A 115,343-nucleotide genomic window follows, 5' to 3' on the forward strand; every position below is an offset into this window, starting at 1 on the left:
GGCTTGGGATGGCCCTCACCCTAGCCCTCTCCCGGAGGGAGAGGGGACTGACCGAGTTGATGGTTCGAGTTACATCGACCTGAACTACCGAGTCGAACTCAGGTTTTGAAAAGCCCCGATTTGCTCCCTTTCCCCCTCGCCCCCGTGGGGGAGAGGGCTGGGGTGAGGGGGTGGCTCTTGATCTGCCGGTCAAGTAACCTGTGCGCCAATCAATCAGGTCGCCCCCATGATTTTCCTCATCGCCTACATCAGCAGCGTTGTGCTGATCAACTTCGCCTTCTCCACCGCGCCGCATCTGGACATCATCTGGTCGGCCTGGGGTGGTCTGGTGTTCGTGCTGCGCGACATGGTGCAAACCCGCTTCGGCCATGGCGCGATCGTGGCGATGCTGGCGTCGCTGGTGCTGTCTTACGTCACCTCCGATCCTTCCATTGCCCTGGCCAGCGCCACGGCGTTCGCGGTCTCCGAGTGCATCGACTGGCTGGTGTTCAGCATCACCAAGCGCCCGTTGCGCGACCGCTTGTGGATCAGTTCGGCGCTGAGCATTCCCCTCGATACCTTCATCTTCTTCGGCATGATCGACTTGCTGACGCCGCCGGTGATCATCACTGCACTGGCCTCGAAATTTGCCGGCGTTACTGCTGTCTGGCTGATCATGGCCTGGCGCGAGCGCAAACAGGCCGTCGCCGGCTGAAGCCAAAGCCTCAGGTTCATGTAAAATGCCGCGCTTTCTCCCCATGGAAAGCGCGTCAGGCGTTGCTTTCCTCGATGATCCGCTTCTTTGAGGACCTGAGATGACCCGTATCGGAACTCCATTGTCGCCAACCGCGACCCGCGTATTGCTGTGTGGCTGTGGTGAGTTGGGCAAGGAAGTGGTGATCGAACTGCAACGCCTGGGCGTTGAAGTGATCGCCGTTGACCGTTACGCCAACGCGCCGGCCATGCAAGTTGCGCATCGCAGCCACGTGATCAACATGCTCGACGGCGCCGCCCTGCGTGCGGTGATCGAAGCCGAGAAGCCGCATTTCATCGTGCCGGAAATCGAAGCCATCGCCACCGCCACCCTGGTCGAGCTGGAAGCCGAAGGCTTCACCGTGATCCCGACCGCGCGCGCGGCGCAGCTGACCATGAACCGCGAAGGCATCCGTCGTCTGGCCGCCGAAGAGCTGGACCTGCCGACCTCGCCGTACCACTTTGCCGACACCTTCGAGGACTACAGCAAAGCCGTCCTCGATCTGGGCTTCCCATGTGTCGTCAAACCGGTAATGAGCTCGTCGGGCAAGGGTCAGAGTCTGCTGCGCAGTGCCGATGATGTGCAGAAAGCCTGGGACTACGCACAAGAGGGTGGCCGCGCCGGCAAAGGTCGGGTGATCATCGAAGGTTTCATCGATTTCGACTACGAAATCACCCTGCTGACCGTGCGCCACATTGGTGGCACCACGTTCTGCGCGCCGGTCGGTCACCGTCAGGAGAAGGGCGACTATCAGGAATCCTGGCAGCCACAAGCCATGAGTCCGATTGCTCTGGCTGAATCCGAGCGCGTTGCCAAAGCGGTGACTGAAGCGCTGGGTGGCCGTGGTCTGTTCGGCGTTGAGCTGTTCATCAAAGGTGATCAGGTGTGGTTCAGCGAAGTCTCGCCGCGTCCGCATGACACCGGTCTGGTGACCTTGATTTCGCAGGATCTGTCGCAATTCGCCCTGCACGCTCGAGCAATTCTGGGTCTGCCAGTGCCGCTGATTCGCCAGTTCGGGCCTTCGGCTTCGGCGGTGATTCTGGTGGAAGGGCAGTCGACCCAGACCGCATTCGCCAATCTGGGAGCTGCGTTGAGCGAGCCGGACACGGCGTTGCGTCTGTTCGGCAAGCCGCAAGTGAATGGCCAGCGCCGCATGGGCGTGGCGCTGGCGCGGGATGAGTCGATCGAGGCTGCTCGAGCCAAGGCGACCCGTGCTGCTCAGGCTGTTGTCGTAGAACTGTAAACCGAGTCGCGACATTCGCGAGCAGGCTCGCTCCCACAGGGAAATGCATTCCAATGTGGGAGCGAGCCTGCTCGCGAAGCTTTTGATCTTCTGTCAGGCAATCTGATTCAGATCGTTATTGCGCGTTTCCTTCAGGCACAGCACCGCAATCACACTCAGCACCGCCGCCGCCGACACATACCCGCCGACATAACTCAAACCACCCATCGCTACCAGTTTCTGCGCAAAGAACGGCGCCGCCGAGGCTCCGACGATGCCGCCGAGGTTATACGCCGCCGAAGCACCGGTATAACGCACGTGGGTCGGAAACAGCTCTGGCAACAACGCGCCCATCGGCGCGAACGTCACGCCCATCAAAAACAGCTCGATGCATAGAAACAGCGCTACGCCCCAGGTGGAGCCCTGAGTCAGCAACGGCTCCATCAGAAATCCTGAGAGAATCGCGAGCACACCGCCGATGATCAGCACCGGTTTACGTCCGTAACGGTCGCTGGCCCAAGCCGACAGCGGCGTCGCAGCAGCCATGAACAGCACGGCAAAACACAGCAGGCCAAGAAACGTTTCACGGCTATAGCCGAGCGTGGAAACCCCGTAGCTCAGGGAGAACACCGTCGAGATATAGAACAGTGCATAACACACCACCATGGCCGCCGCGCCCAGCAGGGTTGGCGCCCAATACTGACTGAACAGCTCGACCAGCGGCACTTTCACCCGCTCCTGGCGGGCGATGGCGTTGGCGAACACCGGGGTTTCATGCAGTTTCAATCGCACGTACAGACCGACCATCACCAGCGCTGCACTGAGCAGAAACGGGATCCGCCAGCCCCAACTGCGGAACTGCTCGTCAGTGAGCGTCATGGCCAGCGTCAGAAACAAACCGTTGGCGGCGAGAAAACCAATCGAAGGCCCAAGCTGCGGGAACATGCCGAACCAGGCACGTTTGCCTTTTGGCGCGTTTTCCGTGGCGAGCAGGGCGGCACCGCCCCATTCACCACCCAATCCCAAACCTTGGCCGAAACGCAGCACACACAGCAGGATCGGTGCCCAGGCGCCAATGCTGGCATAACCCGGCAGCACGCCGATCAACGTCGTACACACGCCCATCAATAGCAGGGATGCGACCAGCGTCGATTTACGCCCGATGCGGTCACCGAAGTGGCCGAACAACGCTGAGCCCAGCGGTCTCGCCAGAAATGCGATACCAAAGGTAAGGAACGCCGACAACATCTGCGCGGTGCCGGAGGTCTGCGGGAAAAACACCGGCCCGATCACCAGCGCAGCCGCGGTGGCGTAAACATAGAAGTCGTAGAACTCGATCGCGGTGCCGATAAAGCTCGCCGTGGCAACGCGGGTCGCGGAGTTGGTCGGTTGGGCAGGGGTGGTGTCGCTGATAGCGGTACTGGTTGTCATGCGGTGATCCCTGACAGTCATGAGCTCCGTTGGAGCGAATTATTATGGTCGAACACCCAGGGATGTGGGATGAGGCGCGGTCGCTGTTTCAGGTAGGAACAGTCGCCGGAGTGCAGCGGAAATAGCCGAAGCCTGTCGGGTGCGGGGTAAGCACGAGGTTCGGCGGCGCTTGGGTAAGCGTCTCGATTATAGGAAGGGGGCTAACAATCAAACAAGAGCAAAAGATCGTCTATCGAGCAGGCACCACAGCAGGCACAGAAGAGGTATGCCAGATCAACACCTTGCTCACGCGGTTCTCCTCAGTCTCGAGAATCTCCAGTCGATAACGGCCGATCTTCAGGCAAACCGCGCTTTCCGGAATGGTTTCCAGCGCCTCAGTGACCAGACCATTGAGGGTCTTCGGTCCGTCGCTCGGCAAATGCCAGCCCAGGCACTTGTTCAATTCGCGGATCGACGCGGCGCCGTCAATCACCATGCGGCCATCAGACTGCGGATGAATGTGCGGATTATCGATGCTGTGCTCGCTTTCGAATTCGCCGACAATTTCTTCGAGAATATCTTCCAGCGTGACAATACCGAGCACTTCGCCGTATTCGTCGACCACCATGCCGAGACGCCGCTGCTGCTTGTGGAAATTCAGCAGTTGCAGTTGCAGCGGTGTGCTTTCCGGCACGAAGTAAGGCTCGTAACTGGCCGCCAGCAACGCCTCGCGGGTCAGATCGCCATTGTTCAGCAAATGTCGGATCTGCCGGGTGTTGAGCACTGCTTCAACCTGATTGATGTCGCTGTGGAACACCGGCAGGCGCGTGCGCTTGTTGTGGCGCAGCTGTTCGATGATCTCGTCGATCGAATCGTCGAGGTTGATACCGTCGACGTCACTGCGCGGCACCAGAATGTCATTGACCGTAATGTTGTCCAGCGCATGAATCCCCGAAACCGGGTGCGCGTGAACCGGGTGCTCCGGATCGTCGTAACGGTCAGCAGGTGAGTCATCTTCGCTTTGCTGTACGACTTGAACCTTGCGCACAAACGGCCGCATCAGCAGGCCACTGATGCGGCTGAACAACCAGGCAAACGGATAAACAATCTTCAGCGGCACCGCCAGCAAGGTATTGCCGAACGCCAGCACCGCATCGGGATAGCGTTGGGCGACGGTACGTGGAAAGTAATCGGCAAACACCAGCAGGATGGCGCCAGCACCGAGGCACGCCGCCCAAGGGCCGTTTTCTTCGCAGAGGAAAATCGCCAGCAACGTCGCGATCACTACCGCGAGTGCTCGGCACAGGGTGTTGCAGAGGATCAGGCTGTCGAGCGGGAAGCTCAGCTTCGCCAGCGGTTTGTCGCTGGCGCGCGAGGCGGTGCGTTGCGCGAGCAAATGTTGCTGCGCGATTTCGACGGCAGTAAACAGCCCTGACCACAAAATCAGCAGGACAAATACCGCGAGCATCGGCCCTAGGGGCAAACCGTCCATTTATGCCGCCCGTCAGATGTGCAGGATGTATTCACGAACCAGTTTGCTGCCGAAATACGCCAACATCAGCAGGCAGAAACCGGCGAGGGTCCAGCGAATCGCCTTGTGACCGCGCCAGCCGAGACGATTGCGGCCCCACAGCAGCACGCTGAACACGATCCACGCCAGGCACGCCAGCAAGGTCTTGTGCACCAGATGCTGGGCGAACAGGTTCTCGACGAACAGCCAGCCGGAGATCAGCGACAGCGACAGCAGTGTCCAGCCAGCCCAGAGGAAACCGAACAGCAGGCTTTCCATGGTTTGCAGCGGCGGGAAATTCTTGATCAGCCCGGACGGATGCTTGTGCTTGAGTTGGTGGTCTTGCACCAGCAGCAACAAGGCCTGGAACACGGCGATGGTGAACATACCGTAGGCGAGGATCGACAACAGAATGTGCGCGAGGATGCCCGGCTCTTCATCGATGATCTGCACCGTGCCGGCCGGCGCGAACTGCGCCAGCAACACGGTGATCGCGCCCAACGGGAACAGCAGCACCAGCAGGTTTTCCACCGGAATGCGCGAGCAGGCGATCAGCGTCAGGGCGATCACCGCCGCCGCGATCAGGCTGGAGGCGCTGAAGAAGTCCAGGCCCAGACCGATCGGTGTCAGCAAGTGAGTGAGCAGGCTGGCGGCGTGGGCCACCACGGCGAGCGCGCCGAGGCTAACCAGCAGGCGCTTGTTCGCCTTGGCGCCGGTGGCCAAGCGGGTGCTCTGATAAAGGGTCGCAGCGGCATAAAGAAGGGCGGCGGCGAGGGTGGTCAGCAAACTGGGTGACAAGGGGAGCATAAATCCTGTTAGGCAAGCCCGAAAGGCGCTGAGTTTGGCATAGAACCGCCATGGCACGAAAGACTCAGGAAGCTGACAGCGAGGTGTCCGCCAGCCGCAGTCTTCGCTATAATCCGCGACCTGCCCACGCCGCAGGCTCGCCGAGCACATGTTGATTCCGGTCTGGGCCGCCATTATCCCGGTCTACACAGGGCCTGAAAGGATCGCGCAATGTTTGAAAACTTAACCGACCGTCTCTCGCAGACGCTGCGCCATGTCACCGGCAAGGCGAAGCTGACCGAGGACAACATCAAAGACACCCTGCGTGAAGTGCGCATGGCGTTGCTCGAAGCCGACGTCGCCCTGCCGGTGGTCAAGGACTTCGTCAATTCGGTCAAGGAACGCGCTGTCGGCACCGAGGTGTCGCGCAGCCTGACGCCGGGCCAGGCATTCGTGAAGATCGTCCAGGCCGAACTCGAAAGCCTGATGGGCGCGGCCAACGAAGATCTGAACCTGAGCGCCGTACCGCCAGCCGTCATTCTGATGGCCGGTCTGCAGGGCGCCGGTAAAACCACCACCGCCGGCAAACTCGCGCGCTTCCTTAAAGAGCGCAAGAAGAAGTCGGTCATGGTTGTTTCGGCGGACGTTTATCGTCCCGCTGCTATTAAACAGCTGGAAACCCTGGCCAACGACATCGGCGTGACGTTCTTCCCGTCCGACCTGAGCCAGAAGCCGGTCGACATCGCCACCGCAGCTATTAAAGAAGCCAAACTGAAATTCATCGACGTGGTCATCGTCGATACCGCCGGTCGTCTGCACATCGACGAAGAGATGATGGGCGAGATCAAGGCGTTGCACGCCGCGATCAACCCGGTCGAAACCCTGTTCGTGGTTGACGCCATGACCGGTCAGGATGCCGCCAACACGGCCAAGGCCTTCGGTGATGCATTGCCGCTGACCGGTGTGATCCTGACCAAGGTCGACGGCGACGCCCGTGGCGGTGCCGCTCTGTCGGTACGCGCCATCACCGGCAAGCCGATCAAGTTCATCGGTATGGGCGAGAAGAGCGAAGCGCTCGATCCGTTCCACCCTGAGCGTATCGCCTCGCGCATTCTCGGCATGGGCGACGTGCTCAGTCTGATCGAACAGGCCGAAGCGACCCTCGATAAAGACAAGGCCGACAAACTGGCCAAGAAGCTGAAGAAGGGCAAAGGCTTCGACCTCGAAGACTTCCGCGATCAGCTGCAACAGATGAAAAACATGGGCGGCCTCGGCGGCCTCATGGACAAACTGCCGAGCATCGGTGGCGTCAACCTCTCGCAAATGGGCAATGCCCAGAACGCTGCAGAGAAACAATTCAAGCAGATGGAAGCCATCATCAATTCCATGACCCCGGCCGAGCGCCGCGACCCTGAGCTGATCAGCGGTTCGCGCAAACGCCGGATCGCCATGGGTTCCGGCACTCAGGTGCAGGACATCGGTCGCTTGATCAAGCAGCACAAGCAGATGCAGAAGATGATGAAGAAATTCACCGCCAAAGGCGGAATGGCGAAAATGATGCGCGGCATGGGCGGAATGTTGCCCGGCGGCGGCATGCCAAAGATGTGAGGTGCCCCGTCTCACCCAGTCTGCTCACTTTTGACGAGTGAAATGGGTGAGACAGGACACTAAGACTTCGCCGGTCGTCGCACCGGCGCAGACCCTGCAAGGACGCAGGATCAACAGCAAACCCGCACTCGGCGGGAGCTGACTGGCCGTTTTCATCGACGGCTCTATATGCAGATCTGCACGGCATGCCATAGGCGCCGGAAAAAGTCATTTGCAAAAGTCCGGATATTCCTTAGAATATGCGGCCTTTCGGGCACCCATGCCCGCTGTGCATTTAGATTTGCAGCACCGACTACAGGAACGATGTTCACATGCTAACAATCCGTCTTGCCCTTGGCGGCTCCAAAAAGCGCCCGTTTTACCACCTGACCGTAACCGACTCGCGTAACCCGCGTGACGGCTCCCACAAAGAACAGGTTGGTTTCTTCAACCCTGTTGCCCGTGGTCAGGAAATCCGTCTGTCCGTGAACCAAGAGCGCGTAGCCTACTGGCTGAGCGTTGGTGCACAGCCTTCTGAGCGTGTTGCTCAGTTGCTGAAGGAATCTGCAAAGGCTGCGGCCTGAGCAATATGAACGCGACGCCTGCTGTTGCCGATGATTTGATCGTTATTGGCAAAATTTATTCTGTTCATGGCGTTCGCGGCGAAGTGAAGGTTTATTCCTTTACTGATCCGACTGAAAACCTGTTGCAGTACAAAACCTGGACGCTCAAGCGCGAAGGTAATGTGAAACAGGTCGAGCTGGTCAGTGGACGCGGGAGCGACAAGTTCCTGGTCGCGAAGCTCAAGGGTCTTGATGATCGTGAAGAAGCTCGTCTTCTGGCCGGTTACGAGATCTGCGTGCCGCGCAATCTGTTCGCTGAATTGACCGACGGTGAGTACTACTGGTACCAACTGGAAGGTCTGAAGGTCATCGACACCCTTGGGCAATTGCTCGGGAAAATCGATCATCTTCTGGAAACCGGCGCCAATGATGTAATGGTCGTCAAGCCTTGCGCTGGCAGCCTGGATGATCGCGAACGCCTGTTGCCCTATACGGAACAATGCGTGTTGGCCATCGACCTGGCAGCGGGCGAGATGAAGGTGGATTGGGACGCGGACTTCTAAGCGTGGCTAACTTGCGCGTAGAAGTGATCAGTTTGTTTCCCGAGATGTTTTCCGCCATCGGCGACTACGGCATCACCAGTCGTGCGGTCAAACAGGGGCTCTTGCAGCTGACCTGTTGGAATCCGCGAGATTACACGACGGATCGGCATCACACTGTGGACGATCGCCCGTTTGGCGGTGGTCCGGGCATGGTGATGAAGATCAAGCCCCTGGAAGATGCTCTGGTTCAGGCCAAGGCAGCAGCCGGGGAGGCGGCGAAGGTGATTTACCTGTCCCCCCAAGGCCGTCAACTGACTCAGTCGGCGGTACGCGAGTTGGCACAATCGGATGCATTGATCCTGATTGCCGGCCGCTATGAAGGCATTGACGAGCGTTTCATTGAAGCTCATGTCGATGAAGAGTGGTCGATTGGCGACTATGTACTGTCTGGCGGCGAGCTGCCGGCCATGGTCCTGATCGATGCGGTTACACGACTGCTGCCTGGAGCTTTAGGGCATGCGGACTCCGCCGAGGAAGATTCCTTTACGGATGGTCTGCTGGATTGCCCGCACTACACCCGACCTGAGGTGTATGCGGATCAGCGTGTACCCGACGTGTTGCTGAGTGGCAACCACGCGCATATCCGGCGTTGGCGTTTACAGCAGTCCCTTGGTAGGACCTTTGAACGACGCGCCGATCTTCTGGAAAGCCGCTCGCTTTCTGGAGAAGAGAAGAAGCTGCTCGAGGAATACATCCGCGAGCGGGACGATAGTTAACAACGTATCGATGGTAGATCGAACGATTTACCTTAGGAGCACAGCATGACCAACAAAATCATCCTTGCACTCGAAGCAGAGCAGATGACCAAAGAAATCCCTACCTTCGCCCCAGGCGACACTATTGTCGTTCAGGTGAAAGTGAAGGAAGGCGATCGTTCCCGTCTGCAAGCGTTCGAAGGCGTTGTAATCGCCAAGCGTAACCGCGGCGTGAACAGTGCGTTCACCGTTCGTAAAATCTCCAACGGTGTTGGCGTAGAACGTACTTTCCAGACCTACTCCCCGCAGATCGACAGCATGGCTGTCAAACGTCGCGGTGACGTACGTAAAGCCAAGCTGTACTACCTGCGCGACCTGTCGGGTAAAGCAGCTCGCATCAAGGAAAAACTGGCTTAAGTCCAGCTTCCGATGCAGAAAAAAGCAGCCTACGGGCTGCTTTTTTGTTGCCTGCAATTTATTCACCGTACCTTCGTTTCAGGCCAGAACCATGACCACCCGCGACCAGGAAATCGAACGCCGCACCGAACTCTCGGTGACCCGCGTAACCAAAGCCGTCTTTCCTCCAACCACCAACCACCACAACACCTTGTTCGGCGGCACTGCGCTGGCATGGATGGACGAAGTGTCGTTCATCACTGCCACGCGATTCTGCCGCTTGTCGCTGGTGACCGTGTCTACTGATCGCATCGACTTCAACCACGCGATCCCGGCGGGCTCGATCGTTGAGTTGGTGGGGAAGGTGATCAAAGTCGGCAACACCAGCCTCAAGGTCGAGGTGGAAGTGTTTGTCGAAAGCATGAGCTGTGATGGCCGCGAGAAGGCGATTCATGGGCAGTTCAGCTTTGTTGCCATTGATGATGACAAGCGGCCTGTGCCGGTGCTGCCGGGTTTTTCGGCTTGATCTGATATCGGGTCGCGCCATTCGCGAGCAGGCTCGCTCCCACAGTGATCGGGTGAACACAACATTTGTGTCCGGCACAGAACCTGTGGGAGCGAGCCTGCTCGCGAAGGCGTCAGTTCAGGCGCTGGAAGTCTCAGGCTGAATCAACGCCAGCAGCGTCCATCCCGCCCCCGGCTTCACCGCCGTCTCCGGCGTCACCACATGCACCCAACCGCTGTCATCGCGCATGAACAGCAAGGTCGCACGATTACCATGCAGCGCCCGGTAATCCTCCCAGCCAAAGCCATCGGTCAATGTCGTGCTGTACAGTTCGGCACCCTGGCCCATCTGGCTGGCCAGTTTCGCGTAGGTATACGCCTCGCTGCCCAACTGATTGCCGCGATGCTCAAGGCTGGCGCGGTGTTTGTCGCTGCGTCGGCTCTCATGACCACTGGCCAGACCAAACAAGCGCTGATGACCAAAATCATGACGAAAGCGCATCGCCGCCAAGGTATTCAGCTCACCCGACGGCGACAGCGCGAGCAAATGCCCAAGTCCGACCAGATCCAGATGCGCATCGGCATGTTGCGAAGCCGGGTTGCCGAAGTAGGTCGGCAAACCCTCCATGCGCGCTGCACGAATGTTTTCCCAGCTTGAATCGGTCAGCAGCACGCGACTGCCCAGTTGCTGCAGCGACTTGCCCAGCTCCCGCGCCGGGCCGTTGGCACCGACGATCAGGAAGCCACTCGGCGCTGGCTCCGCAACTTTGAGCAGTCGTGCCAGTGGCCGCGCAGTCGCACTTTGCAGCACCACAGTGCCGATGATCACGGCAAATGTCAGCGGCACCAGCAGCAATGCGCCCTCGTGTCCCGCTTCATGCAGACGAATCGCGAAAATCGCCGATACCGCCGCCGCGACGATCCCGCGTGGCGCGATCCAGCACAACAACGCACGCTCACGCCAACTCAGACTGGAACCGGCCGTGCTGAGCAGCACGTTCAATGGTCGGGCGATCAACTGAATCACCAGCAGCAGAATCAGCACCAACGGCCCCAGACCGATCAAGGCGTACAAGTCCAGTCGCGCCGCCAGCAAGATGAACAACCCGGAAATCAGCAGCACGCTGAGGTTTTCCTTGAAGTGCAGGATGTGCCGCACATCCACACCCTTCATGTTCGCCAGCCACATGCCCATCAGCGTTACCGCCAGCAGGCCTGACTCGTGCATCACTTCGTTGGAGGCAATGAAAATCCCCAGCACCGCCGCCAGCGAGGCGAGGTTGTGCAAATATTCTGGCAACCATTGTCGACGGATCACCGTGCCGAGCAGCCAGCCACCGACAATGCCGAACACCGCACCGCACAGGATCACGCCACCAAAGGTGAACAGGCTCTGCTTGAGGCCATGACCTTCGGCGCTGGCAATGATGAAGCTGTAAACCACAACGGCGAGGAGGGCGCCGATCGGGTCGATAACGATGCCTTCCCAGCGCAGAATATTGGCGATCGAGGCTTTCGGCCGCACGACTCTCAGCATCGGCACGATCACGGTTGGACCGGTGACCAGCGTCAGGCTGCCGAACAGGATAGCCAGCATCCAGTCGAAACCCAGTAGAAAGTGAGTCGCCACCGCGATCACAACCCAAGTCGAAATCGCTCCGATGGTCACCAAACGATGGACGACGCTACCGATCTCCTTCCACTCCGACAGGTGCAGCGTCAGGCTGCCCTCGAACAGAATCAGCGCCACCGCCAGCGATACCAGCGGCATCAGCAGCGGCCCGAACATTTCCTGCGGATCGAGCCAGCCCAGCACCGGGCCGACCAGAATGCCGGTCAACAACAGAAACAGAATCGCCGGCAGCTTCAGGCGCCAGGCCAGCCATTGGCAGCCCAGCGCCGCGGCGCCAATCCCGCCAAATGCCAAGAGAATTTGCTGCTCGTTCATTGATGCTCCCTGTTCCTTGAAATTGCGGGCTATGAAAGACTAGCGCCCATTCCTACAGTTCACTCTACATTTGCGCACAGTCCTTGAGGCTGTGTGACTTGAGCGCCCATGCCTGCCATCGATCATCCCCTCATTGACCAATTCCTCGACGCGTTATGGCTGGAGAAAGGCCTGTCCGACAACACCCGTGGCGCTTATCGCAGTGATCTGGCGTTGTTCAATGGCTGGTTGCAGGAGAAGAACCTGGAGCTGATCAATGCCGGTCGTGAATTGATCCTCGATCACTTGTCCTGGCGACTGGAGCAGAACTACAAACCACGTTCCACGGCGAGATTTCTCTCTGGGGTGCGTGGCTTTTATCGCTATCTGCTGCGGGAAAAACTGATCAGCGTCGACCCGACCTTGCGCGTCGACATGCCACAACTGGGCAGGCCGTTGCCCAAATCCCTGTCGGAAGCCGACGTCGAGGCGCTACTCAAAGCGCCGGATCTGAGCGAAGCCATCGGCCAGCGTGACCGCGCCATGCTTGAAGTGCTGTACGCCTGCGGTTTGCGCGTGACTGAACTGGTCAGCCTGACACTGGAGCAGGTCAACTTGCGCCAAGGCGTGCTGCGGGTGATGGGCAAGGGCAGCAAGGAACGGCTGGTGCCGATGGGCGAGGAGGCGATCGTCTGGGTCGAGCGCTACATGCGCGACGGTCGCGGCGAGCTGCTCGGTGGCCGGCCCAGTGATGTGCTGTTTCCCAGTCAGCGCGGCGAACAGATGACCCGCCAGACCTTTTGGCACCGGATCAAGCATCAGGCCAAAGTTGCCGGGATCGGCAAGTCGCTGTCACCGCATACCCTGCGTCACGCGTTTGCCACGCACCTGCTCAACCATGGTGCGGATTTGCGTGTGGTGCAGATGTTGCTCGGCCACAGCGACCTTTCCACCACGCAGATCTACACCCACGTCGCCCGCGCGCGCTTGCAGGACCTGCACGCCAAACATCACCCGCGCGGCTGAACAAAAATTCCTGTGGGAGCGAGCCTGCTCGCGAAGAGGGAGTGTCAGTCAGCGTTCATTTAGCTGACACACCGCTTTCGCGAGCAGGCTCGCTCCCACAAGGATCTGTGCAGTCCTGAAAGTGTGGCGACAGGCGCATTCGGCCACCGTGGCCTTATGTGTTAGGCTTTGCCGGTTTGCACGATGGACGGTTATGACCCGGTGTTCCGGCACGGGCGTTCTGATCGTTCCATTTGTCCGCCTTCAGGAGTTCTCATGCGTCTGACCCAGATTTTCGCCGCCGCAGCCATTGCGTTGGTCAGCACCTTTGCCGTCGCCGATGACGCGGCCGACAAAGCCATTCGTCAAAGCCTGGAAAAACTCGAACTCGAGGTTCCGGTCGAAAGCATCAGCGCCAGCCCGTTGCCGGGCATGTACGAAGTCAAGCTCAAGGGCAGCCGCGTGCTCTACGCCAGCGCCGATGGCCAGTACATCGTGCAGGGCTACCTGTTCCAGCTCAAGGACGGCAAACCGGTCAACCTGACCGAGAAGACCGAACGCCTGGGCATCTCCAAGCTGATCAATGCCATCCCGGTTGCCGAAACCGTGGTGTACCCGGCCGTGGGCGAGACCAAATCGCACATCACCGTGTTCACCGATACCACCTGCCCGTACTGCCACAAGCTGCACGCCGAAGTGCCTGAGCTGAACAAGCGCGGCATCGAAGTTCGTTACGTAGCGTTCCCGCGCCAGGGTTTGAACTCGCCGGGTGACGAGCAACTGCAAGCCGTGTGGTGCTCGAAAGACAAGAAAGCCGCCATGGACAAAATGGTCGACGGCAAGGAAATCAAGGCCGCCAAGTGCGATAACCCGGTTTCCAAACAGTTTGCCCTCGGTCAGTCGATCGGCGTGAACGGCACACCGGCCATCGTTTTGGCCGACGGGCAAGTGATTCCGGGCTACCAGCCTGCGCCACAAGTCGCCAAACTGGCGCTGGGCGCGAAGTAAATTCGCATCGTCACGGTCAGCCGTGACGATCATGGTCCGGCAGCCACATCGCCGGGCCATTAATAGAGAGCCGCGAGCACGCGGTTGTTTTCCGGCCGACTCCGTGTCGGCCGTTTTATGGGGAGTTCACAGTGAATCCGGTCAAAGTAGGCATCTGTGGGTTAGGGACCGTCGGTGGCGGTACCTTCAACGTACTTCAGCGCAACGCCGAGGAAATTGCTCGTCGTGCCGGGCGTGGGATCGAAGTGGCACAAATTGCCATGCGCACGCCAAAGCCTCAGTTCCAGACGACCGGTATTGCGATTACCAACGATGTCTTCGAAGTGGCCACGAACCCTGAGATCGACATCGTCATAGAGCTGATGGGCGGCTACACCGTTGCCCGCGAGCTGGTACTCAAGGCCATCGAGAATGGCAAGCATGTGGTCACCGCGAACAAGGCTCTGATTGCCGTTCACGGTAATGAAATTTTCGCCAAGGCTCGCGAGAAAGGCGTGATCGTGGCGTTCGAAGCGGCCGTGGCCGGTGGCATTCCGGTGATCAAGGCGATCCGTGAAGGCCTGTCCGCCAACCGCATCAACTGGGTCGCCGGGATCATCAACGGCACCGGCAACTTCATCCTCACCGAAATGCGCGAGAAGGGCCGTACCTTCGAAGACGTGCTGGCCGAAGCGCAGGCACTGGGTTACGCCGAAGCCGATCCGACCTTCGACGTTGAAGGCATCGACGCCGCGCACAAGCTGACGATTCTGGCCTCGATCGCCTTCGGCATTCCGCTGCAATTCGACAAGGCTTACACCGAAGGCATCACCAAGCTGACCACCGCCGACGTGAACTACGCCGAAGCGCTGGGTTACCGCATCAAGCACCTCGGCGTGGCGCGCAGCACTGCCGCTGGCATCGAGTTGCGCGTACATCCGACGCTGATCCCGGCCGATCGTCTGATCGCCAACGTCAACGGCGTGATGAACGCAGTGATGGTCAACGGTGACGCCGCCGGTTCGACGCTGTTCTACGGTGCTGGCGCCGGCATGGAGCCAACCGCTTCGTCGGTGATCGCCGATCTGGTCGACGTGGTTCGCGCCATGACTTCCGATCCGGAAAACCGTGTACCGCACCTGGCCTTCCAGCCAGACTCGCTGTCGGCCCATCCGATCCTGCCGATCGAAGCCTGCGAAAGCGCTTACTACCTGCGCATTCAGGCCAAGGATCATCCGGGTGTGTTGGCTCAGGTGGCGAGCATCCTCTCGGAGCGCGGCATCAACATCGAGTCGATCATGCAGAAGGAAGTCGAGGAACACGACGGTCTGGTGCCGATGATCCTGCTGACCCACCGTGTCGTGGAACAGCGCATCAACGATGCGATCGCCGCCCTCGAAGCGCTGGCCGGCGTCAATGGTCCGGTTGTACGGATCCGCGTCGAGCACCTGAACTAAGTCGTTGTCCTGCAGTGGCCCCGTGCGCGGGGCCGTTGTTGTGAACACTCTCCATTGGAGTCAGTCATGCGTTACATCAGTACCCGCGGCCAGGCACCGGCCCTGAATTTCGAAGAGGTCCTGCTGGCCGGTCTTGCTACCGACGGCGGTTTGTACGTCCCGGAAAACCTGCCACGTTTCACTCAGGAAGAAATCGCTTCCTGGGCCGGCCTGCCGTATCACGAGCTGGCCTTCCGGGTGATGCGTCCGTTCGTCACCGGCAGCATTCCCGATGCCGATTTCAAAAAGATTCTTGAAGAAACCTACGGTGTGTTCGCCCACAGCGCCGTCGCGCCGCTGCGTCAGCTGAACGGCAACGAATGGGTGCTGGAGCTGTTTCACGGCCCGACCCTGGCGTTCAAGGACTTCGCCCTGCAACTGCTCGGTCGTCTGCTCGACTACGTGCTGGAAAAGCGCGGCGAGCGCGTAGTAATCGTCGGCGCCACCTCCGGTGATACCGGTTCGGCCGCCATCGAAGGCTGCAAGCACTGCGAAAACGTCGACATCTTCATTCTGCACCCGCACAACCGTGTGTCCGAAGTGCAGCGTCGCCAGATGACCACGATTTTCGGCGAGAACATTCACAACATCGCCATCGAAGGCAACTTCGATGACTGCCAGGAAATGGTCAAGGCGAGCTTCGCCGACCAGAGCTTCCTCAAAGGCACGCGACTGGTGGCGGTGAACTCGATCAACTGGGCGCGGATCATGGCCCAGATCGTTTACTACTTCCACGCAGCCCTGCAGTTGGGCGGCCCGGCGCGTTCAGTGTCGTTCTCGGTACCGACCGGCAACTTCGGCGACATCTTCGCCGGTTACCTGGCACGCAACATGGGCCTGCCGATCAATCAGTTGATCGTCGCCACCAACCGCAACGACATCCTGCACCGCTTCATGAGCGGCAATCAGTACGTCAAGGACACCCTGCACGCCACGCTGTCGCCGTCGATGGACATCATGGTCTCGTCGAACTTCGAACGCCTGCTGTTCGACCTGCACGGTCGCAACGGTGCGGCGATCGCCGGCCTGATGGATTCGTTCAAGCAGGGTGGCGGTTTCAGCGTTGAGCAAGAGCGCTGGACCGAAGCGCGCAAACTGTTCGACTCGCTGGCCGTGGATGACGCGCAGACCTGCGAAACCATCGCTGAAGTGTACGAGCAGACCGGCGAAGTGCTGGATCCGCACACGGCCATCGGCGTTAAAGCCGCGCGCGAATGCCGCCGCAGCCTGGACATCCCGATGGTCATTCTGGGTACCGCTCACCCAGTGAAGTTCCCAGAGGCTGTAGAGAAGGCCGGTGTAGGAAAAGCGCTCGAACTACCTGCACATCTTTCTGATTTGTTTGAGCGAAACGAGCGCTGCACCGTTCTGCCAAATGAGCTGAAAGCCGTGCAAGCCTTTGTCAGCCAGCATGGCAACCGCGGCAAGCCGCTTTAAGCCTGCAAAAGCTGTCACATTTTGAAGCCCGTCTCCTGACGGGCTTTTTTGTTTCTGCTGCCACACTGCTCGGGTTTTCACCCACGAAGGACGGGTGAGTCGATCACGAAGGAAGTGGCAATGCTGTTTTATAGAGGTTTGATACCGGCACTGAGTGGGCTGTTCTTGTTCGGATTGCTGGCTTTGACGCGCAGCAGTGTGGCGGCGCAAATGGCGATGCACGACGATGCCGTGGCGTTCAAGGTCCAGCCGATCGAGCTGGCCGCGCACGAGCGTCAATGGATTCGCGACAATCCCAAGGTAACGGTGACGTCGGTGCAGTACCCGTTGTATCTGTTTCAGGATGAGCATGGGCAGTGGAGCGGTTTGAACAACGATGTGCTCAAGCGTGTAGCGGCAATGACCGGGTTGCAGTTCGTGCATCAGGAGTCGTTTTCCACCGATCACATGCTCGAACGCCTCGAGAGTGGGGCGGCGGATATCAGTACGACCCTGGCCATGAGCGAAGAGCGCAAGGCGTTTCTGGATTACAGCCACGCATTCGGTGGCGCGGGCTGGGTGTTCGTCGGTCGTGCTGACGCGCCCCGGCTGGAGTCGTTCGAGCAATTGAGTCAACGGGTGCTGGTGCTGCCGGCGCGGCATGCACTGGAAGACATGATCAGGCGTGATTTTCCCTCGATCGAGATCCGCTCGGTCAAGACCTATGCCGAGGCACGGGCACTGGTCGAAAGCGGAGAGGCTTACGCCACCATCGAAAACGAAATCGGTGCGCAGCTTTATCCCTTGGGCTTGCTCAAGGTAGGCGGGGTGGTCGAAGGCAAATGGGAGGCGGATAACCTGGCTGTACGCAAAGGCATGCCAGTGCTGCTGAGTATTCTCAACAAGGCCCTTGAGGCGTTTCCTGCGGCGGAATTACGGGCGATCCGCCTGAAATGGCTGGAAGGTATTGCGCCTGCGCCGGTGCCATCAGTCTGGCAACAGCTGCTCGAATGGGGTTGCTGGGGCATGGGCGGACTTGGCGTGTTCGGTCTGCTGTCGCTGATATGGAATCGGCGTCTGACAGCGGTGATCAAACTGCGGCGCGCGGCGGAAAAGGATCTGGGCGATCAACTCGCATTCCAGCATGCATTGATCGACTCCATGCCGGATCCGGTGTTCGTCCGTGATCTGCAAGGGCGGCTGATCATGTGCAATCGCAGCTATGAGGAGGCGTTGTCGGTGCGACTGGATCAGGTGCTGGGCCGCTTGCTGATCGAAGTCGATGCGTTGCCCGAGGCGACGGCGCGGATGCTGCACGACGAGTTCATGGTGCAATTGCGCACGCGCAAATCACGTTTCAGCAAACGGCGATTGCAATTCAAGAGCGGCCCCCGTGAGGTGTATCAGTGGACGGTGCCGTTCTACAGCGCCGACGGCAAACTGCGCGGGCTTTTGGGTGGCTGGACGGACATCACTCAGCGTCGCACAGAGAGCGGGTGTCGATGTCCGCATTGAAGATGGGAAATGTCCTATACGACGCGGCTACTTTTCCGATGGGAGGCTTAAGACGGCTGCCCTAGAGTGACAACAACTGCGGTGAGAGTCCGCGATTGTCGCTTCAGAGGTCGCTTATGCGCTCGCTTAAAGTCCTGATACTTGAACCCAATCCGTTCCAGCTGATGGCGTTGCATCAAATGCTCAATGCCATCGGCATCTATGACGTACTGACGGCGCCGTCGCTGGCATCGGCCTTGTCTTCGCTGAGTCATCGTGGCGTGGTCGACATAGCGATTTGCGACCCGCAACTCAAGGGTGGCGATGGCCTGGCGCTGATTCATCATCTGGCGGTTGAGCATGAGGCGCGTGCGCTGATCCTGCTGGGAACGGTCGCGCCGAGCCTGCTTAACGACCTCGAACCAATGCTGTGCGAGCACCACCTGCGGCTGCTGGGGCGTCTGCAAACCCCGGTGTCGGCGGTGCTCATGCGCGGTTTGCTCGACAGTTACCTGATGGCTGCATCGCCACCGCTCGGGATTTGACGAGGGCAGTTATTTTACTGTCATCTTCGCCGTGCATGCTCTGACAGACCGGTGACGCTCCAGGGTGGGGGCGATCGGTATGCAGAACTTTCTTCTCGGGCCGGTGGTCATTTATTGTGAACACGCCCCAGGCACACAGTTTTCGGACTATTGAGTGGAGATCGAGATGGAAAGTATCAGTCTATTGCTCGGTGAGGCTCTGAGCCCGTATCAGGTTTCGTTGTCTCCGTGCGGTACCCATGGCGAATGCCTGGTGACCTTGAAGAACAGCCAAGGCGCCATTGTCGTGGAACGCGAATTCAATCAGGCACAATTGGCCGACAAGCGTCAGTTGACCGATGTCGTTGACGGCCTGCACCGCGATGTCCTGATTGCCGAAGGACGGCTGGAGCCCTGTGTGATCGCGGCGTTGCGCAATGCAGCCCTGGACAAACGTCCGGCGCTGTAAAGATGAAATATTTTTTGTGGGAACCTTCCTGCATCCCTGTCAGTCAGACCTCGTAACAGCAGGATCAAGCATTGTGCTCCGGTGCTTGTCGCTTGCTGCTACGGGTCTTTATGTAGACCACGTTTAACCCCGAGTCGTCTCCCCACTTCTCGGGGTTTCTTTTGTCTGCGATTTGCCTACTGCGCGGCCTGACGTTCGAAGAATGTGCGGGCCTGTTGCAGATAATCCGCCTGTCGCTCGGGGTCCAGCCACGCGGCGTAGAGCTGATTGAGATGTTCGTGGGGCAGGGTGCGCAGCAGTTGGTTGATTTCGCTGATGGCCTGGCGTCCCAGGGTGGTGTCGGAACACGCCACGTAGCCTGAGAGATATTTTCCGGTGCCGCGAATCGGATAAAACTCCAGTTCATCCTCGGCGATCTGCGCCTGTCTGGCCTGATAGCGGATTTCCGGCCAGTAACCCAGCACCACCTGCAAGCGGCCCAGACGCTGCATCGACAAAAGATTGGTCAGTGCATCGTTACCGTAATGGGGCGTCAGTGCGCCGCTGGGTGCCTGATGCAGAATGTTGTCGATAAATTCGCCATAACTGCGCTCAGCGACCACGCCGACTTTTCTGTCGGTGGCGGCCAGCAATGCCGACAGGTCGACTTCGCCGTTCACCAGATAAGGTTCAAGGACCGAGCGATCTTGCTGGCGCACCACCAGACCATTGCTCACGGCGCGGATCGCCGGAATCGAATACGCGACCCACTGCGCGCGCTCCTTGTTCCACAGCAGCGCAGGATCACAGGCAAACGGGTTTTCATGGAGCATCTGCAGACCACGGGCGCGATTGACCCGCATCAGCGTGTGTTCGTATTGCGGCATGCCGGCGATCAGCAACGGCATCAGTTGGTCAATCACCCCCTGACCCTTTTTCGGACCTTCGAAAATGGTCAGTGGCGGCAAGTCGCGCAGCAGCCAGATCAACTTCGGTTTGGCCTGTGCTCCCGTCGACAGAGCGAGCAAGAACAACAGGCCGAACAGCCGCCACGTCCACCAGTGATGGGCGCGGTTGGCGTGCGATGGCGGCCGACGCTTCAGCTTAAATGGCTCCGTCTTCGCGCAGCTTGGCGATCTGTTGCTCGTCGTAGCCAAGGTCGTGAAGTACCTGCGCATTGTGTTCACCCAGTTGCGGCCCGACCCATTCTGAACTGCCCGGTGTGTCAGAGAGTTTCGGCACGATGCCCGGCATCTTGAAATCTTTGCCGTCGGGCAGTTTGGCATGCAGGAACATTTCCCGGGCCAGGTACTGCGGATCGTTGAACATGTCCTCGGCGCTGAAGATCCGGCTAGCCGGCACACCGGCCTGATTGAGCCGGTCGAGTACGGCTTGCAGTGGCAGCGAGTTGACCCAGCGATCGATCACCCCATACAACTCGTCGCGGCGACTGTCGCGCCCGTCATTGCTGGCCAGTACCGGATCGTTGGCGAGGTCTTCGCGGCCGATGATCAGCATGAAGCGCTTGAAGATCGCATCGCCGTTGGCGCCGATCTGCACGTGCTTGCCGTCGGCGCTGGTGTGGATAGAGGAGGGCGTGATGCCGGGCATGATGTTGCCGGTGCGCTCGCGGATAAAACCGAACACATCGAATTCCGGCACCATGCTTTCCATCATTGCGAAAATCGCTTCGTACAACGCCACATCGACAACCTGGCCTGTACCGCCGTTGACTTCGCGATGACGCAGCGCCATCAGCGCACCAATCACGCCCCACAGCGCGGCAATCGAATCGCCGATGGAAATCCCGGTGCGCACCGGCGGCCGGTCTTCGAAACCGGTGATGTAGCGCAGACCGCCCATGGACTCGCCGACCGCGCCGAAGCCCGGTTGATCTTTCATCGGCCCGGTCTGACCGAAGCCGGACAGGCGCACCATCACCAGTTTCGGGTTCAGCGCGTGCAGGGTTTCCCAACTGAGGCCGAGTTTTTCCAGGACGCCGGGGCGGAAGTTCTCGATAAGGATGTCCGCTTCACTGAGCAATTTTTTCAGGATCGCCAGGCCATCGGGATGCTTGAGGTTCAGGGTCAGCGACTTTTTGTTGCGCGCCTGAACGAACCACCATAAGGATGTGCCTTCGTACAATTTGCGCCATTTGCGCAGCGGATCACCGCCGTCCGGTGACTCGATCTTGATCACTTCGGCGCCGAACTCGCCGCAGATGCGCGAGGCAAAGGGCCCGGCAATCAATGTACCCAATTCAATGACTTTCAGACCCGAGAGCGGTTTGCTGGTGAACGGCATGCGAAATCCTGTAGGACAAGGCTGAGCGGATACAGCGTTTTAACATAGCCGGCTGTCAGACGCCGCAGGTTGATCGCCATCAATTCGATGATTGCCTACCGCATCGGTTAGACTTGCCGACTTTCCTCGTATCAAGAAGCCCGTTCATGGCCCAGCCGTCCACTACCTACAAGTTTGAACTGAACCTCACCGACCTCGACCGCAGCGTCTACGAGAGCGTCAAGCAGACCATCGCCCGTCACCCTTCGGAAACCGAAGAGCGCATGACCGTGCGCCTGCTGGCCTACGCGCTCTGGTACAACGAGCAGTTGTCGTTCGGTCGTGGTCTGTCAGACGTGGACGAACCTGCGTTGTGGGAAAAGAGCCTGGATGACCGTGTTCTGCACTGGATCGAAGTCGGCCAGCCAGACGCCGATCGTCTGACCTGGTGCTCGCGTCGCACCGAGCGCACCAGCCTGCTGGCCTATGGCAGCCTGCGCGTCTGGGAAACCAAAGTGATCCCGGCGATCAAGAACCTGAAAAACGTCAACATCGCTGCCGTCCCGCAAGAAGTGCTGGAAACACTGGCCAAGGACATGCCCCGCGTCATCAAGTGGGACGTGATGATCAGCGAAGGGACGATCTTCGTCACCGACGACCGTGGTCAGCACGAAGTCCAGTTGCAATGGCTGCAAGGTGAGCGCGGCTGATCCCGCGCCTTCAACTGATTAATCCCACGTATTAAAGAGAAGTCTCCGTCACCCCATGCGTATCGAACCTCGTCAACTGCCCGAAACTCTGCCTTTTCTCGGTGATATTCCGCCGCTTCTGACCCGCTTGTATGCGGCGCGGGGCGTGCAGTCCGAGGCGGAGCTGGACAAGAGTCTGGCGCGGTTGATCCCGTTCCAGCAGCTCAAGGGCATCGACGCCGCGGTGGACTTGCTGGTGACGGCGCTGGAGCAACGCCAGCGCATCCTCATCGTCGGCGACTTCGATGCGGACGGTGCAACGGCCAGTACGGTCGGCATGCTCGGCTTGCGTTTGCTCGGTGCGGCGCACGTCGATTATCTGGTGCCGAACCGCTTTGAATATGGCTACGGCCTGACCCCGGAAATCGTCGAAGTCGCTTTGACTCGCGAGCCGCATTTGCTGGTCACCGTCGACAACGGCATCTCCAGCGTCGAAGGTGTGGCGGCGGCGAAAAAGGCCGGGCTCAAAGTGCTGATCACCGACCACCATTTGCCCGGCGATGAACTGCCGCAGGCCGATGCGCTGGTCAACCCGAACCAGCCTGGCTGCGAATTCCCGAGCAAGGCGCTGGCCGGCGTCGGGGTGATTTTCTATGTGTTGATGGCGTTGCGCGCGCGTTTGCGCGGTCTCGGCTGGTACGAGAACAAGCCGCAGCCGAACATCGGTGAACTGCTTGATCTGGTGGCGCTGGGCAGCGTCGCCGACGTGGTACCGCTGGACGCCAACAACCGGATTCTGGTGCACCAAGGCCTTGAACGCATTCGCGCCGGTCGCGCACGGCCGGGGATCAAAGCGATCCTTGAAGTGGCCAAACGTGACGCCACGCGCATCACTTCCACCGATCTCGGTTTTATCGTCGGCCCGCGCCTCAACGCTGCCGGTCGTCTGGATGATATGAGCCTGGGCATCGAATGCCTGCTCACCGCCGACACCAACCTGGCCCGGGAAATGGCCGCGCAACTGGACGGCATGAACCAGGATCGCAAATCCATCGAGCAGGGCATGCAGCGTGAAGCGCTGGCGCAGCTCAAGGACTTGCCGGTGGAGTCGATGCCGTTTGGTCTGTGCCTGTTCGATCCGGAATGGCACCAGGGTGTGATCGGCATTCTCGCGTCGCGGATGAAGGAGCGTTATTTTCGTCCGACCATTGCCTTCGCCGATGCCGGTGATGGCTTGCTCAAGGGCTCGGGCCGCTCTGTTCAGGGCTTCCATATCCGTGATGCCCTGAGTGTGGTCGCGGCGCAGCATCCGACCCTGATCGCCAAGTACGGTGGCCACGCGATGGCCGCCGGTCTGACCCTGCCGCAGGAGAATTTTCCGCTATTCGCCGAGGCCTTTGACGCTGAGGTGCGTAGGCAACTTCGCGAGGAAGACCTGACCGGGCGCATGCTCTCGGACGGCACGCTGGCGGTCGAAGAATTCCACCTCGAACTGGCTCGTGCCCTGCGCCATGCCGGGCCTTGGGGGCAGCATTTCCCGGAGCCGCTGTTCCATGGCGTGTTTCAGTTGGTTGAGCAGCGCGTAGTCGGTGAACGACACCTGAAAGTGGTGCTGAAAAGCGAGTGCGGTTCGGTGAAGCTGGACGGTATTGCCTTTGGGATTGACCGGGATATCTGGCCGAACCCGACAATCAAGTGGGTTGAACTGGCTTACAAGCTCGACGTTAACGAGTTTCGGGGGAATGAGACCGTTCAGTTGATGATTGCCCATATCGAACCGCGATAGTCCTTTCACACACTGAATCACTCTGAACCCTCCCTCATCCCCGGTTGTCGACTAGGCTCTAAGCACTGCTTGATTGGCCTTGTGACGTCTTGTCGAATTTTTTGCCCGCGGGGGCGGGTGCTGCACCTTTTTCCTGTCACTCGTCGACTATTCAAACAGAACCCTGGAGCCTGCCCACTGATTTGAGAGGTGCCCCATGAGTCTGCTGCTTGAACCCTTCACCCTGCGCCAACTGACACTCCCGAACCGCATCGCAGTATCGCCGATGTGCCAATACTCCAGCGTCGACGGCCTGGCCAACGACTGGCATCTGGTGCACCTCGGCAGCCGTGCGGTGGGTGGTGCCGGTCTGGTCTTCACCGAAGCCACAGCGGTCACGGCCGACGGGCGGATCACCGCCGAAGACCTCGGCCTGTGGAACGACGAACAGATCGAACCGCTGCAACGCATCACCCGTTTCATCACCTCTCAGGGCGCCGTCGCCGGCATTCAACTGGCCCACGCCGGGCGCAAGGCCAGCACTCATCGGCCGTGGATCGGCAAACATGGCAGCGTCAAACCCGATGACGGCGGCTGGACCCCGGTCGGGCCGTCGCCGATTGCCTTTGACCCACAACACACGCAACCGAAACAGCTGGATGAAGGGCAGATCGCCGACGTTATTCAGGCCTTTGTCGATGCCGCCAAACGCGCGTTGAAGGCGGGTTTCAGTGTGGTTGAGGTGCACGCGGCGCATGGTTATCTGCTGCATCAGTTTCTCTCGCCGCTGAGCAATCAGCGCCGCGATCAGTACGGTGGTTCGTTTGAAAATCGTATTCGTCTGGTGCTGCAAGTGACTGAAGCGGTGCGGGCTGTCTGGCCTGAGGAGTTGCCGCTGTTTGTCCGTGTGTCGGCCACAGACTGGGTTGAAGATGGCTGGAACCCGGATGAAACCGTCGAGCTGGCGCGCCGTCTGCACACCCTTGGCGCCGATCTGATCGACGTGTCGTCGGGCGGAACCGCAGCCAACGCCGAGATTCCGGTGGGGCCGGGTTATCAGACGCGCTTCGCCGAGCGTGTACGCAAGGAGTCAGGCATCGCCACCGGCACTGTGGGAATGATTACCGAGCCGGCGCAGGCCGAGCACATCCTGCGCACCTGTCAGGCCGACATCATCTTCCTTGCTCGCGAGCTGCTGCGTGATCCGTACTGGCCGCTGCATGCTGACGATGATCTGGGCGGCCGCCAAGCGGTGTGGCCAGCGCAGTATCAGCGCGCGACGCATCGGGATCAGCCGATTCACGAGTCTGATTTGCGCGATTGAGTGGGTAGCGGTAAAGCAAAAAGCCCCGGTCAGTGATGGCCGAGGCTTTGTTTTTTGTCTGCTGAATGTTGTTTTGCCTGGACCGCCTTCGCGAGCAGGCTCGCTCCCACAGGGGAATGCATTCCAAGTGTGGGAGTGAGCCTGCTCGCGATGAGGCCCAATCAGACGCTAGAGAACCATTAAGGGTATTTGCGTTTGTCCGGCGCCGGCGGGAAGTACTGGTACAACCACGTCTCGCTCAACGTGCGGTCATTGGTGCGGATAAACAACCGCAGCTCCACCGGCTCAACGCTGTCGCTGGTCGGGTACCAGTCAAACAGGATCCGGTAACCCTTGATGTCATCCAGCACCAAGACGCTGAAATCCTGCACCTTGCCGTTCGAGCACGTCACCACCGGCTCAATCCCGGTGCCCTGCGGCAGTCGATCCAGACCGCCACCGGTGAAGTCCACAGCAAAACGACGTGCCCATACCGGCGGGTAATGCTCGCCCGGTGCCCAGCCTTCGACGAAACCGCCCATGCCGGAACGAGTCGCCTGCACCCGCGCCAATGGCGTGCTCACCGGGGGCAGCGCGCTCCAGTAAAGCTTGTAGCCATAGTTCAGCGAATCCCCGGCAGCCACCGGTTTTTTCGGGGTCCAGAACGCGACGATGTTGTCGAGCGTTTCGCCGGTGGTAGGAATTTCCAGCAGATCGATAGACCCTTCGCCCCACGCGGTGGTCGGTTCGACCCACAGGCTCGGGCGCTTGCTGTACCAGTCCACGGTGTCCTGATAGTTGGCGAATTCGTGGTCGGTTTGCACCAGACCGAAACCTTTCGGATCGGTGTCGGCAAACGCATTGAATTGCAGGGTCGCCGGGTTGTTCAGCGGACGGCAGATCCACTCACCGTTGCCGCGCCACATGGCCAGACGATCCGAGTCGTGGATCTGCGGGTGAATGGTGTCGCACATGCGGCGTTCGTGGTTGCCGCAGCTGAACATGCTGGTCATCGGCGAGATGCCCAGTTGCTCGATGGCGGTGCGCGCATTGATGTGCGCGTCGATCTCCATCACCACGCGCTCGGCCTGGCAATCGATATCAAAGCGATAGGCGCCGGTCGCGCTCGGCGAGTCGAGCAGGGCGTAGACCACAAAACGCGTGGCGTTCTGATCCGGGGTCTCGAACCAGAACTTGGTGAAGTCAGGGAATTCTTCGCGCTTCTTGGCGTAAGTGTCGATCGCCAGACCGCGCGCGGAGAGGCCATATTGGCCAGTCGCATCGACCGCACGGAAATAACTGGCGCCGAGGAAGGACACCACGTCGTGGCGATCGAGTTCCGGTGCCTTGAACAGTTTGAAGCCGGCAAAACCCAGGTCGCCTTTCAACTGTTGAGTGTCGACCGAGGTGTTTTCATAGTTGAACAGCGCCGGACGGAAATGCACCTCGCGCGCGGTACGAGTCTTCGGATCGACGCTGTACATGCGCACCGGCTGGCGGAAACCCATGCCGACGTGGAAGAACTGCACGTCCAGTTGGCCCTTGTTTTCCTTCCACAGCGAATGCTCGCCGTCGTAACGGATCGCGTTGAAGTTTTGCGGGGTCATGGTCGCCAGCGTCGGCGGCAGCACCTGTTTGGTGTCCTGGTAGGCGCTGCCAGCCAGTTGCTTGGCCTGGCGCTTGAGCGCCTCGAAATCAAACGCCTGCGCCTCGCCATCGGCGGCACCACCATTGGCCGCCCATGCGCGGGTAGCCAGCAGGCCAGTGGCCGAAAGACCGGTGTAAGCCGCAATGGCCATGGACGCTTTGAGCAAATTCCTGCGGTGCATAAATACAACCTGTCGTGTGCAATCCCGCGCCGTTCCTGGCACGTGCTGGATCAGAAATAACGGTTCGGACAAGCCTTCGGCCAAACGCAACGGACTATAAACAGATGCCGGCTAGCTTAAACGGTTCGCTCGCATTGCAAAATTCGTTGATTCACAGCGCCAGTGTGTCAATGAAACAAGACATGTCGGTTAAAAGTCTTACGGGACTTTCTGATTTACACGGCATATCTGCTTTTCTCGACTAATTACTCTAAAAACCGCTTTTCAGCGCCGAATTAATTTCTATTCTATGGGCATGACCGGTGCGACCCATCTGACCGGTAGGGCACACGGCGCTGCTGTAAGGGGCAGGGCGATGTGGTGTTTAAGCAATTCTTTGCAGTATTAGAGAAGGACATCGTCCATGGCAAAAATCCAAGGTATCACCGACATGCTGGGCATCTTTCCGTGCTTGGGCAGCGGCCGCAAAAGGCGCCGGCTCAGCTCCGACGAACTGAAACTGGTGGAGCGTTATCGAGAGCTTTCAGAAGGGGACCGGATTGCGATGAGGTATCTGGTGGATGCGATGCGGAGTGTTTCGCGGTTTTGAGTGAGGTGTGAAGTAACCAGCCGTCCTTTACGGCTGGTTCACCAATCCCGCGATCGTTCTGCCCGCTGGTGCAGAACACGAAGTATTTGAATGCGACCGTGCATCAACCGGTAGGGGGCAATGAATGGATAGCGAGTCATCACCAACTCTCGAATATCGGGGGCGACCGACGGCCTCCCTGATCCAGGAAATTGTTCAAGTTGACGAAACGTTTTAAGAATCGAATTGATGATTTCTAAGGAGCCCTCTGAACCTAAAAGGCCTTGGTAGTACTCATGGATAACATCGAGATCATTTTCAGCCCTTTTTGTCAGTACTACGTTCGGCACGTTTTGCCCACTTAGCCTTCACGGCATCCAGATCGGTGAGATTTCCAGCATCGGCATCTGCGATACCTTCGCTGATAGCTTGTAGATGCCATGATTCGGCTTCTACGTATCGAACCAGTGCACGCTTGAGATGGTATTGACGGTCTCTGTCCGTTGCCGCAGCCAGTTCATCCAGCTGCTGTGCCAACAATTCTTCGACGCGGAAAGATAGAACTGGCGAGGCCATGTCAGAATTCCTATGTATACGTTGTAAACGACGTAAACACCCTAGGCTGCTGTCAGAGCTTCGTCAACCAGTGAGCGTGCGACAGTCCAAGAAAACTGTAGCGGGCCAGAGCGGAACGAAGCGTCGAGATGTGTTGCGAAATGCTTGGCGTAACACTCTGACGTCAGAATCAACGCCAGAGATAGACCAGTTTTGACGAGGAATTAGTTACAAGTCCCCTGAACTGGGAATGGCCGCTGTCCGTTTATTAACTCCGGCACATCTCGCCACTTGACCCACGCCTGCTGTTGCCAGTGCAGCAGTGGCACGGTAACGCCTGCCCAATGCATTGAACTCAGGCTCGGGTGGTTTTCCACAGGGCTTGATTGGGTTTCGCGCAGCATCGGGATGACTTCATGACTCAGCCATTGGCGCAGGTGTCGGTTTTCCGGGACGAAGTGATGGACGAGCAGGGCGAACAGGCCGGACTCGCTGACCATCGCGCAATCGATGATTTCGCCGTCCCGACGTAGGAGGACATGGCGACGCTGGTCGGGATCGAGTTTCAGGGTGAGGCGTTCGTTTAGCGGATAGCCCATCAAGCGACCGAGATCTTGAACACAGAACCAAGCCTCGTGATCTTGCATGAAGGCGTGGAGGAAGCGGTTGTGGCGAGTGAAGATGGTGGGGGTGAAGAAAGCGGAGGTTTCAGAAGGAATTTGTACGTGGTTAGGCATTTGTCGACTCCAATATCGAGAATAGAGCCGCCACTCAAATGAGCGCGGTTGCGCCATGTTGATTTTGTTCCGGCTTCGACACCGGGCTGCTGATGTCACAGCCGGAAAGAAGACTATCTGCCGTGTGCTCTACGCACCAAGTCTGTTCTATCGACAATAACTGTAGGAAACGGGGCTTTTTCAGGAAGGCTGTGTATGTAGGAAATGCCTGTTTTTGCACTCGCTGCAGTCCGTCTGCATCTGAAGCCTGTTTTTTCGTTTATTCATGAAAACCCAAGCAATGAACTGCAGGTTTTCTTCATGTTGATCGAATTCTCGGTATCCAATTACCGCTCATTTCGGGACAGGCAAACCCTGTCCATGGCGGCGAGCCCTCGTCTTGGCAAAACACGCAATACGTTCAAAGCCTCCACGAGCGCAGAAAAGCTTCCGGAGCTGCTGAAGGTTGCAGCTATTTACGGTCCGAACGCCTCCGGAAAGTCTTCACTGATCCGCGCAATGGGCATCGTCGGACGCTTGCTAGCGACACCACATGGTTCAAATGACGAAGCGCTACCCGTTTCACCCTTCCGATTTGATTGCACTCTGAGCGATGCGCCCAGTGTCTTTGAGTACGACTTTATTCAGGGCGGACTGCGCTATCGGTTTGTCCTCGGGCTGACCGCGCAGAGGATTGTTCAGGAACAACTGACTGCTTACCCGAAAGGTAAGGAAACACTGCTTTATGACCGCCGGTTTGATGCTGAAGGTGAGCATTACCTGTTTGGTAAAACCCTTGAGGGCGGCAAGGAAGTGCATTGCGCCTGGCGCCGATTGACCAGTCCGACGATGCTGTTTATTGCACAAGCCGTCACTCATAGCAGCGAAGAGTTGAGTCAACTGCGCACTCCATTTAGTTGGTTTCAAACCGGTCTGCTAGTCATTGAACAAAACAACATGCTTGGCTTGTCCACAGCCTCGATTCGCTTTCTGCAAATGGTGAAAAATCATACGAGAAACCTGCGCGATTTTCTCAGTGCGCTGGATATTCCTGTGTCTGCGATACAGCTCGACCCGGATGACGCCTCTGCAGACTTGAGCAACGGAAAACTGACCTTGAAGGAGTTCTTCGCGGCGGCTCAAAGGGACAAACTGACCCTCACGCATTCCAGCATTTCAGGCGATGCGCAGTTCGACTTCTCGGAGGAGTCTTGCGGAACCAAGAACCTGATTGGCTTCTGGTTGCCCTGGTTCATGATGAATCAGGCCGGTGGCAGTGGGATCCTCTGCGTCGACGAACTGAATAGCAGTCTTCATCCCGAAATCGTCGCTGACTTGATCGCAAAGCATCTGAACAGTGGGTTGGATACCCAACTGATTTTCACGACACACGATACCCATCTGATGAATGAAAAGATTCTGCGGCGTGACCAGTTCTGGATTACAGAACGCGATGCTCATGGCGCCACGAGCTTGTTTTCCGTACACGATTTTGGAGGCCGGGAAAGCGAGGATGTCGAGAAGCGTTACTTCGAAGGGCGTTATCGCGGGCTGCCGCTGATAAGGCAGGGGTGAGGGTAGTGAGTTCGTTCAAATCGTTTGATCGCAAGGCTTCCCGCTTCAAACCGCAGCCTAAGGTGCTGGTGTTGTGTGAAGACAGTAAGTCAGGGAAACGTTATCTGGAGGAAGCCGCGTTTTATTTTCGGGCCAAGGCCCAGGTTGAGATCGTCCACTGCGGTGTTACACATCCAAGCGGCATTGTTGAGCGAGCAGTCGTAAGGCAAAAAAGCTTCGATAAGGTGTTCTGTGTTTTGGATCGAGACACCCACATGTGCTTCAAGCGAGCGTTGAATGTGGCGAAGTCTTATCCAAAAATCCAAGTCATCGCATCTTATCCGTGCTTCGAGTTTTGGCTACTACTGCACTTTGGCTACAGTCGAAAACCGTTCAGCACAGCCGGGAAGAACTCTCCGGCTGATTTGGTGACCAAGAGCCTCAGAGCAAAACCCAGCATGGCTGACTATCAGAAAGGCAAAGACGTCAGCTACTTCGCTCAGCTACTCGGAAAGCCATTTCAGCAGGCAAGAGCGCTGGCCCCCAAAGTTCTTGAGGATGTCGCCCTCAGTGGTGAACACAACCCAAGCACTGAAATTCACCTATTGATGGATGAGTTCGAAGCCCTCTCAAAGCCCCAGCCGATTGACACATAAGCCCTCTCCGAGCCCCCCATTGGACTGGCTCAGTAGCTGAGAGGAGACGTTGCTGGCAGGCGCTGGCTGAAACAAGGCCATTCAGTCCTCATCCGCTGTAGGAAACAAGATTTTTTCTTGAAGGTCACGCCTGTAGGAAATGCCTGTTTTTGCATTGGCGCCAGCGAGACCGCCCCTAACCAGTGTTTTTTCCGTTATTTGTTTGAATCTTGCGCATCGCTGCAGATGCTCGGCCCTTGGTTTCAGGGTTCAAAGATTGTTACGAATAACGGAGAAATCACTACCGATGGATGCTGAAATGTTTTAGTTGTAGATGATTTGTTTGATAGCGGGGCGTCCATGGACGCGGCCTGCGCTGTTCTGCGTAAATATCTCAAGGTAGGGAAAATTTACGTCGCAGCGCTAACTTGGAAGTGAATTCAATGACCACTGTATTTATTGCTGGCTCTATCAACATCAAGAACCTTGATCCGAAGGTTAAAGAGCGCATCAATAATATCGTCGCGTCAGATTTTGAGGTGGTGGTTGGGGATGCAGGTGGCGCCGATACCTCCATTCAGGAGTACCTGCTGAGTCTCGAACGATCCAAAACCACAGTGTTCTGCAGCGGTTCTGCTCCGAGGAATAACCTTGGACAGTGGCCCACCAGAACAGTCGACTCCAAGCATTCCAAGGGGTCGAGAGCCTTCTTCACCGAGAAAGACGTCGTCATGGCCGAAGCAGCCGACTTCGGCTTGATGATCTGGGATGCAAAGAGCACCGGTACGCTCAGCAACGTCATTGAATTGTTGTCGAGAAAGAAGAAGTCGCTTGTTTTCGTCAACAAGGAAAAGGAATTCAAGGTGGTCGGAGACGTCAGTCAGCTCGAAGAATTGATTGCATTCATGTCCGATCACGCCAAGCAAAAAGCTAATGAAAAAATCAAATTGTTCGATCGTATTTCCTTGCTGAAACACGATCAGGCAGAGCTTTCCTTTTGATGGTTTTTCTCGGTTTCCCTGAACCCCGGCACCTTGTCGGTGCCGGGATCGCAGGCTCTTAGCGACTCACCTTCCACGCATCCCCAGCCGGCGCCTTGCCATGGTCATACGGCTTGCCAATCCACATATAAACCAAGCCCAAGCCAATCACGATCGCCGTGCTCAACACCATCGCATAGTTCACATACCACGCCGCATCCGGCGTGCGTGGCCAGGCCATGTTGATGATTGCGCCAACGCCGTACACCAGCGCGCCGATGTTCACCGGCCAGCCCCACGCGCCGAGGGTGAATTTGCCGCTCGGTTTCCAGCCTTTGCTGCGGGCGTATAGGGCGGCCAGGACGATCATCTGGAACGCGAGGTAGATGCCGATCGCGGCGAAGCTGACGATGGTCGCCACGGCGTCTTGCAGGAAGAAGCCGAGGGCGATGATCAGCGCCGGCAGGACGCCGGACACGAACAGCGCGGCAACCGGCACTTGGGTGGTAGGAGAAATCTTTTTCAGCAGTCGGCTGCCGATGACCATTTCATCACGAGCGTAGGAATACAGCAGACGGCTCGCCGCTGCTTGTAGGCTGATGACGCAGGAGATGAAGGAAATCATCACCACGCCCATCACCACTTTCGAGCCGACCGGACCGAAGGCGTTGTTGAGGATGGTGGTGACCGGGTCTTTGTCGGTGCCGTTGATCACCGCTTGCATGTCTGGCACGGCGAGGATCAGCGCCAGGCAGGCGAACATTGCCGCGATGCCGCCGATGTAGATGGTCATGCGCATGGCCACCGGGATTTTGGCGCTCGGGTTCGGGGTTTCTTCGGCGACGTCGCCGCAGGCCTCGAAGCCGTAGTAGAGGAACATCCCCGCCAACGATGCGGTGAGGAACGCCGGCAGGTACGAGCCGTCGACGCTGATGTCGAAGGTGTTGAACAGCACGCTGAGCGGCTGATGACGTTCGAACACCAGCAGGTAAACGCCGACGATCACCGCGCCGACCAGTTCGCAGAGGAAGCCGAACATGGCGATGCGTGCCAGCACTTTGGTGCCGCTGAGGTTGACCAGTGTGGCGAACAGGGTCAGCACCAGGGCGATGACGATGTTGGTGTTGTTACTTGGCTCGAAGCCGAGCATGGCGGCCAGGTACGGGCCAGCGCCGACCGCAACTGCAGCGATGGTGACGCAGAGGGCGATGGAGTAGATCCAGCCGACCATCCACGCCCATTTCTTACCGACCAAGCGACGTGCCCACGGGTAGACGCCGCCGGAAATCGGGAACTGCGAAACCACTTCGCCGAAGATCAGGCACACCAGCAATTGGCCGCATCCAACCAGCAAATAGGCCCAGAACATCGGTGGCCCGCCGGCGGCGAGGCACAGGCCGAAGAGGGTATAAACCCCTACGACCGGTGACAGATAAGTGAAGCCTAAAGCGAAGTTTTCCCACAGGCTCATGCTGCGGTTGAAGTTCGAGGTATAGCCCAGTTTGCGCAGTTGTTCGGCATCGCTGTCGGCAACGGCGGCGGCGAGATCGGGTGAGGAACTCATGTGTGTTTGCTCCGTGAAATCGGCAGATTTCGGATGGCCGAGGCCGTGGCGGGGCTTTGTGGGCGCCGCCCGGTTCGGTGGTTATTGTTTTGGGATCCTGGTGGTGCGTAATGCCGGTTTCTTTCCTGATACCGGGGTGACGCCTTCGCGAGCAGGCTCGCTCCCACAGGGAACCGCATTCCAAACTATGGGAGCGACGGTGCGACGATTCGACCTGCTCGCGAAGCTTTTAAAGGCTTAGTGCTTGAACATCACATGCCGAACCGTGGTGTAGTCCTCCAGCCCATACATGGACATGTCCTTGCCGTAACCGGACAATTTCTGACCGCCATGGGGCATTTCGCTGACGAGCATGAAGTGCGTGTTCACCCACGTGCAGCCGTACTGCAAGCGTGCCGACATGCGATGCGCGCGTCCTACATCCGCTGTCCACACCGAGGAGGCGAGGCCGTAGTCCGAATCGTTGGCCCATTCCAGCGCCTGCGCTTCATCGGTGAATTTGGTCACTGAAACCACCGGCCCAAACACTTCGCGGCGGACGATTTCGTCGTCCTGCTGGGCATCGGCCAACACCGTCGGTTCAAAGAAGAAGCCGTTACCGTCAACAGCCTTGCCGCCAGTGATCAAACGGATGTGCGACTGCGCCACAGCACGCTCGACAAACCCGGCAACACGGTCGCGATGTTGCGCAGTGATCAACGGCCCCAGTTCTGTCGACGGATCATCCTGCAAGCCGTACTTGATGCTGCTGACCGCGGCGCCGAGCTTCTCGACAAACTTGTCGTAGATACCCTGTTGCGCGTAGATCCGGCACGCGGCGGTGCAGTCTTGTCCGGCGTTGTAGAAACCAAAGGTACGAATGCCTTCCACCGCTGCATCGATATCAGCGTCATCGAAGATGATCACCGGCGCCTTGCCGCCGAGTTCCATGTGCATGCGTTTGACGCTGTCGGCGGTGCTGGAAATGATGTTGGCGCCTGTGGCGATGGAGCCAGTCAGTGAAACCATGCGCACTTTCGAGTGGGTAACCAAAGGGCTGCCAACGGTAGGCCCACGGCCAAACACCAGATTGAGTACGCCAGCCGGGAAGATTTCCGACGCCAGTTCGGCCAGACGCAACGCAGTCAGCGGGGTTTGTTCCGACGGCTTGAGCACCACGGTATTACCGGCCGCCAGAGCCGGGGCGATTTTCCAGGCGACCATCATCAGCGGGTAGTTCCACGGCGCGATGGAGGCGATGACGCCGACCGGGTCGCGGCGGATCATCGAGGTGTGGCCGGGCAGGTATTCGCCACCGGCCGAACCGCTCATGCAACGGCTGGCGCCGGCGAAGAAACGGAACACGTCGGCAATCGCCGGAATCTCGTCGTTGAGTGCGGCGCTGTAGGGTTTGCCGCAGTTGGCGGATTCCAGTTTGGCCAGTTCTTCGCCGTGGGCCTCGATGGCGTCGGCGAGTTTGAGCAGCAACAGCGAGCGGTCTTTCGGCGCGGTTTGCGACCAGTCGGCGAAGGCGTTGTCGGCAGCGCGCACGGCGGCGTCGACCTGGGCCTCAGTGGCTTCGTTGATCTCTACCAGCACTTCGCCAAGCGACGGGTTGAGCACCGGTTGCGCCGGGCCTTCGCCGATGACCAGTTGGCCGTTGATCAAGAGTTTGGTTTGCATCGTTCTGTCCTCTTCGAATCTATTATTTTTCTGCCGAAACCGGATTAAAAACTGTGGGAGCGAGCCTGCTCGCGAAAGCGGTGTTTCAGTCGACATCAATGTCGGATGTGACGGCCTGTTCGCGAGCAGGCTCGCTCCCAAAGGGGATGGTGGTGTCTGTCAGGGATTCATTTGCCGCCGCTGCCGGCAACGCTTTCGCCACCGCGCGTCAGGTAATACGCGCCCAAAATCGGCAGCATCGTCACCATCATCACCAGCATCGCGACGACGTTGGTCACCGGCACATCCCGTGGCCGGCTCAACTGGTTAAGCAGCCACAACGGCAACGTGCGCTCATGCCCGGCGGTAAACGTGGTAACGATGATTTCATCGAACGACAGCGCAAACGCCAACATGCCGCCGGCCAGCAAAGCCGAACCGAGGTTCGGCAGGATGATGTAGCGAAAGGTCTGCCAGCCATCGGCGCCGAGGTCCATCGAGGCCTCGATCAAACTGTGCGAAGTACGGCGCAAGCGGGCGATAACATTGTTGTAGACGATCACCACGCAGAAGGTCGCGTGGCCGACGATGATGGTGAACATCCCCGGCTCGATCCCCAGCGTCTTGAACGTCGCCAGCAGCGCGATCCCGGTGATGATCCCCGGCAACGCAATCGGCAAAATCAACATCAGCGAAATGCCCTGTTTGCCGAAGAAATCGCGGCGGTACAACGCGGCCGATGCAAGCGTGCCGAGCACCATCGCAATCAACGTGGCGATGGCTGCGATCTGCAATGAAAGCTTGATCGACTCCAGAACATCCGGCCGCGAAAACGCCACGCTGAACCAGTGCAGCGTGAAGCCCTTCGGCGGGAAACTGAACGCAGCCTCTTCGGTGTTGAAGGCGTAAAGAAAGATGATCAGGATCGGGAAGTGCAGAAACACCAACCCGCCCCAGGCTGCGATCTTCAAGCCTAATGATGCTTTCTCCCCCTGCTTTTCTGAATTAGAGCGCATCGAAAGCCCCCAGTCGTTTGACGATGGACAGGTAAACCGCGATCAACACAATCGGCACCAGCGTGAACGCCGCCGCCATCGGCATATTGCCGATCGCACCTTGCTGCGCGTACACCATGCTGCCGACAAAGTAGCCCGGCGGCCCGACCAATTGCGGCACGATGAAGTCGCCCAGGGTCAGCGAAAACGTGAAGATCGAACCGGCGGCGATGCCCGGAATCGACAGCGGCAAAATCACCTGCATAAAGGTCTGACGCGGCTTCGCACCAAGGTCGGCAGAAGCCTGCAACAGCGACGGTGGCAGACGCTCCAGCGAGGCCTGAATCGGCAGAATCATGAACGGCAGCCAGATGTATACAAACACCATGAACCGCCCCAGATGTGAGGTCGACAGGGTGCTGCCGCCGACGCCGGGAATCCCCAGAATGAACTGCAACACCGGCTCCAATCCCAGGTGCTGCACGAACCATTGCGCTACGCCGCCCTTGGCCAGCAGCAACGTCCATGCGTAGGCCTTGACGATGTAACTGGCCCACATCGGCATCATCACCGCGATGTAGAAAAACGCCTTGGTCTTGCCCGTGGTGTAGCGCGCCATGTAGTAGGCAATCGGGAACGCGACGATGGCACTGGCGATCGACACGACGATGGCCATGCTCAGCGTGCGCAGGATGATGTCGAAGTTCGATGGCTGAAACAGCGCGGCAAAATTGGCCAGGGTCAGGTCAGGAGTGACCGCCATGGTGAAGTCGTCGAAGGTGTAGAAGCCCTGCCACAGCAGCACCAGCAACGAGCCGAGATAAATCGCGCCAAACCACAGCAGCGGCGGCACCAGCAGCATCGACAGATATAGATTCGGCTTGCGGTAGAGCAGGTTGGAAAACCGGCGCAACGGCGGCGATGCAGTCATCGCGAGCGTGCTCATGTCAAACCCCGCTCGACACGGTGTCGTGCAGCGCAATCATCGCTTCCCGCGCCCAACGTGCGCTCAGGCGCTGACCGGTCTGATGCTGCGCGCTGCTGTCGATCCACTGATTGTTGGCGTGACTGATGCTGAGGGTCTGGCCGTTTTCCAGCTTCAGTTCATAACGGGTTGCGCTGCCCTGGTACTGAATGTCATGGAGCAGACCGCTGACTTCGATTTCGTGGCTGGCGAGTGGGCCTTCGGCGAAACGCACGTGTTCCGGGCGAATCGAAAACGGCTGCGGATGGCCGCTGATTTCACGGGCCAGATCGCCGCGAATCACGTTCGAGGTGCCGACGAATTCAGCGACGAACGTGGTGGTCGGTTTCATGTACAGATTGCGCGGGGTGTCGACCTGTTCGATGCGGCCCTTGTTGAACACGGCGACGCGATCGGACATCGACAGCGCTTCGGTTTGATCGTGGGTGACGAAGATGAACGTGATGCCGAGCTGGCGTTGCAGCTTCTTCAGTTCGCTTTGCATTTGTTCGCGAAGTTTCAGGTCGAGCGCACCCAAAGGCTCATCGAGCAACAGCACGCGCGGACGATTGACCAGGGCACGGGCGAGGGCCACACGCTGGCGCTGACCGCCGGACAACTGCACCGGTTTGCGCGCGCCGTAACCGCCGAGGGCGACCATGTCCAAGGCTTCTTCGGCGCGTTTATGCCGTTCGGTTTTGCCGACGCCTTTGACCTTCAAGCCGTAGGCGACGTTGTCGAGGACGTTCATGTGCGGGAACAGCGCGTAATCCTGAAACACCGTGTTGACGTCGCGTTGATACGGCGGCAGACCGGCCGCTTCAGCACCGTGAATGCGGATCGAGCCGGCGCTCGGTTGTTCGAACCCGGCGATCAGGCGCAGGCAGGTGGTTTTGCCCGAGCCGGAAGGGCCGAGCATGGAAAAAAACTCGCCGTCCTGGATATCGATGGAAACCCGGTCAACGGCTTTTACGTCGCCGAACTGCCGGGAAACGTTGGTGAACTGGACTGCAAGCGTCATGGTGCGGTGCTCCAAAAAGGCGAAGGCCGTCGCAGCGGCCCTGCCTGGACTTCTGAAAAATCTGAATCGTTTTACGGTTTGCTTGGCTCACACATTCGGCGGACGAGATGCGATCCGCTTTTAGCTCCCTCTCCCTCCGGGAGAGGGCGGGGGGTGAGGGCAGCGGTTTCGGCCATTGCTCTGAGATCAAGAGCAAGGTCAAAAGCTACCCCCTCACCCCAGCCCTCTCCCCCAGGGGGGCGAGGGGGAAAGGGAGCTCGACCGAGTCGCTCCCGGACTTAACGACCGCCCATGATCGCAATGTAGTCCTGAGTCCAGCGGCTATACGGCACAAACTTGCCGCCCTCAGCCTGCGGGGTTTTCCAGAAGGCGATCTTGTCGAACTGGTCGAAACCGTTGGTCTTGCAACCTTCAGCGCCAAGCAACTCGCTCTCCTTGCACGCCGCCGGAACCGCCGGCAAAGAGCCAAACCACGCCGCCACATCGCCCTGGACTTTCGGTTTCAGCGACCAGTCCATCCACTTGTACGCGCAGTTCGGGTGCTTGGCCTCGGCGTGCAACATGGTGGTATCCGCCCAGCCCGTAGCGCCTTCTTTCGGAATGGTCGAAGCGATCGGCTGCTTCTCGTTCATCAAACCATTGACCTGATACGGCCAGGCGCTCGACGCCACTACGCCTTCGTTTTTGAAGTCGCTCATCTGCACCGTGGTGTCGTGCCAGTAGCGGTGGATCAACGGCTGCTGCGCACGCAACAGATCGAGCACGGCTTTGTACTGATCTTCGGTCAGTTGATACGGATCCTTGATACCCAGTTCAGGCTTGGTCGACTTCAGATACAGCGCCGCATCTGCGATGTAGATAGGGCCGTCATAGGCCTGCACGCGGCCCTTGTTCGGCTTGCCGTCGGGCAGCTCCTGCGCGGCGAACACCACGTTCCAACTGGTCGGCGCGGTCTTGAACACGTTGGTGTTGTACATCAGCACGTTCGGGCCCCACTGATACGGGGTGCCGTAAGTCTGCTTGTTGACCACGTACCACGGCGCATCTTTGAGGCGCGGGTCGAGGGTGTTCCAGTTCGGGATCAACGCGGTGTTGATCGGTTGCACACGCTTGCCGACGATCAACCGCAACGAGGCATCGCCCGATGCGGTGACCAGGTCGTAACCGCCCTTGGCCATCAGGCTGACCATTTCGTCAGAGGTGGCGGCTGTTTTCACATTGACCTTGCAGCCGGTTTCCTGCTCGAAACCGCTCACCCAGTCGTAGGCCTTGTCGCTCTCGCCACGTTCGATGTAACCCGGCCACGCAACGATATCCAGCTGACCTTCGCCAGCACCGACAGCCTTCAACGGCTCGGCGGCCTGCAGGCTGGCGCTGGCCAGCAGGGCCGTGGTGATTGCACTGAGCAGTGCGGTCTTGTGCACGAACATGGTTGAACCCTCTTCTTTAAATTATGGTCGGGGCAGTTGTGAACGCGGTGAAGCATGCCGTTAACGGCTTGTTATTAGCGTAGTCAGAGATGCTGGCCGTGGCGGGCCATGATGTGCCGCACCACGCTGTAGTCCTGCAGCGAATCACTGGATAAGTCTTTGCCGTAGCCGGAGCGTTTCAGCCCGCCGTGGGGCATTTCGCTGACCAGCATGAAATGGCTGTTGATCCACGTGCAGCCGTACTGCAAGCGCGCGGCGACCTGCATCGCCTTGTCCAGATTCTGCGTCCACACCGACGAGGCGAGGCCGTATTCCGAGTCGTTGGCCCAGTCGACGGCCTGCGCGAGTTCGTCGAAACGGGTCACCGTGACCACCGGGCCGAACACTTCGCGCTGGACGATTTCGTCGCTCTGTTTGCAACCGGCGAGCAGGGTCGGTTGATAGTAGAAACCGGCGCCGGAATGCACTGCCGCACCGGTCACGCGCTCAATATGCGGCTGACCGAGGGCGCGCTCGACGAAACTGGCGACGCGGTCACGTTGACGGGTGCTGATCAGCGGGCCGATCTCATTGTCGGCGTCACGTTTGCCGGCGAAGCGCAGGCTGCTGACGGCGGCGCCGAGTTCGGCGACCAGTTTGTCGTGAATCCCGGCCTGCGCGTAGATCCGGCACGCGGCGGTGCAATCCTGCCCGGCGTTGTAGTAGCCGTAAGTGCGCACGCCTTCGACCACGGACTGGATGTCGGCGTCGTTGCAGACGATTACCGGGGCTTTGCCGCCGAGTTCGAGGTGCGTGCGTTTCAGGGTTTTCGCGGCGGCCTGAAGGATTTTCTGGCCGGTGACGATATCGCCGGTCAGCGAGACCATGCGCACCTTGGCGTGGCCGACCAAATGGCTGCCGACGCCTTCGCCGCCACCGCAGATGATGTTGATCACCCCGCGCGGGAGGATTTCAGCCAGCGCTGGCGCCAGTGCGAGAATCGACAGCGGTGTGTGCTCGGAGGGTTTGAACACCAGCGTGTTGCCGGCGGCGAGGGCTGGGGCGATTTTCCACGCGGCCATCATGATCGGGTAGTTCCACGGAGCAATCGAGGCAACCACGCCAATCGGATCGCGCCGCACCATGCTGGTGTAGCCCGGCAAGTATTCGCCGCTGAGCTGACCGGTCTGGCAGCGTACGGCGCCGGCAAAGAAACGGAAGACATCGACGGTCGCCGTCAGATCGTCCTGACGCGCAAGGTGCAACGGCTTGCCGCAGTTCAGCGATTCGAGGCGGGCGAGGTGGTCGGCGTGTTTTTCGACGGCGTTGGCGATGTCCAGCAGCATGTTTGAGCGCTGCTGCGGCGTGGTCCGTGACCATTCGGCGAAGGCGCGGTGGGCAGCGAGGATCGCGGCTTCGACCTGCTCGGTGCTAGCCTCGGCGATGTGCGTGAGGATTTCGCCGGTGGCCGGGTTGAGGATCGGCTCGACGAAACCTTCCCCGGCGACCAGTTCGCCGTCGATCAACAACGCGGTACACATCGGGGTTTGCGCGCCAGCCATTTTCCGCGATCTCTTTTCTTGTGTGGCCATTGTTGCTCCCTGATATCGGGAGCCGGCCGTCTTATAGATGCAGCAAGACTAGTGCGCGGCTCCGAGGTCGACAAATTCTAAATACTGAAGGCTGCGTTCGATTAAATAGATGGCTTGCGTCCGCCGTGGGGTTGCTCGCGGGCGACGGTGAGAAATGGATCGACCAGCGCCGGACGCGCGGTGCCACGGCGCCAGGCCAGGCCGACGTCGAGGGTCTGGTTGAGGTCGGCGATGGGCCGCGCTTCGATGATGTCGCCCTCCAGTGACCATGGGCGATAAGTCATGTCCGGCTGAATCGACACGCCCAAACCGGCGGCGACCAGACTTCGCACCGCTTCGGTGGACGCGGTTCTCAGAGTGATCTTCGGTTGCAGCCCGGAACCGCGCCAGAAACGCTGGGCGTTGCGATCCATTTCATCGACGTTGAGTTGAATCAACGGCTCGCGGGCGACATCGGCGAGGTTGATGCTGTCGTGTTCCAGCAATGGGTGCTGCGCTGGCAGCCACAAACGGTGCGGCGAGTGGGTCAGTACTTCAGTCTGCAAGGCGTGGCGATCTTCCAGGTTGGAGAGGATCAATACGCCGACATCGATCTCGCCGCTGACCAGCAAATGCTCGATGTAGGGCCGCTCGTCTTCCATCACGCGGATTTCGACGTTGGGATAGGCGCGTTGAAAACGCGTGAGCAGATCTGCCAGGTAATAACCGGCAACCAGACTGGTCACACCGACGATCAACTGCCCGGCGACTTGGTCGGTACTCTGTTGCAGGCTGCGTTTGGCGTTATCCACAGTCGCCAGAATCAGGTGCGCCTGGCGTAGGAATTGATGGCCCTGGTGCGTAAGGGTCATGCCCTTGGCATGGCGGCTGAACAGGCTGACGCCGATCTCCTCTTCCAGTTGCTGGATCGCCAGAGTCAGGGTTGATTGGGAAATAAACGCGGTTTGCGCGGCGGCGGAAATCGAGCCGGTCTCGGCCACGGCGATGAAATGACGGATCTGACGCAGGGTCATCATGAAGAGGGTACCCAGTGGGCGGTTTTTATAGATTGGCCTGAGTGTATATCTATTTTCGCGAACGGCTTAAGCGTACCGAGCAACATCTGGAAGCACACTCGCAAGCAGTGCAGGGGCACTTTCGAACTAGGCTGAGGGCCTTATAGATCCGGATAACCCCTGTTTGGAGGCGGAACATGAACACCCGTGGATTGCTCGATCAACTGCTCAAGTCCGGTCAGGATCTGTTGCAGAACAAGGCCGGTGGCACGCAGAACAAACAGGCTACCGGTGGCCTGGGCGGTTTGCTTGGCGGCGCTTCTGGCTCCGGCGGTCTCGGCAGTCTGCTGTCAGGCGCAGGTGGCGGTGCGTTAGCGGCTGGCGCGATGGGCTTGTTGCTCGGTAACAAGAAAGTGCGCAAGGTCGGCGGCAAAGTCGCGATTTATGGCGGCCTCGCGGCGCTGGGCGTGCTGGCTTACAAGGCTTATGGCAACTACAACGCGCAAAAAGGCACCGCCCCACAAAGTGAACCGCAGACCCTCGATCGTTTGCCACCGGCTCAGGCCGAACAGCACAGCCAGGCCATTCTCAAGGCGCTGGTCGCTGCCGCGAAGGCCGACGGCCACATTGATGACCGCGAACGCCAATTGATCGAAGGCGAATTCACCAAACTCGATAACGACCAGGAACTGCAGCATTGGCTCCATGCCGAACTCAACAAGCCCCTCGACCCGACCGACGTCGCCCGCGCCGCGAGCACGCCGGAGATGGCAGCGGAGATGTACATCGCCAGTGTGATGTTGGTGGATGAGGAGAACTTCATGGAGAAAAGCTATCTGGATGAACTGGCGCGGCAACTGAAGCTGGAGCCGGGGTTGAAGGTGGAGTTGGAGAAGCAGGTGCGCATCGCGTCGGCTTAAACCCGGCTGACCCCCTTCGCGAGCAAGCTCGCTCCCACAGGGTATTGCGTTCCAATGTGGGAGCGAGCTTGCTCGCGAAGGCATTATCCGCCGCACAGCGACGGCAATGACCATTCCATCGCCCCTTTTTGCCATTACCCCACTGGCACGCCAGCCCCGAATTGTCGGACAGTCCCACCCCAGAGCCTTCCCGCCAACCCCGCCGGACAGGCACGAGGGTCAAAAGCGTCTTATAAATGAAACAGCGCCCTCGGCTATACTCCCCGCATTTCGATCAGGCACGAGGAATCACTGTGAAGAACTGGACGTTGCGCCAACGCATTTTGGCGAGCTTTGCGGTGATTATCGCCATCATGTTGCTGATGGTCGTCGTTTCATATTCACGGCTGTTGAAGATTGAGGCCGGCGAGCAGAGCGTGCGTCAGGACGCTGTGCCCGGGGTGTATTTCAGCTCGATGATTCGTAGTGCCTGGGTCGACAGTTACCTGCAGACTCAGGAATTGCTGGGTCTGAAAAAAGGCCAGGGCATCAGCGCCGAAGACGCGGCGGACTTCAAGGCCTTCGAAGCACGCCTTGCCGAGCAGATGGGCAACTACCAAAGCACCGTGACCACTGACGAGGACAAGGCCGAGTTCGCCGTGTTCAAGCAGGACGTGGTCAACTACAACAAGATTCAGACGCAGGTGCTTGATCTGCACCAGAGCAATCTTGACGATGCAGCGACGAAGATGTTCAACGAGCAACTGACCCCCGCCTGGATTGCCGGCCGGATGAAGCTCAACGACATCATCCGCGAGAACAAAGCTGTCGCCGATGAAGCCATGAACAATATCGACGATGCCGTGGCCGCCGCCAAAGTCAGCATGGCCATTTCCCTGTTGGTCGCCGTTCTGGCCGCCGGCCTGTGCGGCCTGTTGTTGATGCGCGCAATCATGGCGCCGATGAACCGCATTGTGGAGATCCTCGAGACCATGCGCACTGGCGACCTCAGTTCGCGCCTGAACCTTGAGCGCAAGGACGAATTTGGTGCCGTCGAAACCGGCTTCAACGACATGATGACCGAGCTGACTGCACTGGTATCACAAGCCCAGCGCTCCTCGGTGCAGGTGACCACCTCGGTGACCGAAATCGCTGCCACTTCCAAGCAACAGCAAGCCACCGCTACCGAAACCGCAGCGACCACCACCGAGATCGGCGCAACGTCGCGTGAGATCGCCGCCACTTCGCGCGATCTGGTGCGCACCATGACCGAAGTCTCCACCGCCGCCGATCAGGCCTCGGTGCTCGCCGGCTCCGGCCAGCAAGGCTTGGCGCGGATGGAAGACACCATGCACTCGGTGATGGGCGCGGCCGATCTGGTCAACGCCAAACTGGCGATCCTCAATGAGAAGGCCGGCAACATCAACCAAGTGGTGGTGACCATCGTCAAGGTTGCCGACCAGACCAACCTGCTGTCGCTCAACGCGGCGATCGAAGCCGAGAAGGCCGGTGAATACGGTCGCGGTTTTGCCGTGGTCGCCACCGAAGTGCGACGTCTGGCGGATCAGACCGCTGTCGCCACTTACGATATCGAGCAAATGGTTCGCGAGATCCAGTCGGCGGTGTCTGCCGGGGTGATGGGCATGGACAAGTTCTCCGAAGAAGTACGCCGTGGCATGTCCGAAGTGCAGCAGGTCGGCGAACAGCTGTCGCAGATCATCCATCAGGTGCAGGCGCTGGCGCCGCGGGTGTTGATGGTCAACGAAGGCATGCAGGCGCAGGCCACTGGTGCGGAGCAGATCAACCATGCGCTGGTGCAGTTGGGCGATGCCAGCAGCCAGACCGTCGAGTCGCTGCGTCAGGCCAGTTTCGCCATCGACGAACTGAGCCAGGTGGCCGTCGGGCTGCGCAGCGGCGTTTCGCGATTCAAAGTCTGATGAGCGAAATCATCGCCAAACGCGGCGCTGCACCAGTGGCGAAGCCGGCGTTGTTCCTGCTGTTCCGCATCGGCAGCGAGCGTTACGCCTTGCGCGCAACCGAAGTGGCGGAGGTGCTGCCGCGCCTGCCGTTGAAGCCGATCGCGCGGGCGCCACAGTGGGTGGCCGGCGTATTCGCCTATCGCGGTGCGGTAGTGCCGGTGATCGACCTTAGCGCATTGACCTTTGGCCATGCCGCCCAGGCGCGCACCAGTACGCGTCTTGTGCTGGTCAATTACCAGCCTGATGAGTCGCAGCCAGTGCAATGGCTCGGACTGATTCTCGAACAGGCCACCGACACCCTGCGTTGCCATCCGCAGGAGTTTGCGCCCTACGGCCTCGATAACCGCGAGGCGCCTTACCTCGGCCCGGTGCGCGAAGACGCTCAGGGCTTGGTGCAGTGGGTGCGGGTCAATGATTTGCTCGATGACGCCGTGCGCCGTTTGCTGTTCCCCGATCCGCCGTTGAATCCGGCGCAGCTTGAGGCGCAGCCATGAGCAGCGATCAGCGTTTTTTCGACTTTCTCAAGGAACGCATCGGCCTCGATGTCACCTCGGTTGGCCCGGCGATCATCGAGCGCGCCGTGCGTCAGCGCACCACACTCTCGCAAGCGGCACATGCCGATGAGTACTGGCAATTGCTGCAAGGCTCGCGGGACGAGCAGCAGGCGCTGATCGAAGCGGTGATCGTTCCCGAAACGTGGTTTTTCCGTTACCCGGAGTCCTTCGCCACGCTGGGCAAGCTGGCACGCAAACGTCTTGGCGAACTGAACAACATGCGTGCCTTGCGCATTCTCAGCCTGCCATGTTCCACCGGCGAAGAACCCTATTCGATCGCCATGGCCTTGCTTGACGCCGGGCTCAAGCCGCATCAGTTCAAGGTCGATGGTATGGACGTCAGCCCGCTCTCGGTGGAGAAGGCGCGGCGCGCGCTGTACGGCAAGAATTCGTTTCGCGGTCAGGATCTGGATTTTCGCGACCGGCATTTCACGGCTGAGCAGGAAGGCCATCGAGTCAGTGACGATGTGCGTGAGCAGGTGCGTCTGCAGGTCGGCAATGTGCTCGATCCGACGCTGCTGGCCAGCGAGCCAGCGTTCGATTTCGTGTTCTGCCGCAACCTGCTGATCTATTTCGACCAGCCGACGCAGAAGCAGGTGTTCGAGGTGCTCAAGCGCCTGACCCATTTCGATGGCGTGCTGTTTATCGGGCCGGCCGAGGGCAGCCTGCTCGGGCGTTTGGGCATGCGTTCGATCGGTATCCCGCAATCCTTTGCCTTCAGCCGCCACAGCGACCCGCACCCCGAACCGCTGCCGACACCCAAACCGGTCGCGGTGCCAATCAGCCAACCACAGCGCAGCACGCCGCCAGCACCGGTGCGCAATCGACCGTTTGCCGCGGTAACGCCACTGCCGATCGCCAGCAAAAGCGCGAACCCGGACGCAGCAACGTTGTTGGCCAATATCGCCGCGCTGGCCAACGAAGGTAAAAGCGCCGAAGCCCGGGCTGCCTGCGAACAGTATTTGCGCAGCCACGAACCGGTGGCTCAGGTGTTTTACTGGCTTGGCTTGCTCAGTGATGTCGCCGGTCTGACTCTTGAAGCTCAAGGCTTCTATCGCAAGGCGTTGTACCTCGAACCGCAACATCCCGAAGCGTTGATGCACCTGGCCGCGTTGCTGCAGGCCCAGGGCGACACGGCGGGTGCCAGACGATTGCAGGAGCGTGCCGCCCGCAGCGGCCGCACCGCCGACAGTGAGCGTAAACGATGATCCCGTCCGACACCTTGAACGTCACCCACGAAGACGCCCGGGCCATCGATGATTGCTGGAACCGCATCGGCATCCATGGCGACAAGTCCTGTCCGCTGCTGGACGAGCACATTCATTGCCGCAATTGCTCGGTGTATTCCGCCGCTGCCACACGCCTGCTCGACCGTTATGCGTTGCAGCAGGACGAGCGCGATCCGGTGGCCAGCGCCGTTGAAACGGACGTTAAAACCCGTTCGCTGCTGATGTTCCGACTCGGCGAAGAATGGCTGGGGCTGGCGACGCGCAGCCTCGTTGAAGTGGCGCCGCTGCAGGCGATTCACTCGTTGCCGCACCAGCGCTCGCGGGCCTTGCTTGGCGTGGCGAATGTGCGCGGCGCGCTGGTGGCGTGCCTGTCGCTGGTCGAATTGCTCGATCTGGATGGCAGCGTTACTCCGGCCACCAGCGGGCGCATCATGCCGCGCATGCTGATCATCGCCGCCCATGGCGGGCCAGTCGTGGTGCCGGTGGACGAGGTCGACGGCATTCATGCCATCGACGAGCGGATCCTCGACGCGGCATCGCAATCCGGCGCCCAGGCCAGTGCCAGATACACCCGTGGCGTATTGCAATTCCGCGGGCGCAGCCTGCGCTGGCTGGATGAAGAACAGCTGCTGTCCGCCGTGACCCGGAGCCTCACATGACCCCCGAGCAAATGCGCGACGCCTCCTTGCTGGAGCTGTTCAGCCTCGAAGCTGAAGCCCAGACCCAGGTGCTCAGCGCCGGGCTGTTGGCGCTGGAGCGTAATCCGACCCAGGCCGATCAACTGGAATCGTGCATGCGTGCGGCGCACTCGCTCAAAGGTGCGGCGCGAATCGTCGGCATCGACAGCGGCGTCAGCGTTGCTCATGTGATGGAAGATTGCCTGGTCAGCGCGCAGGAAGGCCGCTTGTTGCTGCGTCCCGAACACATCGATGCGCTGTTGCAGGGCACCGATTTGCTGATGCGCGTTGCCACGCCAACTAATGCGCCACAGCCGAGTGATATCGAAGCTTACGTGGCGTTGATGGCGGGTTTGCTCGATCCATCGACGCCATCAGCACTTGCTGTGCCGCCGATGGCCGAGTTGCAACTTGAAGCGCCGCCCGTGTTTGAACCCGCGCCAGCGCCGATCATCGAAGCCCCGGTCGAAACCTCTGAACCGGCGCCACGCAAGAACAAACGCACCACCGAAGGTGGCGAACGGGTACTGCGGGTCACCGCTGAACGTCTGAATAGCCTGCTCGATCTGTCGAGCAAATCACTCGTCGAAACCCAGCGCCTCAAGCCGCATCTGGCGACCATGCAACGCCTTAAACGCATGCAGAACAACGGCCTGCGCGCGCTGGAAAACCTCAATGTGCACCTCAAGGAGCACGCGTTGAGTCTTGAGGCGCTCGAAGCCCTGGAAGACGCCCGCCGTTTGCTCGCCGAATCGCAACAACTGCTGAGCGAGAAAAACGCCGAACTCGACGAATTCGCCTGGCAGGCCAGTCAACGTGCACAAGTGCTCTACGACACCGCGTTGGCCTGCCGTATGCGCCCATTTGCGGACGTGCTCACCGGTCAGGTGCGCATGGTTCGCGATCTGGGCCGCAGCCTCGGCAAACAGGTACGGCTGGAGATCGAAGGCGAAAAAACCCAGGTCGACCGCGACGTGCTGGAGAAACTCGAAGCGCCGCTGACACATTTGCTGCGCAACGCGGTCGATCACGGCATCGAAAGCCCGGAGCAACGCCTGCTGAAAGGCAAATCAGAAGAAGGCCTGATCCGCCTGCGCGCCTCGCATCAGGCCGGTCTGCTGGTGCTGGAACTGAGCGATGACGGCAACGGCGTCGATCTGGAAAAAGTCCGCCGCAGCATCGTCGAACGGCAGTTATCCCCAGCTGAAACCGCCGCGCAGTTGAGCGAGGAGGAATTGCTGACGTTCCTGTTCCTGCCCGGCTTCAGCCTGCGCGATACGGTCACCGAAGTCTCCGGCCGGGGCGTGGGCCTCGATGCCGTTCAGCACATGGTTCGCCAGTTGCGCGGGGCGGTGGTGCTGGAGCAGACAGCGGGTGAGGGCAGTCGCTTTCACCTTGAAGTGCCGTTGACCTTGTCGGTGGTGCGCAGTCTGGTCGTCGAAGTCGGCGAAGAGGCGTATGCCTTCCCGCTGGCGCACATCGAGCGCATGTGCGATCTGGCCCCTGAAGACATCGTGCAGGTCGAAGGCCGTCAGCATTTCTGGCACGAAGGCCAGCATGTCGGGCTGGTTGCGGCCAGCCAGTTGCTCAACCGCCCGGCCAGTCAGAACAGCGGTGAAACCCTTAAAGTCGTGGTGATTCGCGAGCGCGACGCAGTTTATGGTGTTGCCGTCGAACGCTTCATTGGCGAACGTACCTTGGTGGTCTTGCCACTCGACGAGCGTCTGGGCAAAGTGCAGGACATCTCCGCCGGGGCGTTGCTCGACGATGGTTCGGTGGTGCTGATCGTCGATGTCGAAGACATGCTGCGTTCGGTGGACAAACTGCTCAATACCGGACGCCTGGAGCGCATCGCCCGCCACGGCAACCAAGCGGCGGAAGCGGCGCGCAAACGGGTGCTGGTGGTCGACGACTCGCTGACCGTGCGCGAGCTGCAACGCAAGCTGTTGCTCAATCGCGGCTACGACGTCGCGGTGGCGGTGGACGGTATGGACGGCTGGAACGCGCTGCGTTCGGAGGACTTCGATTTGCTGATCACCGACATCGATATGCCGCGCATGGACGGCATCGAACTGGTCACGCTGCTGCGTCGCGACAACCGTCTGCAATCGCTGCCGGTGATGGTCGTGTCGTACAAGGATCGCGAAGAGGATCGGCGCCGTGGCCTCGATGCCGGCGCCGACTATTATTTAGCCAAAGCCAGTTTTCATGACGACGCCCTGCTCGACGCAGTGGTCGAGCTCATCGGAGGAGCGCGGGCATGAAGATCGCAATCGTCAACGATATGCCCATGGCGGTGGAGGCATTGCGCCGTGCGCTGGCTTTCGAGCCGGCCCATCAGGTGGTCTGGGTCGCCCGCAACGGCGCCGAGGCGGTGCAACTGTGCGCCGAAAACACCCCGGACCTGATTCTGATGGACCTGATCATGCCGGTGATGGATGGCGTCGAAGCGACGCGGCGGATCATGGCTGAAACCCCATGCGCCATCGTCATCGTCACTGTCGATCGTCAGCAAAACGTGCACCGGGTCTTCGAGGCCATGGGGCACGGCGCGCTGGACGTGGTCGATACCCCGGCCCTCGGCGTCGGTGATGCTCGGGAAGCGGCAGCGCCGTTGTTGCGCAAAATCCTGAACATCGGCTGGCTGATCGGCGAGAAACCGCAACGCTCACGCCCGGTACCGACTGCCCAGCGCAGCTCCGCTTCGCCCCAGCGATTGGTGGCGATCGGCTCATCGGCAGGTGGGCCGGCGGCGCTGGAGGTGTTGCTCAAAGGCTTGCCGAAGGATTTCTCGGCAGCCATCGTGCTGGTGCAGCATGTCGATCAGGTATTCGCCGCCGGCATGGCCGAATGGCTGGCCAGCGCCAGCGGCCTCGATGTACGGCTCGCCCGCGAAGGTGAACCGCCACAGGCCGGCGCCGTACTGCTGGCCGGCACCAATCACCATATTCGCTTGTTGAAAAACGGCACGCTGGCCTACACCGCCGAGCCGGTCAACGAAATCTACCGACCTTCGATCGACGTGTTTTTCGAAAGCGTCGCCAGCTTTTGGAACGGTGATGCGGTCGGGGTTTTATTGACCGGGATGGGACGCGACGGGGCGCAAGGGCTTAAGCTCATGCGCCAACAGGGTTATCTGACCATCGCGCAGGATCAGCAAAGCAGTGCGGTGTACGGCATGCCCAAAGCCGCTGCGGCCATTGATGCCGCCGTAGAAATACGTCCGCTGGAAAGAATAGCGCCACGATTGCAGGAGATTTTCCCCAAATGATCAGGTCAATCCGCAATCCTGGCCCCCGCAGTACTCAGGTGACCGCCCATGAATGACTTACAGATCGACGACATTAAAACCGACGAAAACGCCGCCATGGTGTTGTTGGTAGACGATCAGGCCATGATCGGCGAAGCCGTGCGCCGTGGGCTGTCGAACGAAGAGAATATCGACTTCCACTTCTGCTCGGACCCGCATCAGGCCATTGCGCAAGCGGTGCGGATCAAGCCGACGGTGATTCTGCAGGATCTGGTCATGCCCGGCCTCGACGGCCTGAGCCTGGTGCGCGAATACCGTAATCACCCGGCGACCAAAGACATCCCGATTATTGTGCTGTCGACCAAGGAGGACCCGCTGATCAAGAGCGCGGCGTTCTCGGCCGGGGCCAACGACTATCTGGTGAAGCTGCCGGACACCATCGAACTGGTCGCGCGCATCCGTTATCACTCGCGCTCCTACATGACGTTGTTGCAGCGCGACGCGGCGTACCGCGCGCTACGGGTCAGCCAGCAGCAATTGCTCGACACCAATCTGGTGTTGCAACGCTTGATGAACTCCGATGGCCTGACCGGGCTGTCCAATCGCCGCCATTTCGACGAGTACCTGGAGCTGGAGTGGCGTCGCTCGCTGCGTGATCAGAGCCAGTTGTCGTTGCTGATGATCGACGTTGATTACTTCAAATCCTACAACGACAGCTTTGGCCACGTTGAAGGCGACGAGGCGCTGCGCAAGGTCGCCACGGCGATTCGTGATGCCAGCGCGCGACCGTCGGACCTGCCGGCGCGTTACGGCGGTGAGGAATTTGTGCTGGTGCTGCCGAACACCTCGCCGGGCGGCGCGCGACTGGTCGCGGAAAAGCTGCGGCAGACTGTGGTTTCGCTGAAGATTCCGCACAACACCCCGGCGGAAGGGGCGAGTCTGACCATCAGTATTGGTCTGGCGACGATGGTGCCGCAGTCGGGCAGCGATTGTCGGTTGCTGATTTCGGCGGCGGATCGTGGGTTGTATCTGGCCAAGAACAATGGGCGTAATCAGGTTGGGATCGAGTAAACGCTTACCCTCACCCCAGCCCTCTCCCCGAGGGAGAGGGGGCCGACCGAGGTGTCTGGCGCTGTACATCGACCTGATCGACCGAGTCGATTATGGATCTGCAAGCTTGGCGACTATGGATTCGGCAAAGCCCTTTCAAGTCGGCGTACCTCCCGAATATCCCCCAATCGGTCCCCTCTACCTCTGGGAGAGGGCTAGGGTGAGGGCAGGCCCATACGCCAATTTCCGCCTGAAAGCCTTGACGATCATGGATTCGGCAAAGCCCTTTCACGTCGGCGTAACTCCCGAGTATCCCCCAATCGGTCCCCTCTCCCTCTGGGAGAGGGTTAGGGTGAGGGCAAAGGCTTTAATGATCCCCACACCCGCCAGACGGGCTGCCGTCACAGCCTGATTACGTTATACTCGCCGGCTTTCAAAAGTTCGCCAACGAGTGCTGCCCGTCATGGAAATCAACCCGATCCTGAACACCATCAAGGACCTGTCCGAGCGCTCCGAAACTATTCGGGGGTATCTTTGACTACGATCAAAAGCATGAGCGTCTGACCGAAGTCAATCGCGAGCTTGAAGATCCGAGTGTCTGGAACAAACCTGAATACGCCCAGGAACTGGGCCGCGAGCGCGCCGCGCTGGCACAGATCGTCGATACTCTCGACGAACTGAACGGCGGTCTGGCCGATTGCCGCGACCTGCTGGACATGGCCGTCGAAGAAAACGACGAAGGCGCAGTGGGCGATGTCGTCGCCGAGCTGGCCCGTCTCGAGGAAAATCTGGCCAAGCTGGAATTCCGCCGCATGTTCAGCCATGAAATGGATCCGAACAACGCGTACCTGGACATCCAGGCCGGTTCCGGCGGCACCGAAGCCCAGGATTGGGCCAACATCCTCCTGCGCATGTACCTGCGCTGGGCGGATAAACGCGGTTTCGACGCGACCATCATGGAGCTGTCGGCCGGTGAAGTCGCCGGTATCAAAGGTGCGACCGTGCACATCAAGGGCGAATACGCCTTTGGCTGGCTGCGGACCGAGATCGGCGTACACCGTCTGGTGCGCAAGAGCCCGTTCGACTCCGGCAACCGTCGTCACACCTCGTTCTCCGCGGTTTTCGTCTCGCCAGAGATCGACGACAAGGTCGAAATCGAAATCAACCCGGCAGACCTGCGGATCGACACCTATCGTTCCTCCGGTGCCGGTGGTCAGCACGTAAACACCACCGACTCGGCCGTACGTATCACCCACGTACCGACCAACACCGTGGTCAGCTGCCAGAACGAACGTTCCCAGCACGCCAACAAAGACACCGCCATGAAAATGCTGCGGGCCAAGTTGTACGAGCAGGAAATGCAGAAACGCAACGCCGCGTCGCAAGCGCTGGAAGACACCAAGTCCGACATCGGCTGGGGTCACCAGATTCGCTCGTACGTGCTCGATGCGTCGCGGATCAAGGATCTGCGCACCAACATCGAACGCAGCGACTGCGACAAGGTACTCGACGGCGATATCGACGAATACCTGTATGCCAGCCTGAAATCGGGGCTGTAAAAGACGCAATACAGGATCGGCTGATTCAACCCGATCCCTGTAGGAGCCAGCCTGCTGGCGATCCCCGGGCCGCAAGGTCCGGGGGCAACGAACCTGATGGAATATCTAAAGACATGAGCGACCAACAACTCGACCCGCAAGCCCTGCAACAGGAAGAAAACTCCCTGATCGCCCTGCGCAAGGAAAAGCTGGCTGCCGAGCGCGCCAAGGGCAACGCCTTCCCGAACGACTTCCGCCGCGAAAACTACTGCGAAGATCTGCAGAAGAAATATGCGGACAAGACCAAGGAAGAGCTGGCAGAGGCTGCAATCCCGGTCAAGGTTGCCGGTCGCATCATGCTCAACCGTGGCTCGTTCATGGTGATCCAGGACATGACCGGTCGCATCCAGGTCTACGTCAACCGTAAAACCCTGTCGGAAGACACCCTGGCCGCGGTGAAAACCTGGGACATGGGCGACATCATTGCCGCCGAAGGCACCCTGGCGCGTTCCGGCAAGGGCGACCTGTACGTTGAAATGACCAGCGTGCGTCTGCTGACCAAATCGCTGCGTCCGCTGCCGGACAAGCATCACGGCCTGACCGACACCGAACAGCGTTACCGTCAGCGCTACGTTGACCTGATCGTCAACGAAGAAGTGCGTCAGACCTTCCGCGTCCGTTCGCAAGTGATCGCGCACATCCGCAGCTTCCTGATGAAGCGCGACTTCCTCGAAGTCGAAACGCCGATGCTGCAGACCATTCCGGGCGGCGCCGCAGCCAAACCGTTCGAAACCCACCACAATGCGCTGGACATGGAAATGTTCCTGCGTATCGCGCCTGAGCTGTACCTCAAGCGTCTGGTGGTTGGTGGCTTTGAAAAGGTTTTCGAGATCAACCGCAACTTCCGTAACGAAGGCGTTTCGACTCGTCACAACCCAGAATTCACCATGTTGGAGTTCTATCAGGCGTACGCCGATTACGAAGACAACATGGACCTGACCGAAGAGTTGTTCCGTGAACTGGCGCAGCTGGTTCTGGGCAGCACCGACGTGCCGTACGGCGACAAGGTGTTCCACTTCGGCGAGCCGTTCGTACGCCTGTCGGTGTTCGACTCGATCCTCAAGTACAACCCTGAGCTGACCGCCGATGATCTGAACGACATCGACAAGGCTCGCGCCATCGCCAAGAAGGCCGGCGCCAAGGTGCTGGGCTTCGAAGGTCTGGGCAAGCTGCAGGTGATGATTTTCGAAGAACTGGTCGAGCACAAGCTGGAGCAGCCGCACTTCATTACTCAGTACCCGTTCGAAGTGTCGCCGCTGGCCCGTCGCAACGACGACAACCCGAACGTCACTGACCGTTTCGAGCTGTTCATCGGTGGCCGTGAAATCGCCAACGCCTACTCCGAGTTGAACGACGCGGAAGACCAGGCCGAGCGCTTCATGGCGCAGGTGGCCGACAAGGACGCCGGCGACGACGAAGCCATGCACTACGACGCCGACTTCGTGCGCGCGCTGGAGTACGGCATGCCACCAACGGCCGGTGAAGGTATCGGCATCGACCGTCTGGTGATGTTGTTGACCAACTCGCCGTCGATCCGCGATGTGATCCTGTTCCCGCACATGCGACCGCAAGCGTAAACGTTTCAGTTGAAAAGCCGCCTAAAACAGGCGGCTTTTTATTGCCTGTCTGGTACAAATGTATCAATTGGTTACTTTGGAATTGCAGAGGAAGTTCTGTCGTGATGGGTGCAATAGCTCAAGAAGGTGCAGCGGGTATCGCCACTGCGGTCGCTGAAAGTGTTCAGTACCAGGGTCGCAAGGCCAGCCGACAGGGCAGTGAGCAGCGTCGACAGGACATTCTCGACGCGGCGATGCGCATTGTCGTGCGTGACGGCGTGCGCGCCGTGCGCCACCGTGCCGTCGCGGCCGAAGCCGGTGTGCCGTTGTCGGCGACCACCTATTACTTCAAGGATATCGACGACCTGCTCACCGATACCTTCGCTCAATACGTCGAGCGCAGTGCGGCGTACATGGCCAAGCTGTGGGTCAATAACGAAGGCTTGTTGCGTGACATGGTCGTCAGTGGCGACGGCAGTCCGGAGTCGCGCTCGCAACTGGCCGACGACATTGCGCGGTTGATGGCCGACTACGTGCACCGTCAATTGGTTAATCGGCGTGAGCACTTGATGGCTGAGCAGGCGTTCCGTCAGGAGGCGTTGCTCAACCCGCGTCTGGCGATTCTGGTGCGCTCGCATCAGCAGATTCTGCTGCAGGGCACTTGCCAGTTGTTTCAGGTATTGGGCTCGCGTGAACCGCAACAGGATGCCAAGGTGTTGACGGCGATTATCGGACGGATGGAATATCAGGGCCTGCTCAACGACGCCGAGCCTTTGGCCGAAGAGGACATGCTCGGCATTCTGACGCGCTACATGCACCTGGTGCTCGCGTCGGTGTAATCCGCTGTTGCTTCACCCTGTGGGAGCGAGCCTGCTCGCGAATGCGGTCTGACATTCAACATCTTTGTTGCCTGACACACCGCTTTCGCGAGCAGGCTCGCTCCCACAGGGTAATGTGGCGATGTTCAGGGCCGTGTGTTCATAGGGAGTGTTGAATGAAAGCCTGGCGTGGCGTGCTGATCGCCTTGTCGTTCCTGCTGCTCAGTGGCTGTCTGGTGACCTTCAAGGAACCGCTGGCCGCCAGTGACCCGGCGCCCAAAGGCTTGCTCGGCAAATGGTCGAGCACCAACGCCTGGGGCGAACCGATGAACCTTGAGCTGACCCGGCTGGGCAACGACCGCTATCAGGCTGTCACCTACTTCAAGGCCAAACCCCACGAACGCGAAGCCTATCCGTTCACCGTGTCGCGCCACGGCAGCCGCTGGTATCTGTCGGCGAAAGTCCCGGCGCAGTACGGCGGCCATTTCACCATCGCCGGTTTCGAGCTCACCGACAAACACGAACTGGTGGTCTACAACCTCGATCTCGAGCAGATCAATCAAGCCATTAAACAGAAAGCCCTCGACGGTCAGGCCTTCCAGACCGACGATGGCGACGGCGTGCAGATCGACAGCAGCCTCGACAAGGTCTTTGCTTACCTCGACGATCCGGCCAATTCCGATGTCTTCGTTGAAGCCGTGCGCTATCAACGCCAGGCCCGCGCCAAATAATTCAGACCGTCAGGTTTCCTACAGGAGTTTCGGGTGGACGATTACCAGCAGACGATACGCATGTTGTCCGACCGCATTGTGCTGGCGCAGACGCCGATCCGTGTGCTCGACGCGGTCAAGTGGGACGACAACATCCGCAAGGGCTTCCTCAAGGCCAAAGGCAAGGAAATGCCGGCGGTGGATCGCGACTATTACCTCAATCGGCCGCTGAGTTTCGATTCGAGCAAGGTCAAACTGGAATTCCAGAACATCGAGCGCGACATCACCCGCCAACTCGGCCAGTTCAACCCGGTCGGGCAGATCATGCGGCGCATGTGCAAGGAATACCGCATGGTGGTGCGCATGCTCGAAGCGCGCGGGACCGAGGATTTCGGCCTGATCTCGCAAGAGCTGTACGGCGCCGCATCCGATGCTTTCCACGCGGGTGACCCGACGCTGGCCGATCTCGGCCTGATGATGTCCGACTACCTCAACAACATCGACGGCCGTGGCGACCTGAAGGACGAGCCGAAAATCCTCACCGCCAAGGACGCCGTACACCTGCTGCAAACCCGCCTGAACAAGGTGTTTGGCGAGGCCGAGGAAACCATTCGCGTGTTCGAGTCCGACGGTATCGTTGCCGACGCGGCGGCGGGCGCGGATTACATCAAGATCCGCACCGACGCGATGTTCAACGACCGCGACGTGCGCGCGCTGGAGGTTCACGAAGGTCTGGTGCATGTCGGCACCACACTCAACGGTCTCAATCAGCCGATCTGCACCTTCCTGTCCAAAGGCCCACCGTCGTCAACGGTGACCCAGGAAGGCCTGGCGATCCTGATGGAAATCATCACCTTCGCCTCCTACCCAAGCCGTCTGCGCAAACTGACCAACCGCACCCGCGCCATTCACATGGTCGAGGAGGGCGCGGACTTCCTGCAGGTGTTCGAGTTCTTCCGCGAGCAGGGTTTTGAAATGGCGGAAAGTTACGGCAACGCCAGTCGCGTTTTCCGTGGATCGACGCCGACCGGTCTGCCATTTACCAAAGACTTGTCCTACCTCAAGGGCTTTATCATGGTTTACAACTACATTCAGTTGGCCGTGCGTAAGGGCAAGCTTGAGCAGATCCCGCTGTTGTTCTGCGGCAAGACCACGCTGGAAGACATGCGTACCTTGCGCCAGTTGGTGGATGAAGGGCTGGTGGTGCCGCCGAAGTATCTGCCGGACCAGTTCCGCGATTTGAATGCGTTGTCGGCGTGGATGTGCTTCTCCAACTTCCTCAATCACTTGAGCCTGGACCGGATCGAAGCGGATTACTCCAACATCCTGTAATGCCACACCGATCGTTCCCATGCTCTGCGTGGGAATGCCGCCATGGACGCTCTGCGTCCACTGTGACGCAGAGCGTCACGGTATGCATTCCCACGCGGAGCGTGGGAACGATCTCACTGTATTCCAACCTGATTTCTGCGAGGTTTCACCGGATGAGAATCCTCGGCATCTTCTGCCTGCTCCTGACCCTCAGCGGTTGCAGCTCTTTGTTGTTCTACCCCGAACCGGGCCAGATCTTCACCCCGGAAAAAGCCAGACTCGAATACCGCACCGTCACGCTGGTCACGGCCGACGGCCTCAAACTCAACGCCTGGTGGCTGCCGGCCAAACCCGGTGTCGAAGTCAAAGGCACCGTCCTGCACCTGCACGGTAACGGCGGCAATCTGCCGATGCATTTGGGCGGTAGTTGGTGGCTGCCGAAAAATGGCTATCAAGTGCTGCTGGTGGACTATCGCGGTTATGGCTTGTCCGAGGGCGAGCCGAGTTTGCCGGCGATCTATCAGGACATCGACGCCGCATTCGCCTGGCTCGACAAGGCGTCAGAGGTCAAAGGCAAACCGCTGATCCTGCTCGGCCAAAGCCTCGGCGGTTCGATGGCGGTGCATTGGCTGGTGCAGCATCCCGAGCGGCAAAAACAGCTGAAAGCGCTGGTCCTCGACGGCGTGCCCGCGAGCTATCGCAGCGTCGGCCAATACGCGCTCAGCACTTCGTGGCTGACCTGGCCATTTCAGGTGCCGTTGTCGTGGCTGGTGCCGGACAGCGACAGCGCGATCAACTCGATGCCGCAACTCAACGGCGTGCCGAAACTGATTTTCCACAGCATCGATGATCCGCTGGTACCGCTTTCCAACGGCATCCGTCTGTATCAAGCTGCGCCGCCACCGCGCGTGCTGCAACTTACTCGCGGCGGTCATGTGCAGACCTTTGGCGACCCGGTGTGGCGCCAGGTAATGCTGCGCTACCTCGACGATCCCGAGCATTTCAACGGCCTGCGCCGCCTCGGTGAAATCCCCAATTACCCGACACCCCCGAATTCTGAAGACGAGAGTCCGCAATGAGTGAAGAACGTAACGCCATCCCGCTGATCATCACCGGTATCTGCAGCATCCTCGGCACCGTCGGGGCGCTGTGGTACTACGGCTACCTGCATTTCGCCAAACCCGAGGATGCGTTGCTGCTCAACGAATTCACCATGCTCAAGACCGTGCCGGGTGAGGATTACAAAGTCTCGCTGGACCCCGCGCCGCAAGTGGCGCAATGCATTGATGGCGTGCTGGTGTTGTTCGATACCGAGCAGAAAGGTTTGACCGGTGTACTGATCAACGCACAGAAAAAGGCTGTGCGCTGCATGGGCGAAGAGACCCCGCAGAAGCTTGAGCAGTGATTCTGCAGGACCAGCCCTCACCCTAACCCTCTCCCAGAGGGAGAGGGGACTGACCGAGTTGTCTTTCGCTATACACCGACTTGATCCATTGAGTCGAAAACAAATTCTGAAAGCACCATAAATCGGCCCCCTCTCCCTTGGGAGAGGGCCGGGGTGAGGGGGGACTGACCGAGGTGTTCTTTCGAGTTGCGCCGACCTGATCCATCGCGTCGAGCACAAATTCTGAAAGCGCCATAAATCGGCTCCCTCTCCCTCGGGAGAGGGCTGGGGTGAGGGGCTGCGGTTTCAGCCGTCATGAAAAAGCCCCGCCTGATCACTCAGGCGGGGCTTTTGCGTTACAGCGTGCGGCTTAGTTCGAGCTCATCGCCGAACGTGGCATCACTGGCTGGTTGTCGTTGGAAATGGTCACTTCCACACGACGGTTCATCGCACGGCCGGAGACGCTGCCGTTCTCGGCAACCGGGTACTCCTTGCCGTAGCCCTGAGTGACGATGCGCGCTGGGTCAACGCCCATTTTCACCAGTGCGGTGCGCACGGAGTTGGCGCGGCGCTCGGACAGCGACTGGTTGTGGCTGGCAGAACCGGTGCTGTCGGTGTAACCCTCGACGATCACTTTGCGATCCGGGTTTTCCTGGAGGAATTGCGCCAGTTTGTTGATGTTCACCAGGCCGCTGGATTTCAGGTCGGCACGGTCGGTGGCGAACAGCACGTCGCCGAAGGTCACCAGCGTACCGCGATCGGTCTGCTTGGCGTTCAGGCTGTCCTGCAGCTGTTTGATCTGCTGATCACGGGCATCCAGACGCGCCTGGGCACGTTGTGCTGCAGCGTTCTTCAGATTGTTTTCAGCGGTGCGCAGGGCGATGGTCTGCTTGGCCACTTCGACACGCTGGTTGGTCAGGTACGCCAGTTGGTCAACCTTGGCCGCGTCTTGCTTGTCCAGATAAGCCTTGTCGGCCTTGTCCAGGTAATCACTGGCGTCTTTGGTTTCCAGTGCCGCGACTTTGCTTGCCTGTGGGTTGGCCTGCAGGCCGGCGTAGTTGGTGCGCGCGTTTTCCAGGTTCGGGTTAGGCGGGGTGGAGCAGGCAGCCAGAGCGACGCTTGCGGCCAGAAGAGCTGGGATCATCAGTTGCTTACGCATAATTTGTCGTCCTTTCTATCTATAAAAGTTTCAGCTTTGCGATCGGGATGCGCGCTTACTGCACGGTGCGCTGACTTTCCTGACGCAGTTCCTGAACACCTTTCTGGGAATCCTTCACGGCTTGTTCAGCCTTGGCGGCCTGGGCTTTGCGTTCGGCGACGCGAGCGTCCCACTCGGCTTGCTCGGACAGGGTGCGCGCTTCGTCATACTTCTTGTCGTGCATGGCGATTTCGGCTTGTTTCAGTTTGTCCTGCGCTTGCTTCATCTCAACGGCAGCGAATTCGGTACCGCCGGCGCTGACTGCGCTGTTCACTGCCGATTGAGTCACGGCGTATTGCTCGGTCGGCGGGTTACCGGCGCAACCGGCCAGTACGAAGCTGGTGCCGATGGCCAGAGCGGCCAGTTTCAGACCGCGCAAGTGTGCAAATGTGGTTTGGTTTTTCATGGTCTTCAACTCCATTAGGCATCTCCTGAAAACAACTGAATCCATCCTGGTCGAGGAGCCGCAAGCGACGTGTGAAAGCGCGTTTTTGAAACGCTCGTTCCAGGCGTGGTTACAGGTTCCGACCGGCGGGATTTTTCAAAAGTTCAGAAAAGATGGCCTATCGCCAAAAAAAACTTTGACCGAATGGACAAGGCTCTAAAGCGGGAACTTTGGCGGGATGGAGCGGTACGCGCGGGCGTTCTCAATACTGGAAAAACGTCGATCTGGAGGCAGAAATGCAGTCAATGTGGGAGCGAGCCTGCTCGCGAAAGCGGTGTGCCAGTCACCATCAATGTCGACTGATATACCGCTTTCGCGAGCAGGCTCGCTCCCACAGTTTTGGACTAGGTTGTGTCAGTGTTTTTGTTTGCCGGCAGCCGCCGACAGGTCATGCAAATGCCGCCGCGACAACGCCAGAAAGCGTGGCGTCGGCCCGACATCCTCATACAACGGATCTCCCTCCTCATCGGTCGCCACCACCGTCGAACCCTTCACATACGGCAGGCTCGCTTCGAATTCCTCAAGCGCCGCGCCGATCAGTTCGCCGAGCAGCTCTTCGGCATGCCGCTTGGGATACATCTCGGCAATCGCTGCCAGACGCGCAGCGGCTTCAACGTCCAGGTGAATCGTGTAGCCAGTGTCGGTCAGGCGACCCTTGGCGTTTTCTTCCCAATGCTGGGCGAGTTCACGAATTTTCATGATGACCTCATTTCGCGCCTGCTCATGGCAGGCCTGGGTGAGTGTCCGGCAGCGCCGGCGGCAAGCCGTTGTACGGCTTACTGTTGAGACTAGCTTTCGCCCGCAAGGTTTAACGTCCCTTCGTCGGCTGCTTGTAAGAAGCGTCGTAGAGCGGCACTCTCTAGGTCATGCACTCGTTTCTAAGCCGTCCGGATTACTGCTGGGGAATTGCTGATGACCGATATTGATGCACGCTTGCGCGAAGACGTTCACCTGCTCGGAGAGCTGTTGGGCAACACCATTCGAGACCAGTACGGCGAGGCTTTCCTCGACAAGATCGAGCAGATTCGCAAGGGCGCCAAGGCCGATCGCCGTGGCTCGATGGACGCCGAACTGAGCGCCAGCCTCAATCAATTGAGCGAAGACGAATTGCTCCCGGTGGCGCGGGCGTTCAACCAGTTTCTCAACCTGGCGAACATCGCCGAGCAGTATCAGTTGATTCACCGGCGCGAAGAGTCGCAGCCGGCGCCGTTCGAATCCCGTGTGCTGCCGGAATTGCTCGCGCGTTTGCGCAACGAAGGCCACAGCGCCGAATCGCTGGCGCGGCAACTGGCGCGGCTGGAAATCGAGCTGGTGCTGACCGCGCACCCGACCGAAGTGGCGCGGCGCACGCTGATCCAGAAATACGATGCGATCGCCGGGCAGCTCGCCGCGCAGGATCATCGCGACCTGACCAGCGCCGAACGTGAACAGATTCAGAACACCCTGCAACGGCTGATCGCCGAAGCTTGGCACACCGAAGAAATCCGCCGCACACGACCGACGCCGGTCGATGAAGCCAAGTGGGGTTTCGCGGTGATTGAACACTCGCTGTGGCAGGCGATTCCCAACCATATGCGCAAGGCCGACAAGGCGTTGCATGAAGCGACCGGCCTGCGTCTGCCACTGGAAGCGGCGCCAATTCGCTTCGCGTCGTGGATGGGCGGCGACCGTGACGGCAACCCCAACGTCACCGCTGCGGTGACCCGCGAAGTGCTGCTGCTGGCGCGCTGGATGGCTGCCGATCTGTACCTGCGCGATGTCGATCACCTCGCCGCCGAACTGTCGATGCAGCAGGCCAGCGATGCGCTCAAGGCCAAGGCTGGCGACAGCGCTGAACCATACCGTGCGGTGCTCAAGCAATTGCGCGAACGTCTGCGCGCGACGCGCAACTGGGCACACGCCGCGCTGACTGCGCCAACCCCGGCGCCGGCCGATGTGCTGCACAACAACCGCGATCTGCTCGATCCGCTGGAGTTGTGTTTCAACTCGCTGCACGAATGCGGCATGGGCGTGATTGCTGACGGCCCATTGCTCGATTGCCTGCGGCGCGCGGTGACCTTCGGCCTGTTCCTCGTGCGCCTCGATGTGCGTCAGGACTCCTCGCGCCACAGCTCGGCGATGACCGAAATCACCGATTACCTCGGTCTTGGTCGCTACGAAGACTGGGACGAAGAGCAACGCATCAGCTTCCTGACCCGCGAACTGAGCAATCGCCGACCACTGCTGCCGGCGCATTTCAAACCGTCGGCCGACACCGCCGAAGTGCTCAACACCTGCAAGGAAATCGCCGCCGCACCGGGCGCTTCGCTTGGTTCCTACGTGATCTCCATGGCCGGTGCTGCTTCCGATGTGCTCGCCGTGCAACTGCTGCTCAAAGAGTCCGGCGTGCTGCGGCCTATGCGCGTGGTGCCGCTGTTCGAAACCCTCGCCGACCTCGACAACGCCGGGCCGGTGATGGAGCGGCTGTTACTGTTGCCGGGTTACCGCGCACGGCTGCAAGGCCCGCAGGAAGTGATGATCGGCTATTCCGATTCGGCCAAGGACGCCGGCACCACGGCGGCGGCCTGGGCGCAATATCGTGCGCAGGAACGCTTGGTGGAAATCTGCCGCGAGCAGCAAGTCGAACTGCTGCTATTCCACGGCCGCGGCGGCACTGTGGGCCGTGGCGGTGGCCCGGCGCACGCGGCGATTCTGTCGCAGCCACCGGGTTCGGTGGCGGGGCGCTTCCGCACCACCGAGCAGGGGGAAATGATTCGCTTCAAATTCGGTCTGCCGGACATCGCCGAGCAAAACCTCAATCTGTATCTGGCGGCGGTGCTTGAGGCGACATTGCTGCCGCCTCCACCGCCAACGCCCGAATGGCGTCACCTGATGGATGAATTGGCGGCTGATGGTGTCAGCGCTTATCGCCAGGTGGTGCGGGAAAACCCGCAATTCGTCGAGTATTTCCGTCAGTCCACGCCCGAACAGGAATTGGGTCGTTTGCCGCTCGGTAGTCGCCCGGCCAAACGCCGCGCCGGCGGCATCGAAAGTCTGCGGGCGATTCCGTGGATCTTCGGCTGGACGCAAACGCGATTGATGTTGCCAGCGTGGCTCGGATGGGAATCGGCGCTGAGCAAAGCATTGGAACGCGGCGAAGGCGAACTGCTCGGGCAGATGCGTGAGCAATGGCCGTTCTTCCGCACCCGTATCGACATGCTGGAAATGGTCCTGGCCAAGGCTGACGCGGATATCGCCCTGTCCTACGATCAGCGTCTGGTCGAGCCGGACTTGCTGCCGTTGGGCGCGCAGTTACGCGACCTATTGTCGCAGGCGTGCACGGTGGTGCTCGGCCTGACTGGCCAGTCGCAGCTGCTGGCACATAGCCCGGACACCCTTGAATTCATCCGCTTGCGCAACACCTACCTCGACCCGCTGCATCTATTGCAGGCCGAACTGCTGGCCCGCTCGCGGCAGCAGGATGTCGAGCAGGGCAGCCCGGTGGAACAGGCGTTGCTGGTGTCTGTGGCGGGGATTGCCGCCGGTTTGCGAAATACCGGCTAACGTTTTTGTCGTGTCGCGCGGCACCGGCAATAAACGCCGGATGCCGCTTTGCCTGACGGCGCAATGTGCCGCCAGGCGACAGTTAATGATGGGGTTGCGACTTGGGTTACCGCGTCGCAAGGTCGCGGGGGGCGTCGGTTTCTCCGACTTTTGGCGTCTTGTGTGGGCGCAGCCTGCTGTGTATCTTGATCAGCCTTTGGCCGTTTGTGCGGCCACGACCCGTATTTTCAGGATTCGTCCCAAGAGGCGAATCCTTTGTTTTGTAAAAGCTTTTTATAAAAAAATTGAGGAGCACATCTAATGCGCGTCATTCTGCTGGGAGCTCCCGGGGCCGGTAAAGGTACTCAGGCTAAGTTCATCACCGAAAAATTCGGCATTCCACAAATTTCGACCGGCGACATGCTGCGTGCAGCGGTCAAGGCCGGTACACCACTGGGCGTTCAAGCCAAGAGCATCATGGATGCCGGCGGCCTGGTGTCGGATGACCTGATCATCGCACTGGTTCAGGATCGTATCGCTCAGCCAGACTGCGCCAACGGTTTCCTGTTCGACGGCTTCCCGCGCACTATTCCGCAGGCTGAAGCACTGGTTACCGCCGGTGTTGAGCTGGATGCTGTGGTTGAAATCGCTGTTGAAGACGAAGAAATCGTGCAACGCATCGCCGGTCGTCGTGTTCACGAAGCCAGCGGCCGCGTTTACCACATCGTCTACAACCCGCCGAAAATTGCTGGTAAAGACGATATCACCGGCGAAGAGCTGGTACAGCGCAAGGACGACACCGAAGAAACCGTGCGTCATCGCCTGTCGGTCTACCATTCGCAGACCAAGCCGCTGGTGGAGTTCTACCAGAAGCTGTCCGCTGCCAACGGCAAGCCGAAGTACAGCCACATCCCGGGCGTCGGCTCGGTTGATGCGATCACCACCAAGGTGCTGGCCGCGCTGAGCTGAAAAGTCTGATCGGCTGCATCATCCACGGCCCGCTTGCGGGCCGTAGTTGTTTATACTGGCGCACTTTTCCCCACCCCTGTTTTGGAAACATCGATGAGCACCTTGCTGGCCCTGGACACCGCGACTGAAGCTTGCTCCGTTGCCTTGCTGCATGACGGCAAGGTCACGAGCCATTACGAGGTGATCCCGCGCCTGCACGCGCAGAAGCTGCTGCCGATGATCCAGCAACTGCTGGCCGACGCTGGCACCACGTTGCAAGCGGTCGATGCGATTGCCTTCGGTCGCGGACCGGGCGCATTTACCGGTGTGCGGATTGCCATTGGTGTGGTGCAGGGGCTGGCGTTCGCGCTGGATCGTCCAGTGCTGCCGGTGTCCAACCTGGCGGTGCTGGCGCAGCGAGCCTTTCGTGAACACGGCGTGAGCCAGGTCGCAGCGGCCATCGATGCGCGGATGGATGAAGTGTATTGGGGCTGCTACCGAGAAACGGCAGGGGAGATGCGACTGGTCGGTGCCGAAGCGGTGTTGCCGCCGGAAGTCGCGGCGCTGCCGGCTGATGCCAGTGGCGAGTGGTTCGGTGCTGGCACCGGTTGGGGCTATGCCGAGCGCATCGCGGTCAATCTCAGCGGCTCCGACGCCGGCATGCTGCCCCACGCCGAAGACCTGCTGACCCTGGCGCGTTTTGCCTGGGAGCGCGGCGAGTCGATCCCGGCGGATGATGCACAACCGGTTTACCTGCGCGATAAAGTCGCCACCCCGAAAGCCCGCTGATTCACTCGATACCGAGTTGCTCCCTTCGCGAGCAGGCTCGCTCCCACAGGTACAGCGCTGTACTTGTGGGAGCGAGCCTGCTCGCGAATAGCTTTCTGCCGACAACACCAATCGTCAGTTTGTAACCCCTCGCTTTAAACCTTTTGCGCTTTATGTGTTCTAGTTATCACTCGGCGGTTTGCTAAGTCGGTCAAGTGCCGCTAAATTGCCATCATCGATACCGAGCATGAAATTATGCGTATAGACGGCCTTTCCTCTCAGTCCTACCCCATCAAGCGCAAGCCTCGCAAAGGCAACGTGGCGCTGGATGAATCCGTCGACGATATCGACGGCGAGCTGGAATTCCCGACTGAAGAGCAATTGGCCGCCCGCGCTGCCAAAGCCTCGGCCCAACGCCTGAGCAATCTGCCCGCCCGTCAACAAGACATGATTTACCACCGTGCGATGAAAAAAAGCGTAGCCATGGCCCTGGCCAGCTACCTGAGCACTGCCGGTTTTGTCGATTGGGATGCAGACGTGCTGGGCCTCGATCTGTACATCTGATGGATCTGCCTTACTACCTCGGTTGCCCGTCCTGGAGCGAAAACGCCTGGCGCGAGTATCTGTACCCGGTAGACGCCAAAACCTCCGATTTCCTCGGTCTTTATTCGCAAGTATTCAATGCCGTTGAAGGCAACACGACCTTCTACGCCAGCCCGTCACCGGCCACGGTGCAGCGTTGGGCCGAGGTGATGCCCGAACACTTTCGCTTCACCGCCAAATTCCCCGGCGACATCAGCCACAGCGGTGACCTGCGCGATCAACTGACCGCCGCCGAGACCTTCCTGCAATTGCTCAAACCGCTGGGTAATCGCGTCTCGCCGCTGTGGCTGCAACTGTCGAAAAGCTTCACGCCGCAGCGACTGCCGGAACTGGCGGCGTTCATCGATGCGCTGGATTGCCCGCTGGCGGTCGAAGTGCGGCATGAACAGTTCTTCGCCAAGGGCGAGAGCGAACGCCTGCTCAATCGCTTGCTGCTCGACCGTGGCGTCGAGCGCATTTGCCTTGATCCGCGTGCGCTGTTCAGCTGCCTGTCGACCGAATCTTCGGTCATCCACGCGCAATCGAAAAAGCCGCGAGTGCCGACGCGTCCGGCAGCCTTCACTCAATTCCCGCAAGTACGCTTCATTGGCCATCCGGTGCTTGAGGCCAACGATCCGTTCCTGCTGCCGTGGGTGGCGAAAATCGCCGAGTGGATTGAAGAGGGCCGTACGCCGTACATCTTCCTGCACACCGCCGACAATCTCCTCGCAGCGAAGCTGGCGCAACGTTTTCACGCACAACTGATGCAACGTTTGCCTGGCCTGCCAGCGCTGCCTGAGCTATACAGAGAACCCGCCGCCGAGCAGCTTGACCTGCTCTGAGACGGAATTTTTCCTGCCCGGGAGCCTGCCGATGGACGCCTCAGCCCTTCAAGAACAAACCCGTAAGGCCCACGCCTTCAAAGCCCTGCATGAAAGTTCGGGGATTTTCGTCATTCCCAATCCGTGGGACGCCGGCTCGGCAAAAATGCTTGCGAGTCTCGGCTATCAGGCCTTGGCGACCACCAGCGCCGGCTATGCGTTTTCCCAGGGCAAGGCTGACGGTGCCTTGAGTCTTGATGAGACCCTGGCCAATGTCCGCGCGATTGTTGCTGCGACGGATCTGCCGGTGGCGGTGGATCTGGAAAACGGTTTTTCCGATGACCCGGTCGAGTCTGCGCAAAGCCTGTTGCGTGCCGCCGAAGCGGGCGCGGTCGGCGGTTCAATCGAAGACGCGACGGGCCGCCCGGATGCACCGATCTATTGTTTCGAACACGCCGTGGCGCGCATCGAAGCGGCGGTCGCTGCCGTGCGCACGCTGCCATTTCCCTTCATCCTCACCGCGCGGGCGGAAAACTATTTGCACGGCAACCCCGATATCAACGACACCATTCGCCGGTTAAAGGCTTTCGCCGATGCAGGTGCGGACGTGCTGTATGCGCCGGGTTTGCGCAGCGCCGAAGAAGTGCTGGCGGTGGTACGCGCGGTGGCGCCGAAACCGGTCAATGTGCTGATGTCCGGTGGTTTGAAACTGACTGTGCAGGAACTCCAGGAAATGGGCGTGCGCCGCATCAGCACCGGTTCGGCACTGGCCTTGGCGGCGTTCGGCGAGTTTTTCCGCGCCGCTGAAGAGATCCAGCAATCCGGCACCTTCGGCTTTACTTCGCAGTCGATGCCGTACGCCAAGGCCAATCAGTTCTTCAAAGGCTGAGCATGGGGCGATGGATTGCGCTAACGGTGCTGCTGATCACCGGCGGCGGCTTGATCAGTGTCTGGCGCGGTTGGCTTGAAGTCCCGCCGCAGTGGAATCCGTGGGCACCGCTGGACGTGCAAGCCGCGCCTAATTGGCTGACCGGCTACAAGCTGATGCGTTTGCGCAGTGATCCTGAGCTCTGCGCCCAGGCGTTAAGCAGCTCCGATCTGCGTGTCACGCGGCAGTCCGACAGCCCTGACGCCAAGTGCCCACTGATCGGCGCGTTGCGCGTACAGGGCGGCGAGGTGGCACTGAGCAGCAGTTTCCTCGCCAGTTGTCCGTTGGCGGTGGCCTACGCGATGTTCGAACACCATTCGCTGCAACCCGCCGCTCAGTCTGTGTACGGCCAGAAGGTCGCACGCCTCGATCACCTCGGCAGCTTCGCTTGTCGCAATGTCTACAACCGCGAGAGCGGTGCGCTCAGCCGTCATGCCAGTGCGGATGCGCTGGACATCGCCGGGTTTCGGCTGGCCGACGGCCGCAGCATCAGCGTACTCAAGGACTGGCCCAAGGAAAATCGGGACGCACATTTTCTCCGTCAGGTGCGCGACGGCGCCTGCGAGGCGTTCAGTGTGGTGTTGAGTCCGGATTACAACGCCGCCCATCGCAATCACTTTCATGTCGATGTCGGGCGCTGGAGCGTGTGTCGCTGAGGGTTAAGCGGCGAGGCGCAGGTTCTGCAGAACGATCGGACGTGCCCAGCCGTTATCGAAGTCCAGCGCTTTCTGTTGCTCGACGATTTCTTCCGGCGGGAACGGCGGGTAAGGCTTTTGCAGCAGGTCCAGATCGAATTCGGCAATCGGCAGGTACAGCGGCTTCTTCTGCGGTGCCGGGCCAGGCTCTGGAACGGGTTGACCATTGTTGATCACCACCGGACGCACCCAGCTGCTGTCGAAATCCTGTTGCTCTTGCTGAGCTTTCAGTTCTTCAGGCGGGAACGGTGGGAATGGCTTGTCGAGCAAGTCCATTTCGAATTCGGCGATTGGCAGGAACAATGGCTCCGGCGGACGCACTTCGGTTTCGACTACATCGCACTCGCGCTGACTGACGATGTGCGCGTGCAACTCGCTGCCGATGGTCGGCTCTTCCGGGCTGCTCAGGTCAACCGGCGGAAACGTGCCGCAGGGAGGCACCACTTCACTCGTCTGCTCAGCCAGCGCCTGGGCAAAGAAATCCTGCCACAGGTGACTGACGCCGCTCAGTGCTTGAGTGTTGTGACGGCTAAAGTCGCCATGGGGCGAGATGTAGCCAATCGATGTGGGAAGAATGCCTGACATTTTTTTCGGTTGACGCTCAGCTCTGGCAAAATGCGCGTTGAATGAGTTATCGGCGGTTTTTGTCGGTCCTTGAATTTTTGAGCGTGTTTTCCATGATTGAGCAACCTGCGGCCTGCCGCATCCATGTTCAGGCCCTCGGCCCGACGTTTGAAGCGCAAGCCGAGCAGTGGGCCGAGCGTCTGGGCCTGCCGCTTGAAGTGGCCGACGGCGAGTTTGCCTTGCAGGTCGGCGAGCAGGGTTTGCAACTGCAGCAGCTCGGCGCGGACGCACCGGGGCCGGTACGCGTCGACTTCGTTGAAGGTGGCGCGGCGCATCGGCGCTTGTACGGTGGCGGCAGCGGGCAGATGATCGCCAAGGCTGTCGGCATTGCTCAAGGCGTGCGCCCGCGCGTGCTGGATGCCACGGCGGGGCTGGGCAAGGATGCGTTTGTGCTGGCCAGTCTCGGTTGCGAGATGAGCCTGATCGAGCGCCAGCCGCTGATCGGCGCCTTGCTGGAGGACGGTCTGGCGCGGGCTGCGGAAGATTTCGATGTGGCGCCGATTGTGGCGCGGATGAAATTGCTCAAGGGCAACTCCATTGAGGTCATGCAGAACTGGGAGGGTGAGGCGCCGCAGGTGATTTATCTCGACCCGATGTTTCCGCATCGCGAGAAGACTGCGCTGGTGAAGAAGGAGATGCGTCTGTTCCGGCCGCTGGTGGGCGATGATCCGGATGCGCCGGCGCTGCTCGAAGCCGCGTTGGCGCTGGCGACGCACCGGGTGGTGGTCAAGCGGCCGCGCAAGGCGCCGTGCATTGCGGGGCAGAAGCCGAGTCATGCGCTGGATGGCAAATCGAGTCGCTATGACATCTACCCGAAGAAAGCGCTCAAGCCTTAAAACCGAGTCGCCCCCATTCGCGAGCAAGCTCGCTCCCACATTTGAAATGCATTCCAATGTGGGAGCGAGCTTGCTCGCGAAGGCGTCCGCTCAGACACCTTAAAAGTCAGGGCCTATAAGCACGCATAAACAACGCTACAACTTCCTGCACATGGCTTTCCGAAGCCTCTTCGCTCAACGGCTCCCCACAGCCATACAACAGCCGAAAATTCCCCGCACCCTTGATCAGGCAAAAGAAATGCTCGGCCGCATTACGCGGCAGGTCGATGCTTAACGCACCCGTCGCATGGATGCGCGTCAACAACCGCTCCATGCCCTGCACCATGCGCTGCGGGCCGGCCTCGAAGAAGATCAGCGACAGCTTCGGATCCTGACTGCCAAGCGCCATGATCAAACGGTGCAGATTCACCGATTCATCGCTGTTGATCAGGTGATGAAAGCCTCGCGCAATGTTCAGCAACACATTTTCCACGGCGATGCCTTCGGGCAATTCGAAGAACAGCGGCGGTAATTGTTCTTCGCATTTGGCCACCACGGCAGCGGAGAACAGCGTCTCCTTGTCGTTGAAGTGGCTGTAGACCGTCAGCTTCGACACGCCGGCCTCGCTGGCGACCGCGTCCATGCTGGTGTTGGCATAGCCATGACTCAGAAACAGAATTTTCGCCGCGTCGAGGATTGCCTGGCGCTTGGCTAGATCCTTGGGGCGGCCCGGGCCGTTTGGAGCTGAAAGATTGTTCGACATTCTTCGCTTTTAATACTGGACTGGTGAGTTTGCTATTAATAACATACCCGCCAGTATAATTATTCCAAGCACCATTAGCGAAAGGTCCGTCACCATGTTCCGCCATGCGTTGTCCCTCGCGTTGCCAGTGAGTCTGGCGTTCCTTTTGTCAGCATGCGGTCAGGAAGAGGCGACGCAAGTCACCGTGCGACCGGCCATGGTGGTGCAGCCAGAGCCTTCGGCACAGGCAATGGAAAGTTACCCGGGCGAGGTGCGCGCTCGCTACGAACCCGATCTGGCGTTCCGTATTGGCGGCAAAGTCAGCCGACGACTGGTCGATGAAGGCCAACGCGTGAAGGCCGATCAACCACTCGCTGAACTCGATCCACAGGACGTGCGCCTGCAACTGGAAGCCACCCGCGCCCAGGTTGCCGCCGCCGAAGCCAATCTCAATCTGGTCCGCGCCGAGCGTGACCGCTACAAAACCCTGATGGATCGGCAGATGGTCAGCCGCTCGGCCTACGACAACGCCGAAAACCTTTACCGTTCCGGTGAAGCCCGCCTTAAACAAATCAAAGCCGAATTCAACGTATCGACCAATCAGGCCAGTTACGCGGTGCTGCGTGCGCCGCAGGATGGCGTGGTGGCCAAACGTTCGGTCGAGGTGGGGCAAGTAGTCGCCGCCGGGCAAACCGTGTTTACCCTTGCCACCGATGGCGAGCGCGAAGTGCTGATCAGCCTGCCGGAACAGAGCTTCGGCCGCTTCAAGGTCGGTCAGCCAGTGACAGTCGAACTGTGGACGCAGCAGAACCAGCGCTTCGCCGGGCAGATCCGCGAACTGTCGCCCGCCGCCGATCCACGCTCACGCACCTTTGCTGCGCGTATTTCCTTCACCGGCGGCAAAGTCCCGGCCGAACTGGGTCAGAGCGCCCGTGTGTTCGTGCAGTCGGCCGACAGCGTTTCCCTGTCGGTGCCGCTCTCGGCACTCACCGCCGAAAACGGTGCGACCTACGTCTGGGTCGTCAACGGCAACAACACCTTGAAGAAAACCCCGGTGCGCATCGGCCCGTTCGGCGAGAAAAGCGTTCCGGTGCTTGAGGGCTTGAACGCCAGCGACTGGGTGGTGGCTGCCGGCGTGCATGTGTTGCTCGAAGGGCAGCAGGTGCGTCCGGTGGATCGCTCCAACCGTGTGGTCAATCTGGCGGACAAGGAGTAAGCCCCGATGCGCTTCAACCTTTCCGAATGGGCGCTGCGTAATCGCCAGATCGTACTGTTCCTGATGCTTTTGCTGGCCATCGTCGGCGCCTTGTCCTACACCAAACTCGGCCAGAGTGAAGACCCGCCGTTTACCTTCAAGGCCATGGTGATTCAGACCCGCTGGCCGGGGGCGACCGCGCAGGAAGTCTCGCGGCAGGTCACCGAACGCATTGAAAAGAAACTGATGGAAACCGGTGAGTACGAACGCATCGTGTCGTTCTCGCGCCCCGGTGAATCGCAAGTGACGTTCATCGCCCGTGACTCGATGCACTCCAAGGAAATTCCCGACCTCTGGTATCAGGTGCGCAAGAAGGTCAGTGATATTCGCCAGACCTTGCCGCCGGATATTCAGGGGCCGTTTTTCAACGATGAATTCGGCACCACGTTCGGCAATATCTATGCGCTGACCGGTGACGGTTTCGATTATGCGGTGCTCAAGGATTACGCCGATCGCATCCAGATCCAGCTGCAACGGGTCAAGGATGTCGGCAAGGTCGACTTGCTCGGTTTGCAGGACGAGAAAATCTGGGTCGAACTGTCCAACGTCAAACTGGCGACCCTCGGCTTGCCATTGGCGGCGGTGCAACAAGCGCTGCAAGAACAGAACGCGGTGTCGACCGCCGGATTCTTTGAAACCGGTAGCGAGCGCTTGCAGCTACGGGTCTCGGGGAATTTTCAGACGGTCGATGAGATAAAGAATTTCCCGATCCGCGTCGGTGATCGTACGTTCCGGATCTCCGATGTCGCCGATGTGCGTCGCGGTTTCAACGACCCACCGGCGCCGCGCATGCGCTTCATGGGCGAAGACGCGATCGGTCTGGCCGTGGCGATGAAGGACGGCGGCGACATTCTGGTGCTCGGCAAGGCGCTGGAAGGCGAGTTCTCGCGCATCCAGAAAAACCTCCCGGCCGGCATGCAATTACGCAAGGTTTCCGACCAACCGGCAGCGGTGAAAACCGGGGTCGGCGAGTTTGTTCAGGTACTGGTGGAAGCGCTGGCGATCGTCTTGCTGGTGAGCTTCTTCTCCCTCGGCGTGCGCACCGGCATGGTCGTGGCGCTGACCATTCCGCTGGTGCTGGCGATGACCTTCGCCTGCATGTATTACCTGGGCATCGGCCTGCACAAGATCTCCCTCGGGGCACTGGTGCTGGCGCTGGGTTTGCTGGTGGACGACGCGATCATCGCCGTGGAAATGATGGCGATCAAAATGGAGCAGGGCTTCGACCGCATCCGTGCGGCGAGTTATGCCTGGACCAGCACCGCGTTCCCGATGCTCACCGGTACGTTGATCACCGCAGCGGGCTTTCTGCCGATTGCCACGGCGCAGTCCGGCACTGGCGAGTACACCCGTTCGATCTTCCAGGTGGTGACCATCGCGTTGCTCGCGTCCTGGGTGGCGGCGGTGATGTTCGTGCCGTATCTGGGGGAAAAACTCCTGCCGGATCTGGCGAAAATTCATGCGGCCAAACATGGTACTGGCGATGGTCAGCCGGATCCTTACGGCACGCCGTTTTATCAGCGGGTCCGGCGTCTGGTGGAGTGGTGCGTGATGCATCGCAAGACCGTGATTGTGCTGACGGTCGGGCTGTTTATCGCCTCGGTGATGTTGTTCCGCTTCGTGCCACAGCAGTTTTTCCCGGCTTCCAATCGACTGGAGTTGATGGTCGATCTGAAGCTGGCGGAAGGCGCGTCGCTGGCCAATACCACCGGTGAGGTGAAACGGCTGGAGGCGATGCTCAAGGATCACGCCGGCATCGATAATTACGTGGCGTATGTCGGCACCGGTTCGCCGCGTTTTTATCTGCCGCTGGATCAGCAATTGCCGGCGGCCAGCTTCGCGCAGTTTGTGGTGTTGGCGAAAACCATCGAGGAGCGGGAAGCGCTGCGCACCTGGTTGATTGAAACGCTTAACGAGCAGTTCCCAGCCTTGCGTTCGCGGGTTACGCGTCTGGAAAACGGTCCGCCGGTCGGCTATCCGGTGCAGTTCCGCGTCACTGGTGAACACATTGAAGAAGTCCGTGCGTTGGCGCGCAAGGTGGCGGCCAAGGTTCGTGAGAATCCGCATGTGGTCAATGTGCATCTGGATTGGGAAGAGCCGAGCAAGGTGGTCTATCTGAACATCGACCAGGATCGCGCTCGGGCGTTGGGTGTGAGCACGGCCAATCTGGCGAAATTCCTGCAGAGTTCGTTGACCGGGTCGAGTGTCAGTCAGTATCGCGAAGACAATGAGTTGATCGAGATTCTGCTGCGCGGCACGGTGCATGAGCGTACTGAATTGTCGTTGTTGCCGAGCCTGGCAGTGCCGACGGACAACGGCCGCAGTGTGGCGCTGTCGCAGATTGCCACGCTGGAATACGGCTTCGAGGAGGGGATTATCTGGCACCGCAATCGCCTGCCGAACGTGACCGTGCGCGCCGATATTTATGGCAAGGAGCAGCCGGCGACGCTGGTGAAGCAGATCATGCCGACGCTGGATTCGATTCGTGCAGAGTTGCCCGATGGTTATCTGTTGGATGTCGGCGGCACGGTGGAGGATTCCGAGCGAGGGCAGAAGTCGGTGAATGCCGGGGTGCCGATGTTCATTGTCGTGGTGCTGACGTTGCTGATGGTGCAGTTGCGCAGTTTTTCGCGCACGGCGATGGTGTTTTTGACGGCGCCGCTGGGGTTGATCGGGGTGACGTTGTTCTTGATGGTGTTTCGTCAGCCGTTCGGGTTTGTGGCGATGTTGGGGACCATCGCGTTGTCCGGGATGATCATGCGTAATTCGGTGATTCTGGTGGATCAGATCGAGCAGGATATTGCTTCGGGGCTTAGGCCTTGGCAGGCGATTATCGAGGCTACGGTTCGACGCTTCAGGCCGATTGTGTTGACGGCTTTGGCGGCGGTTTTGGCGATGATTCCGTTGTCACGGAGTGTGTTTTTTGGGCCGATGGCGGTGGCGATCATGGGGGGGTTGATTGTTGCGACGGCGTTGACGCTTTTGTTTTTGCCGGCGTTGTATGCGGCTTGGTTCAGGGTTCGTCGGGAGGGTTGATGTGCGTTTGACGTGGCGGCCTTCGGGCCGACCATGCTCTGGTTGTTTTTTGTGAATATCCGTTTTTTTGGGGGCTGCGGCTGGCGGTTTCGCCCTTACGGCGAGTCACCTTTTCCAAACGCCGAAAAGGTAACCGAAAAGGCTTTGCCCTGACGTTCGGCCCGTTCGCTGGGGCTCGGGGTTCCTTCGCTCCGGGATCGATCCGGGGGCATCGCCTACGGTTTGCTTCGCTGCACCTCCTCTCGATGTGTTCGACTTCGTCGAACGGTCGCTGCGCTCCCACCCCCGGATCAATCCCTCCACTCAGCCTGCCGACGGGCCTTCAGATCAAAAGCTGCACTCGAGCTAACGCTCATTGTGTTGAGTGGTGAGGAGCAGAAGCGATCTGCTCTGGCTCTTCTGTGGGAGCGAGCCTGCTCGCGAAGGCGACCCGACAGCCGACCTGTTTTTTGCAAATGTACTCAATCCAACTGTGGGAGCGAGCCTGCTCGCGAAGGCGGCCTGACAGCCGACCTGTTTTCCGCAGGTGTACTCAATCCAACTGTAGGAGTGAGCCTGCTCGCGAAGGCGACCTGACAGCCGACCTGTTTTCCGCTGGTGTACTCAATTCAACTGTGGGAGCGAACCTGCTCGCGAAGGCGACCTGACAGCCGACCTGTTTTCCGCAGATGTACTCAATTCAACTGTGGGAGCGAGCTTGCTCGCGAAGGCGGCCCGACAGCCGACCTGTTTTCCGCAGGTGTACTCAATCCAACTGTGGGAGCGAGCCTGCTCGCGAAGGCGACCTGACAGCCGACCTGTTTTTTGCAGGTGTACTCAATTCAACTGTGGGAGCGAGCCTGCTCGCGAAGGCGGCCTGACAGCCGACCAGTCTCTAGCTGACGACCCATAGCCCGCTCTGCCTCCGCCACTTCCTACATCTTTTTCAGAAACCTCCGATATTGAGCCTGGGTGCCGCGAGTGCTGTACTCAAGCCTCTGCTTTTCCAGAGTCCTTGAGTCCGCCTTGATGAAAAAGCCTCCACCCTTGAAGGGCCGATCTGACCCGGTGTTTGACTTATTGGTGCGCCCGCCCCACAAGCATCGTTTGGCGGATTATCTTGCTTTGCTCAAGCCGCTCGATGACCAAGGTCGTTATCTGCCATTTGAAGCGTTGCGTTATCGCTGGGCGCCGGGGCTGGACGCCAAACTTTGTTGGGCCTTGGTCAAGAAGGCGCGGGCGGCCCAGTACATCAACCTTCTGCCGCTGGGTGAGCCGGTGCAGTGGGGCAAACTCCTGCTGACGCCGCTGGCACAGAAAACCATTTCCATCGTCGATCGGCAGGCCAGTACCGCGGCGCTGGAATACATGACCAGCCAGATTGGCGAGCGGGCGCATTTCAGTTATCTGCTCAATGACTTGATCGAAGACGAGGCCATCGCCAGTAGCCAGCTGGAGGGCGCTGCGACTACCACGCGCGTGGCCAAGGACATGCTCAAGCAGCAGCGTTTGCCTCGTACTCCGGATGAACGCATGGTGATGGGTAATTACCGAATGATGAATTTTGCCTGGGAGAGGCGTTACGACCCCATGAGTGTGGAGTTGATTGCGGCGATTCATCGGGTGGGTGTCGAGGGTATCGATGACGAGCAGTATTCCCCCGGAGTGTTCAGGGCCAATGACGAAGTGGTCGTTCAGGACGGGGCGGGCAACACCGTGCACCGGCCACCGCCTGCTGCAGGATTGGTTTCGCGGTTGGAGCGACTGTCGCACTGGATCAACCTGCCCGAAGGCTCACCGCAAGAGACGAGCTACCTGCATCCACTGATCAAGGCAATCACGCTGCACTTTGCTTTGGGCTACGAACATCCCTTTCGCGACGGCAACGGGCGGGTCGCCAGGGCGTTGTTTTACTGGTTCATGTTCAAGAACGAGTTTGCGGCGTTTCGCTACATTGCGATCAGTTTGTTACTGCGTAATGCACCGGTGAAATATGGACGCTCATACCTGCACACAGAGGCGGATGAGCTGGATCTGACTTATTTCATCGAGTTCCAGTGTTCGGTGATCCAGCGAGCGGTGCTCGGGTTTACCGATGTTTACCGCAAGAGCATGGTCTACACCGAATCGTTCGAGCGCTGGCTGGCGAATTCTGGCTACTTCGATCAGATGACGGAAAAACAGCGCGCGGTGTATCAGGCTGCAAAAAGCGGGGAGGCGAAAGAGTTCACAGCGAGCAATGTGGCTGAGAATTTTGCTTGCTCGTATAGCGAGGCGATGTCGGCACTAGACGGATTAGACGAGTTGCGGGTTTTTGAACGAAGGAAGATGGGGCGGGAGTGGGTATTCTTTTTACGTAATCCTGTAGGTGGATGGAAGCATGGAGCGAATTCCTTCGCCCCCATGTTGTGACCGCTTAAAGCGTGCCGAACACCTTCTTCGCCAGACTGGTCGCCGCAGCGGCCGGGTTCTGGCGGATGGTTTCTTCCTGTTTGCCGATCATTTCGAACAAGCCATTCAGCGCTTGTTCGGTGACGTAGTTTTCAACATTGGCGCTCTTCGCATCAACAACGCCAAACGCAGCAGCCTGACCAGCAAACGAGTTGTACTTCTGCGCTACGCCAACCTTGTCGGTCGCTTGCTTGACGATCGGCAGGAACTTGGCGCGGATCTGTTCGCGGCTGGATTTGTCGAGGTATTGCGTGGCCGAATCCTTGCCGCCGCTGAGGATGCCTTTGGCGTCTTCCACGCTCATTTTCTTCACGGCGTCGACGAGGATTGGCTGGGCCTGGGTCACGGCGGATTCGGCGGCCTTGTTCATGGCGGTTTCCAGTTCTTCAACCTGAGCGCCCATGCCGAAGGCTTTCATTTTGCTCGCGGCTTTGCCGAGTTTGCCCGGCAGCTCGATCTTCACGTCGGGGTTGTTGCTGAAACCGCCGGGGGTGCCGAGTTGTTTGACGGCGATTTGCGCGCCTTGGGTCAGGGCATCCTTGAGGCCGCCGGTGGCGTCTTTTTGCGACAGGTCACTCAGCGACAGGGCCAGCGCGCTGGCGGAGATCATCAGGCCCGCGCACAGGCCGGCGAAGCGAAGGGTAGGGCGGAACATGGCGGCTTCCTTGTTGCGGAAAAGGGTTGCGGAAAATGAATTAACGAACGGCGTCGACGCGGATTTTCAGCGGCTGCGGGTCGTTGCCGTCGAGTTGCACGGCGTGGTTTTCGGTGGTGATGAACATCAGTTCGCCGTTGACTTCAATGCGCGCGCTGACCGAGTAACGATGGCCGGGTTTGACCTGCGCCGGATCGTAGCTCAAGTGGAAGGGCAGCGGCACCTGGCCTTTGACCGGGCCTTTTTGCTCGTCCAGTACGACGGCAGGCGCATCGGCCAGCGAGACGTCTTGCAGGCTGACGCTGAGGGTCGCGCTCGGTGGCAGGGCGATGCGCTGCAGGTAGAACACTTCACCGTCGAGGCCGACCTTGCCGGCAGGTGTGGTCGACTGGCAGGCGCTGAGCAGAGTAGCGGCGGCGAGTAGGGTGAGTTTTTTCATCGGAAGTTCTCCTTTTCAATGTGGGAGCGACGGTGCGACGATTCGACCTGCTCGCGAAGGCGTTGTTTCAGTCGCTGAGAGGTCGACTGGCACTCCGTCTTCGCGAGCAAGCTCACTCCCACCTGGTTTGCATCAGGTCTCGGGTGGTGCGACGACCTGATCGGCAGCATCCTCAATGCGATGCAGCGCGACCTGACGTATCGACAGGCGAATCTCCGCCGGCAACACGCGTTTGGCCGCACCTTCGGCGAGCTCGCCGAGCAGTTCGTGATAACTCAGTTTGCCGGCCTCGTCGCGGCGCAGCACGTCGAGGTCGAGCATCGTCTGGATGAAGTGACGGAACAGGCTCTTGTCGAAGAACTCCGGGGCATTCAAGCCATGGAGGATCGACAGACGCTGGGCCATGACCGTGCAGAGGTCTTCCAGCTCTTCGGCGCTGACGGTGTTCTGGCCGCTGTTGAGCAGTAAGGACACGGTCATGTAGAAACGCTGCAGGGTCTGCGCGATGCTCTTCGACAGCAGCGTCAGCAGCACGAAATGCCGCGAACTTGGCGCCGGGCGCAGGTACACATCCTTCTCGAAACGCAGCAGGCCTTGCTCGACGAACGCTTCGAGCCACTGATCAACCACACCGTCCAGTTCGTCCAGCGTCCAGCGAATGAACAGCTCTGACTGCAAGTACGGATACAGCGCGCGGGTGTAGCGCAGGATCTGTTCGCGGCTCATGCGCGAAGCGCTCTGGAAGAAGCTCGCCAGCAGCGCTGGCAGGGCAAAGATGTGCAGCACGTTGTTGCGGTAGTAGGTCATCAGGACGGCATTTTGCTCATCCAGATAGAGAATCTTGCCCAGCGCATCGTTCTGCTCGGCGAGCAGATCCATGTCCTTCACATGCTCGATCAGCGCGCGGCCGTCGCCTTCTGGCAGCGTTGTGTGCGGCGAGTACGGAACCTTGCGCAGCAGTGCCAGATACAGATCGAGCACCCGTGCCATGGCGCGATCATCCAGCGCCAGACGCGTGGTCGACAGCAGTGCCAGCGCCACCAGGTTGACCGGGTTGATCGCGGCGGCTTCGTTCAAGTGCTGCGCGACTTTCTCGCCGAGGCGGTTGGTGGTTTCGTTAAGCCACGCCGGTTTGTACTGCGGGCCGAGGTCCTGCTGGCGCCAGTCCGGTTGTTCGGCGTCGAGGAATTCCGCCAGTTTGATCGGCTCACCGAAGTTGACGGCGACCTGACCGAAACGCTGCTTGAGCGCACCGATGACTTTGAAGATGTCGAAGATCGATTCTTTCTTCTTGCTCGCGCCGCGCAGCTCGCCAAGGTAGGTGCGACCTTCCAGTACGCGCTCGTAACCGATGTACACCGGCACAAACACGATCGGCATGCGCGACGAACGCAGGAAACTGCGCATCGTAATCGCGAGCATGCCGGTTTTCGGTTGCAGCATACGCCCGGTGCGCGAGCGGCCGCCCTCGACAAAGTACTCGACCGGGAAACCTTTGGTGAACAGGGTGTGCAGGTATTCGTTGAACACCGAGGTGTACAGCGGATTGCCCTTGAACGTGCGACGCATGAAGAACGCACCGCCGCGACGCAGCAGGCTGCCGATCACCGGCATGTTCAGGTTGATCCCGGCGGCAATGTGCGGCGGGGTCAGGCCGTTGCGGAACAGCAGATACGAGAGCAGCAGGTAGTCGATGTGGCTGCGGTGGCACGGCACGTAGATCACTTCGTGACCCTGAGCGACTTTCTGCACGCCTTCGATGTGGTTGACCTTGATGCCGTCGTAGATCTTGTTCCAGAACCAGCTCAGCACCACTTCGAGGAAGCGGATCGCCGTGTAGGTGTAGTCCGAGGCGATCTCGTTACCATAGCGCAGGGCCTGAGCCTTGGCTTTTTCCGCGGAGATGTTTTCGCGCTCGGCTTCGTCGAGGATCGCTTGCTTGACCAGCGGCTGGTTGAGCAGGCCTTTGACCAGATTACGCCGGTGGGAAATGTCCGGGCCGATCACCGCCGCTTTCAGATTGCGGAAGTGCACGCGCAGGATGCGCTGGGCCATGCGCACGGTGCGCTCGTGGCCCTTGTTGTGCTCGATCAATTCGCGCAGATGAATCGGCGCGGAGAACTGCACGCGGGTTTTACGCCCGAGAACAATGATGCTCAGCAGGCGACGCAGGCGCCCGGTAACCGCCCAACTGTCGGCGAACAGCAGTTTCCACGGACTGTTTTCGCTGTCGGGCGACTGGCCCCAAAACACGCTGACCGGAATGATTTGCGCATCTTCGGCAGCGTTCTGCGTGAGCGCACTGACCAAGCGGGTCAAGGTCGGCGGTGCACCGCGTTTGTCCTGACGACCGAGCCAGTCCGGATCCGGCGTCAGATAGAAAAACGCCGCCGGCTCGATCAACGAACCCACCGACACCGGCAGCACCGGACGCGGCAGGCCGGCCTTGGTGCATTCGGTGTCAAGCACCGCCAGGTCGGTCAGCGATGGGTTTTGCAGGACGTAGAACACCGGACGACTGCGGTCGAGGTTAAGGGTGAACGACGACTGGTTGATCGTCTCCGAGCGAACCCAGAGGTACAACAGTCGGCGCAAGGTGCCAAACACAAGACGGCGGAACGGGGAACGGGTCATACGGCTTCTGCGTGAGTGAATAAACCGAGCGGCTGCTCGGGAGGGCGATAGTGTGCCGTATTAGCTGAAAATCGGCAAAAAAGCGGCGAAGTAATCTCCTGTTGAGAGTTATCGCGCCTGTCATATACTCGGCGGTCTGTCGCCGGGGCCCTTTTATGGACGTCGGACGCAGGCTGACGTTCCTCAAAGGCTTTCCTGCGAAAAGCCTGTTCAATAATAAAAAAGGAGTATGAACAGATGGCAACACGTGAAACCGGCAACGTGAAGTGGTTCAACGACGCCAAAGGCTACGGCTTTATCCAGCGCGAAGACGGGGTGGACGTGTTCGTACATTACCGCGCGATTCGTGGCGAAGGGCACCGGTCGCTGACCGAAGGCCAGCAGGTTGAATACGCGGTGATTACTGGCGAGAAGGGTTTGCAGGCTGAGGATGTGGTAGGCCTGTAAGTCCCTGAAAACCATTGTGGGAGCGAGCCTGCTCGCGAATGCATAGTGTCAGTCGATGTGAATGGTGACTGATCCACCGCATTCGCGAGCAGGCTCGCTCCCACATTTGTATCCGCGTTGCCTGTTGTTACGCGGTTTTCCAGGTGATTTCTTCTTCACCATCGGCGCTGATGCGCATCCAGCGATCCGCCGTCTCTTCACCTTCTTCCTCGACCCACGTCCCCGGTGCGCAGCGCACTTCGACGTTCAGCGCAGCAAATGCGGCGCGGGCGCAGGCGATGTCGTCGTCCCACGGGGTCTGGTCGCTTTCCAGGTACAGGCTGTTCCATTTGCCCACGGCTTTCGGCAGCCAGGTCACCGGCACGTTGCCGGCCTTGCATTTGTAGGTCTGGCCTTTCTGTACCCAGTCACTGCATGGGCCCAACGCGGCGCCCAGCCAGGCTGAAATGGCCTTGTGGTCGACGTCGGCGTCTTTCAGGTAAATCTCGATGTCCGGTTGGCGCATGGATGTCCTCACTGCGGGTCTGAAAAATCCATTCGCGGATTTAGCCGGCCCCGGGCACTCGCCCGAGACCAAAAGTTATTGAAGAACGAAATAATCGTAGCGCATCGACACGGTGGTCTCGAACGGCTCGGCCTGTTCGATCACCGCCGCACGACGCTCGGCACTGGCGCGCCAGCCGTGGGGCGTCATCGCCAAAAGGTTGGCGCGATCCTCGGGCTTGTCCAGCGTCAGCTTGAATTCCAGAGTTTCACTGTGCGCCAGCGCCATGCCTTCCGGTACCAGGGCCAGATGCTTGTCGTCGGTGTATTCGCGAACTTCGTCGTACAGGCGTTCGCGCAGTTCCATCAGATGGCCGCTGGTCGGGCCGACTTTCATCAAACCGCCGCCGACACTGAGCAGACGCTTGGCTTCTTCCCAGTCCAGAGGACTGAAAACACTGGCGAGAAACTGGCAACTGCCCGACGCCAACGGCACACGGGCCATGCTGGCGATCAACCAGCTAATCGCCGGATTACGTTTGCAGGCGCGTTTGACCGCCTCGCGGGAGATGTCCAGCGCATAGCCATCCGCGTTCGGCAAAGCCTCGGCGATCTGCGCAGTGTAATAACCCTCGCCACAGCCGATGTCGACCCAGCGATCCGGCGCATAACTCGCCGCCAGCTCGGCCAGGCGCTTGGCCACCGGCGCGTAATGGCCGGCGTTCAAGAAGTCACGGCGCGCTTCGACCATGGCCTGGTTATCGCCAGGGTCGCGGCTGTTTTTGTGCTGCACGGGCAACAGGTTCAGATAACCCTGCCGCGCACGATCGAAGCGATGGCCTGCCGGGCAGACCACACCGTTGTCCACTGTGTTCAGCGGTTCACCGCAAATGGGGCAAGCCAGCATCAGGCGAGCAACTTGATCAGGGTCTGATAGTAGATCTCGGTCAATACGTCGAGATCGGCTGCCAGTACACGTTCGTTTACCTGGTGGATGGTCGCGTTGACCGGCCCCAGTTCAACCACTTGCGTGCCCATGGTCGCGATGAAGCGGCCATCGGAAGTCCCACCGCTGGTCGACGCCTTGGTCTCGCGACCGGTGATGGTCTTGATGCTTGCCGACACCGCGTCGAGCAGAGCGCCCGGTTCGGTAAGGAATGGCAGACCGGAGAGCGCCCAGTCGATATGCCAGTCCAGATCGTGCTTGTCGAGAATATCGGCCACGCGTTTCTGCAGGCCTTCGACGGTCGATTCGGTGGAGAAACGGAAGTTGAACACCGCCACCAGATCGCCCGGAATCACGTTGGTCGCGCCGGTGCCGGAGTTGACGTTGGAAATCTGGAAACTGGTCGGCGGGAAGAAATCGTTGCCGTGGTCCCAGTGCTCGGCGGCCAGTTCGGCCAGCGCCGGCGCGGCGAGATGGATCGGATTCTTCGCCAGGTGTGGATAGGCGACGTGACCCTGAATACCTTTGACGGTGAGCTTGGCGCCCAGCGAGCCGCGACGGCCGTTTTTCACGACGTCGCCGACCAATGTGGTGCTCGACGGCTCGCCGACAATGCACCAGTCCAGACGCTCGTTACGCGCGGCCAAACGTTCGACCACAGCCTTGGTGCCGTGGTGGGCCGGGCCTTCTTCGTCGCTGGTGATCAGGAACGCGACCTTGCCTTTGTGGTTCGGGTAATCGGCGACGAAGCGCTCGGCAGCGACGGTCATCGACGCCAGACTGCCTTTCATGTCCGCTGCGCCACGTCCGCAAAGCATGCCGTGCTCATCGATCACGGCGTTGAACGGGTCGATCTGCCACGCGGTCACCGGACCGGTCGGCACCACGTCGGTGTGGCCGGCGAAGCACAGCACCGGGCCGTCGTTGTTGCCGTGGGTCGCCCAGAAGTTATCCACATCTTCGATGCGCATCGGCTCGAGGCTGAAACCGGCATCGCCCAGGCGCTGCATCATCTGCTTCTGGCAATCGGCGTCGACCGGCGTCACGGACGGACGGCGGATCAGGTCGATGGCGAGTTGGAGGGTCGGCGAAAGGTCGGCGTGGGCCGTCATGGAAAACTCCGGGATCATGAATTTGAGCGAGGGCCAATGTGGGAGCGAGCCTGCTCGCGAATGCGGCGTATCAGGCAACATAAGGGTTGAATGTTACAAAGCCTTCGCGAGCAAGCTCGCTCCCACAGGGATTGGGTTCGGTCGGTTACACCGCGTATCACGCCAAGCCCCGCAAAATGGCGGATATCTTAAAGCAAAACGGCGACCATTGGCCGCCGTTTAGTGCATCGATGAGGATTTAGACGACCGGCGCCGGCTCAGGCGCAGCGGCAGGTTTGGGCAGCGACGACAGGAACGCCATGATCAGCGCCGCCAGATACGGCAGCGACTGCACCAGCAACATCACCACCCAGAAGCGCATGTCGTTGCTCGGCATGCCGTTGACCAGATAGATCCCCAGCGCCGCGCCCCACAACAGCAGCATGATGAACACTTCTTCGCGCGCTTCGGAAATCGCCACCCAGAAACCATGGTTGTCGGCGTTTTTCGGCGTGCGGAAGAACGGAATGCTGCTGGTGAAGAAGCCGTACAGCACCGCTTTGGCGATGGTGTGCGACAACGCCAGCCCGGCCAGCGCCGCGCAGAAGGCATCTTTCAGGTTCACGCCGACGGCGCGACGGTAGAGGAAGATGATCTTGCCGACCTTGAACACGAACAGCGCCAGTGGCGGGATTGCGAAGATCAGCAACGGCGGATCAACCCGCTGCGGCACGATGATCATCGCCGCCGACCACAACAGCGCGCCGACGGTGAAGAAAATGTTCATGCCGTCCGCGACCCACGGCAACCATCCCGCGAGGAAGTGGTAACGCTGGCCGCGCGTCAGCTCGGTGTCCTTGCCGCGCAGCAGGCTGCCGGTGTGACGCTTGATGATCTGGATCGCACCGTAGGCCCAGCGGAAACGCTGCTTCTTGAAGTCGATGAAGGTGTCCGGCATCAGACCCTTGCCGTAGCTGTCGTGGTAATACGCCGCCGACAGGCCTTTTTCGAACACGCGCAGACCGAGTTCGGCGTCTTCACAGATGCACCAGTCAGCCCAGCCCAACTCTTCCAGCACCGAACGACGGGTCATGGTCATGGTGCCGTGCTGAATGATCGCGTCACGGTCGTTACGGGTAACCATGCCGATGTGGAAAAAGCCTTTGTATTCCGCGTAGCAAAGCTTCTTGAAGGTGCTTTCGTTCTGATCGCGATAGTCCTGCGGCGATTGCACCACAGCGATTTTCGGGTCGGCGAAGTGCGGCACCATGTGCTTGAGCCAGTTCGGGTGTACGCAGTAATCGGAGTCGATCACCGCGATCACTTCGGCGTCCTTGGCGGTGTGCGGAATCAGGTAGTTCAGCGCGCCACCCTTGAACCCGGCCAGGGGCGAAACGTGGAAGAACTTGAAGCGCGGGCCGAGGGTTTCGCAGTAGTCGCGCACCGGTTCCCAGACCGCCGGATCTTTGGTGTTGTTGTCGATGATCAGGACTTCGTAGTCCGGATAATCGAGCGCGGCCAAGGCATCGAGGGTCTGTTTGACCATCTCCGGCGGCTCGTTGTAGCACGGCACGTGGATCGACACTTTCGGGCGATAGCTGGAGTCGCCCTCCACCGGCAGGAACTCGCGCCGACGCTTGTGAATCCACACCGCTTCGGCCAGTTCATGCGCCTCGGTCAGCAAGACGATGAACACGCCGAGCGCACCCAGCGCCAAGAGAATGCCGACCGTCAAACTGAACCACGTGCTGTATTGCAGGCTGTAGTCGTAACCGATCCACACCAGCACCGAACCGCAGAGGAAGGCGATAAAGGTCAGGAAGATCCGTCCACGCTGACGCAGCGCCGAGCCGTCGATCATCAGCAGGGTGAGCGACAATAGCGCCAGCACCACCGAACCGATCGCCAGTACGCGCCATTGCGGGATCGCGACCACCGGGCCTTCGAAGTTGAATTTCTGCTGCCGCGCGGCGTTGAACACGCCCCAGTACGCGCCCACCGAACCTTCATCGCTGGCTTTCCACGGCTGATCAAACGCTTCGATCACGAAGTAGTTGAAGCCTTGGCGGTTGAGCTTGTTGACCAGGTTACGCAAATAGATCGCTTGATCCGCCGGCGACGCATCGGCACCGCCACGCATGCGGCCGTTGCTCGGCCAGCCGACCTCGGAAAGCAGCAGCGGTTTTTTCGGGAACATTTTTTTCAGATCGCGAGCGCGATCAAAAACGAACTGGCCAGCCTTGTCGACCGGAATGAATTCCCAGTACGGCAGAACGTGCGCAGCAATCAGGTCAACGTGCTTGGCCAGTTCCGGGTGTTCTTCCCAGACGTGCCATTGCTCGGAGGTGGTCACCGGTACTTTCACCGCTGCGCGCACGCGATCGAGCAGCACGCTCAGCTCTTGGGCGGTGATTTCCTTGCGGAAGATCGCTTCGTTACCGACCACCACGCGAACCACGCTGCGCGAAGTGTTGGCGAGTTCGATGGCGCGGGTGATTTCCCGTTCGTTGCGCTCCTGATCGGGGCTGATCCAGATCCCCAGCGTCACGCGCAGGCCGAATTCTTCAGCCAGTTTCGGGATGTCTTGCAGCGAGCCGTCGACCGAGTAGATGCGGATGTTATCCGTCAGCTTGCTCATGATCTCCAGGTCGCGGCGCATCTCGTCGTCAGTCGGGTACTGATCCTTTTGCGGATATTGTCCCTGCTGGAACGGCGAATAGGAGAAACCGGAGATCTGCTCCGGCCAGTTCGGCGCGGAAACCGGGCGATTGATCAGCGCCCAGAAACCGGTGAACAGGGCGGCGATTGCCAGAACCACCACCAGGTTGAGTCCAAATTTACGCGATGACATAGCTATTTCGGGTTCCAAAGGCTGTGGAACGAAGGATCGGTCGGCTAGACGCCCGAGGGGCGCGCATCCTACACCGGCAGTTCGCAAGTCGTACATCAGACAGGGAAATGCCCGACATTGGGCAGCCGACTTTGACTTAAGTTCTTACACTTGTAGCTGATGTTTAGAACTTGTCGCCGCGTAGCCCTATAATGCGCGCCGGTTTTTGGGGTAATGGTCATGAGTACAGAAGATCCGCGGTTTGCAGGCATCGCCCGTTTGTATGGCATTGAAGGCCTGGAACGCCTGCGCGCGGCCCATGTGGCGATTGTCGGCGTCGGTGGCGTCGGTTCCTGGGCGGCGGAAGCCATGGCCCGTTGTGGCGTCGGCGAGATTTCGCTGTTCGACCTCGATGATGTCTGCGTCAGCAACGCCAACCGCCAGTTGCACGCACTGGACAGCACCGTCGGCAAACCCAAGGTCGAGGTGATGGCCGAGCGTCTGCGCGGGATCAACCCGGATTGCACGGTGCACGCGGTGGCGGATTTCGTCACCCGCGAGACCATGGCCGAATACATCACGCCGAACATCGACTGCGTGATCGACTGCATCGACGCGGTCAACGCCAAGGCTGCACTGATCGCCTGGTGCAAGCGCCGCAAGATCCAGATCATCACCACCGGCGGCGCGGGTGGGCAGATTGATCCGACGCTGATTCAGGTGTGCGATCTAAACCGCACGTTCAACGATCCGTTGGCCTCGAAAGTGCGCTCGACGTTGCGTCGCGATTACGGTTTTTCGCGCACCGTGACCCGGCATTACAGCGTGCCGTGTGTGTTTTCCACGGAACAACTGCGTTATCCGAAGCCGGATGGCAGCATTTGCTTGCAGAAGAGTTTTGTCGGTGACGGTGTGAAGCTCGACTGCGCGGGTGGGTTTGGTGCGGTGATGATGGTCACGGCGACGTTTGGGATGGTCGCGGCGACCAAGGCTGTGGACAAGATTGTCGCGGGTGTGCGGCGCCCTTCAGATAGGGTCAAACCTCAGGTTTGATGCTGGGGCTTTGATCGTTCCCACGCTCCGCGTGGTAATGCAGCCCGGGACGCTCCGCGTCCCATCCAGAGCCGAACGCGGAGCGTCCGTTGAGGCATTCCCACGCAGAGCGTGGGAACGATCAGTCAGCGAGCCAACTCATTCATCCGCTGGAGCACGGCATTCAGGCCATTGCTGCGCGATGGCGATAGCTGGCGGGACAGGCCGAGCTGATTAAACCAATCAGGCAAGTCGATTTGCTTTAAATCAGACGCCGACAACCCGTTGACCCGCAACAGCAACAACGCCACCAACCCGCGAATCATCCGCGCATCGCTGCTCGCCGTGAACTGCCAATGACCGTCGCGCAACGATCCCACCAGCCACACCTGGCTCTCACAGCCATGCACCCGGTTAGCCTCGCACTTGTCCGCATCACTGAGCGCAGGCAGACGATCACCAAACTGCATCAGCAACCGCGCCCGCTGTTCCCAGCCGGCTGCGTTCTGAAAAATTTGCAGCGCTTCAGCCGCTTCAACGGGCAAACTCATCGCAACAACTCCAGCGCCTGATCCAGTGCTTCAAAAAAGCGCTCCAGATCTTCGGAGTCGTTGTACAGCGCCAGCGACACCCGAATTGCCCCGGCCAGTTCAAAGCTTTTCAGTAACGGCATGGCGCAATGGTGCCCGGCGCGCACGGCAATACCTTGCTCAGTCAGCAAGTGCGCCAGATCGGCGTTATGCACACCTTCGACGACAAAACTCGCCAACGCCAATTGCGGCTTGCCGAGCAATCGAATGCCGTTACGCGCTGCGAGGCCGCGCAGCAAATAGTCATGCAGCGCCGCTTCATGGGCCGACACCGCGTCCTGATCCAGCCCCGCCAGATAATCGAGCGTCGCGCCGAGGCCGATCACACTGGCAATCGGCGGCGTACCCGCTTCAAAACCCAGCGGAGCAGGGCGGAAGCGCGAGTCGTGATAGTTGGCTTCCAGCACCATTTCGCCGCCAAACTGCCAAGGCTTCAATTGCTCAAGCGCCGTGTTGCGCCCGAATAACACACCGAGGCCATCCGGGCCATACAGCTTGTGGCTGGAAAACACATAAAAGTCGCAACCCAGCGCCTGCACGTCATGCCGACCATGCACCACGCCTTGCGCGCCATCGACCACGGTCAATGCGTTTTGCGCCTTGGCCATGCCCAGCAACGCCGGCAATGGCTGCCACGCACCGAGCACGTTGGACAGCTGACTGACCGCCAGCAAGCGCGTGCGCGGGCCGATCAGGTGCACAGCGGCAGCAAGGTCGATCAGGCCGTCGGCATCCAGCGGCAGGATCACCAGCTTCAGATTGCGACGTTGCGCCAGTTGCTGCCACGGCAGCAGGTTGGCGTGATGCTCCAGAGCGCTGATGACAATTTCATCGCCCGGGTGGAAAAGATGTTCCAGGCCATAAGCCAGGAGATTCAGCGCACTGGTGGCGCCGTGGGTAAAGATGATCTGCCCGCTGTCACCGACGTTCAGCCATTGCGCGACCTTCAGCCGACTGTCCTCGAACGCCTGCGTCGCGTGAGAGCCGGGCAGGTGTTGCGCACGGTGCACATTGGCTGCGCCGTTGGCGTAGTAATGCGTCAGTGCGTCGAGCAGGGCTTGGGGTTTTTGCGTGGTGGCGGCGTTGTCCAGATAGGTCTGGTCTTGCCGTTGCAGCGCGGCGATAGCCGGGAAATCGGCACGCCACGGGGAGGGAATCATCATGTGGTATACGCCTGACCCTGTGGGAGCGAGCCTGCTCGCGAAGGCGTCCTTGAGGACGCTAAAAGCTTCGCGAGCAGGCTCGCTCCCACAGGTTATCAATGTGCTGCTTAGTTGTGAGCGTGCAGCGCTTCGTTCAGTTCGATCGCCGATTTGTGGGTTTTGCATTCCACAGCGCCGGTTTCCGAATTGCGACGGAACAGCAGGTCATTCTGACCGGCCAGCTCACGCGCTTTCACGACTTTAACCAGGTTGTTGTTTTCGTCCAGCAGCGCAACCTTGGTGCCAGCCGTCACGTACAGGCCCGACTCAACGGTGTTGCGGTCGCCCAACGGGAAACCGATACCGGCGTTGGCGCCGATCAGGCAGCCTTCGCCGACCTTGATCACGATGTTGCCGCCACCCGACAGGGTGCCCATGGTCGAGCAACCGCCGCCCAGGTCCGAACCCTTGCCGACGAACACGCCAGCGGAAACGCGGCCTTCGATCATGCCCGGGCCTTCGGTGCCGGCGTTGAAGTTGATGAAACCTTCGTGCATGACGGTGGTGCCTTCACCGACGTAGGCGCCCAGACGCAGACGTGCCGCGTCAGCGATACGTACGCCAACCGGTACCACGTAGTCGGTCATTTTCGGGAACTTGTCCACCGAGAACACTTCCAGCAGATCGCCGCGCAGACGGGCTTCCAGTTGCAGCTCAGCCAGTTCGCTCAGGTCGATTGCACCCTGGCTGGTCCACGCAACATTCGGCAGCAGCGGGAAGATCCCGGCCAGGCTCACGCCGTGTGGCTTGACCAGACGGTGCGACAACAGGTGCAGCTTGAGGTAGGCCTCAGGCGTCGAGGTCAGCTGTGCGTCTTCGGCCAGCAAAGTGGCGACCAGCGGCTTGTGGCTTTCCGCCAGACGAGTCAACAGTTTGCCTTGCACGGCGTCGATGGCTTTCACGGCTTCAGCCAGTTGTGCGGCCTGGGCGGTGGTGAAAGCGACGGCCTGGTTGCCTTCGGTGTAACCGAGGATCGGCGCAACCGCGGCGACCAGTTCGGCCGAAGGATTGAGCAATGGCTGTGCGTAGAACACTTCCAGCCACGCGCCTTGACGGTTCTGAGTGCCGACACCAAAGGCGATGCTGAACAGGGAATTGGACATGTAAATACACCTCTACAAAGAGTGACGGGCTGCTTACTTCAGAGCGGCCGCGTAGATATCTGGCTTGAAGCCAATCAGGGTTCGGTCACCGAGATCGAGCACCGGGCGCTTGATCATCGAGGGTTGAGCGAGCATCAGTTCGATGGCTTTCGATTGGTCGAGATCGGCTTTGCGTTCGTCGTCGAGTTTGCGAAAGGTCGTGCCTGCGCGGTTCAACACCGTTTGCCAGCCGTGTTCGTCACACCATTGGGTCAGGTGTTCACGGTCGATGCCGGCGCTTTTGTAATCGTGAAAGTCGTAGCTGACAGCGTGTTCATCGAGCCAGGTGCGCGCCTTTTTCATGGTGTCGCAGGCTTTGATGCCGAAAAGGTGCAACGTTTTACTTGAAACGGTCAAGGAATTGCCCCCTTTACAGGTGCTGGAAAAAAATGGTCTTGGATTATGCCATGAGCCTTCGGTTAAAGCGCAAAACCTGTGGGCGCGAGCTTGCTCGCGAGGGGGCCGTCGCAGTCAACATCATTGTTGAATGACCTGGGGCATTCGTGAGCAAGCCCGTTTCCACAAGGGAAATGCAGTTCCCGTGGCTTTGTACAAATGATGGCAAATGGCTATAAAGTTGTCTTGTTGCGATGTGGGTGAAGGCGTAGCATGCGCGTCCTCGATCAGCCTGCTGAATCGATTATTGCAATTTGACACGGATAGTTATGACTGCGCCCTCCCGTTTTTTTGTCTCGCTGCTGACCCTCTCTTTCACGACATTCGTACCCTTGGCCGCTGCCAGTGCCGAACGTGCTGACCTACTTGGGGTGTATCGGCAAGCGGTTGAACACGACTCTCAACTGTCCGCCGCCCGTCATGATTATCTGGCTCGCCGCGAAAGCGTGCCGCAAGCTCGCGCCGGGTTGCTGCCCACCCTCAGCGCTGGAAGTACAGTGGAATCGGTGCGCCTGCAACGTGACGAGCCGGGCCTGACTCGCACCCGCAGTACTTCGGTGTTTCAGGCCAACCTCAATCAACCACTGTTTCGTGTCGACCGCTGGTTTCAACTCGAAGCGGCGCAGGCCAGCGGCTCGCAGGCCGAACTTGAACTGGGCGCCAAGGAACAGGGGCTGGTTCTGACCGCAGCCCAAGCCTATTTTGAAACCTTGCGTGCGCTGGATTTGCTCGCAGCTTCCAAAGCCGAGGAAGCCGCGCTCAAGCGGCAACAGCAGCAAGCGCAGGCGCGTCTTGAAAATGGTGCGTCAAGCATCACCGACGTGCTTGACGCCCAAGCTGCGTACGACAACGCCAACGCCAACCGCAAGCTTGCCGAGCGCAAGGTCGATGATGCATACGAAGGGCTGTCCCGCCTGACGAGTCAGGACTATTCGTCGATCGACGGTATCGAGCATCAACTCCCGGTGGAGCTTCCGGCCCCCAACGACGCCAACGCCTGGGTCAGCCGTGCAGTGCAGCAAAACCTGGCGTTGCAGGCCAGCAGTTACGCAGTGATTGCCGCCGAGCAGACCAACCGCCAGCGCAAGGCGGGTTATGCGCCGACCATCGATGCGGTGGCGTCCTGGCGCAAGGGTGACAACGACAGTTTCGGCTACAGCAATCCCACCGATTTCGGCCGCGATGGCTACCGCGACAATGTCGCCCAAGGCAGCATCGGGGTGGAGTTGAACATCCCGTTATACAGCGGCGGCATGACCCGCTCGCAGGTGCGCGAAGCCACCGAGCGTCTGGCGCAAAGTGAGGATGAGCGCGAGGACCGCCGCCGCGAAGTGGTGCAGAACACGCGCAATTTCTATCGTGCGGTTAATTCCGATATCGAGCAGGTGACTGCCCGCCGGCAAACCATTCGTTCGAGCCTGGCGTCGGTCAAGGCCAATCAGGCAGGCCGGAATCTGGGCTCGCGCAATACCGCCGACGTACTCAATGCCGAGCGCCAGTTGTATGGCGCGGTGCGTGAGTACAACAACGCTCGTTACGACTACATCATCGATACGCTCAAGCTGAAGCAGGCGGCCGGGACCTTGAGTCCCGCCGACCTGAACGATCTGGCGATGTACCTGAACAAGGACTATGACGCGGATCGCGATTTCCTGCCGCCAGAGGAGCGCAAGTCGCTCTAACGGGCGCGTCATACACCAGAGTGAGATCAACCTTAGAGAAGTGATGTCGTTTTGATGCCAGTTGTTTCAAGGCTGATATAACCTATTGAAAGATTTATGAATTTATTGTCGCTAAGCGGCATTCATGGAAGCTTATGAGTGATCAAGGAAGGGGCGCTGAGTCGTCCACGCCAGACACCGGTCTCGTGTGTCTGGTAATGCTTGCCCGTTTTCATTCGGTGGCAGCATCCGCCGAGCAATTGGCACATGAGTTCACTCCGGCCAATCAGCCTTTCACGCAACGTGAGCTGCTGCTCGCAGCCCGCAAGCTGGGCCTGAAGGCCAAGTCGGTGAACACCACCGTCGCCCGTCTGGACCGCACGCCTTTACCAGCGATTGCCGTCGCAAACGACGGCACGTTTTTCATCATCGCCAAGCTTGATCAAGGTCAGGCACTGATTCAGGACCCGCGTGCCGCGCGACCGGAAGTGATTACGCTCCAGGAACTGGCCGCACGCTGGAGCGGTGAACTGCTGCTGGTGCGTTCGGAGTCGACGCTGGCCGGCGAAACTTCGCGCTTCGATTTCACCTGGTTCATTCCCGCCATCGTTAAATACCGCAAGCTGCTCGGCGAAGTGCTGCTGGTGTCCTTTGCCTTGCAGCTGTTTGCGCTGGTCACGCCGCTGTTTTTCCAGGTAGTGATGGACAAGGTGCTGGTGCATCACGGCCTGACTACCCTCGACGTAATCGCCGCCGGGCTGCTGGGCATCATGCTGTTCGAGTCGGCCCTGAGCGGTTTGCGCAGCTACGTGTTTGCCCACACCGCGAGTCGCATCGATGTGGAGTTGGGCTCGCGCTTGTTCCGCCACCTGATCAACCTGCCGCTGGCCTATTTCCAGGCGCGCAGGGTCGGTGATTCGGTGGCCCGGGTGCGCGAGCTGGAGAACATCCGCAGCTTCCTCACCGGTAACGCGATCACTTTGTTGCTGGACGTGCTGTTCTCCGTGGTGTTCGTGCTGGTGATGTTCTATTACAGCGGCTGGCTGACCCTGATCGTGTTGCTGTCGTTGCCGTTGTACGTTCTGGTGTCGCTGTTCATCACGCCGTTGCTGCGGGCCAGGTTGGAGGACAGCTTCACGCGTGGCGCCGAGAATCAGGCGTTTCTGGTGGAGACCGTCAACGGCATCGACACGGTGAAATCCATGGCTGTCGAGCCGCAGGCCATCCGCAAGTGGGACAACCAGATGGCCGCATACGTCGCCGCTGGTTTCAAGACCCAGACCCTGTCCACCATCGCCAATGAAAGCGTGTCGCTGATCGGTAAACTGGTCACGGTCGCGACCTTGTGGCTGGGCGCTCGCTTGGTGATCGACGGGCAATTGTCGGTGGGCGAGCTGATCGCCTTTAACATGCTCGCCGGTCGCGTCAGCGGGCCGATCATGCGTCTTGCGCAACTGTGGACGAGCTTCCAGCAGACCGGTGTTTCGGTGCAGCGTCTGGGCGACATTCTCAATACCCGAACCGAATTATCCCAGGCCACACGCAGTGCGTTGCCGCCGCTCAAGGGCCAGATCGAATTCGACCAGGTGCACTTCCGCTATCGCGCCGACGGTTCGGAAGTTCTGCGTGGCGTCAGCCTGCAAATTGCTGCAGGCGAAGTGATCGGCGTGGTCGGGCGCTCCGGCTCCGGCAAGAGTACTCTGACGCGATTGCTGCAACGTTTGTACGTGCCAGAACGCGGCCGGGTGCTGGTCGATGGCATGGACCTGGCCCTGGCGGACGTCTCCTCCCTGCGTCGACAGATCGGCGTGGTCTTGCAGGACAACATGCTGTTCAACCGCAGCATCCGCGAGAACATTGCCCTGAGCGATCCGGGCGCGCCACTCGAAGCGGTGATGCACGCGGCCACCATGGCCGGCGCACATGAGTTCATTCTGGAACTGCCCGAAGGCTACGACACCATGGTCGGCGAGCACGGCACCTCGCTTTCCGGCGGCCAACGGCAACGGGTGGCCATCGCCCGTGCCTTGATCGGCAATCCGCGAATCCTGATTTTCGACGAGGCCACCAGTGCGCTGGACTACGAGTCCGAGCGGATCATCCAGCAAAACATGCAAAGCATCTGCGCGGGGCGCACGGTGATCATCATCGCGCATCGATTGTCGGCGGTACGCGAGGCCAATCGCATCCTCGTAGTCGATCGCGGACAGATCGTCGAGCAGGGCAGCCATGCCGAATTGCTCACCCATCAGGCCGGCCACTATTCGCGCCTGCATCGCATGCAACAGGGCTGATCAGCCCTTCATGTATTCGTAGTCCGCCGCCCCCATTTCGGATGCGGTGGCAGTCACTGTATTCCGGATTCAAGGATCGATTTCCCATGAGCGCAACGCCCTCATTAATGCAGCGTTACCGTCACGCCTGGCGCGAATCCTGGCGTCAGCGCAAACAGATGGACAGCGTGCCGCGCCTGCGCCATGAAGCACAGTTCCTGCCCGCCGCGCTGGAGTTGCAGGAAACCCCCGTGCACCCGGCGCCAAGAATCTTTGTCTGGAGCATCATGGGCTTCGCAGTGCTGGCGCTGTTGTGGGCGTACGCAGGCAAGATCGAAGTGGTGGCGGTCGCCTCCGGGAAGATCGTGCCGAGTGGCAAGACCAAACTGATTCAATCCAGCGAAACGGCGGTGGTCAGGGCTATTCATGTCAGCGACGGTCAGGCGGTGAAAGTCGGTGAGTTGCTGGTCGAACTCGACCCGACGGCTGCTGACGCCGACGTCAGACGGATTCAGAGTGACTTGCTTGCCGCCCGCATCGACGGCGCCCGCAGTGCAGCGATGCTCGATGCGATCAATCAGCACAAACCCCCGGCATCGCTGATCGGCGCAATCACCGACGCCGATCCGCAACAGGTGCTCAGTGCCCAGCGCTGGCTGCAAGGGCAGTATCAGGAATACCGCAACAGCCTGGAATTGGTGGACGCGGAAATCCAGCAGCGCAATGCCGAAATCCAGTCTGCCCAGGCCCAGGTGGCCAGCCTTCGGCAAACCGTGCCGATTGCCACGCAACTGGCCGAGGACTACCAGCGCCTGCTCGCGCAACAATACGTCGCCCGCCACGAGTACCTGGAAAAAGAACAGGCGCGCCTCGACCTGCAACGCCAATTGAGTGTGCAGCAAGCCAGCGTCTTGCAATCCACCGCCGCGCAAGGCGAAGCGCGACGTCGACGCGAAGGTGTGGTCGCGCAAAATCGCCGCGCCATGCTCGACCTGCAACAGCAGGCCAACCAAAAAGCCGCGGGTCTGGTCGAGGAACTGACCAAGGCCCGCTACCAGGAAACCCTCACCAGCCTCACTGCACCGGTGGACGGCACCGTTCAGCAACTGGCGATTCACACCGTCGGCGGTGTCGTCACTGCGGCCCAACCCTTGATGGTCATCGTGCCCGCCGACCAACCGGTGGAAGTGGAAGCCATGCTGGAAAACAAGGACGTCGGCTTCGTCCGCGCCGGCCAACCGGTCACAGTCAAGGTCGAAACCTTCACCTTCACCAAATACGGCACGGTTGCCGGTGAAGTCCTCAGCGTCTCCAGCGACGCCATCGACGATGAAAAACGCGGTCCGGTCTACAGCAGCCGCATCCGCCTGAAAACCGACCACTTGATGATCAACGGCCAACGCGTGGCGCTGTCGCCGGGCATGTCGGTGACGGCGGAAGTGAAGACCGATCAACGACGGATGATCGAGTACTTCTTGAGCCCGCTGCAACAACATATGGATGAGAGTTTGCGTGAGCGTTGAGTGTTGACGGATTCAGGTGGGAAACAGTCAGGATTGAAACGATAAATCCTTCAACGTCCATGAAATCGGAAACGTTATGAAATTCAAGGTGGGTCATTTGAGCATTGTTCGTGGGTTGAAATTGATACTGCTGGTGGTGGGTGCTCTGACGATTCTGAAATATGGCGCCATTACCCTCTTATCGCTTAGTTCTGATTCCGATGATGATGTGACGAAGCTGGCTTATTTGTCTCCAAACGGAAAGTACAGCGCTGTTCACGTCACGCGTGCAGGCGGGGGCGCAATAGCGCCGTTTTGCTCGGACACGGTTTTTGTTTTTAACAGTCTGCAGACTATCGATGAAGTAATTGCTCACTCCGAATACCAGGTTTATTCAGCTGAGTGTGATGTTTTTTTTGACCACGAAGCTTCACCGGCCGTGAAGTGGAATTCAGACAATGATCTTCAAATCGATTTTGCAATCGGCGCAACCCGGATCGTAAGCCGAGACGTCAAGCTGCGTGCCTCGGACGCTTCCGGAAAGATACAGATCAGGTTTTCTGCTTATCGCTAGAAAGGGAATTTTCAAGTTTCCTCTTGAACGATCAAGAGGGTTTTTAAAGTAAGGGAAGCAAGTGGCTAAACTGACGTTGATGCAGGGGCAATTTGGCAAGGACAGTTTTACTGTACAAACCAAAGATGGAACACTCGTTGCGGCGAAATGGCTGAGTGACGGGCTTGGCAATTATGTTATGGATCCCCAGACCGATCAGCCGTTCATGGTGCCGGCGGATTATGATATGAAAGCTTCGATCGAACACTTCAAGAAAGTCAGGGAGGACTATGACGCGTCCTCTCTCAGTTTTCGGAACAGCCTCTATAGCGTTGTTTATGAGACCTTCAGGCAGAGTGGCGTGGGTGATCTTCAACGCTCTTATAACGGTGCTTCGCACACGACAGGTGACGGCTTCGTTCCCAGTTTCACAAATGCTGCGTCTTTCAACTTCGGATTGATTTCAACCGTATTGGGGCTGACCGAAACGGAAATTATTGGTGGAGGAGGTCTCTATAACTTATACAAGTCCTTCCGCCCCGGTGGTCAAAATATCAAGACTGAAGGCGAGTTGTGGAACAATGAGCCCAATGTCATTTCAATAAAAACCGGGATGTCGATTATTCATCCGGATCGTGACGGGCAACCACTGATTGATCAAGGTGGACCGGCGTGGACCCCGCCAGCAAGCCTGCTGAACATCGAAATCAACCCCGATCCTCAGGCGAGCCACCAAATCCAACTTGAGAATCAGCGAACACGAGATGCGGCCAACGGTTACATCGTCAACGGCGCGACGAACAAGATCTTCGCCCTCGACGGGATTCTCAACAAAACCGATTTCACCTCCACCCAAATGGCCAGCCTGGCCTCGGGCGGTATTCGTCCGGGTGAAATGCAACTGGACCCCAACGCGCGCCCCAACACCTACCTTTCGCAGTTCTACCCGACCCCGAGCGCGACCAAGCCGGATTTCAGCCTGCGCAGCGCGGTCACTCTGAATGGTTTGTCGGCAATGTCGACATTCAACACCTACGTTGACCCACTGTTGCTGGACCTGACCGGCAATGGCGTGCACATGACCGACATCCGCGACGGTGTGCTGTTCGATACCGACCACAGTGGCACGCTCAAGCGCAGCGGCTGGGCGGATCGCACCACCGGCATGCTGGTGATTGACGATGGCAGTGGCCAGATCAAAGACGTCAGTCAGATGTTCTCCGAGTATTACGGCGGCAAGGTCGGCGTCAACGGCGCGGCGGGCGAGGCGAAGTTCAGACGGTTTCGCGGCATTGGCCAGAAGGAGAGAAAGGGGCGAGAAGAAGGGGGCAGATTTATTTTCAGAATGGTGCTGTTTTCAAAAAATAAATCTGTCCCCTTTAGTGTCGAAGCAAGTCCGCGTCTCTATCTACTTAACTCGTATTAATTGCTGGCTGAAGGGGGTTGTATGGAGTTGCTAAGTTTGGAGCAGCGGAGGTTCTATAGTAAGTATTTTCTCTGCGCTATTTTTTTTGGCGTGGCTGTATTTCTGGTGATGAAATTTGTTGCTGGTGTTTCCGATGACTACTTTGTCGAGATCTACCCGGATGTAAAGGTATTAGTCTGTTTGAATATTTTTGTTGGGCTTTTCCTTTCGGAGCGAAAGAGCAGATTTCTCGTTTACTTTTCCCGGATATTCGTTTTGGCGAATTTTTCGTTGTTCGGGTTTTTTACGGGGTGCGTGGTGCAATATCTTTCTGTGATGAGTAAATAAGGAGTTGTAAATGGCATTGTCAGTCGGTCAGTTGGAACGAATTGCGGAGTTGATAGATAACTCTTTTGCGGTAAAGAGCATTCGTGATGACGCCAAAAAGGAAAAGAGCAATCCGCTGGAAGTTGCAGGGGATTACGGCACGATAGCTAATGGATTGGCGTCTTTTTTAGACACGCCAGGTCGCACGGTCACAAGTTCAATTACTGCACCACTCGTTCTCGCGTCCGCCATTTACAAGTTTTCAAAAGGAACAGCGGGGTTGGATAATTACGCAGATATTGCGTCTCTGATCGCGTTGAAAACAAATAATCCTGCGTTGGCGCGACTTTCGCTTTCTTTTGCTGTAGGTGTGAAGATAGGTGGTTATATTCAAACTACCTGGGGGCCGGCAATTGACGCGCGAATAGGTGATTCTTCCATGCAAGTGGGAGATTATTTTTTCGATAAGACGGGGTCGGTCGAATTTGCCGCGGTCATGGCCGGAGCCTCTCATGCGCTGATGACAGTGGCTTATCTGCCTTCAGAGTTTGGCCCGGTAAAAGAATTGAATGCGTGGATTGATGAAAAAAGGTTGTTTGATCCAGCATTCAAAGCTTTTGACAACTCAGTCGCGTTCACCGCTGACAATATTTTCGTACCCGCCAACGAAGCAGTTCAATCTTTGACTGCGCAATACGATGCGATTTTCAATAGTTCTAAAGGAAGCCAAATCCCTTCCCCAGGTAGTGAGCCTGCGGTACAAGATCTAATAAAAATTGACATAACCCCCAGTCCTGTACCCCAACAACACATCCAGGGCGAAAGCAAAGCCCAGCAAGACGTCGCCAACGGCTACATTCAAAACTCGTCGACGAACAGCATCTTCGCCCTCGGCGGGATGCTCAGCAAAACCGATTTCACCTCCACCCAGATGGCCAGTCTCGCATCTGGCGGTGTCCGCCCCGGTGAAATGCAGCTGGACCCCAACGCTCGCCCCAACACTTACCTGTCGCAGTTCTACCCGACCCCGAGCGCGACCAAGCCGGATTTCAGCCTGCGCAGTGCGGTGACCCTGAACGGTTTGTCGGCAATGTCGACCTTCAACACCTACGTTGACCCGCTGTTGCTGGACCTGACCGGCAATGGCGTGCACATGACCGACATTCGTGACGGCGTGCTGTTTGATACCGACCACAGAGGCACGCTCAAACGCAGCGGCTGGGCGGATCGCACCACGGGCATGCTGGTGATTGACGATGGCAGTGGCCAGGTCAAAGACGTCAGCCAGATGTTCTCCGAGTATTACGGCGGCAAGGTCGGCGTCAACGGCGCGGCGGGCGAGGCGAAGTTCAAGGACGGTTTCGCGGCGTTGGCCAGTGAAGACTCGAACAAGGATGGCGTGATCGATCAGCGCGATCCGATCTGGAGCAAGTTGCGCGTCTGGGTTGACGGCACCCATGACGCCAAAGTCGATGGCGGGGAACTCAAGACGCTGGCCGAACTGGGAATCACCCAGATCAACGTCCGTGCGGTGGCATCTCCTCAAGCTGAGATGCGCGACGGTAACAAGGTGCTCGCCACCGGTTCGTTCACGATGAATGGCAAGAGCCAGGAAGCGTTGGCGGTGGATTTTCTGGGGGATCCGGTCAGCAATATCGTGACCAGCCAAGGCACCGGCACGCGCGTGACCTCGACCACCAGCGGCAAGGACAGCCGCACCACCAGCGCTTATGCCAGCCAGAGCACCACCGGTGAAACGCTGGATGCGGCACAACTGGGCGTGAACAACCTGTATGGCGGCAGCGGCGATGACACGTTGATCGCGGCGCCGGCCGGCAGTTGGCTGGTGGGCGGTGCGGGCAGCAACACCTATAACGGCGGCGTGGGCGATGACGTGTTTGTCATCAGCGCCTCGGACAACCCGACCAACATCCATGGCAATGGCGGTCACGACACGGCGATTATCGTCGGCGACAAAGGCATCGTGCTGAACATGGCCCGCGCTGGCCTGACTATCGCCCAAGGCGGTGGCGGCAACGACACGATCATGAGCGGTGGCACCGGCAGCGCTTTCATTAAGGGCGGCTCAGGCAACTCGACGCTGGTCGGTGGCTCGGGCAACGACGTGCTGGTCGGTGGCAGCGGCCACAACACCATCATCGGCGGCAGCGGCAAAGCGGTGATTTATGCCGGGCCTCAGGGCGACACCATTTATGCTTCCGAAGGCGGCAGCATCATCCATGCCGGTGGCGGCGCCGATAAAATCTTCGGCGGTGCCGGTAACGACATCATCGAAGTCGGCCATGGCAACGCGACCATTGATGGTGACGGCGGGATCAATCTGGTCACGCTGCACGGCACTCACGGCGACTACCGAATCACCCGCACCGCGACCGGTTATGAAGTGGCCGACAAGGTTGCCGGGCGTGACGGCACGGTGACGCTGAGCAACATCCAGAAGCTCAACTTCTCGGACATTTCCGCTGTTGACCTGCTGACCCCCAATGCGATGCCAGTGGCCGATGTGCTCACGCTCGACAAGGCCGGCAAGGCGTTTGATCGCACCCAGACACATCTGATCAGCGCCGAAAGCCTGTTGGCCAATGATCAACGTCTGAACAGCCAAGGTGCGCTGCACATTGCCAATGTCGGTGACGCGGTCGGCGGTACGGTCAGCCTCACCGCCCAGGGCGATGTGCTGTTTACCCCGGACGCGCGTTACACCGGACTGATCAGCTTCAAGTACGGCGTGGCCGATGCGGCGGGTAATCTGTCGGCGTCGGTGGTGGACCTCGGCAGCGGCCAGACCGCACCGATGCGTGCCGGTGTGACCCTGCTGACTCCAGAGGTGCCGCTTGATCCCTTGGCTGCTCAGGAATGGTATTTGAGCGACACCCATGTGCTGCCGGTCTGGAAGGACTACACCGGCAAAGGCGTGCGCATTGGTCAATTCGAGCCGGGCGGCGAGTTCGCTACCGCGCCGGAAATTTTTGATGTCGCGCATCCTGACCTGGCGCCGAATATCGATCAGGCCTGGTTGCAAACGCAGAAGACCAACGGCACCTTGCCGGGGCTGGTATCCAACCACGCGACGATGGTCGCGGGGGTGATGGTCGGCGCGAAGAACGGCATCGGCGGCGTGGGCGTGGCCTACGACGCGAAACTCGGTGGTTACTACCTCGCGGGCAAGGGCGATGATCTGACGGGACTCGGCCACATGGTCAGTTTCGACATCGCCAACAACAGCTGGGGTTTCACCAATGACTTCGCCCTCAGCAGTTATCAGGACGGCCACTTCACCACCGCCACCGCGCTGAGCATGAATGCGCAGTACGCGGCGAGCAACGGTCGCGGCGGCCTGGGTACGATCATCGTTGCAGCGGGCGGCAACAGCCGTGCTACCGGTGGCAATGCCCAGGGTTCGCTGACCAACAACAATCGCTTCTCAGTGGAAGTCGGCGCGATCAACGCACAGGGCGATCTGTCGACCTTGCAGATAGGCTCTTCGCCATTTTCCAACCCGGGCGCCAGCCTGTTGGTATCAGCACCGGGCAGCAATGTCGTGTCCACCAGCCACATGCTGGAAACCGAACGCGGCTCCACGTTCGGCAACGATTACACGAGCATGCAGGGCACCAGTTTTGCTGCGCCGATCGTTTCCGGCATCGTTGCGTTGATGCTCGAAGCCAACCCGAACCTGGGTTATCGCGATGTGCAGCAGATCCTCGCGTTGTCAGCGCGCCAGATCAACGACCCGGCCACCCAATGGAGCGACAACGCCGCGCATGGCTGGAACGGCGGCGGCATGCACACCAGCAATGACTATGGTTTTGGTGAAGTCGATGCGCGGGCCGCGGTGCGTTTGTCCGAGGCCTGGATGACCCAGAGCACCGGCGCCAACGAATACGTCTACAGCGCCTCCAGCGGTGCACTGGGCAAACCGTTGGCAGCGGGCGCGACGCTGACGTCCTCGATTGCGATGAATGCCGGGATGAATGTCGAGCACGTCGAGATCGACTTTGATGCTCAGGTTGGCCGCCTCGGCGATCTGACCCTCAAGCTGATTTCCCCCGATGGCACGCAAAGTGTGTTGCTCAACCGTCAGGGCAAAGTCCCGGATGGCATGCCGGGCGCCAGCGCTAGCGATGTCGGCAGCACGCAGTCCGGCTCGTTCAAGTACACCTTCATGTCGACCCATGACTTCGGTGAACGCTCGGCGGGCAACTGGACCCTGCAAGTGACCGATTCGGCGTCCGGTCTGCCGGTTACCCTCAATAGCTGGTCGCTGCGTTTGTACGGCAGTAAGGCGACGGCGGACGACACCTATTTCTACACCGATGAATACCTCAAGTCGGTAGTTGGTCATGCCAATCGCGCGGTGCTGGATGACGCGGTCAACGGTGTCGCAGGTGGGCGCAATACCCTGAATGCGGCGGCTGTTTCCGGGGACACCTCGGTCAACCTGCTGACCGGTGTTGCCAGCATTGGCGGCGCGGCGCTGACGGTGAAAAACCCGTCGGCCATTCAGAATATTGTCAGCGGCGATGGCAATGACACGCTGGTCGCCGGCAATGCCGACGCCTTGCTCGACGGCGGACGTGGCAACAACGTGCTGACCGGCGGTGCGGGCAAGGACTTCTTTGTGGTGCATCGTCGCGATGCGGGCAACGATACCCTCAACAACTTCGAAGCTGCGCGCGGTGAAGTCGTCGATCTGGTGGGGTTTGCCGGGAAGAAATTCGCTGATCTGCAACTGACGCAACAGGGCGCGGACGTCAAGGTTGACCTGGGCAAGGGCCAGGTCATCGTTCTGAAAAACCAGGCACTCGCCGGCATCACTGCAGCAAACTTCAAGTTTCAGGACAGCTTTGTCGCGCCGACGGCTTACATCAACAGCGACACTTCGGCGGTCAAGCCGCAAGAGGGCTTGGGCACCGTGGTACTCAACGGTGGCGGTAAAGGCGTGATGTACAGCAGCGACGCTCAGGGTAAAACCGTGGCCTCACTGAACGGTACGATTTACAGCCACGACAGCGCGACCTCGGACGTGTTCGTGGTGGCGGCCCAGTCCGGCGTCAAGGATTACAACAACGCCTTGCGTGGGTTCCGTCACGGTATCGACAAGATCGATTTGCGCCAGACTGGCGTCACCGACTTCAGTCAGTTGATCATCGAGCACAAGAACCGCGCGACATTCAATGGCCTGACCCAGATTCACGGCGTGTATGTGACACGCATCGGTGCCCAGGGCAGCGATGCAAACACCAACCTGCTGTATCTGGATGCGCTTGATGTGGCGCAGATCAGTACGACGGATTTCCTCTTTGCCGACCCTGCGCCTGCCGTGGTACCAACGGTTGGACCGGTGCCGCCGGTCACCGATCAGCCTCCGCTCACGGTACCTGAAACGCTGACGCCGATTGTCGAGCGTCCTGGCGTCGACAAACCTTCGGTGGTCACGCCGCTGCCTCCCATTGACCTGTCCCCGGCCATCAGCGTCCCGACCATTGATCCAGTGCTGCGACCTTCGGTCACGATTCCGGACTTCAAGCTTCCGGAGACCAAGACGATTGAGCAGATCCTGGCAGAACGCGGTATCGACCTGAATCCCAAAGTGCCGGAACACAAAACCTTTGAACAGATCATGGCCGAGCGTGAGGCGAACCGGGGTGGGACGACGCTCCCTGACCACAAAACCATCGAGCAGATTCTGGCCGAGCGCGCTGTTGGTTCCCTGGTCCCATCGAAAGTACCGGACATCGGCCCGGTCGGTCGGGATGTGCTGGGGCCTGCGTCGATTGATATTCCGAGTCCACGGCCGATTATCATCCCGGATGTCCCGACGATCGATATCGCCCATCGTGACCTTGATATCCCGACTCGCCGACCGGTCATCGTTCCAGACGTCGTGAGTGCGCAAGACCCGCGCCTGAAAATCGACGATACCTGGGGCGTAGGGCAAACCGCGGACACTACGTTCGCGTCAATCCGGGACAGGATCCGCGGCGGTTCAACACCTTCTACAACGAACCCTCTGCCGGCGGCCACCGACCCGAACGTCATGACGGTCCAGGGCTTCTTCGCCGATGTCACGATTGGCGACGAAAGCAAGACTATCAACGTCGAAGCCTCGAATGCCAAGGTGCATGCTGGCAACGGTGACAACAAGGTTAACGTGACCGGCCGCCGGGGTAATATCACTTTGGGCAATGGCAATAACGTTGTGATCGGTGACGTCGACAAGTTCACCGTCGGCCATGGCAACAACACCATTACCGATTCAGGGTCTTTCGCCACGGTGAAACTGGGGGATGGCAACAACAAGGTGGTGGTCAGCGGCAACATGCCGACGGTTGAAGTCGGGCACGGGGTCAATGACATCGAGTTCAGCAACGGGGGAGGCGATCTGGTGTTCGGCAAGGACATCAGCCCCGATCAATTGTGGTTCCAGCACAAAGGGCAGGACCTGCAGATATCGGTGATCGGCAGCAAGCAGGAAGTCACGCTGCATAACTGGTATGCCGACAAGCCGGAGCGGCCTCGGGACATCATGGCCGGAGACCGTCATCGGTTGATGGATCGTGATGTGGAGCAACTGGTCCAGGCCATGGCGGCGTTCGCGCCGGCGGCGCCAGCGACCATGACCTTCGGCGGGGCCGAGCAGCAGGCGTTGCAGCCTGTGCTGGCGGCGAACTGGATGTAAGTAACGGCAGTTGACGCGAAAAAAGGCCCGCGATGTTTGTCACGGGCCGACGAGGGCGGTGCAATGCCGCCCTCGTCTTATGCTCGTCTGAAGCGCAACGTGCAGGTTTGCTTTTAAAGAATAGTTTTTTAGGTGGGGACATTCATTTCGGGTAAAGCAAACGCATCAGGCGTTTGTCTTTCTTGCTGATCCTGCGATTGATTGGCACTTCCCAATTACCCAGTGTCAACGTATTAGCCACTGGGTGGTGCATGATCGACCTTTTGTCGTAAGAAGTATAAATCGCCTCCAGCGTGTCGAAAGGAGTAAACAGGTTTCTGTCGATTTCCTCCGGCGTCAGTGGATTCATTTCGCGGTTCTGATAGAACTCATAGACCTTTGGTTTATCCCACGGGATTTTCGCCTGCGGGTGCTGGTGTTCATGCATAGCGCCAAGGGCGTGACCGAACTCATGAGTCACGATGACTTCAAAGTCTGGATGATCCGGTTTTACGCCCAGGTCCATGGTTCTGTCGTCAGGATGAATCAACAACGCGTCGGTGCCGAGCATCGAACTGTTGGAGTTGTTGGTAGTGGCGATGCGTATGTCGCCCACGAGGTCGTCAACGAACTCGAACTTCAGGTTGATATACGGCAACCATTGACTGGCTGCCTTTATGATTTTGTCTTTGTGATCTGCTTCGGGTGCGTCCATGAAGGCAATCTTCAGGGTGCGGCCGTTTGCCCATAGTTTTGAATAATTTAATATCGAGCGTTTACGCCGAGTGCCAGTAGATGTGCCGATGTTGGCCGGGTTTTCATTGGTGGCCACCTGGTAAGCCTCTTGATCGTCGGGCCATTGTATAAGTTGGCAAACTGTTAGTTCGTGCATGATTGACTTCATCCTTGAAGTTGAGAGTAAGCAGTTGTTCAGGCACTGCAAGTTATTCAGCTCTATATTAGCGCTTGGCCGAAAGGCAAGTGCAATACAACGTTATATGGACTGTGACGTCATGTTTTATGTCCCGTGCAGGTACGAGCCCGACACCACGGTCACGCGTCGCTTGAAATCCTTGGATTGGCGACGACACGCTCAGGCAGATTAGATTAAAGCTGTGGCGGTGTGGCGGTGTGGCGGTGTCTTGCTGGGAGTTTATTTTTTATAGGGTGCGGGAGTTTGATGCTGCAAGTGGCCGTGCCAGATTGACTGGCACGGCCTCGTTAATTACTGCTTGCGAGTAATAAATGCGCGAATACGCTCGGCGGCTTCCACGCATTCCGCCAGCGGCGCGACAAGTGCCATGCGCACACGGCCCGCACCCGGATTGACACCGTCCACTTCACGGGACAAGTAGGAGCCCGGCACTACTGTCACGTGCTCCTCAGCGAAAAGATCACGGCAGAACGCTGCATCATCACCTTGCACATTCGGCCACAGGTAAAAGCTGCCATCCGGGCGCTGCACATCCATCACTGGGGCAAGAATCGCCAGCACCGCATCGAACTTCTCGCGATACAGCGCACGGTTGGCGCGCACATGCACTTCGTCATTCCACGCTGCCACGCTGGCCAGTTGCGTTTGTACCGGCATCGCGCAGCCGTGGTAGGTGCGATACAGCAGGAAGCCTTTGAGGATGTCGGCGTCGCCGGCAACGAAACCGGAGCGCAGGCCCGGCAGGTTGGAACGCTTGGACAGGCTGTGGAACACCACGCAGCGTTTGAAGTCCTTGCGACCCAGTTCAACACAGGCAGTCAGCAGACCCGGTGGCGGGGTTTGTTCGTCGAAGTACAACTCGCTGTAGCACTCGTCGGCAGCGATTACGAAATCGTACTCGTCGGCCAGGGCGATGAGTTTTTTCAGCACATCGACCGGGATCAGCGCGCCGGTCGGGTTACCCGGCGAGCACAGGAAGAGGATCTGGCAGCGCTTCCAGATGTCCGGCGACACCGCGTCGAAATCCGGATTGAAACCATTCTCGTCGAGGCACGGCAGATAGTGTGGCTTGGCCCCGGCGAGGAATGCCGCGCCTTCGTAAATTTGATAGAACGGGTTCGGGCTGACCACCAACGCGTCGTCGCCACGGTTGACCACGGTCTGGGTGAATGCGAACAACGCTTCGCGGGTGCCGTTGACCGGCAGCACGTTGCGCGCCGGGTCGATCCAGCCACTCGGCACGCCGAAACGGCGCTCGCACCAGCCAGCGATGGCTTCGCGCAGAGCCGGGATACCGAGGGTGGTCGGGTACACGGCCATCTGATCCAGACTATTGGCCAGTGCCTCGGCGACAAAGCCTGGCGAACGGTGTTTCGGCTCGCCGATCGACAAGGCAATCGGGCGTTTGTCCGGATTTGGCGTCACAGTGCCGAGCAGGGCGCGGAGCTTTTCGAACGGGTAGGGCTGGAGCTGGTTCAGGGCGTTGTTCATTGGGGCTGGGTCTCATGCAAAGCGGTTTGAATCCAGGCGCGTCATCAAATGCTGATACGCGAAAGTTTGATATCGGGTTCCTGATTGACGCTCAGTTGCTCAACGATCGCATCCTGCAAACGGCTGCACAGCAACGGGTCGGATAACGGCTGGTTGTGCGCGTCGGTGATGAAGAACACGTCTTCCACCCGCTCGCCCAGCGTCGCAATCTTGGCGTTCTGCAGCGACAGGTCGAACTCGAGGAAAATCCCGCCGATCCGCGCCAGCAGTCCCGGCCGATCAGGCGCGGTCAGTTCCAGTACGGTCACCGGACGCTGCGCGTCGTTATGAATGGTTACCTGTGGCGCAAAGGCAAAATGCTTGAGCTGGCGCGGCACGCGACGCTGGATGATCGTCGGGTAATCGTCGGGATTGCGCAGGGCTTCGGTCAAACCTTCGCGGATCTGTTTGACCCGCGCCGGATTGTCGCCGATGGACTCGCCTTCGTTGTCGAGCACGATATAGGTGTCGAGGGTGAACTGACTGCTCGAGGTGATGACCCGAGCGTCATGAATGTTCAGGTTGAGCTGATCCATCGCCGCCACGGTCACCGCGAAGAAGTCGTGCTGATCCGGCGCATAAATGAAGATCTGTGTGCCGCCCTCGAACTCGCGCTGGGTGGTTTCTTTGATCAGCACCAGCGGCCCACCGTCGACCGGTTGCTGCAGGATTGCATCGCTGTGCCAGGCCACGTCGCCGGCGGTGTGGCGCAGGAAATAGTCATCGCCCAGCTGCGCCCACAACTGCTCGACGTCGTCCGGGTCGGTGCCGCCGCGCACCAGAATATCCAGCGCGGCGCTTTGGGTCTGGCGGATCTGCTCTTCGCGATCCACCGGGTTTTCCAGGCCTCGGCGCAAGGCGCGTTTGGTCTCGGTGTAGAGCTGGCGCAACAGGCTGGCACGCCACGAATTCCAAAGCGTCGGGTTGGTCGCGTTGATGTCGGCCACGGTCAGCACGTACAGATAGTCGAGGCGGGTTTCGTCGCCGACAGCCTGAGCGAAATCGTGAATCACCTGCGGGTCGGACAAATCCTTGCGCTGGGCGGTGGTCGACATCACCAGGTGGTTTTGCACCAGCCAGACGATCAGGCGGCTGTCCCATACTGGCAACTGATGACGCTGGCAGAACGCCTCGGCATCGACCGCGCCGATCTCCGAGTGATCGCCATGCCGGCCCTTGCCGATGTCGTGGTACAGACCGGCCATGTAGATCAGTTCGGGCTTGGGCAGTTTGGCCATGAGCTTGGCCGCCAGCGGGAATTTCTCCGAAACCTGGGTGTACTGCAATTTGCGCAGGTGCTTGATCAGGTTCAGCGTGTGCGCATCGACCGTATAAATGTGGAACAGGTCGTGCTGCATCTGCCCGACGATAAAACCGAACTCCGGCAGATAACGCCCGAGAATGCCGTATCGGTTCATCCGCCGCAGGTTGCGGTGGATGCCGATCTTGCACTTGAACAGTTCGATGAACAGGCTGGTGTTGCGTATGTCGTTGCGGAAGTTGTCATCGATCAGGTGACGATGCTCCCGCAGCAGGCGAATGGTGTCGGCACGCACGCCTTTGATTTCCGGCTGCTGGGCCATCAACACGAAGATCTCGAGCATGGCGAACGGCGTGCGGCGGAATACGTTGTCGTTGCGTGCCTCGATGTAGCCGTCATGCAGCTGGAAACGTGAGTTGATCGGCTGCGGCGGCGCTTCGTCTTCCGGAGCGAGGATGACTTCCTCGAAATGCTGGATGATCAGGTCGCTGAGCTGGGCGATGCTCATCACTACGCGGAAATACTGTTGCATGAAGTTTTCGACGGCCTGTTTGGCGTCGTCGCCTTCAAAACCGAGCAAACCGGCAATGGTGCGTTGGTGATCGAACAGCAAGCGGTCTTCGGAGCGACCGGCGAGCATGTGCAGGGCGTAGCGTACCTTCCAGAGAAATTCCTGAGAGGAAGCGAGCAGAGCGTTTTCGCTTTCGACCAGAAAGCCTTCACCGGCGAGGGCGCGCAGGTTCAGGGTGCCGTATTGGCGACGCGCAACCCAGAGAATCGTCTGAATATCCCGCAGTCCGCCGGGCGAACCTTTGACGTTGGGTTCCAGGTTGTATTCGGTGTCGTTGTATTTGTGGTGGCGGGCTTTTTGCTCGGCGCGCTTGGCCAGGAAAAACTCCTTGGCCGGCCACATGTGTGCGGTGCTGGTGACATCGAGCATGCGCTGGCGCAGACGCTCGGGGCCGCAGATGGTGCGGCTTTCCATCAGGTTGGTGACCACGGTCAGGTCGGCGCGGGCTTCTTCGGCGCATTCATCGACCGAACGCACGCTCTGACCGACTTCCAGACCGATGTCCCACAGCAGGGTCAGAAAGCGCTCGATGGAGTCGCGGAAAACTTCGTGATCGGCGCTGTCCAGCAGGATCAGCAGATCGATATCGGAATAAGGGTGCAGCTCACCGCGACCGTAGCCGCCGACCGCAACCAGTGCGATGTCGGCGTCTTCACTCCAGTTGAACTGCTCCCAGGCCTTTTGCAGGATATTGTCGACGAACCAGGCGCGGTCTTCGATCAGGCGGCGAATGTCGCGACCCTGGCGAAAACGCGTGTCGAGCACCTCGCGAGCCTGGCGGATCGCCTTCTTGAACGCCGCGATAGGACTCGCTTTGAGCGCCAGTTCAGCCTGGAACTGGCCACGGTCGAAGAGTTCGGGATCCACCTGCGGCATCGATTGGCTTTCCTTCTATAAAGGCTGGGAGCGTTTGCTGGATCAGGCCGAGATGCGCGGGATAGTGTCGTCGGCGCGCAGAGTGAAAATCTCGTAGCCGGTATCGGTCACCAGCAGGGTGTGTTCCCACTGTGCCGAGAGCTTGCGGTCCTTGGTGATCGCGGTCCAGCCGTCGCCCAGTACTTTGGTGTCGGCCTTGCCCTGGTTGATCATCGGCTCGATGGTGAAGGTCATGCCGGCCTTGAGTTCCATGCCGGTGCCGGCGCGGCCGTAATGCAGGATCTGCGGCTCTTCGTGGAAGACCTTGCCGATGCCGTGACCACAGAACTCGCGAACCACCGAGAAACCGTTCTTTTCCGCATGCTTCTGGATCACTTCGCCGATGTCGCCGAGGCGGCAGCCGGGTTTGACGATCTCGATCGCCTTGTACATGCATTCCTGGGTGATCTGCGACAGGCGTTCGGCCCAGACCGGCACTTCGCCGACATGGAACATGCGGCTGGTGTCGCCGTGATAGCCGTCTTTGATCACGGTGACGTCGATGTTCAGGGTGTCGCCGTTTTTCAGTGGTTTGTCATTCGGGATGCCATGGCAGACCACGTGGTTGATCGAAGTGCAGATCGACTTCGGGTAGCCCTTGTAGTTGAGCGGGGCGGGGATGGCTTGCTGCACATTGACGATGTAGTCGTGGCAGATCTGGTTCAGTTCATCGGTGGTCACACCCGGTTTGACATGTTCGGCAATCATTTCCAGCACATCGGCGGCCAGTTTGCCGGCGACACGCATGCCAGCGATGTCCTCGGGGGTTTTGAGGTTGACGGTCATACAGGCTCTCTCTGCGCTCGGCGGCGCTTGCTGATACGAATAGGGTGGCAGGTGATCGTTTTGCGACCCTGAAAAACGCGATTCTAACAGACGCACGGCGCAATTCAGCGCCCGCGTGCATCGCTTCTCTCTATACAATGGTGCGTTCGGAGTCGATTCCAAGGGGGCTGCGCCCATGTCCTTGGTGCGAATACAGATTCCGGGTTCCGTTTCTGCGCACCCTGTGGTATAAAATGCGCCGCTTTCCGGGGATACCCCGAAAAGCTTAAATCCACACACGTGTCGACACGATGACCTGGGTGCTTTTGGCTTTATGCCACTGGTTGGTCATTGGGATACGTGGAGGCCAAACCCGACTTATTAAGGAACTATCATGTCCCAAGTCAATATGCGCGATATGCTGAAGGCCGGTGTGCACTTCGGTCACCAAACCCGTTACTGGAATCCGAAAATGGGTAAGTACATTTTCGGCGCGCGTAACAAGATTCACATCATCAACCTTGAAAAAACCCTGCCAATGTTCAACGAAGCTCTGACTTTCGTAGAGCGTCTGGCCCAGGGCAAAAACAAGATTCTGTTCGTCGGCACCAAGCGTTCCGCTGGCAAGATCGTTGCTGAAGAAGCAGCACGTTGCGGTTCGCCGTACGTCGATCACCGCTGGTTGGGCGGCATGCTGACCAACTTCAAAACCATTCGTGCTTCCATCAAGCGTCTGCGTGACCTTGAAGTTCAAGCCGAAGACGGTACTTTCGCCAAGCTGACCAAGAAAGAAGCGCTGATGCGCTCCCGTGACCTGGAAAAGCTGGATCGTTCGCTGGGCGGCATCAAGGACATGGGCGGTCTGCCAGACGCACTGTTCGTGATCGACGTTGACCACGAGCGCATCGCGATCACCGAAGCCAACAAGCTGGGCATCCCGGTAATCGGCGTTGTCGACACCAACAGCAGCCCGGAAGGCGTTGACTACATCATCCCAGGCAACGATGACGCAATCCGCGCTATCCAGCTGTACATGGGTTCGATGGCTGACGCAGTTATCCGTGGTCGCAACAATGTTGCTGGCGGTACTGTTGAATTCGCAGCTGAAGAAACTCAGGCTGCAGCTGAGTAATTAACGCCCTGGCGTTGACTCAGTAAGCAAAAAGGGGGCTTGGCCCCCTTTTTGCCACCTCGAAAACCATTTGTCGGCGGCGCAGCTACAGCTTCTGTAACGTGCAGCAGCTACAAGGTGGGGTTCGGGACGAATTGAACGCCCGTTCGATCGGGTGGAATGGTTGAAAACCTATCCAAGAGGAATTTGAAAATGGCAGCAATTACTGCAGCGTTGGTTAAAGAACTGCGCGAGCGTACCGGCGAAGGCATGATGGATTGCAAGAAAGCCCTGGAAAAGGCTGACGGCGACATCGAAAAAGCCATTGATGACATGCGTGCTTCGGGCGCAATCAAGGCTGCCAAAAAAGCTGGCAACGTTGCCGCTGAAGGCGCCATCGCTCTGAAAGAAGACGGCAAATCTGCTGTTCTGCTGGAAGTGAACTCGCAGACCGACTTCCTGGCTCTGCAGGACGACTTCAAGGCATTCGTTGCTGAAAGCATTGAAAAAGCTTTCGCTGACAAGCTGACTGACGTTGCTCCGCTGATCGAAGCTCAAGAAGCTGCTCGCCTGGTACTGGTCGGCAAGGTTGGCGAAAACGTCAACATCCGTCGTCTGGTTCGCGTAGAAGGCGACGTTGTTGGTGGCTACCTGCACGGCAACAAGATCGGTGTCGCAGTTGTTCTGAAAGGCGGCAACGTTGAACTGGCCAAAGACATCGCTATGCACGTAGCGGCCAGCAACCCTGAGTTCCTGCTGCCATCGGAAGTTTCGGCTGAAGCTATCGAGCGCGAAAAAGCTGTGTTCCTGCAGCTGAACGAAGAAAAAATCAAAGGCAAGCCAGAAAACATTGTTGAGAACATGGTCAAAGGCCGTATCAGCAAGTTCCTGGCTGAAGCAAGCCTGGTTGAGCAGGCGTTCGTCAAGAACCCTGAAATCAAGGTTGGCGAACTGGCCAAGAAAGCCGGTGCTGAAATCGTTTCCTTCACCTACTTCAAAGTAGGCGAAGGCATCGAGAAGCCGGTCGACAACTTCGCTGAAGAAGTTGCTGCCCAGCTGGCTGCCGCCAAGCAATAAGACGGTTTTTCAACTGTCGCCCGAAAGAGGCTGCCCGCTTATGCGCGCAGCCTCTTTTCAGATGGGGGGCCAATTTTTAATTGGTTTCCGCTTGGAACTGACTTACAAAGCCATGTTCCGATGGCGCTGAAGCAGCGCCAAGCTAGAGTGAACGCCAGCTGTAAACAGCTCGCAAAGAATTTTAAATACGCCGCAGGAGAGATTCGCAATGGCTCAGCAGGGCAGTGGTTATCAGGCTCGCTATAAACGCATTCTACTCAAGCTTAGCGGCGAGGCCCTGATGGGCTCGGAAGAGTTCGGGATCGATCCAAAGGTGCTGGATCGCATGGCGCTGGAAGTCGGCCAACTGGTCGGTATCGGCGTACAGGTCGGTCTGGTAATCGGCGGTGGCAACCTGTTCCGCGGCGAAGCCTTGAGCAAAGCCGGTATGGATCGGGTAACGGGCGACCACATGGGCATGCTGGCCACTGTGATGAACGCTCTGGCCATGCGCGATGCGCTGGAACGTGCCAACATCTCGGCCATCGTGATGTCGGCCATTTCCATGGTGGGTGTGACCGATCACTACGATCGCCGCAAAGCCATGCGTCACCTGAACTCCAAAGACGTCGTGATCTTTGCTGCCGGTACCGGCAATCCGTTCTTCACCACGGATTCGGCAGCCTGCCTGCGCGCAATCGAAATCGATGCCGACGTCGTGCT

General features: G+C 59.3%; 97 protein-coding genes (1 of these 97 only partly in view). 59 read left to right on the plus strand and 38 right to left on the minus strand.

Annotated elements, in window-relative coordinates; genetic code table 11:
- Positions 1 to 226: 226 nt before the first annotated feature.
- Positions 227 to 694, plus strand: a complete 468-nt coding sequence (locus L8H52_RS01740) for a VUT family protein (protein WP_242205044.1) — start codon at positions 227 to 229, stop codon at positions 692 to 694.
- Positions 695 to 794: 100 nt separating this feature from the next.
- Positions 795 to 1,976 (plus strand): formate-dependent phosphoribosylglycinamide formyltransferase, encoded by a 1,182-nt coding sequence (gene purT / locus L8H52_RS01745; RefSeq protein ID WP_242205042.1) that lies wholly within the window; start codon positions 795 to 797, stop codon positions 1,974 to 1,976.
- 93 nt (positions 1,977 to 2,069) lie between these two features.
- On the opposite strand, the gene L8H52_RS01750 is transcribed toward purT, so the two are convergent.
- The 3 genes from L8H52_RS01750 to ccsA all read right to left on the minus strand — a co-directional run bounded on the left by L8H52_RS01750 (position 2,070) and on the right by ccsA (position 5,682).
- On the minus strand, positions 2,070 to 3,386 hold the full coding sequence (locus L8H52_RS01750) for an MFS transporter (protein WP_242205040.1): 1,317 nt from the start codon (positions 3,384 to 3,386) through the stop codon (positions 2,070 to 2,072).
- Between the two features lie 229 nt (positions 3,387 to 3,615).
- Positions 3,616 to 4,857, minus strand: coding sequence for a transporter associated domain-containing protein (locus tag L8H52_RS01755; protein WP_242205037.1), 1,242 nt, complete (start codon positions 4,855 to 4,857; stop codon positions 3,616 to 3,618).
- 12 nt (positions 4,858 to 4,869) lie between these two features.
- A complete protein-coding gene (ccsA, locus tag L8H52_RS01760; protein ID WP_242205035.1) occupies positions 4,870 to 5,682 on the minus strand; it encodes a cytochrome c biogenesis protein CcsA in 813 nt (270 codons plus the stop codon).
- Between the two features lie 210 nt (positions 5,683 to 5,892).
- Here ccsA and ffh point away from each other — a divergent pair, with 210 nt between their 5' ends.
- The 6 genes from ffh (at position 5,893) to L8H52_RS01790 (ending at position 10,030) form a co-directional block, all read left to right on the plus strand.
- Complete coding sequence (gene ffh / locus L8H52_RS01765) at positions 5,893 to 7,269, plus strand: signal recognition particle protein (protein ID WP_008081630.1); 1,377 nt, start codon at positions 5,893 to 5,895, stop codon at positions 7,267 to 7,269.
- A gap of 311 nt (positions 7,270 to 7,580) precedes the next feature.
- Positions 7,581 to 7,832 (plus strand): 30S ribosomal protein S16, encoded by a 252-nt coding sequence (gene rpsP, locus L8H52_RS01770; RefSeq protein ID WP_003185073.1) that lies wholly within the window; start codon positions 7,581 to 7,583, stop codon positions 7,830 to 7,832.
- Between the two features lie 5 nt (positions 7,833 to 7,837).
- The gene (gene rimM / locus L8H52_RS01775) at positions 7,838 to 8,374 is read left to right on the plus strand and encodes a ribosome maturation factor RimM (protein WP_064393256.1); all 537 of its coding nucleotides are present in this window, start codon (positions 7,838 to 7,840) and stop codon (positions 8,372 to 8,374) included.
- A gap of 2 nt (positions 8,375 to 8,376) precedes the next feature.
- Positions 8,377 to 9,129: a tRNA (guanosine(37)-N1)-methyltransferase TrmD gene (gene trmD, locus L8H52_RS01780; protein ID WP_008081628.1), complete on the plus strand. Its 753-nt coding sequence runs from the start codon at positions 8,377 to 8,379 to the stop codon at positions 9,127 to 9,129.
- A 45-nt stretch (positions 9,130 to 9,174) separates the two neighbouring features.
- The gene (gene rplS, locus L8H52_RS01785) at positions 9,175 to 9,525 is read left to right on the plus strand and encodes a 50S ribosomal protein L19 (RefSeq protein ID WP_003175895.1); all 351 of its coding nucleotides are present in this window, start codon (positions 9,175 to 9,177) and stop codon (positions 9,523 to 9,525) included.
- A gap of 91 nt (positions 9,526 to 9,616) precedes the next feature.
- Positions 9,617 to 10,030 (plus strand): acyl-CoA thioesterase, encoded by a 414-nt coding sequence (locus L8H52_RS01790; protein WP_242205032.1) that lies wholly within the window; start codon positions 9,617 to 9,619, stop codon positions 10,028 to 10,030.
- A 117-nt stretch (positions 10,031 to 10,147) separates the two neighbouring features.
- On the opposite strand, the gene L8H52_RS01795 is transcribed toward L8H52_RS01790, so the two are convergent.
- Positions 10,148 to 11,956, minus strand: coding sequence for a sodium:proton antiporter (locus tag L8H52_RS01795; protein WP_242205030.1), 1,809 nt, complete (start codon positions 11,954 to 11,956; stop codon positions 10,148 to 10,150).
- A 108-nt stretch (positions 11,957 to 12,064) separates the two neighbouring features.
- On the opposite strand from L8H52_RS01795, the gene xerD reads away from it, so the two are divergent.
- The 7 genes from xerD to L8H52_RS01830 all read left to right on the plus strand — a co-directional run bounded on the left by xerD (position 12,065) and on the right by L8H52_RS01830 (position 19,326).
- Entirely contained in the window at positions 12,065 to 12,961 is an 897-nt protein-coding gene (xerD, locus tag L8H52_RS01800; protein WP_102900589.1) for a site-specific tyrosine recombinase XerD, read from the plus strand.
- Positions 12,962 to 13,216: 255 nt separating this feature from the next.
- The gene (dsbC, locus tag L8H52_RS01805; protein ID WP_007908974.1) at positions 13,217 to 13,948 is read left to right on the plus strand and encodes a bifunctional protein-disulfide isomerase/oxidoreductase DsbC; all 732 of its coding nucleotides are present in this window, start codon (positions 13,217 to 13,219) and stop codon (positions 13,946 to 13,948) included.
- A gap of 131 nt (positions 13,949 to 14,079) precedes the next feature.
- Complete coding sequence (locus L8H52_RS01810; RefSeq protein WP_007908972.1) at positions 14,080 to 15,384, plus strand: homoserine dehydrogenase; 1,305 nt, start codon at positions 14,080 to 14,082, stop codon at positions 15,382 to 15,384.
- Positions 15,385 to 15,450: 66 nt separating this feature from the next.
- Complete coding sequence (gene thrC, locus L8H52_RS01815; protein ID WP_242205028.1) at positions 15,451 to 16,860, plus strand: threonine synthase; 1,410 nt, start codon at positions 15,451 to 15,453, stop codon at positions 16,858 to 16,860.
- A gap of 120 nt (positions 16,861 to 16,980) precedes the next feature.
- Positions 16,981 to 18,354 (plus strand): transporter substrate-binding domain-containing protein, encoded by a 1,374-nt coding sequence (locus tag L8H52_RS01820; protein WP_242205026.1) that lies wholly within the window; start codon positions 16,981 to 16,983, stop codon positions 18,352 to 18,354.
- 116 nt (positions 18,355 to 18,470) lie between these two features.
- Positions 18,471 to 18,878, plus strand: a complete 408-nt coding sequence (locus L8H52_RS01825; protein WP_242205024.1) for a response regulator — start codon at positions 18,471 to 18,473, stop codon at positions 18,876 to 18,878.
- A gap of 166 nt (positions 18,879 to 19,044) precedes the next feature.
- Positions 19,045 to 19,326 carry a DUF3509 domain-containing protein gene (locus L8H52_RS01830; protein WP_242205022.1) on the plus strand — a complete coding sequence of 94 codons (282 nt, stop codon included), beginning with the start codon at positions 19,045 to 19,047 and terminating at the stop codon, positions 19,324 to 19,326.
- 176 nt (positions 19,327 to 19,502) lie between these two features.
- Here L8H52_RS01830 and L8H52_RS01835 read toward each other — a convergent pair whose 3' ends face one another.
- Entirely contained in the window at positions 19,503 to 20,483 is a 981-nt protein-coding gene (locus L8H52_RS01835; RefSeq protein ID WP_242205019.1) for a TIGR02285 family protein, read from the minus strand.
- Positions 20,410 to 21,609, minus strand: a complete 1,200-nt coding sequence (locus L8H52_RS01840) for a CaiB/BaiF CoA-transferase family protein (RefSeq protein WP_242205017.1) — start codon at positions 21,607 to 21,609, stop codon at positions 20,410 to 20,412. Before L8H52_RS01840 ends, L8H52_RS01835 begins: the two co-directional genes overlap by 74 nt.
- A 146-nt stretch (positions 21,610 to 21,755) precedes the next feature.
- Between L8H52_RS01840 and L8H52_RS01845 the strand changes: the two genes are divergently transcribed.
- The 3 genes from L8H52_RS01845 to L8H52_RS01855 all read left to right on the plus strand — a co-directional run bounded on the left by L8H52_RS01845 (position 21,756) and on the right by L8H52_RS01855 (position 25,366).
- Positions 21,756 to 22,298: a YaeQ family protein gene (locus tag L8H52_RS01845; RefSeq protein ID WP_007908961.1), complete on the plus strand. Its 543-nt coding sequence runs from the start codon at positions 21,756 to 21,758 to the stop codon at positions 22,296 to 22,298.
- 55 nt (positions 22,299 to 22,353) lie between these two features.
- Positions 22,354 to 24,063, plus strand: coding sequence for a single-stranded-DNA-specific exonuclease RecJ (recJ, locus tag L8H52_RS01850; RefSeq protein WP_242205015.1), 1,710 nt, complete (start codon positions 22,354 to 22,356; stop codon positions 24,061 to 24,063).
- A gap of 196 nt (positions 24,064 to 24,259) precedes the next feature.
- A complete protein-coding gene (locus L8H52_RS01855) occupies positions 24,260 to 25,366 on the plus strand; it encodes an NADH:flavin oxidoreductase/NADH oxidase (protein ID WP_242205013.1) in 1,107 nt (368 codons plus the stop codon).
- Positions 25,367 to 25,545: 179 nt separating this feature from the next.
- On the opposite strand, the gene L8H52_RS01860 is transcribed toward L8H52_RS01855, so the two are convergent.
- Positions 25,546 to 27,174 (minus strand): glucan biosynthesis protein D, encoded by a 1,629-nt coding sequence (locus tag L8H52_RS01860; protein ID WP_242205011.1) that lies wholly within the window; start codon positions 27,172 to 27,174, stop codon positions 25,546 to 25,548.
- A 403-nt stretch (positions 27,175 to 27,577) separates the two neighbouring features.
- Between L8H52_RS01860 and L8H52_RS01865 the strand changes: the two genes are divergently transcribed.
- A complete protein-coding gene (locus L8H52_RS01865; RefSeq protein ID WP_016986386.1) occupies positions 27,578 to 27,763 on the plus strand; it encodes a hypothetical protein in 186 nt (61 codons plus the stop codon).
- 38 nt (positions 27,764 to 27,801) lie between these two features.
- On the opposite strand, the gene L8H52_RS01870 is transcribed toward L8H52_RS01865, so the two are convergent.
- From L8H52_RS01870 to L8H52_RS01880, 3 genes are all read right to left on the minus strand, one after another.
- Positions 27,802 to 28,092, minus strand: a complete 291-nt coding sequence (locus tag L8H52_RS01870; protein WP_129389640.1) for a type II toxin-antitoxin system RelE/ParE family toxin — start codon at positions 28,090 to 28,092, stop codon at positions 27,802 to 27,804.
- The gene (locus L8H52_RS01875; protein WP_129389643.1) at positions 28,061 to 28,318 is read right to left on the minus strand and encodes a ribbon-helix-helix protein, CopG family; all 258 of its coding nucleotides are present in this window, start codon (positions 28,316 to 28,318) and stop codon (positions 28,061 to 28,063) included. Before L8H52_RS01875 ends, L8H52_RS01870 begins: the two co-directional genes overlap by 32 nt.
- 203 nt (positions 28,319 to 28,521) lie before the next feature.
- A complete protein-coding gene (locus L8H52_RS01880) occupies positions 28,522 to 29,034 on the minus strand; it encodes a Bro-N domain-containing protein (RefSeq protein WP_242205009.1) in 513 nt (170 codons plus the stop codon).
- Between the two features lie 300 nt (positions 29,035 to 29,334).
- Between L8H52_RS01880 and L8H52_RS01885 the strand changes: the two genes are divergently transcribed.
- The 3 genes from L8H52_RS01885 (at position 29,335) to L8H52_RS01895 (ending at position 32,203) form a co-directional block, all read left to right on the plus strand.
- Positions 29,335 to 30,588 carry an ATP-binding protein gene (locus tag L8H52_RS01885; RefSeq protein ID WP_242205526.1) on the plus strand — a complete coding sequence of 418 codons (1,254 nt, stop codon included), beginning with the start codon at positions 29,335 to 29,337 and terminating at the stop codon, positions 30,586 to 30,588.
- The gene (locus L8H52_RS01890) at positions 30,585 to 31,223 is read left to right on the plus strand and encodes an RloB family protein (RefSeq protein ID WP_242205007.1); all 639 of its coding nucleotides are present in this window, start codon (positions 30,585 to 30,587) and stop codon (positions 31,221 to 31,223) included. The genes L8H52_RS01885 and L8H52_RS01890 overlap by 4 nt, the downstream gene beginning before the upstream one ends.
- Positions 31,224 to 31,645: 422 nt before the next feature.
- Positions 31,646 to 32,203, plus strand: coding sequence for a hypothetical protein (locus L8H52_RS01895; protein ID WP_242205005.1), 558 nt, complete (start codon positions 31,646 to 31,648; stop codon positions 32,201 to 32,203).
- A gap of 58 nt (positions 32,204 to 32,261) precedes the next feature.
- Here the strand turns inward: L8H52_RS01895 and L8H52_RS01900 are convergent, their stop codons facing one another.
- From L8H52_RS01900 to L8H52_RS01935, 8 genes are all read right to left on the minus strand, one after another.
- On the minus strand, positions 32,262 to 33,746 hold the full coding sequence (locus L8H52_RS01900) for an amino acid permease (RefSeq protein ID WP_077571272.1): 1,485 nt from the start codon (positions 33,744 to 33,746) through the stop codon (positions 32,262 to 32,264).
- A 237-nt stretch (positions 33,747 to 33,983) separates the two neighbouring features.
- Positions 33,984 to 35,408 carry a gamma-aminobutyraldehyde dehydrogenase gene (locus tag L8H52_RS01905; RefSeq protein ID WP_242205003.1) on the minus strand — a complete coding sequence of 475 codons (1,425 nt, stop codon included), beginning with the start codon at positions 35,406 to 35,408 and terminating at the stop codon, positions 33,984 to 33,986.
- A 167-nt stretch (positions 35,409 to 35,575) separates the two neighbouring features.
- Positions 35,576 to 36,403, minus strand: a complete 828-nt coding sequence (locus tag L8H52_RS01910) for an ABC transporter permease (protein WP_034154841.1) — start codon at positions 36,401 to 36,403, stop codon at positions 35,576 to 35,578.
- Positions 36,393 to 37,328, minus strand: coding sequence for an ABC transporter permease (locus L8H52_RS01915; protein ID WP_016986394.1), 936 nt, complete (start codon positions 37,326 to 37,328; stop codon positions 36,393 to 36,395). Before L8H52_RS01915 ends, L8H52_RS01910 begins: the two co-directional genes overlap by 11 nt.
- Position 37,329: 1 nt before the next feature.
- Positions 37,330 to 38,367 carry an ABC transporter ATP-binding protein gene (locus L8H52_RS01920; protein WP_242205001.1) on the minus strand — a complete coding sequence of 346 codons (1,038 nt, stop codon included), beginning with the start codon at positions 38,365 to 38,367 and terminating at the stop codon, positions 37,330 to 37,332.
- A 278-nt stretch (positions 38,368 to 38,645) separates the two neighbouring features.
- Positions 38,646 to 39,797 carry a putative ABC transporter substrate-binding protein YdcS gene (ydcS, locus tag L8H52_RS01925; RefSeq protein ID WP_242204999.1) on the minus strand — a complete coding sequence of 384 codons (1,152 nt, stop codon included), beginning with the start codon at positions 39,795 to 39,797 and terminating at the stop codon, positions 38,646 to 38,648.
- Positions 39,798 to 39,880: 83 nt separating this feature from the next.
- Positions 39,881 to 41,338 carry a gamma-aminobutyraldehyde dehydrogenase gene (locus tag L8H52_RS01930; protein ID WP_242204997.1) on the minus strand — a complete coding sequence of 486 codons (1,458 nt, stop codon included), beginning with the start codon at positions 41,336 to 41,338 and terminating at the stop codon, positions 39,881 to 39,883.
- A 131-nt stretch (positions 41,339 to 41,469) separates the two neighbouring features.
- On the minus strand, positions 41,470 to 42,384 hold the full coding sequence (locus L8H52_RS01935; protein ID WP_007949637.1) for a LysR family transcriptional regulator: 915 nt from the start codon (positions 42,382 to 42,384) through the stop codon (positions 41,470 to 41,472).
- Between the two features lie 176 nt (positions 42,385 to 42,560).
- Here L8H52_RS01935 and L8H52_RS01940 point away from each other — a divergent pair, with 176 nt between their 5' ends.
- The 15 genes from L8H52_RS01940 (at position 42,561) to L8H52_RS02010 (ending at position 59,399) form a co-directional block, all read left to right on the plus strand.
- Entirely contained in the window at positions 42,561 to 43,283 is a 723-nt protein-coding gene (locus tag L8H52_RS01940; RefSeq protein WP_242204995.1) for a tellurite resistance TerB family protein, read from the plus strand.
- 293 nt (positions 43,284 to 43,576) lie between these two features.
- Complete coding sequence (locus L8H52_RS01945) at positions 43,577 to 45,199, plus strand: methyl-accepting chemotaxis protein (RefSeq protein WP_242204993.1); 1,623 nt, start codon at positions 43,577 to 43,579, stop codon at positions 45,197 to 45,199.
- On the plus strand, positions 45,199 to 45,735 hold the full coding sequence (locus tag L8H52_RS01950; RefSeq protein ID WP_242204990.1) for a chemotaxis protein CheW: 537 nt from the start codon (positions 45,199 to 45,201) through the stop codon (positions 45,733 to 45,735). Before L8H52_RS01945 ends, L8H52_RS01950 begins: the two co-directional genes overlap by 1 nt.
- Entirely contained in the window at positions 45,732 to 47,003 is a 1,272-nt protein-coding gene (locus tag L8H52_RS01955; protein WP_242204988.1) for a CheR family methyltransferase, read from the plus strand. Before L8H52_RS01950 ends, L8H52_RS01955 begins: the two co-directional genes overlap by 4 nt.
- On the plus strand, positions 47,000 to 47,683 hold the full coding sequence (locus tag L8H52_RS01960) for a chemotaxis protein CheW (RefSeq protein WP_242204987.1): 684 nt from the start codon (positions 47,000 to 47,002) through the stop codon (positions 47,681 to 47,683). The genes L8H52_RS01955 and L8H52_RS01960 overlap by 4 nt, the downstream gene beginning before the upstream one ends.
- On the plus strand, positions 47,680 to 49,965 hold the full coding sequence (locus tag L8H52_RS01965) for a hybrid sensor histidine kinase/response regulator (protein ID WP_242204985.1): 2,286 nt from the start codon (positions 47,680 to 47,682) through the stop codon (positions 49,963 to 49,965). Before L8H52_RS01960 ends, L8H52_RS01965 begins: the two co-directional genes overlap by 4 nt.
- Entirely contained in the window at positions 49,962 to 50,972 is a 1,011-nt protein-coding gene (locus L8H52_RS01970; protein WP_242204982.1) for a chemotaxis response regulator protein-glutamate methylesterase, read from the plus strand. Before L8H52_RS01965 ends, L8H52_RS01970 begins: the two co-directional genes overlap by 4 nt.
- Before the next feature lie 48 nt (positions 50,973 to 51,020).
- Positions 51,021 to 52,022: a PleD family two-component system response regulator gene (locus L8H52_RS01975; protein WP_242204981.1), complete on the plus strand. Its 1,002-nt coding sequence runs from the start codon at positions 51,021 to 51,023 to the stop codon at positions 52,020 to 52,022.
- 442 nt (positions 52,023 to 52,464) lie between these two features.
- A protein-coding gene (gene prfB, locus L8H52_RS01980; RefSeq protein ID WP_102900567.1) for a peptide chain release factor 2 occupies positions 52,465 to 53,560 on the plus strand; the annotation gives its coding sequence in 2 pieces (ribosomal slippage) (positions 52,465 to 52,536 and positions 52,538 to 53,560; 1,095 coding nt in all).
- Positions 53,561 to 53,673: 113 nt separating this feature from the next.
- On the plus strand, positions 53,674 to 55,176 hold the full coding sequence (gene lysS, locus L8H52_RS01985) for a lysine--tRNA ligase (protein WP_016983551.1): 1,503 nt from the start codon (positions 53,674 to 53,676) through the stop codon (positions 55,174 to 55,176).
- A gap of 104 nt (positions 55,177 to 55,280) precedes the next feature.
- Entirely contained in the window at positions 55,281 to 55,994 is a 714-nt protein-coding gene (locus L8H52_RS01990; RefSeq protein WP_095050372.1) for a TetR family transcriptional regulator, read from the plus strand.
- A gap of 155 nt (positions 55,995 to 56,149) precedes the next feature.
- Positions 56,150 to 56,704 (plus strand): hypothetical protein, encoded by a 555-nt coding sequence (locus tag L8H52_RS01995; RefSeq protein ID WP_242204979.1) that lies wholly within the window; start codon positions 56,150 to 56,152, stop codon positions 56,702 to 56,704.
- Positions 56,705 to 56,764: 60 nt separating this feature from the next.
- Positions 56,765 to 58,015 (plus strand): flavohemoglobin expression-modulating QEGLA motif protein, encoded by a 1,251-nt coding sequence (locus tag L8H52_RS02000; RefSeq protein ID WP_242205524.1) that lies wholly within the window; start codon positions 56,765 to 56,767, stop codon positions 58,013 to 58,015.
- A gap of 152 nt (positions 58,016 to 58,167) precedes the next feature.
- The gene (locus tag L8H52_RS02005; RefSeq protein WP_242204977.1) at positions 58,168 to 59,073 is read left to right on the plus strand and encodes an alpha/beta hydrolase; all 906 of its coding nucleotides are present in this window, start codon (positions 58,168 to 58,170) and stop codon (positions 59,071 to 59,073) included.
- The gene (locus tag L8H52_RS02010) at positions 59,070 to 59,399 is read left to right on the plus strand and encodes a hypothetical protein (RefSeq protein ID WP_122591285.1); all 330 of its coding nucleotides are present in this window, start codon (positions 59,070 to 59,072) and stop codon (positions 59,397 to 59,399) included. Before L8H52_RS02005 ends, L8H52_RS02010 begins: the two co-directional genes overlap by 4 nt.
- 349 nt (positions 59,400 to 59,748) lie before the next feature.
- On the opposite strand, the gene L8H52_RS02015 is transcribed toward L8H52_RS02010, so the two are convergent.
- The 3 genes from L8H52_RS02015 to L8H52_RS02025 all read right to left on the minus strand — a co-directional run bounded on the left by L8H52_RS02015 (position 59,749) and on the right by L8H52_RS02025 (position 61,720).
- A complete protein-coding gene (locus L8H52_RS02015) occupies positions 59,749 to 60,537 on the minus strand; it encodes an OmpA family protein (protein ID WP_242204975.1) in 789 nt (262 codons plus the stop codon).
- Between the two features lie 55 nt (positions 60,538 to 60,592).
- Entirely contained in the window at positions 60,593 to 60,997 is a 405-nt protein-coding gene (locus L8H52_RS02020) for a DUF4398 domain-containing protein (protein WP_016983303.1), read from the minus strand.
- Between the two features lie 378 nt (positions 60,998 to 61,375).
- Positions 61,376 to 61,720, minus strand: coding sequence for a hypothetical protein (locus L8H52_RS02025; RefSeq protein WP_008078374.1), 345 nt, complete (start codon positions 61,718 to 61,720; stop codon positions 61,376 to 61,378).
- Between the two features lie 213 nt (positions 61,721 to 61,933).
- On the opposite strand from L8H52_RS02025, the gene ppc reads away from it, so the two are divergent.
- The 7 genes from ppc to L8H52_RS02060 all read left to right on the plus strand — a co-directional run bounded on the left by ppc (position 61,934) and on the right by L8H52_RS02060 (position 69,246).
- Positions 61,934 to 64,564, plus strand: a complete 2,631-nt coding sequence (gene ppc / locus L8H52_RS02030) for a phosphoenolpyruvate carboxylase (protein ID WP_242204974.1) — start codon at positions 61,934 to 61,936, stop codon at positions 64,562 to 64,564.
- Positions 64,565 to 64,864: 300 nt separating this feature from the next.
- Entirely contained in the window at positions 64,865 to 65,512 is a 648-nt protein-coding gene (gene adk, locus L8H52_RS02035) for an adenylate kinase (protein ID WP_242204972.1), read from the plus strand.
- Between the two features lie 93 nt (positions 65,513 to 65,605).
- Positions 65,606 to 66,280, plus strand: a complete 675-nt coding sequence (tsaB, locus tag L8H52_RS02040; RefSeq protein ID WP_242204970.1) for a tRNA (adenosine(37)-N6)-threonylcarbamoyltransferase complex dimerization subunit type 1 TsaB — start codon at positions 65,606 to 65,608, stop codon at positions 66,278 to 66,280.
- A gap of 234 nt (positions 66,281 to 66,514) precedes the next feature.
- Positions 66,515 to 66,823, plus strand: coding sequence for a hypothetical protein (locus tag L8H52_RS02045; RefSeq protein ID WP_007908889.1), 309 nt, complete (start codon positions 66,515 to 66,517; stop codon positions 66,821 to 66,823).
- A complete protein-coding gene (locus tag L8H52_RS02050; protein ID WP_242204968.1) occupies positions 66,823 to 67,683 on the plus strand; it encodes a DUF72 domain-containing protein in 861 nt (286 codons plus the stop codon). Before L8H52_RS02045 ends, L8H52_RS02050 begins: the two co-directional genes overlap by 1 nt.
- Positions 67,684 to 67,714: 31 nt before the next feature.
- Entirely contained in the window at positions 67,715 to 68,551 is an 837-nt protein-coding gene (locus L8H52_RS02055) for an isocitrate lyase/phosphoenolpyruvate mutase family protein (RefSeq protein WP_242204965.1), read from the plus strand.
- 2 nt (positions 68,552 to 68,553) lie between these two features.
- Positions 68,554 to 69,246: an extensin family protein gene (locus L8H52_RS02060; RefSeq protein WP_242204963.1), complete on the plus strand. Its 693-nt coding sequence runs from the start codon at positions 68,554 to 68,556 to the stop codon at positions 69,244 to 69,246.
- A 3-nt stretch (positions 69,247 to 69,249) separates the two neighbouring features.
- Here L8H52_RS02060 and L8H52_RS02065 read toward each other — a convergent pair whose 3' ends face one another.
- Positions 69,250 to 69,870, minus strand: coding sequence for an energy transducer TonB (locus tag L8H52_RS02065; RefSeq protein ID WP_242204961.1), 621 nt, complete (start codon positions 69,868 to 69,870; stop codon positions 69,250 to 69,252).
- A 95-nt stretch (positions 69,871 to 69,965) separates the two neighbouring features.
- On the opposite strand from L8H52_RS02065, the gene L8H52_RS02070 reads away from it, so the two are divergent.
- On the plus strand, positions 69,966 to 70,745 hold the full coding sequence (locus L8H52_RS02070) for a class I SAM-dependent methyltransferase (protein WP_242205522.1): 780 nt from the start codon (positions 69,966 to 69,968) through the stop codon (positions 70,743 to 70,745).
- Positions 70,746 to 70,851: 106 nt separating this feature from the next.
- Here L8H52_RS02070 and L8H52_RS02075 read toward each other — a convergent pair whose 3' ends face one another.
- On the minus strand, positions 70,852 to 71,487 hold the full coding sequence (locus tag L8H52_RS02075) for a TetR/AcrR family transcriptional regulator (protein WP_242204959.1): 636 nt from the start codon (positions 71,485 to 71,487) through the stop codon (positions 70,852 to 70,854).
- Between the two features lie 94 nt (positions 71,488 to 71,581).
- Here L8H52_RS02075 and L8H52_RS02080 point away from each other — a divergent pair, with 94 nt between their 5' ends.
- The 3 genes from L8H52_RS02080 (at position 71,582) to L8H52_RS02090 (ending at position 78,148) form a co-directional block, all read left to right on the plus strand.
- Complete coding sequence (locus L8H52_RS02080) at positions 71,582 to 72,682, plus strand: efflux RND transporter periplasmic adaptor subunit (protein WP_123594900.1); 1,101 nt, start codon at positions 71,582 to 71,584, stop codon at positions 72,680 to 72,682.
- A gap of 6 nt (positions 72,683 to 72,688) precedes the next feature.
- Entirely contained in the window at positions 72,689 to 75,757 is a 3,069-nt protein-coding gene (locus L8H52_RS02085) for an efflux RND transporter permease subunit (RefSeq protein WP_242204957.1), read from the plus strand.
- 1,008 nt (positions 75,758 to 76,765) lie between these two features.
- Positions 76,766 to 78,148 carry a Fic family protein gene (locus L8H52_RS02090; RefSeq protein ID WP_242204955.1) on the plus strand — a complete coding sequence of 461 codons (1,383 nt, stop codon included), beginning with the start codon at positions 76,766 to 76,768 and terminating at the stop codon, positions 78,146 to 78,148.
- A gap of 4 nt (positions 78,149 to 78,152) precedes the next feature.
- Here L8H52_RS02090 and L8H52_RS02095 read toward each other — a convergent pair whose 3' ends face one another.
- The 3 genes from L8H52_RS02095 to plsB form a co-directional block, all read right to left on the minus strand.
- Positions 78,153 to 78,842, minus strand: a complete 690-nt coding sequence (locus L8H52_RS02095; RefSeq protein ID WP_110720119.1) for a DUF4197 domain-containing protein — start codon at positions 78,840 to 78,842, stop codon at positions 78,153 to 78,155.
- A 40-nt stretch (positions 78,843 to 78,882) separates the two neighbouring features.
- Positions 78,883 to 79,281 (minus strand): YbaY family lipoprotein, encoded by a 399-nt coding sequence (locus L8H52_RS02100; RefSeq protein WP_016985112.1) that lies wholly within the window; start codon positions 79,279 to 79,281, stop codon positions 78,883 to 78,885.
- Between the two features lie 132 nt (positions 79,282 to 79,413).
- Positions 79,414 to 81,915, minus strand: a complete 2,502-nt coding sequence (plsB, locus tag L8H52_RS02105; protein WP_242204953.1) for a glycerol-3-phosphate 1-O-acyltransferase PlsB — start codon at positions 81,913 to 81,915, stop codon at positions 79,414 to 79,416.
- 237 nt (positions 81,916 to 82,152) lie between these two features.
- Here plsB and L8H52_RS02110 point away from each other — a divergent pair, with 237 nt between their 5' ends.
- Positions 82,153 to 82,362: a cold-shock protein gene (locus tag L8H52_RS02110; protein ID WP_007908870.1), complete on the plus strand. Its 210-nt coding sequence runs from the start codon at positions 82,153 to 82,155 to the stop codon at positions 82,360 to 82,362.
- Positions 82,363 to 82,489: 127 nt separating this feature from the next.
- Here the strand turns inward: L8H52_RS02110 and L8H52_RS02115 are convergent, their stop codons facing one another.
- The 4 genes from L8H52_RS02115 to L8H52_RS02130 all read right to left on the minus strand — a co-directional run bounded on the left by L8H52_RS02115 (position 82,490) and on the right by L8H52_RS02130 (position 87,733).
- On the minus strand, positions 82,490 to 82,867 hold the full coding sequence (locus tag L8H52_RS02115; protein ID WP_007908869.1) for a hypothetical protein: 378 nt from the start codon (positions 82,865 to 82,867) through the stop codon (positions 82,490 to 82,492).
- Positions 82,868 to 82,942: 75 nt separating this feature from the next.
- Entirely contained in the window at positions 82,943 to 83,752 is an 810-nt protein-coding gene (locus tag L8H52_RS02120) for a putative RNA methyltransferase (protein ID WP_242204951.1), read from the minus strand.
- Positions 83,752 to 84,903 (minus strand): succinyl-diaminopimelate desuccinylase, encoded by a 1,152-nt coding sequence (gene dapE, locus L8H52_RS02125; protein ID WP_242204949.1) that lies wholly within the window; start codon positions 84,901 to 84,903, stop codon positions 83,752 to 83,754. Before dapE ends, L8H52_RS02120 begins: the two co-directional genes overlap by 1 nt.
- 238 nt (positions 84,904 to 85,141) lie before the next feature.
- Positions 85,142 to 87,733: a glycosyltransferase gene (locus tag L8H52_RS02130; RefSeq protein WP_242204947.1), complete on the minus strand. Its 2,592-nt coding sequence runs from the start codon at positions 87,731 to 87,733 to the stop codon at positions 85,142 to 85,144.
- A 219-nt stretch (positions 87,734 to 87,952) separates the two neighbouring features.
- On the opposite strand from L8H52_RS02130, the gene tcdA reads away from it, so the two are divergent.
- On the plus strand, positions 87,953 to 88,765 hold the full coding sequence (gene tcdA / locus L8H52_RS02135; protein ID WP_242204945.1) for a tRNA cyclic N6-threonylcarbamoyladenosine(37) synthase TcdA: 813 nt from the start codon (positions 87,953 to 87,955) through the stop codon (positions 88,763 to 88,765).
- 125 nt (positions 88,766 to 88,890) lie between these two features.
- On the opposite strand, the gene L8H52_RS02140 is transcribed toward tcdA, so the two are convergent.
- From L8H52_RS02140 to L8H52_RS02155, 4 genes are all read right to left on the minus strand, one after another.
- A complete protein-coding gene (locus L8H52_RS02140) occupies positions 88,891 to 89,295 on the minus strand; it encodes a SufE family protein (RefSeq protein ID WP_242204943.1) in 405 nt (134 codons plus the stop codon).
- Positions 89,292 to 90,497 (minus strand): cysteine desulfurase, encoded by a 1,206-nt coding sequence (locus L8H52_RS02145; RefSeq protein ID WP_242204941.1) that lies wholly within the window; start codon positions 90,495 to 90,497, stop codon positions 89,292 to 89,294. The genes L8H52_RS02140 and L8H52_RS02145 overlap by 4 nt, the downstream gene beginning before the upstream one ends.
- A gap of 107 nt (positions 90,498 to 90,604) precedes the next feature.
- Positions 90,605 to 91,639 carry a 2,3,4,5-tetrahydropyridine-2,6-dicarboxylate N-succinyltransferase gene (gene dapD, locus L8H52_RS02150; protein WP_242204939.1) on the minus strand — a complete coding sequence of 345 codons (1,035 nt, stop codon included), beginning with the start codon at positions 91,637 to 91,639 and terminating at the stop codon, positions 90,605 to 90,607.
- Positions 91,640 to 91,672: 33 nt separating this feature from the next.
- Positions 91,673 to 92,035, minus strand: coding sequence for an ArsC family reductase (locus L8H52_RS02155; protein WP_016985102.1), 363 nt, complete (start codon positions 92,033 to 92,035; stop codon positions 91,673 to 91,675).
- Positions 92,036 to 92,343: 308 nt separating this feature from the next.
- Here L8H52_RS02155 and L8H52_RS02160 point away from each other — a divergent pair, with 308 nt between their 5' ends.
- From L8H52_RS02160 to L8H52_RS02185, 6 genes are all read left to right on the plus strand, one after another.
- Complete coding sequence (locus L8H52_RS02160; protein ID WP_242204937.1) at positions 92,344 to 93,756, plus strand: TolC family outer membrane protein; 1,413 nt, start codon at positions 92,344 to 92,346, stop codon at positions 93,754 to 93,756.
- A 134-nt stretch (positions 93,757 to 93,890) separates the two neighbouring features.
- Positions 93,891 to 96,029: a type I secretion system permease/ATPase gene (locus L8H52_RS02165; RefSeq protein WP_242204935.1), complete on the plus strand. Its 2,139-nt coding sequence runs from the start codon at positions 93,891 to 93,893 to the stop codon at positions 96,027 to 96,029.
- Between the two features lie 86 nt (positions 96,030 to 96,115).
- Positions 96,116 to 97,531: an HlyD family type I secretion periplasmic adaptor subunit gene (locus L8H52_RS02170; protein ID WP_242204933.1), complete on the plus strand. Its 1,416-nt coding sequence runs from the start codon at positions 96,116 to 96,118 to the stop codon at positions 97,529 to 97,531.
- A gap of 76 nt (positions 97,532 to 97,607) precedes the next feature.
- Complete coding sequence (locus L8H52_RS02175; RefSeq protein ID WP_242204931.1) at positions 97,608 to 98,084, plus strand: hypothetical protein; 477 nt, start codon at positions 97,608 to 97,610, stop codon at positions 98,082 to 98,084.
- A 61-nt stretch (positions 98,085 to 98,145) separates the two neighbouring features.
- Positions 98,146 to 99,489 (plus strand): hypothetical protein, encoded by a 1,344-nt coding sequence (locus L8H52_RS02180; protein WP_242204929.1) that lies wholly within the window; start codon positions 98,146 to 98,148, stop codon positions 99,487 to 99,489.
- A gap of 1,204 nt (positions 99,490 to 100,693) precedes the next feature.
- Positions 100,694 to 106,498 carry a S8 family serine peptidase gene (locus L8H52_RS02185; protein WP_242204927.1) on the plus strand — a complete coding sequence of 1,935 codons (5,805 nt, stop codon included), beginning with the start codon at positions 100,694 to 100,696 and terminating at the stop codon, positions 106,496 to 106,498.
- A gap of 142 nt (positions 106,499 to 106,640) precedes the next feature.
- Here the strand turns inward: L8H52_RS02185 and L8H52_RS02190 are convergent, their stop codons facing one another.
- From L8H52_RS02190 to map, 4 genes are all read right to left on the minus strand, one after another.
- Complete coding sequence (locus L8H52_RS02190) at positions 106,641 to 107,369, minus strand: peptidase M12 (protein ID WP_242204925.1); 729 nt, start codon at positions 107,367 to 107,369, stop codon at positions 106,641 to 106,643.
- Positions 107,370 to 107,702: 333 nt separating this feature from the next.
- On the minus strand, positions 107,703 to 108,902 hold the full coding sequence (gene dapC, locus L8H52_RS02195) for a succinyldiaminopimelate transaminase (protein ID WP_242204922.1): 1,200 nt from the start codon (positions 108,900 to 108,902) through the stop codon (positions 107,703 to 107,705).
- Positions 108,903 to 108,946: 44 nt separating this feature from the next.
- Positions 108,947 to 111,649, minus strand: a complete 2,703-nt coding sequence (locus L8H52_RS02200) for a [protein-PII] uridylyltransferase (RefSeq protein ID WP_242204920.1) — start codon at positions 111,647 to 111,649, stop codon at positions 108,947 to 108,949.
- 42 nt (positions 111,650 to 111,691) lie between these two features.
- Positions 111,692 to 112,474: a type I methionyl aminopeptidase gene (gene map / locus L8H52_RS02205; protein ID WP_016985097.1), complete on the minus strand. Its 783-nt coding sequence runs from the start codon at positions 112,472 to 112,474 to the stop codon at positions 111,692 to 111,694.
- Positions 112,475 to 112,847: 373 nt separating this feature from the next.
- Between map and rpsB the strand changes: the two genes are divergently transcribed.
- The 3 genes from rpsB to pyrH all read left to right on the plus strand — a co-directional run.
- Entirely contained in the window at positions 112,848 to 113,585 is a 738-nt protein-coding gene (rpsB, locus tag L8H52_RS02210; protein ID WP_003222119.1) for a 30S ribosomal protein S2, read from the plus strand.
- A 192-nt stretch (positions 113,586 to 113,777) separates the two neighbouring features.
- The gene (gene tsf / locus L8H52_RS02215) at positions 113,778 to 114,641 is read left to right on the plus strand and encodes a translation elongation factor Ts (protein ID WP_007908856.1); all 864 of its coding nucleotides are present in this window, start codon (positions 113,778 to 113,780) and stop codon (positions 114,639 to 114,641) included.
- Between the two features lie 208 nt (positions 114,642 to 114,849).
- Positions 114,850 to 115,343: the 5' portion of a UMP kinase gene (gene pyrH, locus L8H52_RS02220; protein ID WP_003222124.1), read on the plus strand. 250 nt of this gene lie beyond the right edge of the window; 494 of the gene's 744 nt are visible here — the first part of the coding sequence; it begins with the start codon at positions 114,850 to 114,852; its stop codon lies off the right edge, out of view.

The sequence above is a fragment of the Pseudomonas sp. CROZ-RG-20F-R04-15 genome, assembly GCF_022662375.1.
Classification (GTDB): domain Bacteria; phylum Pseudomonadota; class Gammaproteobacteria; order Pseudomonadales; family Pseudomonadaceae; genus Aquipseudomonas.

What these genes read in the sequence shown, in the direction of transcription:
- L8H52_RS01740 (WP_242205044.1), top strand. Translation starts at nt 227, where the DNA reads ATGATTTTCCTCATCGCCTACATCAGCAGCGTTGTGCTGATCAACTTC.
- purT (WP_242205042.1), top strand. Translation starts at nt 795, where the DNA reads ATGACCCGTATCGGAACTCCATTGTCGCCAACCGCGACCCGCGTATTG.
- L8H52_RS01750 (WP_242205040.1), bottom strand. Translation starts at nt 3,386, where the DNA reads ATGACAACCAGTACCGCTATCAGCGACACCACCCCTGCCCAACCGACC.
- L8H52_RS01755 (WP_242205037.1), bottom strand. Translation starts at nt 4,857, where the DNA reads ATGGACGGTTTGCCCCTAGGGCCGATGCTCGCGGTATTTGTCCTGCTG.
- ccsA (WP_242205035.1), bottom strand. Translation starts at nt 5,682, where the DNA reads ATGCTCCCCTTGTCACCCAGTTTGCTGACCACCCTCGCCGCCGCCCTT.
- ffh (WP_008081630.1), top strand. Translation starts at nt 5,893, where the DNA reads ATGTTTGAAAACTTAACCGACCGTCTCTCGCAGACGCTGCGCCATGTC.
- rpsP (WP_003185073.1), top strand. Translation starts at nt 7,581, where the DNA reads ATGCTAACAATCCGTCTTGCCCTTGGCGGCTCCAAAAAGCGCCCGTTT.
- rimM (WP_064393256.1), top strand. Translation starts at nt 7,838, where the DNA reads ATGAACGCGACGCCTGCTGTTGCCGATGATTTGATCGTTATTGGCAAA.
- rplS (WP_003175895.1), top strand. Translation starts at nt 9,175, where the DNA reads ATGACCAACAAAATCATCCTTGCACTCGAAGCAGAGCAGATGACCAAA.
- L8H52_RS01790 (WP_242205032.1), top strand. Translation starts at nt 9,617, where the DNA reads ATGACCACCCGCGACCAGGAAATCGAACGCCGCACCGAACTCTCGGTG.
- L8H52_RS01795 (WP_242205030.1), bottom strand. Translation starts at nt 11,956, where the DNA reads ATGAACGAGCAGCAAATTCTCTTGGCATTTGGCGGGATTGGCGCCGCG.
- xerD (WP_102900589.1), top strand. Translation starts at nt 12,065, where the DNA reads ATGCCTGCCATCGATCATCCCCTCATTGACCAATTCCTCGACGCGTTA.
- dsbC (WP_007908974.1), top strand. Translation starts at nt 13,217, where the DNA reads ATGCGTCTGACCCAGATTTTCGCCGCCGCAGCCATTGCGTTGGTCAGC.
- thrC (WP_242205028.1), top strand. Translation starts at nt 15,451, where the DNA reads ATGCGTTACATCAGTACCCGCGGCCAGGCACCGGCCCTGAATTTCGAA.
- L8H52_RS01820 (WP_242205026.1), top strand. Translation starts at nt 16,981, where the DNA reads ATGCTGTTTTATAGAGGTTTGATACCGGCACTGAGTGGGCTGTTCTTG.
- L8H52_RS01825 (WP_242205024.1), top strand. Translation starts at nt 18,471, where the DNA reads ATGCGCTCGCTTAAAGTCCTGATACTTGAACCCAATCCGTTCCAGCTG.
- L8H52_RS01830 (WP_242205022.1), top strand. Translation starts at nt 19,045, where the DNA reads ATGGAAAGTATCAGTCTATTGCTCGGTGAGGCTCTGAGCCCGTATCAG.
- L8H52_RS01835 (WP_242205019.1), bottom strand. Translation starts at nt 20,483, where the DNA reads ATGCGCAGGTACTTCACGACCTTGGCTACGACGAGCAACAGATCGCCA.
- L8H52_RS01840 (WP_242205017.1), bottom strand. Translation starts at nt 21,609, where the DNA reads ATGCCGTTCACCAGCAAACCGCTCTCGGGTCTGAAAGTCATTGAATTG.
- L8H52_RS01845 (WP_007908961.1), top strand. Translation starts at nt 21,756, where the DNA reads ATGGCCCAGCCGTCCACTACCTACAAGTTTGAACTGAACCTCACCGAC.
- recJ (WP_242205015.1), top strand. Translation starts at nt 22,354, where the DNA reads ATGCGTATCGAACCTCGTCAACTGCCCGAAACTCTGCCTTTTCTCGGT.
- L8H52_RS01855 (WP_242205013.1), top strand. Translation starts at nt 24,260, where the DNA reads ATGAGTCTGCTGCTTGAACCCTTCACCCTGCGCCAACTGACACTCCCG.
- L8H52_RS01860 (WP_242205011.1), bottom strand. Translation starts at nt 27,174, where the DNA reads ATGCACCGCAGGAATTTGCTCAAAGCGTCCATGGCCATTGCGGCTTAC.
- L8H52_RS01865 (WP_016986386.1), top strand. Translation starts at nt 27,578, where the DNA reads ATGGCAAAAATCCAAGGTATCACCGACATGCTGGGCATCTTTCCGTGC.
- L8H52_RS01875 (WP_129389643.1), bottom strand. Translation starts at nt 28,318, where the DNA reads ATGGCCTCGCCAGTTCTATCTTTCCGCGTCGAAGAATTGTTGGCACAG.
- L8H52_RS01880 (WP_242205009.1), bottom strand. Translation starts at nt 29,034, where the DNA reads ATGCCTAACCACGTACAAATTCCTTCTGAAACCTCCGCTTTCTTCACC.
- L8H52_RS01885 (WP_242205526.1), top strand. Translation starts at nt 29,335, where the DNA reads ATGTTGATCGAATTCTCGGTATCCAATTACCGCTCATTTCGGGACAGG.
- L8H52_RS01895 (WP_242205005.1), top strand. Translation starts at nt 31,646, where the DNA reads ATGACCACTGTATTTATTGCTGGCTCTATCAACATCAAGAACCTTGAT.
- L8H52_RS01900 (WP_077571272.1), bottom strand. Translation starts at nt 33,746, where the DNA reads ATGAGTTCCTCACCCGATCTCGCCGCCGCCGTTGCCGACAGCGATGCC.
- L8H52_RS01905 (WP_242205003.1), bottom strand. Translation starts at nt 35,408, where the DNA reads ATGCAAACCAAACTCTTGATCAACGGCCAACTGGTCATCGGCGAAGGC.
- L8H52_RS01910 (WP_034154841.1), bottom strand. Translation starts at nt 36,403, where the DNA reads ATGCGCTCTAATTCAGAAAAGCAGGGGGAGAAAGCATCATTAGGCTTG.
- L8H52_RS01915 (WP_016986394.1), bottom strand. Translation starts at nt 37,328, where the DNA reads ATGAGCACGCTCGCGATGACTGCATCGCCGCCGTTGCGCCGGTTTTCC.
- L8H52_RS01920 (WP_242205001.1), bottom strand. Translation starts at nt 38,367, where the DNA reads ATGACGCTTGCAGTCCAGTTCACCAACGTTTCCCGGCAGTTCGGCGAC.
- ydcS (WP_242204999.1), bottom strand. Translation starts at nt 39,797, where the DNA reads ATGTTCGTGCACAAGACCGCACTGCTCAGTGCAATCACCACGGCCCTG.
- L8H52_RS01930 (WP_242204997.1), bottom strand. Translation starts at nt 41,338, where the DNA reads ATGGCTGGCGCGCAAACCCCGATGTGTACCGCGTTGTTGATCGACGGC.
- L8H52_RS01935 (WP_007949637.1), bottom strand. Translation starts at nt 42,384, where the DNA reads ATGATGACCCTGCGTCAGATCCGTCATTTCATCGCCGTGGCCGAGACC.
- L8H52_RS01940 (WP_242204995.1), top strand. Translation starts at nt 42,561, where the DNA reads ATGAACACCCGTGGATTGCTCGATCAACTGCTCAAGTCCGGTCAGGAT.
- L8H52_RS01950 (WP_242204990.1), top strand. Translation starts at nt 45,199, where the DNA reads ATGAGCGAAATCATCGCCAAACGCGGCGCTGCACCAGTGGCGAAGCCG.
- L8H52_RS01955 (WP_242204988.1), top strand. Translation starts at nt 45,732, where the DNA reads ATGAGCAGCGATCAGCGTTTTTTCGACTTTCTCAAGGAACGCATCGGC.
- L8H52_RS01960 (WP_242204987.1), top strand. Translation starts at nt 47,000, where the DNA reads ATGATCCCGTCCGACACCTTGAACGTCACCCACGAAGACGCCCGGGCC.
- L8H52_RS01965 (WP_242204985.1), top strand. Translation starts at nt 47,680, where the DNA reads ATGACCCCCGAGCAAATGCGCGACGCCTCCTTGCTGGAGCTGTTCAGC.
- L8H52_RS01970 (WP_242204982.1), top strand. Translation starts at nt 49,962, where the DNA reads ATGAAGATCGCAATCGTCAACGATATGCCCATGGCGGTGGAGGCATTG.
- L8H52_RS01975 (WP_242204981.1), top strand. Translation starts at nt 51,021, where the DNA reads ATGAATGACTTACAGATCGACGACATTAAAACCGACGAAAACGCCGCC.
- lysS (WP_016983551.1), top strand. Translation starts at nt 53,674, where the DNA reads ATGAGCGACCAACAACTCGACCCGCAAGCCCTGCAACAGGAAGAAAAC.
- L8H52_RS01990 (WP_095050372.1), top strand. Translation starts at nt 55,281, where the DNA reads ATGGGTGCAATAGCTCAAGAAGGTGCAGCGGGTATCGCCACTGCGGTC.
- L8H52_RS01995 (WP_242204979.1), top strand. Translation starts at nt 56,150, where the DNA reads ATGAAAGCCTGGCGTGGCGTGCTGATCGCCTTGTCGTTCCTGCTGCTC.
- L8H52_RS02000 (WP_242205524.1), top strand. Translation starts at nt 56,765, where the DNA reads ATGTTGTCCGACCGCATTGTGCTGGCGCAGACGCCGATCCGTGTGCTC.
- L8H52_RS02005 (WP_242204977.1), top strand. Translation starts at nt 58,168, where the DNA reads ATGAGAATCCTCGGCATCTTCTGCCTGCTCCTGACCCTCAGCGGTTGC.
- L8H52_RS02010 (WP_122591285.1), top strand. Translation starts at nt 59,070, where the DNA reads ATGAGTGAAGAACGTAACGCCATCCCGCTGATCATCACCGGTATCTGC.
- L8H52_RS02015 (WP_242204975.1), bottom strand. Translation starts at nt 60,537, where the DNA reads ATGCGTAAGCAACTGATGATCCCAGCTCTTCTGGCCGCAAGCGTCGCT.
- L8H52_RS02020 (WP_016983303.1), bottom strand. Translation starts at nt 60,997, where the DNA reads ATGGAGTTGAAGACCATGAAAAACCAAACCACATTTGCACACTTGCGC.
- L8H52_RS02025 (WP_008078374.1), bottom strand. Translation starts at nt 61,720, where the DNA reads ATGAAAATTCGTGAACTCGCCCAGCATTGGGAAGAAAACGCCAAGGGT.
- ppc (WP_242204974.1), top strand. Translation starts at nt 61,934, where the DNA reads ATGACCGATATTGATGCACGCTTGCGCGAAGACGTTCACCTGCTCGGA.
- adk (WP_242204972.1), top strand. Translation starts at nt 64,865, where the DNA reads ATGCGCGTCATTCTGCTGGGAGCTCCCGGGGCCGGTAAAGGTACTCAG.
- tsaB (WP_242204970.1), top strand. Translation starts at nt 65,606, where the DNA reads ATGAGCACCTTGCTGGCCCTGGACACCGCGACTGAAGCTTGCTCCGTT.
- L8H52_RS02045 (WP_007908889.1), top strand. Translation starts at nt 66,515, where the DNA reads ATGCGTATAGACGGCCTTTCCTCTCAGTCCTACCCCATCAAGCGCAAG.
- L8H52_RS02050 (WP_242204968.1), top strand. Translation starts at nt 66,823, where the DNA reads ATGGATCTGCCTTACTACCTCGGTTGCCCGTCCTGGAGCGAAAACGCC.
- L8H52_RS02055 (WP_242204965.1), top strand. Translation starts at nt 67,715, where the DNA reads ATGGACGCCTCAGCCCTTCAAGAACAAACCCGTAAGGCCCACGCCTTC.
- L8H52_RS02060 (WP_242204963.1), top strand. Translation starts at nt 68,554, where the DNA reads ATGGGGCGATGGATTGCGCTAACGGTGCTGCTGATCACCGGCGGCGGC.
- L8H52_RS02065 (WP_242204961.1), bottom strand. Translation starts at nt 69,870, where the DNA reads ATGTCAGGCATTCTTCCCACATCGATTGGCTACATCTCGCCCCATGGC.
- L8H52_RS02075 (WP_242204959.1), bottom strand. Translation starts at nt 71,487, where the DNA reads ATGTCGAACAATCTTTCAGCTCCAAACGGCCCGGGCCGCCCCAAGGAT.
- L8H52_RS02080 (WP_123594900.1), top strand. Translation starts at nt 71,582, where the DNA reads ATGTTCCGCCATGCGTTGTCCCTCGCGTTGCCAGTGAGTCTGGCGTTC.
- L8H52_RS02085 (WP_242204957.1), top strand. Translation starts at nt 72,689, where the DNA reads ATGCGCTTCAACCTTTCCGAATGGGCGCTGCGTAATCGCCAGATCGTA.
- L8H52_RS02090 (WP_242204955.1), top strand. Translation starts at nt 76,766, where the DNA reads ATGAAAAAGCCTCCACCCTTGAAGGGCCGATCTGACCCGGTGTTTGAC.
- L8H52_RS02095 (WP_110720119.1), bottom strand. Translation starts at nt 78,842, where the DNA reads ATGTTCCGCCCTACCCTTCGCTTCGCCGGCCTGTGCGCGGGCCTGATG.
- L8H52_RS02100 (WP_016985112.1), bottom strand. Translation starts at nt 79,281, where the DNA reads ATGAAAAAACTCACCCTACTCGCCGCCGCTACTCTGCTCAGCGCCTGC.
- plsB (WP_242204953.1), bottom strand. Translation starts at nt 81,915, where the DNA reads ATGACCCGTTCCCCGTTCCGCCGTCTTGTGTTTGGCACCTTGCGCCGA.
- L8H52_RS02110 (WP_007908870.1), top strand. Translation starts at nt 82,153, where the DNA reads ATGGCAACACGTGAAACCGGCAACGTGAAGTGGTTCAACGACGCCAAA.
- L8H52_RS02115 (WP_007908869.1), bottom strand. Translation starts at nt 82,867, where the DNA reads ATGCGCCAACCGGACATCGAGATTTACCTGAAAGACGCCGACGTCGAC.
- L8H52_RS02120 (WP_242204951.1), bottom strand. Translation starts at nt 83,752, where the DNA reads ATGCTGGCTTGCCCCATTTGCGGTGAACCGCTGAACACAGTGGACAAC.
- dapE (WP_242204949.1), bottom strand. Translation starts at nt 84,903, where the DNA reads ATGACGGCCCACGCCGACCTTTCGCCGACCCTCCAACTCGCCATCGAC.
- L8H52_RS02130 (WP_242204947.1), bottom strand. Translation starts at nt 87,733, where the DNA reads ATGTCATCGCGTAAATTTGGACTCAACCTGGTGGTGGTTCTGGCAATC.
- tcdA (WP_242204945.1), top strand. Translation starts at nt 87,953, where the DNA reads ATGAGTACAGAAGATCCGCGGTTTGCAGGCATCGCCCGTTTGTATGGC.
- L8H52_RS02140 (WP_242204943.1), bottom strand. Translation starts at nt 89,295, where the DNA reads ATGAGTTTGCCCGTTGAAGCGGCTGAAGCGCTGCAAATTTTTCAGAAC.
- L8H52_RS02145 (WP_242204941.1), bottom strand. Translation starts at nt 90,497, where the DNA reads ATGATGATTCCCTCCCCGTGGCGTGCCGATTTCCCGGCTATCGCCGCG.
- dapD (WP_242204939.1), bottom strand. Translation starts at nt 91,639, where the DNA reads ATGTCCAATTCCCTGTTCAGCATCGCCTTTGGTGTCGGCACTCAGAAC.
- L8H52_RS02160 (WP_242204937.1), top strand. Translation starts at nt 92,344, where the DNA reads ATGACTGCGCCCTCCCGTTTTTTTGTCTCGCTGCTGACCCTCTCTTTC.
- L8H52_RS02165 (WP_242204935.1), top strand. Translation starts at nt 93,891, where the DNA reads ATGAGTGATCAAGGAAGGGGCGCTGAGTCGTCCACGCCAGACACCGGT.
- L8H52_RS02170 (WP_242204933.1), top strand. Translation starts at nt 96,116, where the DNA reads ATGAGCGCAACGCCCTCATTAATGCAGCGTTACCGTCACGCCTGGCGC.
- L8H52_RS02175 (WP_242204931.1), top strand. Translation starts at nt 97,608, where the DNA reads ATGAAATTCAAGGTGGGTCATTTGAGCATTGTTCGTGGGTTGAAATTG.
- L8H52_RS02185 (WP_242204927.1), top strand. Translation starts at nt 100,694, where the DNA reads ATGCTCAGCAAAACCGATTTCACCTCCACCCAGATGGCCAGTCTCGCA.
- L8H52_RS02190 (WP_242204925.1), bottom strand. Translation starts at nt 107,369, where the DNA reads ATGCACGAACTAACAGTTTGCCAACTTATACAATGGCCCGACGATCAA.
- dapC (WP_242204922.1), bottom strand. Translation starts at nt 108,902, where the DNA reads ATGAACAACGCCCTGAACCAGCTCCAGCCCTACCCGTTCGAAAAGCTC.
- L8H52_RS02200 (WP_242204920.1), bottom strand. Translation starts at nt 111,649, where the DNA reads ATGCCGCAGGTGGATCCCGAACTCTTCGACCGTGGCCAGTTCCAGGCT.
- map (WP_016985097.1), bottom strand. Translation starts at nt 112,474, where the DNA reads ATGACCGTCAACCTCAAAACCCCCGAGGACATCGCTGGCATGCGTGTC.
- rpsB (WP_003222119.1), top strand. Translation starts at nt 112,848, where the DNA reads ATGTCCCAAGTCAATATGCGCGATATGCTGAAGGCCGGTGTGCACTTC.
- tsf (WP_007908856.1), top strand. Translation starts at nt 113,778, where the DNA reads ATGGCAGCAATTACTGCAGCGTTGGTTAAAGAACTGCGCGAGCGTACC.